This is a genomic window from Brevibacterium sp. HMSC063G07, assembly GCF_001810665.1.
Taxonomy (GTDB): domain Bacteria; phylum Actinomycetota; class Actinomycetes; order Actinomycetales; family Brevibacteriaceae; genus Brevibacterium.
The window spans coordinates 56,471-143,535 of record NZ_KV802366.1; the positions used below are offsets into that span (position 1 = coordinate 56,471).

An 87,065-nucleotide genomic window follows, 5' to 3' on the forward strand; every position below is an offset into this window, starting at 1 on the left:
GCCCAAACGTCCGCTGGGCTTCTTCGAGGTGCTCGATGGCGGCTTCCGCCTGATGCGCAGCCTCCCCGGACTGACCTACGGCAGCGCCGGCATTGCAGCCGGGCTGGCAGCGAGCGTGTTTGCACTCGCCGGGGCCATCACGTGGTACTTCGGGCACAGCTTCTTCACCAAGCTCCTCGACTCATCCGAGGAGGCTCTGAGCGGTCTGAGCTTTGTGGTGCAGATCGGCGCGGGAATCGTCGAATACCTCACCCTGGCTGCTCTCATCGTCTTCAGCGGACTGGCGAGCATCGGCGCCCGCGAAGCATTCTTCGGCCGCACAATGTCACTGCGCCAGGGGTGGCAGCACCTCCGGGGATCCCGCCGAACGCTGTTCGGCGCTGCACTGCTGATGGGCACGGCCCACCTGATTGTGCTCGCGGTGTTCCTTGCCGCAGCAGTTCTTGCCGGCGCTGTGGGCGGAACTGTCATCGGCCTGACCCTGGGAACGGCTCTCGTCCTTGTCTGGTGGGCGCTGACGGTGTTCTTCGGCATTCGCCTGAGTCTGACGGGATGCATCATCACCCAGGAGCGAGTGGGGATCTTCTCCGCAATCGCCCGGTCCTGGAAGATGACCGGCCGCGGCTTCCTGCAGGTGGCAGGCCAGACCGTGTTCGGCTTCTGGCTGGCCAATCAGGTCATCGGCATCATCGCCACACCGGCTTTCATCTACTTGGGAGGCGTCATCGGCGTGCTCTCGATTCTGATGCTCGGCGGCAGCGAGCTCGAGGGGCCGATTGTCGCCGCTGTTCTCGGCACCATCTTCACGGGGCTGTTTCTGGCAATCGGCGTTCTCCTCTACGCCTACCGGGCGGCACTTCTGTCAACCGTCTACTTCAACCTGAGGATGCGCACAGAGGGCTATGACCTCGTCCTCCTGGCAGAAGCGGAGGAAGTATGAGCGGACTGCAGCAGCCCACCCCGGAGCAGGGCCGGGAGTGGGCCGAACGCGAACTGTCTGATCCGCGCTACAGCGAGGTCGACATTTCTTTCTTCGGCAAGATCAAGCGCATGCTCGACCTGTTCTTCCAGAGGCTCGCGGACAGCGTTGAAAGTGCCCAGTCTCCGTGGTTCATCATCGGCGTCATTCTGTTCACAGCAGCCGTTGTGGGCTTCGTCATCTGGCGGATTCGCCGCGGCACCGACGACGACTTCTCGAAGCAGCTTTTCCAGATGGACGCCGAATTCAGCGGCGTCGAACCCTGCGTGTTCCGCAAACTCGCACACGAAGCGGCCGAGAACGGCGATTGGGCGGACGCCGCTGCCAACCAGATTCGCGCAGTCTTCGCAGAGCTGAACAAGAAGCGGATCATCGACGTCGAGGCCGCCTCGACCGCAGCGGAGCTTGCAGCAGCGGCTTCCGCGGCAGTGCCGGCTATGAGCGACAAGCTGAATCAGGCCGCCTCGCTGTTCGACCGGATCGTCTTCGGCAGCCACTCCGCAGACGAAGCCGACTACCGCTTTGCCGAGCAGATCGACTCCGCAGCTCAAGCGCTGCGCGCGCCCGCTCAGGAAACAGCTGACGCGGCTGAAACTGCCGACTCTCGCAATTCCCAGCAGGTGAGCGCATGAGCGCCGCACTCGACGTCGCGGTCCGCGGCACGCGTTCAGCCGGCCCCGGACGCAGCCTGAAGTCTCTCGGCCGATCAGCCGGCCTGTGGCTCGTGCTGGTGGCTGTTCTCCTCATGGCCAGTGCGGCCATCACACTGACCTCCGCGGAACGAGACGAAAGGCGTTCCGGGCACTACGACAGCTTCGCCGCAGACGGCACCCACGCCTACGCCAAACTCCTTGAGGACCACGGCGCCAAGCTTAAAAAGACCGAAAACTTCGACACGGCCGCAGAAGCCGCTGCCACGCCGGGCACGACGGTCGTCGTCATCAACCCGGACGACATATCCGTCGACAGCAGGCAGAAGATGACCGCGGCAGCTCAAAAAGGCGGCCATGTGATCCTTTCAGCCCCGTATGACATGGGCGGCTGGGGAAACACCATCCACCCGACAGAGGAATTCGCGGCCCCCGACGACGTTGCGGGTTCCCGCGAACCCGCCTGCGATTTCCCCACAGCCCAGAAGGCGGGCCCGGTCAGCGCACCCTTCAATCATTACTACTCGACCCACAAAGACTCGGTGAAGTGCTACTACCGCCCCGACATGGGCAAGCAGGCCTCCGGCTTCGTCCAGGCTCCGGTCGGCAAGGGCACTATGACGGTGCTGGGCAACAGCAGTTGGATCGGCAACGAGGAGATCGCCCTGCACGGCAACGCATCACTCGTCATGGGCCTTGTTGCGGATGCAGATTCCGTCGTCCTGTTCTGGCCGAATCCCGATGACTTCATCGACTCCGATATCCAGGAGACCCAGGATTTCGTTCCCCAGTGGGTGTACTTCGCAGTCCTGTGGATCGGCGTGCTCACACTGGTGGCTCTGCTGTGGCGCGGACGCCGCTTCGGCCCACTGGCCGCCGAGCACCTGCCGGTGACTGTGCCGGCCAAGGAAACCGTAACCGGACACGCGGGTCTTCTGCAGCGAGCCGGAGCCCGGCCAGAAGCCCTGCAGCCCATTCAGCAGGCCGCGATCATCGCACTGGCCCGCAAACTCAGCATGTCCGCTTCGGCTCCCGCGGATGACGTCTGCCGCGCGGTCGCGGCCAAACTGGGCGAAAGCCCACAGCGCATTGAACACCTTCTGCTGCACGCAGAACCGACATCAGACGCAGAACTTGTCAGCCTGGCTCAGGCCATCAGCGAACTCGAAAGGCGACTATGACAAACCAGCACGACCCCAGCGCTCCCATCCCGGACATGCCGGAAAACCAGCCCGGCACACAGCAGCCCGGCGCACAGCCGTCCGGTTCGGTACCTGCCCCCGCCGGCTCCGCCTCGGCAGCGACTGCCGCCCAGCAGAACCCCCAGGCGAGCGCTCAGCAGACCCGTGTCCAGCCCGCCTCGTCGCTTGTTGACCGCCTGGCCCAGGACCACCAGCTGACGGACGTCGACCACGAACTGCGTGCCCGCTTCGGCGCTGTCAGCAGCGCCACGGCCAACGCGGTCGTCGGTCAGGGCCACGCCACGCACGCTCTGCTCATTGCGCTGCTCACGGGCGGTCACGTGCTGCTGGAAGGTGTTCCCGGTGTTGCCAAAACGCTGCTGGTGCGCGCCCTGTCGCACGCTGTTGAGCTCGATCACGCGCGCATCCAGTTCACCCCGGACCTCATGCCCAGCGATGTGACAGGTTCGACCATCTACGACGCCAAGACCGGCGACTTCGAGTTCCGTCCCGGCCCGGTGTTCACCAACATCCTCATCGCCGACGAAATCAACCGCACCCCGCCGAAAACCCAGTCAGCGCTGCTTGAGGCAATGGAAGAGAAGCAGGTGTCGGTCGACGGCAACACGTACTCCCTGCCGAAGCCGTTCCTGGTTGCCGCAACTCAGAACCCCATTGAGTACGACGGCACGTATCCGCTGCCGGAAGCTCAGCTGGACCGCTTCCTGTTCAAGGTCCAGATGAACCTGCCGCAGCGCGATGCTGAGCTTGACATCCTGCAGCGTCACGCCGGCGGCTTTGCCGCAGACAAACTGGCCGATGCCGGTGTGACCCCGCAGATCGACGCCGAGGGCATCCTCGCCGCCCGTGAGCGCGTGGCAGATGTCTACTGCGCCCCGGAAGTGCTCGGCTACATCGTCGACCTGGTGCAGGCCACGCGCCAGGCCCCTTCGCTGGAACTGGGTGTGTCTCCCCGAGGTGCTACGCGTCTTCTGTCTGCCGCGCGGGCTCACGCGTGGCTGTACGGGCGAGCGTTCATCACCCCGGACGACGTCAAGTTCCTCGTGCCGATCTCCTTCCGCCACCGTGTGCGCCTCAACCCTGAAGCGCACATGGACGGTCTCGACGTCGACGATGTTCTCGAATCGATCGTGTCGACGGTTGCGGTTCCGCGCTGATGGTTCTCACGTGGCGCACCATGGTCTTCGCCGGGATCGTCGGCGTAGGCGTTGTTGCCCTGCAGACGACCACGGCCGCGCTCATCGGCATCACGGTGCTGCTGGTAGGCATTGTCGTCGACCTGATCATCACGCCGTCCCCGCGCAGGATTGAGGCGGCGCGCACTCCCGGCGGCAAGGTTCGTCTGGGTCAGGAAACGTGGGCGGATCTCACCCTGCACAATCCGACCAGGCGCACGTACAGGCTGCACCTGCGCGATGCGTGGTCGCCCAGTGCCGGTGCAGAGAACAACCGGGACCGCTGCCGTCTTGCCGCGGGGGAGTCGCACGTGCGCCGGCAGACGCTTAAGCCCACGCGCCGCGGCTGGCTGTCAGCTGACAAGGTCACACTGCGCAGCTTTTCGGTCTTGGGGATTGCCGGCCGTCAGGTGTCATTCGATGTTCCGGCCCAGGTTGCGATCACTCCCCCGTTCCTGTCGCGGCGCCACTTGCCGTCGCGACTGCACCGCCTGCGCGAAATGGAAGGCCGCACGGCACTCATGGTGCGCGGCATGGGAACCGAGTTCGATTCGCTGCGCGAATACGTGCCGGGTGATGACGTGCGCTCGATTGACTGGCGGGCCACGGCGCGCGCCCAAGAGGTCATGGTCAAAACGTGGCGGCCCGAACGCGACCGCCGCGTGGTGATCGTCATCGACTCCGGCCGCCTGGCGGCGAAGCGCTCGGCTGAGGGCACCCAGTTCGACACGTTCGTCGAAGCCGCCATGCTGCTGACGGCTTTGGCCGGATCAGCCGGCGACCGAGTTGACGTGATCGTCGCCGATGCGCGCATCCGCACCGCTTTCGGCCCCCTGGCCAGGGAAAAGGCCATTCCGCGCTTCGACGAAGAGATCGCGGACGTCTTCCCCAGCCTGTACGAGTCCGACTGGCAGGTCATGGCCTCGGAAGTCCTCAAGCGCTGTTCCACGCAGGCGCTCGTCGTGTTCCTCACGCCCCTGGATGCCATCACCATTCAGGAGGATGTTCTGCCCTCGCTGCCGCTGCTCAAGCGCGGCCATCAGATTGCCTTCGCCTCGGTTTCTGATCCGCAGCTGCAGGACATGGCCGACGAGGTCTATTCACCAGCTCAGGTGTACCGGGCCGGTGCGGCACAGCGGGAAATGCTCAATCAGCGTGCGCTCAGCCGCGCAATGTCAGCAAGCGGCGTGTACTCGCTGACGGAACCCGAAGAGAAGCTCCCGCCGGCGCTTGCGGACCTCTACATCCGGCTCAAGGCGCAGGGGAAGCTCTGATGAGCGGCACCTCGTGAATTGACGTACGAGGTGCCTGCCGCCGTGGTCAGCAGACCACGGCTTTGACTGTGGTCAGGCTTACTGGACGGTGACGGTGCGGTAGCCGGCGCGCTCCTCTTCGAGGTCCCCGTCGAGACCCGCGAGGTAGGCGGGACGGCCCAGCGCAATCGTGTAGGCGACGATGCCGATGGTGAGTACGGCTCCGAAGATCATCTTGATTCCGAAAGGCATGTAGGACGGGGTGATGAAGCCCTCGATGAGGCCGGACAGGAACAGGAAGATTACGAGCCCCATGGCAACTGTGATGAGCGAACGGCCCTCTTTGGCCACAGCCTGACGCCGCGTCATGTTCCGCGGAATGATCCAGGACGTGAAGATCTTCAGCCCTGCGGCAGCGGCAATGAGGATGCAGGTGATCTCCGGGACACCGTGGGGCAGGATGAACTTCCAAAAGTCCTCCGCATAGCCGGCGTCATACATGATGGCCGCCGTCACACCGGTGTTTGCGGCGTTGCTGATGATGCCGGCGATGACATAGAACCCCGTGATCCCGAGCACCACCCACTGCACGGCAATCCAGGCGTTGTTGACCCACACGCCCACGGCGAAGACCGAATTGGGGTTTTCACGGTAGTAGGCGACGAAGCCGCGTTCGGCAATCTCGCGCCGCGCTGCTGGCGGCAGCATGTAGTCAAGCAGACCGGGGGTCGTGGCCGCCCAAATGTGCGCGCCCACGGCAACACCGGTGAACAGCACGAAGACGCCCACAAAGTACCAGCGCAGCGAATACAGTGCCGCCGGCAGCGACTGCCCGAAGAAGCGCATGGCCGTCGACTTCGCAGAACCGGGAACAGAGCCGAAGTGAACCCTCGCCTGCAGAACAACCCTGCTCAGGTAGACCGCGACGTCTGATTCCGGAGCGACCGTCTGCAGGTGCGACAGGTCTTTGTTGGCCCTGCGGTACAGGCGGTTGAACTCTGCCACCTCGGGGCCGGACAGGCGAGACTTCTTCGAAAGGCGCTGCAGCTCTTTCCAGTCCGGCGAGTTCAGTGCGGCCAGCAGAATGGGATCCATGAAGACCAGATTAAGGCATCTTGACCCGGCGGCGAATATGCGAGGATATAAGGGTGAGCAGACTCGTCACCGGTGAGGCCATCAGCCTGAGCATCCGCCCCGCTTCCCTCATGGCGCGGGCTGGCTCGTGCGCCATCGATTTCCTGATCTACATGATCGTCAACATCGCCTATCTCATCGGGCTGGCCTACTTCCTCGGCAGAATCGGCACCTACCAAAGCGAAATGCTTGCCGGGACAATTGCGTTTCTTGCCACAATCTTCACGATCGTGGGCGTGCCCTGCATTGTCGAGTACCTGACACGAGGCCGTTCGGTCGGCAAGCTCGCCCTCGGCCTGCGGATTGTCCGCGACGACGGAGGCGCTCTGGCTTTTCGCCACAGCCTCATCCGCGCGCTCCTGTGGCCGTTTGAGATCCTGGGCTCCGGCGGCGGCGTTGCGGCTCTCGTGGGCCTGTTCTCTGCAGACACCAAGCGCCTGGGCGACCACCTGGCGGGCACCATCGCCATCAGCGAACGGGCGAAGCTGCCCGCGGCGCGCACCAATCACGTCAAACCCGAACTGGCGGCTTGGGCGCGCAGCGCCGATATTTCGCCCATCCCTGCACCCCTGCAGCACCGCGCCGCGCAGTTCCTCACCACGGCGCACATGCACACAGAAGAATCCAGGTGGGCCCGCTCGGTCGAAATCGCCGATGAGCTCAACAACTACGCTGCCCCGGCACCCCCGATGGGCACCCTGCCCGAAGAGTTCATTGCCACGATCGTGGAGTTCCAGCGCTGGGAGGGCTACCGGCGCGCACAGAAGGCGCAGAAAGCCAAAGAGGTCTTCGCCAGCCGCATGGACAGGCTGCCGCACGGCTTGCGTCTGCAGTAGGAACTGCTCCGCGCCGTCGCTGCGCGCCCCGGGTGCGGCTTAGCGGCGGATAATGGCCAGAGCGGCAGCGACGAGTTCGTCTGTGTGCTGCTGGCTTGAGGCTTCCACGTTCAGCCGCACCAGCGGCTCCGTGTTGGAGGTGCGCACGTTGATCCAGAAGTCCTCACCGTCGAGTGTGATCCCATCGAGCCGATCAATCGTCACCGGGCCGAACTCACCGCGTTGGCCGGCCTCGGCCACGGCGTCCAGCACGGCCTGCTGATCTTCCACCCGCGAATTGATTTCACCGCTCATGGGTCCCGGCGCATAATCGGCGGCGAGCTCGCTCAGCGGCTTCCCGGAATCGTGAACGGCTGCAAGAACGTGGCCTGCGGCGAGCAGACCGGAATCCGCCCCGAAGAAGTCGCGGAAGTAGTAATGGGCGGAGTGTTCGAAGGCGAAAACCGCGTTGTTGGCTCGCATGGCCTGTTTGATGCCCGAATGCCCCACGGGCGTGCGCACCGGTTTTCCGCCTGCTTGTTCAACCCATCGCACTGATGAACGCGAAGTGAGCAGATTGTGCAGCACAACCGGCTGCTCGTCAGACCGAACCCGGCGGATTTCATTGACCGCGGTCATCGCCCCTATCGCTGAGGCCGAAACCGTGTCGCCGTTTTCGTCTACGAAGAAGCAGCGGTCGGCGTCACCGTCAAAGGCCAGACCGATAACCGGCTGGTTCGATTCCCTGCTGGCTGCGACAACGGCTTTCTGCAGGTCGACCAGGTTGGCCGGGTCAAGCGGATTGGCGGGGTGGTGTGGGAATGTGCCATCGGGCTCCATGTACATGCCGCGCACGGTGATGTTCAGTGCATCGAGGCCTGCCGCACTGCCGAGCACCTGCGGAACAGTCAGCCCGGCCATACCGCTGCCGGCATCGACGACGACCGTGATGTCCCCCACCCGTCCCAGGCCCGTGAGGGTGCGGATGCGCTGGGCAAAGCCCTGTACAACCCGATGCGCAAGCTCTTCGTCGACACCGAACGCACTGTCGACAGCCGTCGTAGAGGCTGTGCTGTTCGGCCGCTGCGGTGCGGAGTCCAACAGCTCCAGCGCCGCGCCCAGGAGGTCGGCTCGCGACACTCCCGATGCGCCGGGGCCGCACACTTTGATGCCGTTGTATTCGGCCGGGTTGTGGCTGGCAGTCACCATGAATCCGGGAAGACCGAATTCGCCGGAGGCGAAGTAGAGCTGATCGGTCGATGCCATGCCGATGTTGCGCGGCTGTAGTCCTGCCTGCTGGCTGCCGGCTGCCAGCAGGTAAGCAAAGCGCGGTGAGGTTTCCCGCATGTCGTGGGCGATGAGGATCTGCGAGCTTCCCCATTCCTCCCCTGCGGCGCGGGCGACGGCCCAGCCGAACGCGAAGATGAAGTCGTCGGTGAGTTCTTCTCCGACAAGCCCGCGGACGTCGTAGGCGCCGACGGTGCGGCGTTCACGTGCAAATCGGTTCATGTGTCCTCGATGATCGTCAGGTGCCCGCGTTTGCGCCCGTCGGGCGCTTCGGGTTCGGCTTCGCGAACGGCGTCTGCGATTGCCAGGAGGTCATCGCGGGTCCGCTCAATGGGCGGTCCCTCGGTTTCCAGGCGAATGATCTGCCACTCACGTGGCGGGGTGATCCTGTCGGAGTGAACTTCGCACAGGTCGTGAGCTCCCGGTTCGGGCTGCTGGGAAAGAGGACCGATGACGATGCACGCCTCGGAATGAACATAGGTCAGCGTGCGGTTGGCGGGCAAGGGACAGCCGAGCTTGGAACAGGTGCGAAACACACAGGCAGTGTAGTACAGCCGCAGCTGCTCTTGATCGTCTACGCTGGGCCGGAAGGGAGGGCCCGTGTCCAGGCATCGTGATTTCCGCGGTTCGACTCTGCCGCCGCACGCTCCAGCGTCTGCACCCCGTTGGGAGCAGCTGGAGCGGGCTGGGGCGGAGCTCCTGGCTGAACTGCTTACTGCCCGAGGCGTCGGCGCCGCAGACTATGAGCTGCGGTTGCGCTGGGTTCCGCCAGCGGGCCAACAGGGGCTGACAACATCGATGGGGCTTGCCGCTCTTGCCTACGAGAGAACACAGGAAAGCCCCGGAATCATCGAGGTGAACTATCTTCCGCTGCGCGCACTGGCACCCACGGGTGAACAGCGGGGCCAGATTCTCGATGCGGAGCTGACCGAACTGGTAGAGCTCATGTTCGGCTGATGCCTGTTGTTGAGCACAGGCCGCGCCCGCCGGGGCTGGTCAGGTTTGACAAAAGGGGCGACGGCCTGCGCCTCGCCCCTTTTGCCAAATCCGTGGAGTTCACACGACCTGCTTCTTCACACGTCGCCGTTCCCGTTCTGACAGCCCGCCCCAGATTCCGAAGCGCTCGTCGTTCGACAGCGCGTATTCGAGACATTCTGCGCGGACCTCGCAGGAAGCACACACCCTTTTGGCTTCGCGGGTGGATCCGCCCTTTTCAGGGAAAAAAGCCTCTGGGTCCGTTTGGGCGCACAGGGCCTGGTCCTGCCAGTCAAGACCTCCGTCGCCTTCGCCCAGCAGAAGAGCCAGCGGACTGATGCTCGAAATGCCTGCATCGGGTCCACCGGAAATCGGCTTGAGCTCGGTAGGATCGACAGACAGCGGGTCCGGAACGAAGGACGGGGATGAGTGCGCGGGATCAACGAACCAGTCCTCAGCCGCGCGCTCGGTGACGCTGGGAGCCGGACGTTGCGGAGAACTCTTGTATTTGCGCGCTTCTGACACGTGCTTCCCCTTTCTACGACCGTCCTTGCGGGACGTGCCGTAGTTAAATTACACGTGTGTCATTCCGCTTTAGTCAAGCGCACTCGTGTTATTTCGCCCACTCGACCCCCAATAATAGAACGGATGTTCCCACCTGGCGAGCAGTTGAAACACAATATATGGACGCCCTTCCGTTCCCGTACCACAATCTGTAGGGTGGGTGAAGTTTTTTCATGAATTTTCATTTTTTCTTCGTCTCGAAGCCCGAAAAGACGCCAGATCGGCGGAAAACAGCGCCGCTGCGACACGCCCAAAAGAACATCCAGTGCCGATTCGGCGCGCGCTGACGCCGGATGACATGATGACCTCATGAAGATCACCGTCCTGCCCGTCACCGACGGACTCACCCATGTGATCGCCGATGTTCGCCAGGCGGGAATGCAGCACACCGCAGCTGAGCTCACGGTGGTTGCATCTACGCTCACCGATGTCACCGTCCACGGACTGCGATTCTGCCCCGACATCGACGCCTGCCTTATACCCCCGACCTCCCCCGTGCCCGGCGGGGCAGCCGCTGAACTGGCCGCATTCCGGGTAGATGCGGAGTGGTTCTCCATGAACGACCGTCAGCTGGCAGCAGCCGTTCTGCGCAGCCGACTCATGGGCTTAGGCTACGGGCTGAGCGCAGTCACGCAGGCTATGACCAAGCGCTACGCCCCGGACTTCACGGTCCTGCCCCTGACCGACACCGCGGTCGAAACCATGGCCGTCGTTTCCGGCCCGCAGTCTGACGAAGCCTGGCCGGCCCGCCGCTACATTGCACAGCGCCGCACCGACGCCAAGCGCATTGTCCGCTCCGGATTCGACGACGCCAAGGCGGCGCCGGGTGTTCTCAAGTCGATTCGCGAAGCCGATGTCGTCATCTTCGCCGTCGACGAACGGCCTGAATTCACGGCGGCACCGGCGCTCAGCCTGCCGGGGATGGTGGACGCGCTCTCAGGCACCCGCGCCCGGGTTCTGACAATCGGCGCTGATCGGCTGGACGAAGAAACACGCGCCCTGCTCGGCGGTGAAGAAGCCGATGCGAAACTTGAGGAGCTCCTTGCCGAGGCCGCATCAGCGCGCCCCGAGGACGGACTTTCCACGGTGTGGGGCTGATGGCACGCACATCGCTTGCCACGGCATTCGGAATCGCCGCGAGCTTTCCGCCCAACCCTTTGGACACGGACCGTGCTGCAGCCCTGATCGCTGCCGACATCGACAGGGCTCGCGTGGAGATCCGCGACGATGACATCATCGCCGTGCGCGCAGACTTCGTCTCGACATGCCAGGGCCGGGTGCTGCAGGCAGGCAGCCCGGAGGTCGAGGCGAGCACCGCGGCAAGCACGCGCACGCTCGTGGCATCGCGGTCGTTCAACGGCGCACCCGTGCGCCTGACGCTCACAGTCAACGGCACCGTGGAATTCAACGGCGGTCACCGCACATCGGGCGAGGCGGTGATCGCCCCGGTGCACAAGCCGCACCGGTGGGCCGCCGATGCCTGTGCCTGGCTGCGCTCCTATTTCTTGGCCGATATCGGGGTCGTCATCTTCCAGGACCTCCCCCACCCCTTCCGTCACGGACAGCGGGCGGCGAGCCTCGCCTCGTACGGGGTCGTCGGTCAAAGGATCGCCGACCACGCGGCCGGGACCGCAGCGCTGACAGCCGAGGATTCAACACTCGCGATCATTCGCGCACACAGCAGCCGCCCCGTCGTGTCGGACGCGGCCGCCGAACGTCCCGCTGAGAGCTTTGACGAAGTCGGCGGCCTGGCCCCGTGGTTCCGCCTGGGCTGGGTTGAGGCGTGCCAGAGTGCTCTGGGCGCCCACCCGGAGGGCCTGAGGCCGCTGTCCGGCACACACCACGAGGACATCCTCGCCCACGTCAGCCGCGCCATTGCGACCGTCCGGTCCGGACCGGCTCGCGTACCCGGGGAAGAATGTTGGCGCTTTCTGCCCATGGGCTCCGGCGCCCGCGTGCTTATCGAACCGGCCACCAGTGCCGCGGTGACAGACCCTCGCGCCGCATTGGGTCTTGGAGCCCTTGTCGAGCGCTTCAATTCAGCCCTATGGGTTGAGGGTCTGGGCGCCGACACCGAGGTGCGCACCGACGGCGGCGGTGCCGATGTGCGCATAGTCGTGCCCTGATCAACCTGTTTACCAAACACCCCAGGAGGACCGTGTTCGCTTCGTTCATCGCTCAGCTCGCCGCCCGCTCTGAACCGGCCGTCCGCTGGTCTGGACCGACAGGGCACCTGGAGCTGACCGGCGCCGTCTTCGCCAACTGGATCTATAAGTCCACCGCTCTGTGGGAGGACTTCGGCGTGGCCGGACTTGTGGTCGTCACAGACGGCCATCTGCACTGGAGGGCTGCGGCCGGCCTGCTCGCAGCATCAGGCTTGGGTCTGCCGGTGTCCGTACTCGACCCGGACACGCCGGGTCCCGATCACCCTCACGCCGCTCTTGTGCCCGCAGGTCTGGAGAATGCGGAGGCCGCTTTCGCCGCCGACGAGGTATTCGTCTACGCCACAGAACCCCTGGCACTGAGCACCGATGTGCCCGCAGACTTCCTCGACTTCATCACGGAGGTCCGCTCCAGGCCAGACGTGGTGCCGCTGGCTGAAACACGGCAGCTGCGTTTGGACTTTCCGGGTCGGCAGCTGCGTGTTCCGGTCCCGACCGAGCCGGGACCTGACGCTGTTCTTACGGCCGCGCCGACTGACGATGAGGAGCTCACGGCCGCGCTGCGAGCTCTGCTGGGCGCAGTCCTCACCCTGGGCTGAACGCTTTCGGAAGGCCTCGGCGGCACGTGGTAGGTTTTCAGCATGGACAAAGAAGTTTCATCACCCGCTGAGGCGGTTGCAGACATTTTTGACGGCGCCAGCATTGCCGTAGGCGGCTTCGGAGTCGTCGGAATTCCCGAATATCTCATTCGCGCACTGCGTGATCAGGGCGCAAAGAACCTCACGTGCGTATCCAATAACGCGGGCACCGACGGCCGGGGCCTTGGCATTCTGCTTGAGAGCAAGCAGATCAGCAGAATGATCTCCTCATACGTCGGCGAAAACAAGGAGTTCGCCCGCCAGTACCTGTCCGGAGAGCTCACCGTCGAACTCACCCCGCAGGGCACCCTGGCAGAGAAGCTGCGGGCCGCCGGTGCAGGAATTCCCGCTTTCTACACCATCACGGGCGCAGGAACCCAGGTGGCCGAAGGCGGAATGCCGTGGCGCTACGACTCTGACGGCAATGTCGTCGAATCCTCCCCCGCAAAAGAAGAGCGCACGTTTGAGACCTTCGGCGAAGAGCAGACCTATGTTCTCGAAGAATCTCTGCCGTGCGATTTTGCTCTGGTCCACGCGGCCAAGGGCGACCGTCACGGCAACCTCGTGTTCAACAAGTCTGCGCAGAACTTCAACCCGCCTGCCGCCCAGGCCGGGCGCATCACAATCGCCCAGGTCGAAGAACTCGTAGAGCCGGGCGAGATCGACCCCGCGGATGTTCACCTGCCGGGAGTCTACGTCCACCGGGTGGTCAAGCTCAGCCCGGAAGAAGCCGCTGACAAGCCCATCGAAAAGCTCACGGTGCAGGAGGACTGACATGGCACTGACACGCAACCAAATGGCTGCCCGCGCCGCTCAGGAACTCGAAGACGGCAGCTACGTCAACCTCGGCATCGGGATGCCCACCCTGGTCCCGAACTATGTTTCCGACGATGTCCAGCTGGTCCTCCAGTCCGAAAACGGCCTGCTGGGCGTGGGCCCCTACCCCACACGCGAAACCGTCGACCCGGACCTCATCAACGCCGGCAAGGAGACTGTCACCATGCGCCCGGGCGCGGCCTATTTCGATTCGGCGCAGAGCTTCGGGATGATCCGCGGCCGCAAAATCGATGCGGCGATTCTCGGAGCCATGCAGGTCGATGAGAAAGGCGACATCGCCAACTGGATGATCCCCGGCAAGATGGTCAAGGGCATGGGCGGGGCAATGGACCTGGTGCACGGCGCCAAATCCGTTTTCGTCATCATGGACCACGTGGCTCGCGACAGTTCGCCCAAGCTGCTGACCAAGTGCGAACTTCCGCTGACCGGCAAGGGAGTTGTTGAGCGCATCATCACGGACCTCGCCGTCATCGACGTCACGCCTGATGGCTTCAAGCTCGTTGAGCGCGCCCCCGGTGTCACGGTCGAGGAAATCACCGAAAAGACGCAGGCGAAGCTGATTGTCGAAGGTGACATTCCCGAAATGCAGGTTGCCGAGGTCTGAGCCTGAACAAAAGCTCCCAGCAGCAACAGAAACACCCGATAGCCGTCACTGCTATCGGGTGTTTCTGTTGCTGCTGGGTGTCGGGGTGTCTCCGAACGAGGTGAGGGGCGGTCATCACGACCGCCCCTCACCTGTGTTTATGCGCTGGGGTTCGTCAGCGGCCCAGACCGCCGACGAACAGGGCTCCCTGACCGGTGAACGCGGCGGGCGCTTCGTCAGCTCCGATGAAATAGGCGTCCCCTGGCTGCAGCTGCTGAGTGCCGTGGCCGGTGCTCACCTGGAACGAACCCGAGGTGCACAGGACGATTGTGGGGCCCTCTTCGCCGAGCTGCAGGTTGTCTGCGCAGCTGATGACCTGCAGTCCGAAGTCACGGCAGCCGGTGTCCAGCCTGCCGCTGTTGTCAGCGTGCTGAATGTGCGGTTTCTGGACTTCAAAGCGCACCAGGCGCTGCAGTTCCGGAATGTCGATGTGCTTGCTGGTGAGGCCACCGCGAACGACGTTGTCTGACGACGCCATGATCTCGACACCCAGACCGCGCAGATAGGCGTGCGGGATTCCGGCTGACATGGCCAGTGCCTGGCCGGGAAGCATGCGCACCATGTTGAGCATGAGCGCAACCAGCGCCCCGGCATCCGAAGGGAAGTCGCCGTTGGTCATCCGCAGGATCTCGACGGGGTCGATATCGCAGCCGATGCGCGAAGCGCACTCAGGTGAGGCCTCGGCAATGTCAGCGGCGGCCAGACGGTCAGCGACGGCGCCGAAACCGGGTGTGCCCAGCAGAAGGTTCATGGAGTCCCGCAGCGGGTTCTCACCGGCCAGGACTTCGCGCCACGTGAGCAGTGCCGCGTGGGTTCCCGGCACCTCGGCATCCAGCAGGCGATCAACAGTGGCGGCAATCGCGCGGGGTTCGCGGAAACCCGTGAGCGCATCAAACGGAGACAGCGCGTAGATGAGTTCGGGCTTGTGCCACGCGTCGCGATAGTTTCGGTGCGGCGAATCCAGCGGAATGCCGGCGGCGTTCTCACGCGCAAAGCCCTCCTGGGCCTGTTCGAGGTCAGGGTGCACCTGGATGGACAGGGCTTTGTCCGCTGCGAGCAGCTTCATCAGGAACGGAAGGCGGGGACCGAACGTCTTCACGGATTCTTCACCTAGAACAGCCGCGGGGCTTTCTGCGATGATGTCAGAGAGAGTGCGCGGAAGAACCGCGACCCCGTAGGCCTGTTCGGATGCTGGCGAGGACCACACGACCTGCGACGGACGGGCTTCGTGGGCACCGAACCACATTTCGGCGATGGGTTCGTCAGTGGGAGCCTGTTCGAGAAGGGCGGGAATGGCGGTGGTCGAACCCCAGGCGTAGTTGGCCAGTGAGCCTTGTAGCTTCAACATCTTCTCCTTGCAACCTTAGCGTCCGGCCACAGTAGAAGTCCACAGTGAACGCCGTGGCCGCGCAAAGCGACATCAGAGTGAAGCGAAGGTTACATTCGGATGATTCACTTGGGCACCGAGCAGATGGAGCTCGGCTTCGGCTTCTTTTCGGAAGCGTGCGCCGGTGCTGGTCCGAAAAGGCCGGGGGCAGCCTGTTCGTCCTCTTTCTTGGACTTCTCAATTCCGTCTTTGACCAGCTGTTTGGTCACCGTGAAGTCGGGGTGTGAGGGTGTGACATGAGGCGGTGTGAGCTCAACCGAGAGCATCTTCTGCGACTTCGCCTTCATGCCGAGGTTGATGAAGTCATCGGCCTGACGCTGCGGGACGTCAGTGGAAACGACATCCGGTGCTGCAGCGGCGAGTTTTGTAAAGCGCGTCATGAGGGTTGCCGGATCCATCTGCCGCAGCATGGCTTCCTGCACGCAGCGCTGGCGCACCATGCGCTCATAGTCAGTGGCGAACTCGCGCGAACGGCCATACCACAGGGCCGTGCGACCGTCCATCTTGATGTTCTTCCCCGGCTCAATCCACTCTTTGGGCGGGTAGTGCTTGCCCGTGGCCGGATTGATCGGCCTGGAGATCGGCACCCGCACTTCCGAATTCAGGCGGATTCCGCCCATGGCGTCGATGAGCTTCTGGAAGCCCTTGAGGTCGATCATCGCGTAGAACTGGATTTCCAGACCCGTCACGCCCTCGAGAGCTTCGACGGTTCCCTGCACACCTGCGGGAACATCGCCCTTGTATTCGTCAGCGTGCTTTTCGGCTTCCTGGTAGACCGCGTTGATGAGGCACGCGTCACCGCAGTTGTAGCCCTGTGGGAAGTGCTTCTTCAGCGGCGAAGAATTGGGAAACGGCACGTTCTGAGTATTGCGGGGAATGCCGACGACCACTGACTTGCCCGTCTTGGCGTCCATGGACACAACCGTGAGGCTGTCGGGGCGGATGCCTTCGCGGCCCTTGCCCGCGTCGGAGCCGAGCAGAGCCACGTTGTAGCGGCCGTCCACCGGCTTCTTCATCTTTCCGGAGGCAAACAGCTGAGACATCAGCGACCGCTGCGCGTTGACCGTCACACCGCCCCACGCGGTGCCCAGCCCCACGAGCAGAACTGCAGCCAGACCGACAGCCAAGAACTTCGGCCGGGTCTTCTTGCTCAAGCTGACAACCCGCACCCTCCGCATGGTGTCCAACAGGCACACAATCCAGTTGATGCCCGCCGCCAGCACCACCACAAGCGCCAGGACCAACAGGATGGGGTCGGTGCCGATCGTCAAGAAGAAGCTGCGCTTGAACAGCCCGACGATGATGGCCGCCAGCAGCAGAACCCACGTGCCGAGTGTGATGCAAAGCGCTGTTCGGGTGAACTTCCGCGAAGCGCCGAGCACACTCTGTACGGAACCCGGCATGAGCGCAGAGCACAGCAGCAGCCACCACCCGCGGCGGTCCCGGACATACTCCGGGCTTCGCTTGGGATTGCGGATGGGGTCTGCGTACTGAAGCTGTCTGCGCTGGCTCATGCGGGAATCGTCTCTCAGCCCAGGAGCTTGCGTCCCATGACAAGACGCTGAATCTGGTTGGTGCCTTCGTAGATCTGCGTGATCTTCGCATCCCGCATCATGCGCTCAACGGGGTGATCGACAACGTAGCCGGCGCCGCCGAGCAGCTGAACCGCGTCAGTGGTGATCTCCATGGCGACATCCGAGGCGAATGCTTTCGCCGCGGCGCCGAAGAAGCCCAGATCGTCATCATCGCGCTCTGACTTCGCAGCCGCGGCGTAGGTCAGCTGGCGGGCGGCTTCGAGCTTCATGCCCATGTCAGCGACCATGAACTGCACCGCCTGGAAGTCGGACACGGACTTGCCGAACTGCTTGCGGTCCTTGACGTAGGCGATCGCATAGTCGAGTGCGCCCTGGGCAACGCCGAGAGCCTGCGCGGCAATCGTCACGCGGGTGTGGTCGAGGGTGCGCAGGGCGATCTTGAGGCCTTCGCCTTCGGCACCGATGATGCGGTCGCCCGGGATGCGGCAGTCTTCGAAGAACAGTTCGCGCGTGGGGCTGCCCTTGATGCCGAGCTTGCGCTCCTTTTCGCCGAAGGTGAAGCCCTCATCGTCCTTCTCCACAACGAACGCGGAGATATTGCGGCCCCGCGGACCGTCAGGATCAGTGACGGCCATGACGGTGTAGAAGTCGGAAACGCCCGCGTTGGTGATCCACGTCTTGACGCCGTTGAGCACCCAGTCGTCGCCGTCGCGCTTAGCGCGGGTCTTCATGCTCGCGGTGTCCGAACCCGCTTCGCGTTCGGACAGACCGTAGGAGAAGCCGTGGCCCTGGGCCAGCTGCGACAAGTACTTCTTCTTGATCTCTTCACCGCCGCCGAGGATCACCGGCATGGAGCCGAGCTTGTTGACCGCCGGGATGAGAGACGACGACATGCAGCCGCGGGCCACTTCTTCGATCACGATGCAGGTTGCAAGGGCATCTGCGCCCACGCCGCCGTATTCTTCGGCCACGTGCGGGGCGAAGAAGTCGGTGGCCAGCAGGGCATCGTGTGCTTCCTGCGGGTAGCGTGCCTCAGCGTCGACTTCGGCTGCGGCGGGGGTGATTTTGTCTTCGACAATAGAGCGCACCGCGGCGCGGATCTCTTCGTGCTCGTCGGTGAGCCTGTAAACATCGAACATTGGATTCCCTTTCAGCTGTGCTCTTCGAGCCGGCGCTTGAGCGCGCGGCCCTTCTCTTCAGCGGCACGCCCCAGTTCGAGGCGATAGTCGTCAAGGCGTCGGCGCAGAGCCGCAGATTCATCGTCGCGCCCGGCGCTGATGATCCTAGCGGCAAGCAGACCTGCGTTCTTCGCCCCGCCGATCGACACGGTTGCCACCGGAACGCCGGCGGGCATCTGAACGATCGACAGAAGCGAGTCCATGCCGTCAAGGTGCTTCAGCGGCACCGGGACGCCGATCACCGGCAGGGACGTGACAGAGGCGAGCATGCCCGGAAGGTGGGCGGCGCCTCCGGCCCCGGCGATGATGACGGAATATCCCGCCTCGTCGGCCCGAGTGCCCCAGTCGATCATGTCGTGGGGCATACGGTGGGCGGAAACGACTTCCGCCGTGAACTCGATGCCGAGCTCTTCCAGGATGTCGGCGGCGGCACTCATGGTGGGCCAGTCAGAATCGGACCCCATGACAATGCCGACTTTCGGCGTGGTGCTCATGTCTGCTCCTCCGTCAGGGCAGGTCGGGATGAGGGTTGGTGTCAGTCCCGGCAATGAAGTGCGCCGCGTGGCGAGCGCGCGCCAGAACCGCTTCGACGTTCTCACCGCTGAGGTTGACGTGTCCGAGTTTACGGCCGGGACGCACGTCCTTGCCGTACATGTGGACCTTGATCTGAGGGTCGTGGGCCAGAACGTGCAGATAAGCCCGGTAGAGGTCTTCGCGGTCACCGCCGAGGACATTGGCCATAACTGTCACCGGCGCCTTCGGCGCCGGATCGCCCAGCGGAAGGTCGAGAACGGCCCGCAGGTGCTGTTCGAACTGGCTGGTGATCGAACCGTCCTGGGTCCAGTGGCCGGTGTTGTGCGGGCGCATGGCCAGTTCATTGACCATGTAGCCGTCAGCAGTTTCGAACATCTCCATGGCCATAACGCCCGTCACTTCGAGCGATTCGGCAACAGTGAGCACGTCAGCTGTGATCGCCGCTGCCTTGTCCGAGTCGAGCCCGGGTGCGGGTGCGACCGCTTCTGTGCAGATGCCGCCTTCCTGCAGGGTTGCCACAACCGGCCACACGGCAGTCTGGCCCATGGGCGAACGGCCGACCATAACGGACAGCTCGCGTGTGAAGTCAACGGCCTCTTCTGCCAGCAGCGGCCCAGTGCCGAACCAGTCGGCAGCCTCATCGGCACTGCTGATGAGCTTGACCCCGTGGCCGTCATAGCCGCCGCGGGGAGTTTTCACGATGATCGGCCAGCCGATGTCATCGCCGAAAGTCTGCAGGGACTCGGTGTCGGCGACTTCGCGCCACCTGGGGTTGGGCAGGCCCAGTTCGTCCATTTTGGCGCGCATCTTGAGTTTGTCCTGGGCGTAGACCAGTGCGTGGGGCCCGGGATGGACGCTGTGTCCGGCTGCCACAAGGGCTTCGAGGTGTTCTGTCGGCACGTGTTCGTGATCGAAGGTGATGACGTCGACCGTTTCGGCGAATGCGCGAAGCGTGTCGAGGTCCTTGTAGTCCCCGACGGTCACCCGGCTTGAAACCTGCGCGGCAGAAGACCCTTCGGCTTCTGACAGAACATGAAACGCAACGCCCAGAGCTTCGGCCGCGGGCGCCATCATGCGCGCCAGCTGACCGCCGCCGATTACACCAATACGTGGAAAAGACACGCTTTCACTCTAGCGGGCGCCACCTGGCGGAACTCTGAGTGACCCGCACCCAATGTCGCCCAATGCCATCGGGCTGGATGCCGGTTCTCGCGGCCTATAGTTGGCCCGTGGGCAAGAAAAGACGCGAACTGGTCAAAATCAGCCGCTTCACGGCTGTCGGGACCGTCGCCTTCCTCGTCGACGTCGGCATTTTCAATCTGCTCATGCTGACGGCCCTTCAGGGCCGCCCCGTGTTGGCGAAGACCCTCGCGGTGCTGTGCGCAACAGCGGTTTCCTGGATCGGTTCGCGACGATGGACCTTTGCCGACCAGCAGCCGCGCTACCGGCCCGCGTTCGAAGGCGTCCTGTTCTTTGCCGTCAATGCCGCCGGAATGGGCATTGCGCTGCTGACCCTGTGGATCTCCCACGATCTTCTGGGCTTCACATCGCTGCTTGCCGACAACATCGCCGGCAACGGCATCGGGCTGCTGCTGGGCAACATTATGCGCTATTTCGCCTACCGGTCCTGGCTGTTCCGCGGCAAGGCGAGCACGCGCGAGGTGCTGACAGACACCTCGTCAGTGCGGGAAGGCGCGAACTCAGCCTTCGAGCACAAGCAGCGGGATGGAAAGTTCGGCTGAGCTCACTCCCCCGTGGTGTCCCAGCAGGCTCAGAGCCGACGGCGAATCAGTGCGCGAATCAACGACGGCGGCTGTTTCGTCGCACACCACCACGAGGTCGCCGATGCGAGCGCGGAAGGCTTGTGCGACTTCCCCGAACCAGCCTTCGCGGATCGCTTCGTCACGAGTCATGACGCGGCCTCTGCCTGCCAGGTGGGCGCGGAATGCCTCCGCCGTGTCATCGCTGGCACCGGCCCGGGTGTACAGGTGTGCCGCGCGCGGCTCTCCCCCGACTGCAGCCAGCCCCGCGGTGAGGTCGGGGTGTTCGGCCAGGTCGATGCGGTTGCGGTGGGCGACGTCGACCATGCCGTGATCGGCGGTGATGATCATCGTCATGTCCGGTCCGAGTGCTGCGGCCAGGCTGCTGAGCATCTGGTCGACCTGTTCGAGCTGTTCGATCCACTGGTCGGAATTCCAGCCGGCCTGGTGTCCGGTTTTGTCGAGTTTGCCCCAGTAGAAGTAGACGAGCCGACGTCCAGGGGCGCGCATTTCTTCGTGTGCGTGGCGGACCCGCTGCTCCCAGGAGTCCGAACCGCGGAAGCGTCCCCCGCGCAGGGTTGCGGCGTTGAGTCCCCCGCGGGAGAATTTCGGCTCTCCCAGCTGCACAACGTCCAGCCCGGTCGCGGCAAGCCTTTCGAACAGTGTGGTGTCGGGGGTCCACCGGCTCGGGTCGACTTCGCTGGAGCCGGTCAGCTGATTGAACACCTCGCCGCTTTCGGGGTCGAGGAGCCTGTAGCCCATGATGCCGTGCCCGCCGGGCAGCATTCCCGTGCCGAGCGAAGACAGCGAGTTCGCGGTGGTCGACGGGAAACCAGCGCTGCCGGGCCGCAGGTGCTGTCCCACCGAACGCAGAAACGGCGTGTAGGCCCGGCGGGCGCGCAGCAGCTCCAAGCCCATTCCGTCGATGAGCACGACGATCACCACGCGCGCCTGGGCTGCACTGCCGCTGAGGATGGTCTCGGTGCGCAGGCGCTGATCGGCCGACAGCACGCTCTGGGCATCCAGTGCGGCTGCCGCGGCGGGAACGATGTCCGACAGCAGCGGGCTGTTCGCGTAATCCGGCGGGTGGAGCTGTTGTGTCACGCTGGGCTTTCTCAGTTGTGTGCGGCTGTGTTGTCTGACGAGGCGGAGCTTCGGTTCCGCACTGCCGTGCGGTTGGAGGAGTTCTTGCGCTTACTGCCGCTGGGTGCGGGCGGCGTGGATGACGCGGCGCAGCGTGTGGGCGAAGCTGACGGTCGCGTCGACGGCCTGCTGGCCTTCTGCCTGAGCGGATACGCGCAGCGCCACGTCTTCGCTGAAGCTGCCGCCGCTGAAGCCGTGGTCAACATCGCATTCGGGGTTGCCGCAGGTTTCGGGGAACACCTCCAGGCGACTGCGTGCGCCCCAGGACATGATGAGCTGCACTTCCACCGGGCTGTCGCCGGGACGGTAGTGGGCGGGATCGGCGTAGGTTGCGAAGATCGCCGGGGCGGCGAGCCGATCAAGTGCGACTTCTTCTGTGCTGCACAGGGCGCGCGGTTCGCTCCAGCCGGGCTCAGGGTGCGGTTCGTCGTCAACCCGGGCCAACACCAGCCGGGTGGGGGTGAGCACGAAAACGCTCACCAGCCGGTGGATGGTGTCGAGGTCCATGTGGGTGTCGGTGTAGACCAGGTGGTCGAGCACGGGTTCGTCCAGCAGGGCTTCTGCTATTGCAGTCGCTGCGATCTGCGGATAGTAGCCGGCGTCTTGGATGTCGGCGATGAGTCGCTGTGGAAGGTCCATCCGACCATTGTCTACTGCCACCCGCGCGTAGGGCTAGGCGGGAGCGTCTGCGGGGCCTAAGCTGGGTGTTATGAGCGCCTATCCACAGTCCTGGGAAGCCGACGTTGTCCTCCGCGATGGTGCGACGGCGCGTCTGCGCCCGATTCTGCAAAGCGATGCCGACGGTGTGCAGGCCATGCACTCCCGCCAGTCGGCCGAATCCATCTACATGCGGTTCTTCGCCCCGATCAAGCAGATCCCGGAGAAGGACCTCGAACGGTTTGTCACTGTCGACTACCGCGACCGCGTGGCCTTTGTCATGACGATCCGCGACGAGATCATCGGCATCGGCCGCTATGACCGCCTGGATGAGAATTCCGCCGAGGTCGCATTCAACATTGCGGATGCCCACCAGGGCCGCGGCATCGGCTCGATTCTGCTGGAGCACCTGGCCGCCGCGGCCCGCGAAATGGGCATTGACCGCTTTGTTGCCGAGGTTCTGCCGCAGAACCGGCCCATGCTGCAGGTGTTTGCCGCAGCCGGCTATGAAATCACCCGCGAATTCGATGATGGGGTTGTGGCTGTCGCCTTTGACATCGACCCCACTGAAAAGTCCCGGCAGGTGCTCGCTTCGCGTGAGCACCGCGCTGAGGCGCTGTCGGTGCGCGGCATTCTGCACCCGAAGTCGATTGTGGTCTTCGGCGCTTCTCGCAGCCGCGCCTCGATCGGCAATCTGCTCCTGCGCAATCTGACCGCCGGCGGTTTCCGCGGTCGGCTCAACATCGTCCATCCGAAGGCCTCCGAGGTTGCGGGGCTGCCCACCGTGTCGAGTCTCGATGACATTGAGGGCGACATCGACGTCGCCGTGATCGCGGTGCCGGCGGCAGCTGTCCCCCAGGTTGTCCGCGACTGCGCAGAACGGGGTGTGAAGGGCGTTGTTGTGATCTCCTCCGGTTTTGCCGAGACTTCCGAAGACGGCGCACGCCTGCAGGAGCAGGTGCTCACAACCGCGCGTACGTGGGGCATGCGCCTGATCGGTCCGAATTCTTTCGGCGTGCTCAACTCCGACCCGGATATCGAACTCAACGCCTCGCTGTCGCCGTTCCTGCCCGATCCGGGACACGTGGGCGTGTTCAGCCAATCGGGCGCTTTGGGCACCGCAATGCTCGCGGCAGCCCGCGAGCGCGGCATCGGCATTTCGACCTTCGTATCCGCCGGCAACCGCGCAGACCTGTCCGGCAACGACATGATGCAGTACTGGCAGGAAGATCCCGCCACGAACGTCGTGTGCCTGTACCTCGAATCGATCGGCAATCCGCGCAAGTTCTCGCGCATTGCCCGCCGGGTCACCCGCAATAAGCCCGTCATCGTCATCAAGTCCGATCTCACCGGCGGTGAGCTTCCGCCGGGGCACGCGGTGCGCGTATCGTCCCTGTCGGCCAGCGCCATGGATCAGGTTCTTGCGCAGGCCGGTGTTATTCGCGCCCGTTCGGTCAGCCAGATGTACGACATCGCACAGGTGTTCGACACGCAGCCGCTGCCGGCCGGCAAGCGCGTCGGCATTGTGGGCAATTCCGCGGCCCTGTCCACACTCGTTGAGCAGTGCGTCCGCGCGGAGGGGCTGAAGCTCGGCACCGCCCCTGTCTCCCTGCACCCGGAGGCCACGGTCGACGACTTCGAAGCTGAGCTGCGGCAGGTGTATGCCAACCCGCACGTGCACTCGGTCGTCGTCATCATCACCCCCTCTCCCAGTGTTTCGTCATCGCAGATGGCGCAGGCCATTGCCGATGCCGCCGCACAGTCGGGCAAGACGACCGTCGCCTGCTTCCTCGGCGTGCACGGCAAGGACGAAATGCTCACGTCCTACACCCGGTCCGAAACCGGCGAGCGCACGAAGCACGTCGTGCCTTCCTATGGCGGCCCCGAAGCAGCCGTGTGGGCGCTTGCCCGGGCCACCGAGTACGCGGTGTACAAGAAGTCCGATCACGGCCACTATCCGATCTTCACGGATCTGAAGAGCCGCAGGGCCCGGCAGATCATCGAAAGCAGCCTGGCGGAAGCCGATTCGCCGCGGGTGACCATGACTGATGAGGCCGCGCACGCTCTTCTGGACGCCTACGGCATCGAGGTGCTGCCGTATATCTCGACGGCTACGGTCGAAGAGGCCAAGGAAGCGGCGGCAAAGATCGGCTACCCGGTAGCGCTTAAGGCTGTGCACAAGAAGCTGCGCCACCGCTTTGAGTTCGGCGGAGTGCGCCTTGCCATTCAGTCCGAGGCGGAGCTCGTGGGCGACTGGAACGGCATCGCGGACGTCATTGCGCAGTCTCTTGATGACGATGATGACCGTCGGATCGACGTGCAGGCTATGGCTCCGGCGGGCGTGGGGTGTGTCATTCGGGCCGGTGAGGACCCGCTGCTGGGTCCCATGGTGTCGTTCTCAATCGCCGGTGACTCCACTGAGCTGCTGGACGACGTTGCCCACAGAGTCGCTCCCCTGACCGATCTCGACGCCCGCAACATGGTGCGCACTCCCGGAGCCTCCCCGCGCCTGTTCGGCTACAAGGGGCTGCCGGTGGCCAATGTCGAACCGGCCGAGGAGATCCTGCTGCGGCTGGCCGCGCTGGTTGATGACTTCCCCGTCATCCGCAGTGTCGAAGTCCGTCCCATCATGATCACCACCGACAAGAGCTACCTCTTGTCGGCCCGCATTCAGCTTGCGGCTGATGCCGACCGGATGGACACCCTGCGCCGTAGGATGTGAGCCGGCCAAGGCAGCCGGGAGCCGAAGCGTGAGCGCGCCAGACGGCGCGGCGACCGTGAAATAAGCGGCTTTCGCCCAGCTGAGCGCTACACTGACCTCCGGATGGCACAGCAGCTGCACAAGGAGGAAGCCGAGTGACCGACGGTCAGATCGTCGATATTGACGTCACCCAGGAAATGGAGACGTCGTTCCTCGAATACGCGTACTCGGTCATCTACTCTCGTGCTCTGCCGGATGCCCGCGACGGTCTCAAACCCGTTCAGCGCCGCATCCTCTATCAGATGTCGGAAATGGGGCTGCGCCCCGAGCGCCCGTACGTGAAGTCTTCGCGCATCGTCGGCGATGTCATGGGCAAGCTCCACCCCCACTCCGACACCGCGATCTATGACGCTCTTGTGCGCATGGCCCAGTCTTTCGTCATGCGCGTCCCACTGGTCGACGGCCACGGAAACTTCGGTTCGCTCGACGACGGCCCCGCGGCCCCCCGGTACACGGAGGCCCGGCTGGACCAGGCGGCCATGCACATGCTTCGCAACCTGGACGAAGACACCGTCAACACGGTTCCCAACTACGACGGTTCGCTCACCCAGCCCGAAGCCCTGCCCAGCGCACTGCCGAACCTGCTGGTCAACGGTGCGTCCGGCATCGCGGTCGGCATGGCCACCAACATGGCCCCGCACAACCCCGGCGAAGTCATAGCCGCCGCCCGGCACCTCATCTTCCACCCCGAAGCGACCCTTGATGAGCTCATGCGGTTCGTCCCGGGCCCGGACCTGCCGACCGGCGGTCGGATCATCGGCCTGTCCGGTGTGCGCGATGCCTATGAGACCGGCCGCGGCACCTTCCGCACCCGCGCGACCGTGAAGTTCGAGAACATCACCCCGCGCCGCCGCGGCATCACCGTCACCGAACTTCCCTACCTCGTCGGCCCCGAAAAGGTCATCGAGAAGATCAAAGACAACGTCCAGGCCAAAAAGCTGCAGGGCATCAGCTCGGTTGACGACTACTCTGACCGCAAGCACGGCCTGCGCTTGGTCATCGGCATCAAGTCCGGATTCAATCCCGAAGCCGTACTCGAAGAGCTCTACCGGCTGACCCCGATGGAAGACTCCTTCGGCATCAACAACGTCTGCCTGGTTGACGGCCGCCCGCGCACCCTGGGGCTGAAGGCCCTTCTGGAAGTCTTCATCGCCCACCGAATCGAGGTCATCCGCCGCCGCAGCGAATTCCGCCTGCAGAAGGCGCTCGACCGTCTGCACCTGGTTGAGGGCCTGCTCATTGCAATCCTCGACATCGACGAAGTCGTCCAGCTGATCCGCTCTTCCGATGACGCCGCACAGGCGCGCACACGACTCATGGAGGTCTTCGAGCTCTCGGAGATCCAGGCGACCTACATCCTCGACCTGCAGCTGCGCCGCCTGACGAAGTTCTCACGCATCGAACTCGAAGCTGAACGCGATGAGCTGCAGGCCACCATCGAAGACCTCCGCGACATCCTCGGTGATAAGAACCGGCTGAAGACGCTCGTGTCCGATGAGCTCGAAGAGACCGCGAACGCTTTGGACACCGGCCGTCGCACGGTGCTCGTCGAAGGCAGCCTCAAAGAGATCAAGGCCGCAGGGCGCAAAAAGGGCCAGAACCTGCAGGTGGCCGACGAACCCTGCTGGGTGCTCATGTCGACCACCGGCAAGATCGCCCGCACCGCAGCGGCAGGGGAACTGTCCGCCACCGGCCGCAGAGCCGCCAACGACGCTCTCATTGCGCAGATCCCCTCGAGCACCCGCGGGTCCCTGGGCGCTTTGACGAACAGGGGGCGGGTCCACAAGGTCGACATCATCAACCTGCCCGCTCTGCCGGACCAGGCCACCCGCCCCGTGCTGTCCGGCGGTGTGAAGATCACCGACTTCATCGAACTCGACAAGGGCGAGCACGTCATCGCGCTCATCGACCCCACTGCCGAGGTGGTGCTCGGCACCCGCTTGGGCGTGGTCAAACGCGTTGCCGCCGGTGAGATTCCGAACAACCGCGACGTGTGGGACATCATTGCCCTCAAGGGCAAGGACACGGTGGTCGGCGCAGGCCAGCTTCCCAACCTCGATGACGGTTCCGCCGTGTTCATCACCCAGGCGGGCAATCTGCTCAACTTCACTCTCGACGGTGTGCGCGCACAGGGGCCGGGTGCCGGCGGTGTTGCAGGCATCCGCCTGCCGAAGGACGTTGAGGTCATCAGCTTCAGCGTTGTCGACCCCGCCGAAGACAACCGGGTTGTCACAATTGCCAAGGGTGTGAACTTCAACGGCGAGGAAAGCGAGTCCGTCAAGGTTTCCCTGCTGGCTGACTTCCCCTCGCGGGGACGCGCCACAGCGGGAATGCGCAGCCACCGTTTCCTCAAGGATGAAACTGCGCTCGTCACCGCTTTTGTCGGTCCCCATCCGCAGGCGGCGGCCAAAACCGGCGGCGCACGGGCTCTGCCGGACGAGCTCTCGCGCCGCGACGGCTCAGGGGCTCCCCTAGAAGGCCGAATCGATGCGATCGGCTCTCTCCCGCGCACCGGAATTGCCGCAGATCCAGCCGCAGCCCAGGGCGCCTCGGCGGCGGATGCGACCGAATCTGAGGCCGCCGGTGACGCACCGGCGGTCAAGAGCACCCCGAAGAGCAGCGCCGGCGCACCTGATTTCAGTGACGACGACCGCTACAGCCAGATCGGCAGAGAAAAGGACGACGACAGCGGCGTCATCGTTTCCGACGACAAGGACCAGCTGTTCTGACTCTCCGGCCGCTGTGAAGCTCAGCGCCCGTCTACTGCGGCGGGAGCCTGCGTCAGGGTTCGACGTCGACGATCATGCACGGCGCTTGGCCGCGGTGCATGTCGACGACCGTGACATCGCCCAGCCCCTGCAGGCTGACGGTGCGGCGATTGGAGAAGTCATAGGCTTCCGTCTGCGAAATGACAGACGAGGTTTCCCAGTCGGTTGTGATGGTTCCGGGTTCGCCGATCGAGGTCAGGCGGGCGGCCAGGTTGACGGTCGAACCGAAGATATCGCCCAGACGAGACAGCACTTTGCCCCACGAAAAGCCCACTCGCGCTTTCGGAAGCTCGGGGTCCTCCGTGATGCGCTCCATGAGCCGCACCGAGATCTCCGCTCCCGAACGCGGGGTTTCGGCGGCAAAGAAGACTTCGTCGCCGACGGTTTTGATGACACGACCGCCACCTGCGGTCACGATGTTGTAGCACAGGGTTTGGAAGCGCTTGACGAGGCTGGCCAGCTGCCGTGGCTCCATCTGCTGGGACAGTCGGGTGAAGGACACGAGGTCGACAAAGCCGATGCCGCGGGCCAGCGGCATGGCTGAATCGTAGAATCCGGGCCGGCCTGCGTTCTTCCCGCCGGGACCTGCGTCATCACCGAGATTGACATTGAGACGGCCGAAGACATTCGCCATGTTGTGCTTCCACGCGTACAGCATGACTTTCTCCAAAGACGGCAGGATCTGCTCAAACAGGCTCAGCGCGACGGCGCGGGCCTGGCGCTCGTCCAACCTGCGCGATTCGGCGAGATATTCAACAACCGTCTCCATCTGCCACACCACCAGACGGTCAGTGGTCTGACCGATGGCGCGGGCAAGCGCGACCGCGGTTTCTTCGTCCACCATGTTGCGAGCCACGAGGTCGGCCATTTCCGCCAGCGCGTTGACGTCGCGAATGGTGAACGCGGGCGTGCCCTCTTCTGCGATCGGCAGGCCGAGTGCGCGCCAGAACTTCTTGGCGGACACGCTGGACACCCCCGCAAGCTGGGCAACTTCGCGCCGCGTCAGAACTCGCTTCCCGCCCAGCAGCTGCTCTTCGAGCAGCGATGCTGCCGTGCGCAGACGCTGCATTCGCTGCTCGATGAGCTCCGGATTGTTCAGCAGGTCTGGCAGCGGTTCTGTCTGCGGGGTGGGGTCATCCGCGAGTCCCTGCGAAAAGTCCAGCCGATCGCGCAGCTCGGAAACGGCGCTGTCATCAGAAGAGCGCGCATTTGCGCGCGCACGCTCTTCTTGGAAGCTGGAGCTGAACTCGTCGGATGATTCTGCTATTCGCTTGATTTCCTCTGCTGTCGTGGCGTCGCGATTCCAGGGTGCGTCAGGCGGAGAGAAAACAGTGTGCTCGCTGATCTGCGGCAGAGCTTGAGTGCGCGGATCAGGTTCGGTCATACCAGCCTCGCGTGGACGACGTCCCCGGCGGTGACCGTCTGCAGGCCCTCGGAGGTTTCAATCACAAGGCCGCCGTGCGCATCGAGCCCCACCGCCCGCGCTGTGAGGGGTTCCTGGCCGGGCAGTTCGACCCGAACGTCGCGCCCAATGGTTGCCATGGAATCGGACATGTCCGCGCAGAATTCTGCTGTGCCGACGGCCGGACGGCTGAACGCCGAGTCCAGGGCCTCGCGCAGGCGTCTGACAACAGCGGCCAGGAGCACTTCGCGGCTGAAGTCGAAGCCCTCAACGAGCAGCGACGTGGCGGTCTCAACCGGAAGGTCCTCCTGTGCGAGGTGCACATTGATGCCGGTGCCGATGACGACTGTCTTTGCACCGTCAGCTCCGATGACGATCCGAGTGAGGATGCCGACGAGCTTGCGGTCGCGGATGAGAACGTCGTTGGGCCATTTGAGTTCGGCCGGAACTCCCTCTGCGCGCAGAGCGTCGACAACAGCGCGGCCCGTGATGAGCGGAATCCATCCGAGGTCGTCCGCTGCGGCTGTCGGCGGCACTGGAACGGCAATGGAGAAGGTCAGACAAGTGCGCGGCGGCGTCGTCCAAGTCCGCGCCAAGCGGCCACGGCCGGCCTGCTGGTGGTCCGTGCCGAGAATGCTGAAGGGCGCTGCGCTTCCGCTTTCTGCCGCTGCGGCGAGATCGTCGTTGGTCGAGCCGGTGTTCTCCGTCCAGGTGATGTCCGGCTGCGGCAGCTGGCTTTCACGGGTCCAAGCGTCGCTGAAGAGGTTGAGGTCAAAGGGAGAAACGCTATCATGCACTACATCACTGTAGGCCGTTTTATCCACCGGATACAACACCGACCCACCGTGTGAGAATCCCCGATAGTCTAGTGCCATGAGTCCTTCTACCGCACCGCAGACGACAGCGCAACGGCTGGCCGCTTTCATTGAGCGCCGCCGCACTGCGCACACACCCAATCCCCAGGCCGCTGAGCGCCAGCACAATCGCGGCAAGCAGACGGCCCGCGAACGCATCGCCGAGCTGCTCGACCCCGGTTCTTTCCAGGAGATCGACGAATTCGTCCGTCACCACAGCCACCAGTTCGGCATGGAGAACAAGCGCCCCGACGGCGACGGCGTGGTCTGCGGTCTGGGCACAATCGACGGCCGCACCGTTGCGGTATTCGCTCACGACTTCACGGTGCTCGGCGGTTCGCTGGCCGAAGCCAACGGGCGCAAGATCGTCAAGGTGCAGAAACTCGCACTCAAGATCGGCTGCCCCATCATCGGCATCAACGACTCCGGCGGGGCCCGCATTCAGGAGGGCGTGGGATCGATTGCCCTGTTCGCCGAGATCTTCCACTGGAACGTCCAGTCCTCCGGTGTCATCCCCCAGATCAGCCTCATTATGGGCCCTTCGGCCGGCGGTGCCGTGTACTCCCCCGCCCTGACCGACTTCACGATCATGGTCGACGGCACCTCGCACATGTACATCACCGGTCCCGACGTCATCAAGACCGTGACCGGTGAGAACGTCGGCCACGAAGAACTCGGCGGAGGCTACACCCACAACTCGGTTTCGGGCAACGCGCAGTACCTGGCGCAGGATGAAGAGGACGCCCTGAACTATGTGCGCGACCTCCTGTCGTTCCTGCCGTCGAACAACATGGATCCCGTGCCGAACGTCCCGGCTCCGGCGAATCTCGAACTGACGGAAGCCGACAACGCACTCAACACGCTCGTGCCGGATTCCGCTTCGCAGCCCTATGACATCCTCGACGTCGTCACGACCGTCTTGGACGACGGCGAATTCCTGGAGACCAGCGAGCTTTTCGCCCCAAACGTCGTCACGGGCTTCGGCCGCGTAGAGGGCGAAACGGTCGGCATCATCGCCAATCAGCCCATGCAGATGGCCGGCACGCTCGACATTGACGCTTCGGAGAAAGCCGCCCGCTTTGTGCGCTTCCTCGACGCGTTCAACATCCCAATCCTCACCTTCGTCGACGTTCCCGGCTTCCTGCCCGGCACCGATCAGGAGTACAGCGGAATCATCCGGCGCGGCGCAAAGCTCATCTACGCCTACGGCGAAGCAACCGTGCCGTGTCTGACGCTCATCACCCGCAAGGCCTACGGCGGCGCGTACTGCGTGATGGGGTCCAAACAGCTCGGCGCTGACCTCAACTTGGCGTGGCCGTCGGCGCAGATCGCCGTCATGGGCGCACAGGGCGCGGCGAATATCGTCTACCGCCGCACTCTGAAAGAGGCCGAGGCTGCCGGAGAAGACGTCGAAGCCAAGCGGGCCGAGCTCGTCCAGGAATACGAAGACGCTCTGCTCAACCCCTATCTGGCGGCCGAAGAGGGCTACATCGACGCCGTCATTGCGCCGTCTGAAACCCGCGAACGGATTGTCCGAGGCCTGCGCGCTCTGCGCAACAAGCACGTGCAGGCACCCGCCCGCAAACACGGAAACATCCCGCTGTGAGAGAAAAGCCGAAGACCGGAACACCGAAAGAGCAGCGGTTGGCTCGCTCAGCCGCTTTCGCCGCCGTCATGGCGCTGCGCCATTCCGCAGGCTCCGGCGACAGCCTGCGTTTGCCGGACGCGGGCTACAGCAGTCCAGTGCGCCGCATTCGCGCATCCCGCACCGGGACCTGGGCACGGCGCCAGCGCTCCTGACCCTCTGGACGCGTGCTCTGACAGCACTTCTGAGAACACCCCCGATGAGACTCGCCTTCATAGACCCGAGCTCACCTGGGGGTGTTCTCAGCTTTTCCGGCCGCGCCTGCTGGCCCAGTAGACCACCAGCCCGGCCAACACGATGAACGCGGAAACTCCGAACATTCCCCGCTGGCCCAACACAGGCTCCAATGCGCCCAAAACCACTGACCCGAGTGCCGTTCCGGAATCCAGCATGATGAAGAACGTCGACATGACAACTCCGTAGCGGGCAGGCAGCGCATCAGCAGCACACGCTGCCTGCACTGCAGGAAGGAGCGACCCGAAGCCGGCTCCCACGAGCGCACCAGCAACGATGATCGCCGGTGCGCCGTGCGCAAACGTGAGCACAGCGAGCGATGCCGCATAGATGAGGATGGCAGGGTAGATCACCCAGCCGTGGCCGTACTTGTCCTGCAGACGCCCCACAAAGGAACGGCAGATGAGCATAGCGGCAGCGAGTGCAACAAAGAACCAGCCTGCCGCCTCGGGCGCCCCGACAGCTTCTGCATAGGATCCCAGGAAGGCCATGATGACCGAGTACACGAGACCGGCGGCGAACATCACGGAAGCGGTTTTCAGCGTGTTCAGCTCGAGGAGCGAACTGGGTGTCAGCCGCCACTTATCAGCCCTCTGTTCCCGGCTCGGCGGGCTCTCCGGCAGAGTCAGCAGCAGTGACAGCAGTGAGGCGACAACGGCGATTGCTGCGCAGATGTAGAACAGCGGCTGATACCCGTGCTTCGCCGAGATCGTCACTGCCAAGAACGGGCCGCTGGCCATCGCCAAGGACGTCGCCATACCGAAATAGCCCGTGCCCTCGGCCCTGCGGTGCGGCGGGATGACGGTCTGCACTGCCGCGGAGGTTGCCGTGTGGTTGAACCCGAACGCAAAGCCGTGCAGGAAGCGCACCACAATGAACAGGTCAAGCGAGGCGGTCGGAATGTACAGCAGAGACAGCGCTATTTGGGCAATCGAGGACAGCAGAATGGTTCGGCGCCTGCCCACGAAGTCCAGGTACTTGCCGGCGGGAACACGGGACACCACGGCACCCAGAACGAAGGAGCTCGAAGCGAAGCCGGCCGCCGCATGTCCTGCACCAAACGAAATCACCGCATATGCCGCCATGGAGGTCAGCAGCAGATAGAACACCAGTGATCCCATGAGACTGATGCTGAAAGCGAGGACGAAGTCTTTGTTCCACAGTCTGCTCGGGGTCACTGCCGCATGCGCCTCCTATACGCCATTGAGAAAGTCGGCGCACAATCACAGTCCGCCGACTGTGCAATGGTAGGCCACGGCATTTCCGCCGTTTACAGTGGGATTATGACTCATCACCCGCGAACCCCTTCGGCAGTCGACGCTGTCGCCGAAGAGCACGCCCGATCCCTTGTCGAACTGTGCCCCTCGCTGTCCGTCACCGCCGGCCTTGACGGAGACCGCACGCGCTTGGATCCCCAGAGCAAAGAGGCTGCTGACCAGCTCGATGCGCTCAACTCCCGCACGCTGCGCGAACTCGACAGAGCAGAACAGGAGTCGCAGAACCTCGATCGGGTGGACGTCGTCACACTCGATGCCATGCGAGAGCGCTTGGGCTGTGAGCGCGACCTGCACGCCGCCGGTCTGAGCTTCGGACAGCTCAACGTCATCGCATCGCCTCCGCAGAGCGTGCAGATGCTCTTCGACCTTGTGCCCACCAGCACTGAAGACGATTGGAAGGACAACGCCGTCCGGCTGTCGCAGGTGCCCAGAGCGCTGACCGAATACCGGCACGCGCTGAGCCAGGCCGCTCACGACGGTCGCCCACCGGCGCTGCGCCAGGTCAGGCGAGTCATCGACCAGTGCCGTGATCACGCAAAGCCCGGCGGCAGCTTTGACCGCTTTGCGAAGCAGGCGGCAAGCTCTGCCTCGAGAACACTGTCGGCAGAGGTCAGCACGGCCGCAGACGGTGCGCGGGAGGCATATGATTCCCTTGCCGATTTCCTCGGCGACATCATCGCTCCCCTGGCCTCAGAGACGGACGCCTGCGGACGCGAAGACTACGCTCTGTTCTCCCGGGAGTTCCTCGGCGCGGAAATCGATCTCGACGAAACCTACGCATGGGGTCTAGAACAGCTGGCGGCCATCGACGCGAAGCAGCGGCACGTGGCAGACGAGCTCTACCCCGGCTCCACGGTTGCGGAGTGCTTGAACAGACTCAACGCCGATCCGCAGCGCCAAGTGCACGGCCTGGATGCCCTGCGCACCTGGATGCAGGACAAGGCCGACCAGGCGATTGACGCACTTGCCGGGGTGCACTTCGACATTCCCGAACCCGTCAGGAAAATCGAATGCATGGTCTTGCCCGACGGTACGGGCGGCATCTACTACACCGGACCGACCGACGACTTTTCGCGTCCCGGACGCATGTGGTGGTCAGTCCCAGCCGGTGTCGAAACATTCAACACGTGGCAGGAGCTCACAACCGTCTATCACGAGGGAGTACCCGGTCACCACCTGCAGATCGGCGGAGCCGCGCACATGGCTGACAGCCTCAACACGTGGCGTCGCCACCTGTGCTGGGTTTCCGGCCACGGTGAGGGCTGGGCTCTGTACTCCGAAGCGCTCATGGCCGAACTGGGCTTCCTGGATGACCTGGGCGACTACATGGGCATGCTCGACTCACAGCGTCTGCGCGCAGCCCGCGTGTGCCTCGACATCGGCGTGCACTTGGGCCTGCCAGCGCCCGAATCGATTGGCGGCGGGACGTGGAATGCCGGTAAAGCGTGGACGTTCCTCACCGACAACGTGGCGATGGAGCGCAGCTTCCTCGCCTTTGAACTCGACCGCTACCTCGGCTGGCCGGGGCAGGCACCGTCCTACAAGGTAGGCCAGCGCCTCTGGGAGCAGACACGCGACGCCGCAAAGGACAGCGACCCGAACTTCACGCTCAAGGATTTCCACACCAAGGCCCTGGCAATCGGCTCAGTCGGGCTCGACACCCTCAAGCGCGCTCTCACCTGAACCGTAAAATCACCGGGACCGCACAGCTCACGTGCCGTTGCAACACGGCCGAGGTGCCGCTGAGGTGCAGTTCACAGACTGCGCCTGAGCTGTTCGGCAAGGGCCAGTGCTGCTGCCGTGTGGTCCTCGATCGCTCCCCTGCGCGGCTGTGCCGCTTCCAACAGAGCGAACAGGCGAAACGGAAGCTGCGCCTCGTCAGCCTCCCAGATTTCGGGGGCACCCGGAGGAGGGCCCGTCAGAGTGCACAGCTGACGCACAGCGGCTTGCACCAGCCGGCGACGATCCAGCTTTTCCCCATCGGGCACCTGAGACCATGCGTCGACCGTAAGCGATGCCAGCCGGACACGAAGACGGCGGACCTCGGTTTCGAGGTCCGCCGCTTTCTGTCGGTGCTGTTCGCTCACCGGGCAGGCTGCGAACACATCAGTCATGTCAGTCCTGACGGAAGTAGGACAGCAGACGCAGGATTTCGACGTACAGCCAGATGAGAGACACCATGAGCGAAAACGACATGGTCCACGAGTAGCGTTCGGGAATGCGGTTCTGCACACCGGCTTCAATTGCCTGGAAATCGGTGATGAGCGTCAGCGAAGCCAGCACTACGGCAACAACGCCGATGATGATGCCCAGCGGGAACGACATGCCGAACAGTTCGATCTGCACATTGCGCGCTCCACCGCTGCCGGTGAACAGAACGAAGAAGAAGTTCACCAGCGAGAACACCGCGTAGCCGCCGACAGCCAACATGAGGAACTTCATGCCCTTCGCACCGAAGCGGATGACCTTGAACTTGAACAGCGCAAACATCACGGCGAAGACACTGAGCGTTGCAAGCACCGCCTGGATGACAATGCCGTCGTAGGCGGTTTCGAAGATCTTCGAAATGCCGCCGAGGAAAACACCCTCAACAGCGGCGTAGGCCAGGATGAGGAACGGGACGGGCTCGCGCTTGAACGCATTGATCAGGCCCAGAACCAGGCCGATGAGCACGGCGGGCAGCGCCAGGGCGGGCACAACCCATCCGACGATCGCGCCTACCAGCAGAATGCCGAAGCAGGCCAGAGACTTCATGAAGACGTCGTTGTACTGCATGGGGCGTTCGGCTGCCGGGGCCTGTGGCTGAGCGGGCTGGCCGGGGCCGGCATTGCGGTTATCTGCCGACGGGGCCATGTACATGGAGTTGAGCTGGTCGGACGAAGGGGTCTGGCGGTCTTTAACACCCTCGTTGAGGGCCCTGTTCATCAGCGGGTTTGCCATGAGACTCTTTCTAATCGCTTCCGTTGCACGGGAGTTTACAGTCTGTGATGTTTCAACAGCAAAGTGCCGCCGCAGAATTCCCCTGTTCGAGGATTCTGCGGCGGCACTCAGAAAAGCATCACTTGAGGGTGCGCTTGACGATCTGTGCGATCTGCTCACCGGCACGCGGCCCGTGGGCAATTCCCCACATGCCGTGGCCTGCAGCGACGAAGCTGCGCGGCGACAGGGCCTCGATCTTGGGCGGACCGGTGGGGCTGACCGGGCGGGGACCAACCCAGTGGTCGGTGGTGTTCTCCAGGTCGATGCCCTTCATGTACTTGCTGGCCACGCGCTTCATCGATTCGATGCGCTCCGGGCGCAGCGGGGCATCCGGGTCGAGGAACTCCATGGTTCCGCCCACGCGCACACCGCCGCGGTAGGGGGTGAAGACCACGCGCGTGGTAGGCAGGTAGACCGGGGTGGTGGGAAGGTACTCGGGGTCGACCTGAGCGGTGAACGAATAGCCGCGGCCTGCGGCCATTCCGATAGTGGCCTGCTTGCCGTGCAGTTTGTGCAGCAGTTCATCCGACCACACGCCGGCAGCGATGACGACGCCGTCGAAGCTGTAGCTGCGTCCCTGAGCGTCGACCAGTCCGACACCGTCGGCACCGACGTGGCCGGTGACGATCTCCGCATCGGTCACGATCTTCACACCCAGCTTCTCAGCGGCATCGGCAATCGACTGCACAAAGGCCGGCGGATCAATGTACGCCTGGTCCTTGACGATTGCTCCGTGGGTGACGAGATCGGTGAAGTACGGCTTTTCACGCGGGTCGAAGGTCTCAACGACAGAGGGGACACCGGCGTCGCGGTTGATTCCGGTTTCTTCGATGAAGTGGTTCAGTTCAGCTTCCGAGCCCAAGCCGACGGTGAAGTCGGAGTGGTTGAACTTGCCTTCGACGCCGAAGTCCTTGAGACGTTCGAAAGATGCGATGGAGTCTTTGAGGTCCGGTGCGAGCTCGTCGACTGCGCGCTTGAACTTCGTTTCGGTCATCTGCAGCGCAAACGTCGTGAGGAACTTCCACAGCTTCGGGTTGAAGGGCTGCGGCAGGGCCAGCGGGGCATCTTTATTGGTGACGGCGTCAATGCCGTTCTTCCATTCGCCCGGTGCCGACAGCGGGAAGGTCATCGACGGGCAGATGAAGCCGGCGTTGCCCCAGCTGGCGCCGGCGGCAACACCCCTGCGGTCGAGTACGGTCACATCGTATCCGGCGTCAGCCAGGTTCAGTGCACTTGCCAGGCCGACCATTCCGGCTCCGACTACTGCAACATGCGTCATAGTCTCCTCCTTGACTATAGGAACGCGAGGGGACGCTCTCCCCTGAGAATTCTAGTGTGTCAGCGGCCCAGCCGGTCCGTGATGAGCTTGGCGATGATCTCACCAGCCCGCGGGCCGAGCGTGATCCCCCACATGCCGTGGCCGGACGCCACAAAGGTGCGCCGCGATACGGTTTCGACGCGTTCGCTGCCATCCGGGCTGACCGGGCGGGGACCCATCCAGTGGTCGGTGGTGTTCTCCAGGTCGATGCCGCGGACCAGCGGGCGCAGCGCCTTTTTGATGGAGTCGATGCGCGCAGGGTTCATCGGGGCGTCCGCCGGCAGGAACTCCATGGTTCCGCCCACGCGCACGCGGCCGCGATAGGGGGTGACGACAACGCTCACGGAAGGGAAGCGAACCGGTTCGGTCGGCAGGAACTCGGGGTCGACCGAGGCGGTGAACGAGTAGCCGCGGCCTGCAGCCATGCCGATCCGCGCCTTCTTGCCGTGGAGAGTTTCCAGCAGGTCATCCGACCACACGCCGGCGGCTACGACAACGGCATCGCCGCTATAGGAACGGCCCTTGCGATCAACGAGCCCAACGCCAGTGTCGCCTTCATATCCGGAGACGACGTCGGCGTCTTCGATGATGTTCACACCGGCCGTACGGCAGGCTTCAGCGAGCGCCTCCATATAGGCGGGCGGATCGATGTATGCCTGGTCGCGCACCTGGGCGGCATGGGAGATCTTGTCGGAGAAGAACGGCAGGACGTCCGGGGATACAACGTCGACTTCGCCTTCGAGGCCGACTGCGTTGCTTTCTGCCATGCCCGCTTTGAGCCCTTCGAGGCCGTCAGCAGATTCAAAGCCCATCGTGAACGTGGCACGCGTCAGCGAAGCCTTCACGCCGAGCTCTTCCATTCGGCCAAAGGCCGCGAAGGCGTCTTTGAGGGCGGGGGCTTCGGCGCGCACCGAAGCGGCGTAGCGCTTCTTCGTCATCTGGGATGCGAACTTCGCCAAGAACAGCGCCAGGCGCGGCGAGAACGGCTGAGGCATGGACAGCGGTGCGTCCTTGTTCAGCATCATGTCGAAGCCGTTGACCCACGCGCCGGGAGCCGCGAGCGGCTTCGTCATCGGCGGAACAACGAAGCCGGCGTTGCCCCAGCTGGATCCGGCGGCTACGCCGCTGCGCTCCAGAACGGTCACATCACAGCCCTGATCGGCCAGGTGAAGTGCGCTGGAGAGCCCGACGAATCCGGCTCCGACTACGATGACGTGCATTGACTACCTCTCCTCGGAGTGTTCTGTGTGTGCTTTGCTGATCAGCTGTCGGCTTCGCCGGCAATGAAGGCTTCAACGGCCGCGTGTGCGGCTTGGTCGTTCTGCTGGTGCGGCGGGGACTTCATGAAGTACGACGACGCCGAAATGAGCGCACCGCCGATCCCCCTGTCCAGACCGATCTTGGCAGCGCGCACGGCGTCGATGATGACGCCTGCGGAGTTCGGCGAGTCCCACACTTCTAGCTTGTATTCCAAAGACACCGGGGCGTCTCCGAAGTTCCGGCCCTCCAGGCGGACGAATGCCCATTTGCGGTCGTCCAGCCAGCCCACGTAGTCCGAAGGTCCGATGTGCACGTCGCGCTCAGCAAGTTCAGCCGAGGTGTTCGAGGTGACCGCCTGGGTCTTTGAGATCTTCTTGGACTCCAGGCGCTCGCGTTCGAGCATGTTCTTGAAGTCCATGTTGCCGCCGACGTTGAGCTGGTAGGTACGGTCGAGGATGACGCCGCGCTCTTCGAACAGGCGGGCCATGACGCGGTGGGTGATGGTCGCACCGATCTGGCTCTTGATGTCATCGCCGACGATCGGCACGCCCGCCTCTTTGAACTTGTCGTCCCATTCTTTGGTTCCGGCAATGAACACCGGCAGGGCGTTGACGAAGGCGACCTTCGCGTCGATTGCCGCCTGCGCGTAGTGTTCGACGGCCTTCTGCGAGCCGACGGGCAGATAGCACACGAGAACGTCGATCTTGGCATCACGCAGAGCCTGCGCAACGTCGACGGGTTCGGCGTCGGATTCGGTGATGGTTTCGCGGTAGTACTTGCCAAGCCCGTCGAGGGTCGGGCCGCGCTGCACTTCCACCCCGGTGTGAGGGATGTCGGTGATCTTGATGGTGTGGTTCTGGCTGGAGTAAGCAGCTTCGGAGATGTCCTTGCCGACCTTGTCAGCGTCGACGTCGAAAGCCGCGGCGAATTCGATATCGCTGATGTGGTAGTCGCCGAACTGCACGTGCATGAGGCCCGGAACCTTCGATTCGGGATCTGCGTCCTTGTAGTATTCAACGCCCTCAATGAGTGACGTTGCGCAGTTTCCCAGGCCCGCGACTGCTACGCGGATCGACGTGTTTCCCACTTGTGCTAGCTCCTTATTGCAGAAATGACTGCGGGCAGAGTCCTAAGCGCAGCCACGCGATCAGGACTTAACACTGCCCGACGACCTATTCTAAACCCCCGCCGCGATGCGCTCGCAGACGGTCAGGTGACAACGAGGGGCTCAAGGGTGATGCCGGGGTTTTCCCTTTCCACTCCGCCCAGGCGCCACCGGTCGGAGAACAGTGCCAGCAGCGTGCCGTCGGAGCGTTCGAGCACTTCGACGCTGCGCTCTTTGGCCAGTTTCGGGATGTCGTCTTTCACTGTGCGGCGGGCCAGCGTGTACGGCAGGGACTCCAGCCTGCACGGTGAATTGAATTCGCTGACCATGCGGTCTTCGACGACTTCGAACTGGATGGGGCCCACGGCTCCGAGCACCGGCGCTTGGTCTCCGCGCAGGTCGGAGCGCAGCACCTGGATGACGCCTTCGTGGTCGAGCTGATCGATGCCGCGGCGGAACTGCTTGTACTTCGAGGGGTCTTTCGCGCGGATGACCATGAAGTGCTCCGGACTGAAGGACGGGATCGGCGGGAACTGCACGGCTTCGTCGACATAGAGGCTGTCGCCGACGCGCAGGGCCGATGCGTTGACCAGGCCCACAACATCGCCGGGATAGGCGGTTTCCACGGAGTCGCGGTCGCGGCCGAATACGTGCTGGGCGTGTTTGGTTGCAAACGGCTTCTTGGTTTCAGCGTGGGTGACGACCATGCCGCGTTCGAAAACACCGGAGCAGACGCGAATATAGGCCAGCAGGTCGCGGTGGTTGCGGTCCATTCCAGCCTGCACTTTGAACACGAAGCCGGAGAACGGCGCTTCGACGGGGCGCGGTTGGCCGTTGCGGTCCAGGCGGGGCTCAGCCGAGGGTGCCCGGTCGATCAGCGTGTCGAGGATTTTGGCCACACCGAAGTTGAGAACGGCCGATGCAAACATCACCGGGGTGTGCTTGCCCGCCCGGAACTCGTCGTAGTCGAAGTTCTGCTCTTCCAGTTCCAGCAGCTCAGATTCTTCGACCGCTGTTGTCCACACATCGCCTTCAACTTCTTCGGCTCGCCCAGGGGCCATGGTTTCAGACCCCGCGATCGTCGCCCCGCCGTCGGTGCGAGTGAACTTGGTGTACTCCCCCGTTTCGCGGTCAAGCACGCCGCGGAAGTCCCCGGAATCGCCGACGGGCCACGTGAGCGGGGTGGGCAGCATACCGGTCTTCTGCTGGATCTCGTCCATGAGCTCCAGCGACTCCAAGCCGGGGCGATCCCACTTGTTGATGACCGTCATGATGGGGATGCTGCGGTGAGAGCAGACTTCGAAGAGCTTCATGGTCTGCTCTTCCATTCCCTTTGCGGCGTCTACCAGCATGATCGCGCAGTCGACGGATGACAGCACCCGGTAGGTGTCTTCTGAGAAGTCGGCGTGTCCGGGGGTGTCGATGAGGTTGACCACGCAGTCGCGGTATTCAAACTGCAGCGCGGCGGATGAAATCGAAATTCCGCGGTCCTGTTCCATCTGCATCCAGTCGGACACGGTGGCGCGGCGGCCGGCTTTGCCGTGGGTGGCGCCGGCCTGGCCGATGGCGCGGGCGTGCAGTGCGAGCGCTTCGGTCAGCGTTGATTTGCCGGCGTCCGGGTGGGCAATGACGGCGAATGTGCGCCGTCGGGCGGCTTCTTCGCGGATGGTCTGCGGGGTCGGAGTCACTCGGCCAGTCTAGGACAGCCCGCTGGGGGCTGCCGCGGAAGGTCGGCTGCGCCTCGTACCGTTTTCCGTAGGATGGTGCCGTGGCCAAGAGGAACAGAACCAGCAGACAGCGCACCGACAGTGCCGAGTATTCGGTGGCGGCACGTCCCGTCAAGCACGGTCGGCAGACGCTGTGGGTATTCATCGCCTCGGCGGTCGTATCTGCGGCACTGTGTGTGCTGAGCATCAGCATGTCGCTGATGGCCGCGCACTTCATGCAGCCGATGCAGCAGCTGGGCGTGCCCAACAGCCAGCTGCTGGGCATGTGGTTTTTGGCTTCCGCCGGTTGGCTGATGACGGCGGCCACGATCATCGTCTATTGGATAGCACTGACTCGCAAAGGCGACAAAAAGCGCATCCGCTGGGCGATTGCGGCGGTCTGCACCGCCGCGGTCTTCCCGGCTTCCTGGATCCTGTTCTACATCTGACTCACGAGGCGCAGCCGACCATCGGCCTCCCCTGCGGAGCCGCTGGGCTTGCCCGGGTCCGCCTACAGTTTTGCCAGCGCTTTGGCGATCCGCTGTTCGGATACTGTGTGCGCGGTTCCAATGTGGGGTGCCCACAGTGATACCCGCAGCTCTTCGACGTCCCACAGAATCTGCTGCCATTCGGCGGGCAGAACAGCGCTGAAGCGCGCAGCGTCTTCCCTTGCCGCGCTGCCGAGCGCGCGGTCGATTTTTTCATCAATCTGGGCGCACACCCGTTCGATTCGGTCCATGAACTGGCGGTCGCGGCTGGTCTGTGTTCCGAGTTTGTCCATGCGATTCTGGGCGGCTTCGAGGTAGGCGGGCATACGCATAACCCAGTCCGGTGCGACCGTAGTCAAAAAGCCCGGGCGCAGGAGTCTCGCCAGGTGGGTCTGTTCGTCTGCGACGGAGGCGAGCACGCTCAGCGAGCGGGTGTTTTTGATTGTCCGCTCAATATCGGCTGCGAGCGTGTAGGTTCGGGTCAGAGCCTGGTAGACCCTGTCAAGTTCGCCGGTGATTCGACCGGCCGTTTCGCGCTGAAGGGCTTTGTACTCTTCTTCTGTTCGGGGGTGGTCACCGCTGCCGGGTGAGGCCGGTGCGTCGGCGCGGTTCAGGCACTGCGCGGTGCGCACCACCCGGCCGACGGCGGTGAAAACCGCGTCTTCCAGCGGGTCGGAGTCCTTGGTGCGGCGGGCGCCCAGCACAAGCTTTGCGGTGTTGTCGAGGCCGTCTTGGCAGTATCGGGCGGCTTCTTTCTGGTTGAGGCTCAACAGCCGGGTGACTCCGAGAATCGTCGTCTGGTGCGCCCACGTCTGGTCTGCTGAATAGCGCAGCGTCACCGAGGTTCCCTCGTCGACCAGTGCGGGGAAGTATCGGCGGCCGTCAGCTTCGACCGGCTGCGGGAAGGCACCGAAGTCCCAACCTCGGATCCCCTGCCGAGGCGCCGGCACCGCGGTCTTCGTCTTCGCCTTGGTCGTGTGGGCGGGGGCGGCAGGGGCGGGGGTGGTCTGCCTGTCGGCTTCCGCATCTGCGTTTTTTGCCTGCTGCTGAAGTTCCGCGAGGCTTTCTCCGCTTGCGAGGGTTTTTCTGCCGCGGCGGATGACGAAGCTCATCCGCAGGTGGGACGGCAGCCGGGCAAGGTCGAAGTCATCCGGTGTGACGGTGATCGGCACGCGGTCCATGAGTCCGCCTCCGCCGGCGCGGGCAGTGAGTTCGGCGGCCAGCGCTTCGAGGGCGCGGCCTGCTGGGCGTGCCAGCAGGCGCGTGTCGTCTTCCGGCCCTTGAACGGCTGCGAGGATGTCAGCGGCAACATCGGGTGCCGGGACGAAGTAGGTTCTTTTGGCCTTCGGCAGGGAGCGGATGAGTGCCGTGATGTACTCCAGGCGCAGTCCCGGCACCTGCCATGAAAAATCGTCGGCATCGACGCTGCGCAGCTGTGCGGGGCTGAGGAACACGGTCACTCCGTCGCGGCGGGATCCGGGTTCGTAGGCGTAGCTGAGGCGCACGCTGCTGCCGTCGGCCAGGTGCACCTGCAGCGGGTAGTCGTCGGCAGCGCTTGCAAGGTCGGTCCCGTCAGCGGCCAGCAGCGAATTCGGGTCGATGTTGAGGAAGTCGGGCTCTTCGGCCCGTTTGTGCTTCCACCAGCTGTTGAAGTGCCCGGCGGACACAATATTGCCCGGCAGACGTTCGTCATAGAACTCAAACAGGACGTCGTCTTCAGCGAGCAGTCGGCGGTCGCGCAGGCGGCTGGCGAGCGCTTCGGCCTTTTCCAGGGCCTGGGCGTTGTGAGCGGCAAAGGCGTGTTTTTCGTTCCAGTCGCCTTCTATGAGCGCGTGGCGGATGAACAGATCGCGTGCGGCTTCCCTGTCGATTCTGCCGTAGTTGATGCGCGCGTCTGAGATCAGCGGCACCCCGTAGAGGCTCATCCTGTCGTACGCCAGGGCTGCTGCTGAGCGGGATGACCAGTGGGGCTCTGAGTAGCTGTGGGTGATGAGGTCACCGGCTGCGCGGACAATCCACTCGGGTTCTACTGCGGCGACGGTGCGGGCCCACAGTCTGGAGGTCTCAACGAGCTCAGCGGCCATGACGAAGTCCGGATTGGCGCCGAATACGCCGGATCCGGGAAAGATCCTGAACTTGGTGCCGCGGGTGCCGATGTAGTCCTTGCCCTCAACGGTACGCGCACCGATCGTGTCGAGCATGCCGGTGAGCAGGCTTTCGTGCACGGCCTGTTCCGTTGCCGTGTAGGGCCCGCGCCTGTTCGCCAAGCGCTTCTTGCGGCGGCCGCGGTGGGCATCTGGCTGCCCGGTCTCACTGGGCCTGGTGCCGAGTTCACTTCCGGGCTTGTCGATGTGTTTGCCGATGTTGCCCAGCATCTGGCGGATCTGGTGGACGAGGTCCTGCCATTCGCGCACCCGCACAAAGTGGATGAACTCGGACTTGCACAGCTTTTTGAACTTCGAGGTTGAAAGCTCATCAGATCTGCGCTGCACGTAGTTCCACAGGCGCAGCACTGACAGGAAATCGGAGGTCGGATGGTGGAAGCGCTTGTGCTTTTCGTCTGCTTCCTGCCGCTGTTCCGTGGGGCGTTCGCGCGGGTCCTGACTCGACAGGAAGGCCACGATGACTGCGGTTTCCGGGCCAACCCCCGCCTCGATCCCGGCGAGCACCATACGCGCCAGCCGGGGGTCCAGCGGCAGTGCGGCTAGTGTGCGGCCGAGTTTTGTCAGGGTGAGGGTGCCGCCGGCTTCGCGCAGCGCGCCGAGCTCGACGAGTGCGTTCTTGCCGTTTTTGACTGCCCGCGTTTCCGGTGGGGTGAGGAACGGAAAATCGAGGATGTCCTTTTCGGTGCGCACAAAACCCAGCTGCGTCATCATGAGCAGCACACTGGCGAGGTTGGTGCGCAGGATCTCCGGATCCGTGTATTCGGGCCGGGCGTCGAATTCGCCCTCCGAGTACAGCCGGATGGCAATGCCGCTGCTGGTGCGGCCGGAGCGGCCCGATCGCTGCCGGGCGGAGGCCTGCGAGATCGGTTCGATCGGCAGCCGCTGCACCTTGGTGCGAGTGGAGTAGCGGGAGATGCGCGCCGTACCGCCGTCGATGACGTATTTGATGCCGGGGACCGTCAACGATGTTTCGGCGACATTGGTTGCCAGAACAATCCGGGGTGTCGAGTGGGGTGCGAAGACTCTCTGCTGCTCCCCTGCTGACAGTCGGCCGTACAGCGGAACGATTTCCCAGCTGCGCCGCTTGGTGCGCATGTGGCCTTCGAGCTCTGCCTGCGCGTCGCGGATTTCTGCTTCCCCAGACAGGAATACGAGGATGTCGCCGGGTGCTTCCCCGGCAAGTTCGTCGACGGCTCGCAGCAGACCGCCCATGAGCGCATCAGCCTCTGGCACGTGCGGCACCGTGGCGCGCGGCTCCTGCTGTTCTTTGTCGAGCAGATCGCCGTCAGCTTCGCGGTCGTCTGCGAAGTCTTCGTCAACCGGCCGGTAGCGGATCTCCACCGGGTAGGTGCGGCCGGACACCGACACGATCGGCGCGTCTCCGAAGTGCTCGGCAAAGGACTCCGGGTCGATGGTCGCCGACGTGATGATCACCTTGAGGTCGGGCCGTTTCGGCAGGAGCCTGGCCAGGCAGCCCAGCAGGAAGTCGATGTTGAGGCTGCGTTCGTGGGCTTCGTCGATGATGATCGCGTCATAGGCCCCCAGACGCTTGTCGTGCTGGAGTTCGGCCAGGAGAATACCGTCGGTCATGACCTTCACGCGGGTGGCATCAACAACGTCCGAGGTGAAGCGCACCTGATAGCCGACTCCCTCACCGAGTTCGGTGAGGGTCTCTTCTGCCAGTCGAGCTGCAACGGAGCGGGCGGCAATGCGCCGCGGCTGCGTGTGTCCTATCAGCCCGTTGATGCCGTAGCCGAGCTCCAGCAGGATCTTCGGCAGCTGAGTGGTTTTCCCCGAACCGGTTTCACCGGCCACAACGACAACCTGGCTGTCTTTGATGGCCCGCGCGATGTCGTCGCGGCGGCTGCTGACGGGAAGTTCTTCCGGATACTCAATGTGCAGTTCGGTCCGCGAGCGCGCCTGGCGCAGCCGCGGTGTGCTTTCGGCACGTTCAGCAGCACTGCCGCGATCAGAGCGACGCTTCCCGCGGCGGCGCGAAGCGCGGCGGGAACCCGGGTGTGAAGACGAAGCGTCAGACATATCTCCACAACAGTAGCCGGATCTCACCTCGTGGTGAGCGTGCGGGCTGACCGGCACATGACGCGGCGGCCTCCCGGCACCTCGCAGGTCCGTCCGATGTTCGGGACATCTGCGCGCACAGGTTGAGACAGGCGTAGAGTGACGACTGATCGAAGAAAGGACATTCTGTGCTCGGCGCTCTCGAAGGCTTCGCCGTCATCGGCTTCATCATCTTCGTGGGCTTCCTCTTGGGTCGCAGCGGAGTTCTCGGCTCACAGGGGCAGAGGGTTCTGGCCTCCACCGTCTTCTACGTGTCCACTCCGGCGCTGCTGTACGACTTGATTGCCGAAGCTCCGCTTCAGCGGATCTTCTCCCCCGCCATCTTCGCCACGGCGGGTTCGGCAGCGCTCGTCGGCACGGCAATGTTCACATTCTCGTACTTCAAGAACCGGTCTCTGGGCCGGGCGGTGATGACCGGCTGGGCGGTGTCGTATGTCAACATCGGCAACCTGGGAATTCCGATCGCGATCTACGTTCTGAAGTCCAGTTCGTACGTTCCGCCGATTATGCTGTTCCAACTGGTGATCCTCGCACCGTTGGGCATGGTGATTCTCGACATTCACCAGGCAAAGCGCGCCGGGACTCTCACCCGCTGGTGGACTCCCCTTCTGCAGGTGATCCGCAACCCGATTCTCATCGGCGCGGCCGTCGGCCTGTTCTTCGCTCTCACCGGTCTGCGTCTGCCCCAGGTCATCCACGATCCCGTGTCGATGATCGGCGCGACCTCCGTTCCGCTGACCCTGCTGGCGTTCGGCATTTCCCTCAAGGACGGTTGGGCGCTGCCGGCCCGCGGAACACGTACGGATCTGACCCTCATCACGGTGGTCAAACTTGCCGTTCAGCCGCTCATCGCATGGCTGATCGGCGGCCCGCTGCTCGGCTTCACCGGCGTTGACCTCTTGGCCATCGTCGTCACATCCGCCCTGCCGACAGCTCAGAACGTCTATGTTTACTCCATGCGCTATCGCATGGCAGAAACGCTCGTGCGCGATGCCGTGTTCGTCACAACGATCCTCGCGTTTCCCACGATTGTGCTGTTGTCCGCAGTGCTGTCTTAAGCCCCCGCACGCCCGCTGTAGGTGCTGATTGCGCGTGTCATCCAAGCGCTGGCGGCCCACAGTTGGCACCATGGTTCTGTGGCTGAAAAATCGAACACTCCAGAAAGCTCCGACGACCTCGTGTCCAAGCGGATGAAGACCGCTGAGAACACGCAGGCCGACGCTGCCGAGCGCAGCGAAGATTCGCGCAGTGCCAAATCGGTCGACCGGCCCGAAGAACTCGGCGACACCGCGCAGTACGAGGCGTATCCGCCGGTGCGCCGACAGGAGCCGCGAGTCCGCAGGCCCACCGCGCTGTCGGAAGAAGAGTGGCGCTACCTTGGCGATCGGGGGGCCGGTCGCACAGCCAAAGCCGAACAGACGCCGGTCGAACTGCTCAGCCAAACGCGCCTGTACCGCAAGTTCACGTTCTTCGATGTTGTGGCAACCGCGTGGGTCATCCTCGCCGTTCCCTTCATCACGCTCGCGGTGGCAGTCCGCACGGTGGCCTCCGGACTGTTCCTGAAGTTCGAGTACTTCCACCGGCCCGGCTTCCCCGCTGACGAATTCGGCTTCAGCGACTCCGACCGCCTGCACTTCGGGTCCTACACCGTCGACTACCTGTACAACGCCGACTCCAAGCGGTATCTGGCCGATGTCGTCGCCGGCAACGGCGTGCCCGTGTTCAACGAGGCCGAAGTCGCACACATGGCGGATGTCAAGGGTCTTGTCCAGATCCTCACGCTGGTGGCGATCATCGGACTCATCGGCGCTGTGCTCGCCGGTCTGTATCTCAGCCGCCCCCACGGACCGGGCCTGCGCATCGGCGTCCGCTTCGGCGCTGTCCTCACCCTCGTGTCGATTCTGGTCCTGGGAGTCCTCGCCCTCGTCAGCTGGGACGGCTTCTTCCGCGGCTTCCACAGTCTGTTCTTCTCAGCGGGCACGTGGGAGTTCTACATCGACGACTCGCTCATCCGCCTGTTCCCGCAGACGTTCTGGATGGACGCCGGCATTGCCTCCGGTGCCATCATCCTGCTGGCATCGGGCCTGCTCATTGGTCTGTCGTTCATCGGCCACGGTCGCCGCAAGAAGGCTCGCGCAGCCGTGAAATCGCTGCGCGAGCGCCAGAACAACTACAACCGCCAAAGCGAAGCTAAGAACAAGAAGCAGCGCAAAGCGAAGAAGAAGACACAGGGCAAGGCACAGCCGGCGAAGAAGACGGAAACTGTCGCACCGGCCCCGAGCTCCGCGGCCACTGCACGTGATGACAAGCGTCAGAGTGAAGACCAGCCGACCGAGGAATACACTCCCGAAGACATCACCTCGACTGGAAAAGACGCCCACAGCGCACAGAAGAAGAAAGAGAAGAAAAGCGGCCTGCGCAAAAAGGACGCCGACTACTCCCTGAGCAAAAAGCCCGCCGAACCGTCTGAGGTACAGCAGAAGGACTGACCTTCGGGCAATCACACGCATGAGGCGGGGTTGGAGATTTCTCCGGCCCCGCCTCGTGCATCTGCGGCAGCTGCGTTCAGATCAGTCGCCGACAGCTTCGATGCCGCGCATGACGATGTTGGAGTCGGGCGCGTAGACGACGCTGGTGTCCTTGTCGTCGTAGTCGACGGTATTGAGGAAGTAGCGCATGGCGTTGAGACGGGCGCGCTTCTTGTCGTTGGATTTCACCGAAATCCACGGTGCGTGGTCCGTGTCGGTGCGCAGGAAGGTCTGCTCTTTGGCCACCGTGTAGTCATCCCAGCGGCCGAGTGATTCCAGGTCCATCGGCGAGAGCTTCCACTGGCGCACAGGGTCAATCTGTCGGATGGCAAAGCGGGTGCGCTGTTCAGCTTCCGTCACCGAGAACCAGAACTTGGTCAGGTGGATGCCCGATTCGACGAGCATGCGCTCAAATTCCGGCGCCTGGCGCATGAAGACTTCGTATTCGTCGTCGGTGCAGAAGCCCATAACGCGCTCGACATTGGCCCGGTTGTACCAGGAGCGGTCGAACATGACGATCTCCCCGCGCGTGGGCAGGTGTCGAATATAGCGCTGGAAATACCACTGACCCGCTTCTTCTTCTGTGGGTTTTGCCAGTGCCACCGTGCGGGCTGAGCGCGGATTGAGGTGCTCGGTGAAGCGCTTGATGGTTCCGCCCTTGCCGGCGGCGTCCCTGCCTTCGAACACGATGACATTGCGCAGACCGTTGTCTTCGGCAAAGTACTGGTACTTCAGCAGTTCGATCTGCAGCTTGTACTTTTCGATCTCGTAGGCTTCCCGGTCCATCAGGGTGTCGTACGGGTAGCCTTCGCGCCAGGTTTCGACGGCTTTGCCCTCGGGGCTGATCAGGTGGGGGTCAGGAGTGTGCCCATCCACTACCGTGTAGCCTTCCGTGCGCAGCTTGTCAATGTACTCGCGCAGGTTCTCTTTCGGATGGGGGTGCATTCTGGCTCCTTCGCTCGGTTCTCGTGTCCACTCTACGCACCCAGATTGACGACAGATGAACGGCCGGACCGGGCGGCGCTCGGAGCTGTCCTGCTAAGCTCGATGAAGCCGTGCGGGCCCGTACCCGGGCCACATTCGCACAACTCCCCCTATAGCCCAATCGGCAGAGGCAGTCGACTTAAAATCGATTCAGTGTGGGTTCGAGTCCCACTGGGGGGACTTTCTGTATCCGCACAGCGCATGCGATCCCACACCCGACAGCCGGATTCTGCGCCTTAGCAACAGCTTCTACGGCGACACTTTCCGGCTAAGGGGAGTTTTCCTGCGGCTAAGGGGTGGATTCCGGCTAAAGGGTGTTTTTGTTGCTAACCGGTGTGCCGCTGCCGAACCACACCAGCGCTGCCAAAGTTTGTGCAAAATGTGGGCACGAAGCACTCAGTTGCGGACATTGAGGCCAAGAAAGGGAGGTCAGCAATGAGCAGGTCAGACAGCAAGGCTCGACTGATTCAGGCGATCTCGGCGTCACTACACGATGACTTCTCTGATGCACTCAAGATTGCGGACGACATGTCGATTTCTCTGGTCATAGAAGTTCTGGAGGAGGAAATCGCTCCTGCCGATTCCACGCTCTGCCACCGCTTCATTGAGCAATGGCTTGAGTGCTTCGACCCTGTGCAGAGGCTTGCGGCCTCAATGGAGGTGTCTCACCTGTACGTCTTGGATCTGGTGGATATTCCGCACGCTGAAGACATCATTCTGTCGCGCACATTAAACAACGGCGCAGGCGCGATTGAGGCTTTGAGGTCGGAAGTTCTCTCTAACCGAGATTTGGGCCGAAATCCAGACTCGAGTTTTGGACTGAAGTTTGTGAAGGCTCTCGAGGCCGAGGTAAGTGCGCCCTTGGAGACAGCCATCGACAGATTGCACTCACATTCTGAGCAACTCGGTGTGCTGATGCAGCGCGCGGACGAAGAAACCGAAGACCAGGGTTGACGCATCTCCTTTCAGATGGCGAGTTGGCGTAGAAGGACACGGAAGCAAAGCGCCTCGTCCGAAGGTGTCAGACATGCGTCCTCCATTCATGCCGCACGAACGCGCGCAGTCTGTTCCCGCCATGTGCCCCTGACGGTTTAGGGGAAACTCAACTTTTGGGTATAAGAAAACCCACCCAGATAACTCGGGTGGGTTCACTATCTTTATCTGCTGTATGTGGTTAAGAGACAGGCTCTGAGGCAGTCGCGTTCTTCTTCGCTCGGATTTCGTCCTGCCACTTCATGAACTCATCAAACTCTCGCCCAAGATCAAACCGCTCCGGAAGTTCACGGAACTGCTTAACCAGGTGATCCGGCCAAATAATCCCTTCGTGGCAAGTCTCTGTCCGCAGCATTTCGAAGGCCGCATGCGTTTCGTTGTCTCGGATCAGAGAATCCGGGATCGACAAATCATCGTCGGTGAGCCCGAGTTCCTGCACGACAAGCGCCCGCACTTCGCTCGTAATCTCGTCCAAAGCATCCGGCCGGCGCATTATGTCTCACTCCCCTACCAGCTTGTAAATACTTGATACACGAACGCGCCCAGCTGTATATAAGCCAACGGCCACACACGCTGTAGCCATCGACAACACCAGACTAGCGTGTTGCCAAAAGACACAGATGTTGAGCTTCAAAGACGACCGCAGAACGGCCTCAGCAATTTCAACGTGTCTTGTTTCATCCAACCAGCAGGGACCGGTGCGTCGCCGCTCGGCCCACCGGCTCAGGTCCTGATGTCTCGGGGACGATGGGTTCAAGCAGGGTTTCTTCATCCTTAACGACCCAGCTTGCCGGGACCGCTTCTCCCGACCACGCGCTGAAATCAATAACCGCCACGTAGACTGTTTTGTTACCGGTGACTCCCCCCCAGCGCGGTACGAATTATGCGCGCCCTTCAGCTGTACGTGCTCGGCAGGTTTCCCATCCGTTAGTTGCCGCCAAACAGGCACACAAAACTCCAACACGTTGCCCTTCAATGTGGACACAACACCGCTTCCTCATGCTCCACCACATCACAAGGCAAATACTCACCAGCAAGCGGAACACCGTAATTACAATCATGGAATACGCGGAGAAGACGGTTAGGCTGTGTGTTGCGAATTCCCCCCCTAGACAGATGGACATTACAGACGTGAGCAACGACATTCCTAAGCCACTCCAGGCAGCCATGCGGCGGGCAGGTTTCCTCGACCCGAGGACAAACGAACCATCCATGCGCCAATGGAGCGTTGCGTCTGGCGTGCACACGACGACTATCAGTCGGACTGTCCGAGGCGCGGCTCCTCGGCCGAAGACAATGACCGCGCTGGCTGACAGTCTCGGCGTGTCCGTCGGTATGCTACAGGGAATGCTTGGGAATCCCGCGGAGGAGCCGTGGGTGCCGCCGTCGGGGACTGAGCGTCTGACCTTGCGTCAGCGTGACGCCTTGGACGCGCTGATCTTGTCGCTCGTGGAAGAACCGTCGACGACAGGAGACTGCAATGACACTTCATCATCTGATTCGCAAGCCGTAGGAACACCGAGCGAAGCCGACGAAGCCGAGAAGATCCCAGCCCCACCGCGTAACCGGCTGCACTCCTACCTAGCAACGCACAGGGGCGAACGGGCCCTCAACGCTGAGGGCGAAGCCGCCAGCAGGCGGGACGAAGAGCCCCACCAGTGATTGGGAAGCCCATGACAATGGCCGACAGCTTCTCTGCCTACAGCAGACGCCCCAACCCACCAGCACTAGCCTTAAAAACACCTGCAGGCCCACCAGACATGTGGGTATTCATCGACGATTCTGGTGACCCCGGGATGCAACTCAACAAGGGTTCGAGCCGCTATATCGTGATGTCCGCATGTATTTTCCGCGATCCCAAACAGATCGAGAACCTCAAGTCCATCTCAGAACAATGCGCAGCTAAACGCAGCCACCGAGTGGAGTTCAAATACAACAACACCAAGGACAAGACAAAACGTCTCTACTTCGACCTCATCAAATCACTCGACTTCGCTGTGCGTGCGATCTACGCGGACAAGGAACTCATACACAGCCCTAAACTTCGCAACAACGGCAACGCACTGAAGTCTTACCTGATCAAGATGCTACTCGAGCGCAACTGGGGACAGATCACGAATGCCAAGATCATCATCGACGGAAACGATCTAGCTGCTTTCGACATCCCAGATAATCAGTACCTGATGGGGTTAGTGAACCGCGACGTTCCGGGAACCGTGCACTCCGTCAAGTTTGACGACTCGAAAGTAAATCGCGGCATCCAACTAGCCGATATGACGGCGGGGGCAATTGGTAGGCATCTTATGAACGCGAAGGCGAACCCGTCCAGGGATTTCGATACCTTTAGGTCACGAACGTGGCGCCCGGAAGGGACCTACTGGAACTTCACTAGGAATGATAACGGCCCGGCGCCCTACTCTCAGTGATTACTGAGCTACGCCAACCATACGGTAACTATTCGGAACGCCGGACCTCGGTACTCCCAGTATGACCGCTCAGAACCACTAAGTCCATACGATCGCGCCACGTCCTGACAAAAATGACTTCCCAAGCTATCGCAAGGAAGAGCCCAGAGGCTCTTATCGCCGGGGCGAAACCTTTAACCCACTTATCCATCAAGCACTACAGGCAGTGCAATTTCCCTGGCTCTCATGACAGTGGGTGGGGTTAGCTTCCCAAGCATGCAACACCCTCGGCGGTTTCTTCGACAACGAGACGACATCACCTCCACTAGGCAGAAGTCCCGCGCCCTTTCACGCTGTCGCGAACGGAACAACACTGCGAATGCACAGCCGGCTACTACAAACAGAGCGGCGCTGAGCAATATCCCACGAACTCGCCCAGATTGAAAGAAGCATCCAATGTGTTGATGATCCAGAAGAACGACGCGTCCGCAGAATCACTGCCCGCAGATTGATCGACACGGCCGACCTCATTAAAGCTTGCAATTTGTCGGACAATGTCTCGAAGAAGCTGCCGACTAACTGTGGGTCCCACCCCACCAACAACATAAGGCGGGGCCACCGGATGTCGGTGGCCCCGCCTCGTGAGTGATCAGGCAGGCTGGCAATCAGCCTTTCAGATCAGCGCGTCACTTCTTGGGTGCGGGCTTTGAGTTAGCGGCTTCGACAAAGTTCTTCCGCGGCACGTCGAGGTCCTTGACCGGGGTGAGGTCGCGGCCGAGAATCAGGTTGAGTCCCCAGTTGACGAACACGCGAACCTTGCGGTCAAAGGATGGAATGGCGTAGCCGTGGTAGGCGCGGTGCATAGCCCAGGCAACGGGGCCGCGCAGTTCGGTCTTGCCCATCTGCGAAACACCCTTCCACAGACCCATGCCGGCGACAACGCCGAGTGACTTGTGGTAGTACTGCTTGAACTCGGTTTCGCCGCGCAGCGAAGCCAGCAGGTTTGCAGCCAGGACCGGGGCCTGCCGGACGGCGTGCTGAGCGTTCGGCACGCAGAAACCGCCGGGGCCGTCACCGGTGAGGTCTGGAACAGCAGCGTTGTCACCGGCAGCCCAAGCGCCTTCGACAACGCCGTTTTCATCTTCGACCCGCAGGTCTGCGCGCACCGTGACGCGACCGCGATCATCCAGCGGAAGGTCAGAGTCGACCAGCAGCGGATTGGCCTTGACACCGGCGTTCCACACAATGGTGTCGGCGGTGAACTGTTCGCCGTTGGAGAGCTTGCAGACCTTGTCGGTGCAGTCTTCCAGGAAGGTTTCGAGGTACACGTCGATGCCGCGAGAGCGCAGGTGCTCGACAACCCAGCGGGCCTGGGCTTCGCCGACTTCCGGCATAACGCGCGGCATGGCTTCGACCAGGACGAAGCGCACGTCGGCATCGGTGAGGGTTTCGCGTTCGCGAACACCGGCGCGGACCATGTCTTCGAGTTCTGCAAGGGCTTCGATGCCGGCGAATCCACCGCCGACGAACACGAACGTCAGAGCCTTGCGGCGCTCTTCGTCGTCTTCCATGAGGGCAGCTTCGTCAAGGCGGTTGAGCACGTGGTCGCGCAGGGCGACGGCTTCTTCGATCCGCTTGAGTCCGATGGCTTCGTCAGCCAGACCCGGAATTGGCAGTGCGCGTGCCACAGCACCGGCGGCCAGAACAATGTAGTCGTAGTCGAGTTCAAACGCTTCGTCGCCTTCGGGTTCGATGGTGACGAACTTTTCAGCGTGGTTGATGTTGCGGACGGAGCCGATGACGACCTCTGCGCCCTTGAGGTTGCGGCGCAGAGGGACGATGGCGTGGCGCGCTTCAATCGAACCGCCGGCAACTTCCGGCAGGAACGGCGCGTACGTCATGTACGGGTTCGGGTCGACAACGGTGACGGTTGCTTCTCCGCGACCGAGGTTCTTCAGGAGGTTCTGGGCTGTGACGAGACCCAGGTAACCGCCGCCGACGATGAGGACACGAGGACGTAGTTTGCTGTTGCGAATCAAAGCCATGCCCCCAGTCTAGACCCAAACGGCTCAGTGCTTGCGACCGCGGTTGCGAAGGCCCGCGGCCACGCCGATTCCGGCTGATGTCGCGCCTGCGGCAAGCAGGATAGCCAGCACCGCGGGACCGCTGCGGGCATCGCGGGGCTGCACTTCTGTCAGTGTTCCGCTGGCATGGGTTGCCGGGGCCGAGGTGGAGTCTGGTTCGTCTTTTTTCTTCGATTCTGCTTCTGCTCGCCTGTGCATGTGAATCCACTCACTGAGCGCTTTTTCTGCTGACGGCGCTTTGTCGATGTCCGCTTTGAGCGCTTCGACGGGGCGTATGCGCCCATAGCCGACCGTGGTGTCGAAGTCATCCCCGGATGTCACTCCGTCGTGGTCTTTTACGGCCGCGGCGGTTGAGCGCAGTGCTTCGGCGGTCTGATCAGCCGTGTACTCGGGGTGGGCGGATCGGATGAGGGCCGCTGTTGCGGCGACGATCGGCGCAGCGAAGGAGCACCCTTCGGCCGTTCCGTAGTTTCCTCCGGTCAGCGGGACGGGAATGCCCTGGGACGGGGCCATGAGGTCGACGTCGACGCCGGGGGCTGACGACTGTTTGTCGACCTTTCCATTGCGGCCGATGCCGCCGACCCCGATGACACCGGGCACGGTTGCAGGCGACCACACGCGTTTGGCCCCCTGCGAGGCGTTGCCGACACAGGCGATGACGAGCGCGTCCTTTTTGTAGGCGTGCATGAATGCCTTGTCCCACGATTCGGGCCAGGCCGGGTCGTCCCACCCCAGTGACATATTGATGACTTTGGCACCGTTGTCGGCAGCCCATTTGACCGCATCGGCGGCTTGGTCGCGGCTGTCGGATTCGTCGGGTGTGTCTGAGCCCAGCCAGATGGAGGCCGACATGATGCGAGCGTCCGGGGCGATGCCCACCGGCCCAACGCCCTTGCCTGTGCCTGCAATGACACCGGCGACTGCCGTGCCGTGGTGGATTGTCTCTTGGGGGCCGACCGGTGTTGTGCCGTCCTTCTTCGCCCCGGAGAAGTCTTTTGCAGCGACCACGCGGTCTTTGAGGTTTTCGTGGCCGTCATCGGTTCCCGAATCGATGACGGCAACTTTGACGCCTTTGCCGGTTGAGGTCTTCCATGCCTCTTCCAGGCCGAGGTCTTCGGCAAACCACTGACCGGCGCTGGGTTCGACAGCTGCGGCCGGCTGGACTGTTCCGGCGCTGAGGACCACAGCGGTGACGGCCGCCGTGGCCGCGGCTCGCTTGATAACCGACACTGCCAGCATGGTCAGGCCGACCGCCGGGCCAGGTCGATGGCGATGCCGTCGAGAATGTCTGCCTCCGATGTGATCAGCGGAATGCTGTGACCTGCAGCCTGTTCGATCCTGTGGACCAGGCGGCGGTACACAATCGCCCCGCCGACGATCACGTCGACGCGGCCGGGGTGCATGTACGGCAGCTGTGCACGGTCTGCCGAGGTGGCCGCAAGTAGGCCCTCGACTGCCCGGTCTGCTTGTTCGCGGCGCAGCTGCGCACCGTGGATGACGTCCGGCTGATAGGCGTCAAGGCCGAGTGCGGCGGCAGTGATCGTGGTGATGGTTCCTGCCACTCCCACGAGTGCTTCTGCGGATGCGATGTTGACGTGCTTGGCTGCTTCATCGAACGCGGCGTCGACATCAGCTTCAACAGCTGCGATGTCGTCTGCGCTCACGGGGTCGGACGTGATGTGGCGTTCGGTCATGCGCACGCAGCCGATGTTCATCGAATACCCCGCTTCTACGGCCCCCGTGCCGACGACGAGTTCGGTGGAGCCTCCGCCTAGGTCCATGACGAGAACCGGCTGGGGCAGTCCCGCGTCAATGCGCGAACCGACACCCGCGGTCGCACCGAGGAAGCTCAGCGCCGCCTCGTCATCTCCGCTGATGACCTCCGGGGTGATGCCCAGACGCTGCTGCACGCCGGCAAAGAACTCGTCGCGGTTGTCGACATCGCGGCTGGCCGAAGTGGCAGCGAATCGAACCGGCATGGGGCCGTGTTCGCGAATGAGCGCGGCAAATTCCTCGCAGGCGGCAAAAACCCTTTCGAGTGCCTCGTCAGCGAATCGGCCGGTGGCATCAACGCCCTGGCCCAGGCGAACAATCCGCATGCAGCGGACCACGTCGACAACGCTGTTGCCTTCGACATCGGCAATGAGCAGGCGAATGGAGTTGGTTCCGCAGTCAACGGCGGCCGCGCGGGTCATCGGGCGACCTCGGGAACGCCGTCCATGAGCGACAGTGCGCGGTCACCGATCGGATTGATGCCGGGCCCGGCGGCCAGCGAGTGGGCGACGAGTGCGTGCAGGCACTTGATGCGGGTGGGCATGCCCCCGGCGGAGAAGTCTTTGATCTCCTCGACTTCGGCAATTCCGGCTTCCAGACCGATCTGCCTGCGGTCTTCCAGGTAGAACCGGTGCGCGGCACGGTAAGCCTCAGCGAGTTCGGGCAGTTCTGACAGCTGCGCGGTCCATTCGGTCATGATGCCGCTGGATTCCAGTCGGGAACATTCCCGCACGTAGTCCGGGTGCGTCAGGTAGTACACCGTGGGAAACGGCGTGCCGTCTTCCAACCGCGGGGCGGTTGCCACAACCAGCGGCTCACCGGCCACTGAGCGGGCAGCCACGCCCAGCATGCCGCGGGGAAAGCGGCCCAGCTGCTCTTCTACGACAGCGCGGTCCTGCTCCGAGCTTGAAACCTTCACTGATCCTCCGTTGCCATTCCCACTGTCGACATGTACTCGGCAAGTTCTTGATACCAGGGCCGGTCAACCTGCCCCTTATTGGCCTGACCTGTCGCAGTGTCTTCGCGGTCTTCGCCGACAACGATATACAGCGTTTCGCCTTCTTCTGCGTACAGGTGCTTTTCACGCGCGAGCTTCTTGATGTGCTCGGGGTCGTCGAAGTCTTTGCGACGCTTTTCGAGCTGGTCGATTTCCGTTTGCGTCTGGCTGTTCTGCTTTTCCAGCGCTCGGATCTGCTGCGTCTGACGAACACCCGCGCTGACCGAGGGCAGGAAGCCGACGGCCAAAAGCACGAGGATGATCGAAAAGACGGCAATACGAGCCGCAGACCAACGAGAACCGCCGTTTCTGCGCCGTTTGTCTGCGCCGCTCATATGCACCTCATTCGTGCGTAGGGGAAGGGAAGAAGCACGAATATGACAAGTCTGCCGTGTCAGTGCCAGATGTTAGGAGAAGCGTTCCTGGCGTGTCGGCATGATTCGGTTCACAGTCAGTGCTATCACAGGCGGCACTCAGGAACGGAAGCAGAGACCTCACAGCCAAGCCGTCGTGGGCGGGTCAGCGCGGACGGGCCAGCACAGAAGAAGAGCGGGGTGTGTTTCCACACCCCGCTCACACAGCGGCAGGCTCAGCGCAGCCGAGCGGCAGAAGACAGCCGAAAGGTCATCCCTGGAAGCGCGGGAAAGCGCCGCGGCCCGCATAGCGAGCAGCGTCACCCAGGATCTCCTCGATGACCAGCAGACGGTTGTACTTGGCCACGCGTTCCGAGCGCGCGGGGGCACCCGTCTTGATCTGCCCGGCGTTGACGGCAACCGCGAGATCCGCGATCGTCGTGTCTTCGGTTTCACCGGAGCGGTGGGAGATCATCGTGGTGTAGTTGTTCGACTGCGCCATCTGCACGGCGTCGAACGTTTCGGTGAGCGTGCCGATCTGGTTGACCTTGACCAGCAGTGAGTTTCCAGCACCTTCGTCGATGCCGCGAGCCAGGCGCTCGGGGTTGGTCACGAAGAGGTCGTCGCCGACCAGCTGCACGCGGCCGCCGAGCTTTTCGGTGATGGCAATCCAGCCGTCCCAGTCGTTTTCATCCAGCGGGTCTTCAATCGACACCAGGGGGTACTTGTCGACGAGATCAGCATAGTAGTCGGCCATCTGCTCGGCGGTGCGCTTTTCGCCTTCGAAGCTGTACACGCCATCGGAGAAGAACTCCGAGGAGGCCACGTCGAGGGCGAGCGCAACGTCCGAGCCCGGCTGGTAGCCGGCGTTCTTAATCGCTTCGAGGATGAGGTCGAGCGCCTCTGCGTTCGAACCGAGGTTCGGTGCGAATCCGCCTTCGTCACCCAGGCCTGTGGACAGGCCGCGGTCCTTGAGCACGCTCTTGAGCGCGTGGTAGACCTCGGTGCCCCAGCGGAGTGCTTCGCGGAAGCTCGCCGCTCCGATGGGGGCGATCATGAACTCCTGGATGTCGACGTTGGAGTCCGCGTGGGATCCGCCGTTGAGGATGTTCATCAGCGGCACCGGCATGATGTGTGCGTTCGGTCCGCCCAGGTAGCGAAACAGCGGCAGGTCAGAAGAGTCTGCCTGTGCGCGGGCTACTGCCAGCGAGGTTCCGAGCATGGCGTTTGCGCCCAGACGCGATTTGTTGTCGGTGCCGTCAAGGTCGATGAGGATCTGGTCGACGATCCGCTGTTCGTCGGCTTCTTCGCCTTCGATGGCGTCGTTGATCTCGCCCAGCACCGCTTCGACCGCTGCGAGGACGCCTTTGCCGTCGTAGCGTTCGGGGTCGCCGTCGCGCAGTTCGACAGCTTCGAACTCGCCGGTCGAGGCTCCCGAGGGAACACCTGCTGTGCCGACGGAGTCGTCTTCCAGCAGAATCTCAACTTCGATCGTCGGGTTGCCCCGCGAGTCGAGGATCTCTCGGGCGTTCGCGGCATCAATTCTTGCCATCTGGGTACTCCTTGTTGTTGTCGTCCCGGCGCACTCCAAAGGTGCGCTTTAAGTCTATCCGCGCTCGTGGGCGCTGCGGCCCAGTGTGGCCTTTTCTGCGGCTTCCGTAGCAGCACGCAGGGCCTTTTCGGGGTCCACTCCCCTGCTGTGCGCCTCCTGCACCAGGGCCAGGAGTTCATGTCCGATCCGCTGTTCTTCTGCCGAGGCGCCGGGCGGGTTCTGCAGTTGCCTCCCCATTCGCTGGGCTCGGTCGATGACCGCGGCCGCGCGTGCCAGCGCGGGCATGGTCCGCGGCAGCGAATCGAAAGAGCTTTTCACCGCCTGGCGACCTTCGGCTTTGCGTTCGCGGGCTTTTGTCCGCTCGTACATGTCTTCGACTTCCTCCAGCGTCCACGGTGCGGTGGAGTCGAAGACGTGCCGGTGGCGGCGGACGATTTTGTCTTTCAGCAGCTGTTCGACTTCGGCGAAAGAAGTCGGCGGCGCAGCCTGCCCCGTCGGCTGAGTGTGCGGTTGGGGTGCATCGATGACGGCAGCGTGAAACAGCACCTGGTAGAGGACATCGCCGAGTTCTTTTTTCAGCTCTGCCAGGCTCTGCGCATCAGGTGCTTCGCTGTGCTGCTGGATGGCTTCGAGCAGTTCATAGGTCTCCTCCAGCAGGAAAGGTGCCAGGCTTTCGTGCGTGTGGGCAGCCGCCCAGGGACAGCGTGCTCGCAGCAGGCTGAGCACTTCGGCCAAGGTGAGTCCAGCGGGATCCACGGGATCCCAGGAAACCGGTTCCGGCGCCTCGTCAGTCATGCGGCCTCATCCAGCGGAAATACCTGATCCAGCAGCGTGCGGCACCACTCCAGCAGATCCGAACCGGTGAGTTCGCGCTTGTCGAAGCCTTTGCCGGGGCGGACCGGTTTGGGCACGAGGATCGAGCGCAGCGCCGGTTTGATGAGCGCTTTCGGATACAGGCGCTTAAGCCGCACCACCTGCCATTCGGCCAGTTCCGCCGGGCCGAAGCGGATCATATTGCCCTGCGTGACGATGTCGCTGATGCCGGATTGGCGAGCGCGAATCCGCAGGCGCGCCACGTCCGCGAGCACCGCAACTTCGTCCGGGTAGGGGCCGTAGCGGTCGGTGAGCTCTTCGAGGACTTCTTGCAGCGCCTCTTCTGTTTCGGCGGCAGCGAGTTTGCGGTAGGCCTCCAGGCGCAGTCGTTCGTGTTCGACGTAGTCGGTCGGCAGGTGGGCGTCGATGGGCAGTTCGACCTTCATGGGCGGCAGCTCTTCTTCGCCGTCGCCCTTGAAGTCGGCAACCGCCTCACCGACCATCCGAATGTAGAGGTCGAAGCCGACACCCTCAATGTGGCCGGACTGCTGACCGCCCAGCAGATTGCCGGCACCGCGGATTTCGAGGTCCTTCATGGCCACCTGCATGCCCGCGCCGAGTTCTGTGTGGGCGGCAACCGTCTGCAGGCGGTCGTGAGCGGTTTCGGTCAGCGTGATGTCACTGGGATACAGGAAGTAGGCGTATGCGCGCTCACGTCCACGGCCCACTCGGCCGCGCAGCTGGTGCAGCTGGGACAGGCCCATGCGCTCTGCGCGGTCGACGATGAGCGTGTTGGCGTTGGAAATGTCGATGCCGGTCTCCACGATCGTGGTGCACACCAGAACGTCGTAGCGCTTTTCCCAGAAGTCGACAATCACCTGTTCGAGCTGGGTTTCGTTCATTTTGCCGTGGGCTACGGCAATGCGGGCCTCGGGTACGAGCTCCGCCAGATGGCCGGCGATCTTCTCGATGTCCTGGACGCGATTGTGGATGTAGAAGACCTGACCTTCGCGCAGCAGTTCGCGGCGAATCGCGGCGGCAACCTGTCGGTCTTCGTACTTGCCGACGTAGGTGAGCACGGGATGGCGCTCTTCCGGAGGGGTTGCAAGAGTCGACATTTCACGGATTCCCGTGACCGCCATTTCCAGGGTGCGGGGAATCGGAGTTGCGGACATGGCCAGTACATCGACGTTTGTGCGCAGCGCTTTGAGGGTCTCCTTGTGTTCAACCCCGAAGCGCTGCTCTTCGTCGATGATGACAAGGCCCAGGTCTTTGAAGCGCACTTCGCCCGAGAGCAGCCGGTGGGTTCCGATGACCAAGTCGAGTTTGCCCTCTTTGAGGTCGTCTTTGATCTTCTGCACTTCCGCCGGGGTTTGGAAGCGCGACATGGCCCCAACTGTGACGGGGAAGCCGGAGTAGCGTTCGGAAAAGGTGTCGTAGTGCTGCTGGACCAACAGTGTTGTCGGCACGAGCACCGCAACCTGTTTGCCTTCCTGAATGGCTTTGAAGGCGGCGCGCACAGCGACTTCGGTTTTTCCGTAGCCCACATCACCGCAGATCAGCCGGTCCATGGGAATCTGCTTCTCCATGTCCTCTTTGACTTCGTCAATGGTGGTCAGCTGGTCCGGTGTTTCGTCGTAGGGGAAAGCGTCCTCCAGTTCCCGCTGCCACGGGGTGTCCGGGCCGAAAGCGTGGCCGACGGTCGCCCTGCGGGCCGCGTAGAGGCGGATGAGCTCACCGGCGATCTCCTTGACGGCTTTGCGGGCCTTCTTCTTGGTGTTCGACCAGTCCGAACCGCCCATCTTGTTGACCTTGGGGTCTTCTCCGCCGACATAGCGGGTCACCTGGTCCAGGGCGTCCGAGGGAACGAACAGACGGTCACCGGGCTGGCCGCGCTTCGAGGGCGCGTATTCGATGACGAGGTATTCGCGGGTGTGCTGGTCTTTGCCGCGCCCGGTGGTGCGCTGCATGAGTTCAACGAAGCGGCCCACGCCGTGCTGGTCGTGGACGACATAGTCACCCGGCTTGAGGTCGAGCGGGTCGACCTGGTTGCGTCGCCTGCGGCTGGGCAGGCGGCGCATGTCCCGGGTCGAAGTGGCTGCGGCACGACCGAGCACCTCGGCTTCTGTCAATACGGCGATGTGGTGCTGATCGAAGACGAAGCCGGCGTAGGCTGCCGCCGTTGTCACGAGAATTGCGCCTTCGGCCTTGTCGGCTAGGTCAGGTTCGAAGCGCGCCGGGAGGTCGGCTTCGCTGAAGACCTCCACCAGGCGCTCGCCCGGCCCCTTGCCCTCTGTGAGGACGTACACCTGCCAGCCGTCTTTGACGTGCTGCCCGACATCGGCCAGCACCGCCTGGACATCACCGGAATAGCCGCGCGGTTCACGCGCCCCGATTGTCAGCACCAGACGGTCGGACTCGAGTTCGTCGTCGATTGCGAAACCGCCCAGGTCCCACCACGAAAAGCCGCGATCCTGTGCTGCCTGCTGCACCTCGGCGTAGTCTGCGAAGCTGGCGGCAGACAGGTCGACGGGGCTTTCTGCACCTGCGGCAGCCGATGTCCAAGCTGCAGCCAAAAACTCTTCGGTTGTGGCAACGAGGTCGGCAGCACGCGCCTCGACCTTCTGCGGTGCTGTGACGAACACGGCGGTGTTCTCCGGCAGGATCGACATGAGCGGCTCCATGCCGTCGGCCAAAACCGGGGCGAGTGACTCCATGCCCTCGGCCGCAATGCCGTGGGAGATCTTCTGCAGCAGATCGGCTGCCGCGGGGACTTCGGGAATCAGATCGGCCGCGCGGCGGCGCACGTCTTCTGTCAGCAGCACTTCACGGCAGGGCGGGGCCCACAGCTCATACTGGGCGCCGTCGACGGTTTCGAGCGAACGCTGGTCGGCAACTGCGAAGGGACGGATCTCTTCAACTTCGTCCCCGAAGAACTCAATGCGCAGAGCGTGATCGTCAGTCGGCGGGAAGACGTCCAGAATTCCGCCCCGCACAGCGTATTCTCCGCGCCTGGACACCATGTCCACACGGCTGTAGGCCAGACCCGAAAGCCGTTCGGCCAGCTCTTCCAGATCGGCTTCGCTGCCCACTTTCAGGGCAACCGGCTCAAGGTCGCCCAGGCCCTTGACCAGCGGCTGCGTGACAGCGCGAATGGGTGCAACGACCACCGAAAGGGGGACATCGCCCGGGTGGGCCAAGCGGCGCAGCACCGACAGACGCTGGCCGACGGTGTCCGAACGCGGCGAAAGCCGTTCGTGCGGCAGGGTCTCCCACGACGGAAACATCGCAATGGAGCGCGGACTGAGGTGATCGGCCAGAGCATTGACGAGCTCGTCGGCCTCGCGGCCTGTCGCGGTGATGACAAGAACCGGGCGCTTCTGTGCGGCGGCCGCCGTGATGTGCGGCCACAGGCCCTTGACGGCTTGGATTGCACCGCTTCCGTGCTTTTCGCCGACCGCGTCGACGACGTCGGTGAATTCAGACAGGTCGGACAGGGCAGAGGAAATACCGCGAACAGACACCCCCACAGTCTAAACGCCGCGACTGCCCGGCTCGCCCCGTGTGCGGAGGCTCTTCCCGCAGGCGGTCAGTTCCTGTTCTCAGTCGATTCCCACCCCAGCGCGTTCTCATGCGTCTTTGACACCATGGAACTATGAGTTCACAGCAGACGCGCGGCGTCACCCTGACGGTCCCCGCGCACTACTTCGCCCCGGTTGTGATGCTTGCGCTCATGTGGATCATGCGCGTGATCAGCACGGTCATCCCCGGCAGCGTGCACGCCCTCGGCGTGCGCGCATGGAGTCCGTCGAGCCTGTGGGCGATCGCCACATCGCCGTTCGTGCACGTCAGCTGGTTCCATCTGCTGTCGAACACGATTCCGTTCCTCATTCTGGGGCTCATCGTCGCTTTTGACGGCGCCAAGCGCTTCGCCGCCGTCACCGTGGCCTCAGCCGTTGCCGGCGGGCTCGGGGTGTTCTTCCTCAACCGGCCCGGCACCGTGACGGTCGGGGCTTCCGGCCTCGTGTTCGGCTACTTCGGCTACCTCGTTCTGCGCGGGCTCTTTGCCCGCTGCGGGCTGCGCAAAGTCATCTACCTTGTCGTCGCCATCGTCGTAGCCGGACTGTACGGGGTCTCGATGGTCATCGGCTTGATCCCTCGTGGCACCTCGATGTCCTGGCAGGGTCACCTATTCGGCCTCATCGGCGGCTGCGCTGCTGCATGGGCGCTCGGCTCTGCGGCAAAGCCCAGGTCGGGACAGAACGCCCAGCACCTCACACAGGCCCAATCGCAGCAAACCAGAGACCCTGAGCTCGATCAGCTGCTGCGCGACCTCGATATTGAATAGCTCAGGCGCGTGACCGGCCGTGGTAGCGCTGCTGCGTGTCCGTCAGCCCCAGTCGCACGAGGTCTTCACAGGCATCCGCCAGATCGCTGATGAACAACGGCAGATCCGCGGCTTCAGAACGTGAGAAGGGGCGAAGGACGAAGTCTGCGGTGTCCATGCGCCCGGGTGGGCGGCCAACCCCTGCGCGCAGCCGCAGATAGTCGCGGGTCCCAATGTGCTGGGTGATGGAGCGCAGGCCATTGTGGCCGCCCTCTCCCCCGCCGATCTTGAGTTTGATGCTGTCGAAGGGAATGTCGACGTCGTCGTGGATGGCAATGATCCGCTCGGGATCGACACCGTAGAAATCGGCCAGTCCGCGCACCGCGATCCCGCTTTCGTTCATGTAGGTCATCGAGCGCATAAGCACAGCTTTGTCACTGCCGAGGCGGACGGTGTCGGCAAAAGCCCGGTGTTTGGTTTTGCCCAGCGCACCGCCGGTGCGGCGCAGCAGTTCGTCGACCACCATGTAGCCGATGTTGTGCCGAGTGCGCTCATAGCGCGAACCAGGATTGCCCAGGCCGACAATCAGCCAAGTTCCAGACATCACCGTTCTCCTCGAAAAAGTTCGCAGTGCTCAGGGTCGTGTATGTGCGAAAGGCCCCGCACAGCGGCGGGGCCTTCCACAGATATCAGCAGATCAGTCTTCGGACTCTTCTTCTGCTTCACCGCCGGCTTCTTCAGCGTCGTCGCCGGCTTCTTCGGGCTCGTCAGGCTGAGCGTCAGATTCGAGTTCGGCTTCGAGTTCCTCGGCAGACATCTCCTGCGAGACGTTGACAACCATGAGCTCTTCGTCGTCAACCAGTTCGATGCCGCCAGCGAGCTTGACGTCGCCCGCGTAGATGTGGTCGCCGGCTTCGCGGCCTTCGACCGAAACGACGAGCTCTTCCGGCAGGTCGGTGGCGTCTGCGAGAACGCGAATCGTGGTGGCTTCGAGCGCAACGATGGTTTCGGGAGCCGATTCGCCTTCGATCGTGATGGGGACGTCGACCTCGATCTTTTCGCCCTTCTTGACCTTGATGAGGTCAACGTGGACGATTTCTCGACGGACCGGGTGGCGCTGCACTTCACGTGCAACGGCAAGCGACTTGAAGCCGTCTTCGTCGTTCTTGATCTCCAGAAGTGCGTTCGGGACCTTCATCGCCATCATGATGTCGTGACCATCGACGGTCATGTGAACGGGGTCAATGCCGTGACCGTACATCACAGCGGGAACGCGACCGGCGCGGCGCGCGCGGCGGGATGCGCCCTTGCCGTGCTCTTCGCGCGGCTTGACGTTGAGAACAAAATCAGCTGCCATTGTGTCTCCTTCGTGGTGAATACAATCCCACGGCGGACGCAAGATAACCCGCGTCGATAACGGGAGTCTGAGCTCCCCTCGCCGAGGCAACCACACAAGGATACACGACGGTCTGCCGAAGGCTGAAATGCCGCAGACCGTACGCGGTGCCGAAACTCCGGCGGTCCGCGCTTTCGGGACTCAGCGCCGAAGCCTGCTCAGATGTGGAACAGGCTGGTGACGGATCCGTCTTCGAAGACTTCGTGCACTGCCCGCGCCAGGAGCGGGGCAATCGACAGTTCGGTGAGCTTGCCGAACTTCTTGTCATCATCAATCGGCAGGGTGTTGGTCACAATGACCTCTTCGGCGCAGGAGTTTTCCAAACGCTGCACTGCCGGACCGGAGAACACAGCGTGAGTGGCAACGATGATGACGCCCTTAGCTCCGGCGTTCATGCAGGCGTCAGCGGCCTGCACAATGGTGCCGCCGGTGTCGATCATGTCGTCGACGAGCACGCACATGCGGCCTTCGACGTCGCCGACGACGCGGTTGGCCTTGGATTCGTTCGGCCTATCGATGTCGCGTGTCTTGTGGATGAAGGCCAGCGGCACGCCGCCAAGCGCCTCTGACCAGTTTTCGGCCACCTTGATGCGGCCAGCGTCCGGCGAAACGACGGCCAGGCGACTGTCGTCATAGTTCTCCTTGACGTAGCCGGCCAGTGTCGGCAGGGCGACCAGGTGGTCTACGGGACCGTCGAAGAAGCCCTGGATCTGCGATGTGTGCAGATCGACCGTGATGATGCGGTCAGCGCCGGCGGCCCGGAAGAGGTCGGCCATGAGTCGAGCGGAGATCGGTTCGCGGCCGCGGTGCTTCTTGTCTTGGCGCGCATACGGGAAGAACGGGGCGATCACGGTGATGCGCTTGGCGGATGCGCGCTTGAGCGCATCGAGCATGATCAGCTGCTCCATAACCCATTCGTTGATGGGCGTGCAGTGCGACTGCAGGACGAAGACGTCGCTGCCGCGCACAGATTCTGAATAGCGGACGTAGATCTCACCGTTGGCAAACGGGCGGATTTCGGTTTCCAGCAGGTCCGTGCCGAGGTTCTCAGCAACATCGGCTGCCAGTTCCGGGTGTGAGCGCCCTGTGACCAGGACGAGTTTCTTTTCGCCGGTTGTTGTAATCTCGTTCACTTGCCCTCAGACTCCTTAGCGCGCTCTGCGGCCTCTGCAGCAGCTGTTCCGGGCCGGTTCTTCTGAACCCAACCTTCGATGTTTCTCTGTTCAGCGTATGTGATGGCCAGTGATCCCGCGGGCACGTCCTTGCGGATGACGGTGCCGGCTCCCGAATAGGCACCGTCGCCGACGGTCACAGGGGCAATGAACATCGTGTCCGAACCGGTGCGGCAGTGAGACCCCACAACGGTGCGGTGTTTGGTCTGTCCGTCGTAGTTGACGAACACAGAAGAAGCTCCGATGTTGGAGTGGTCGCCGATTTCGGCATCCCCAACGTAGGTCAGGTGGGGCACTTTGGTGCCGGTTCCGATCTGCGCGTTCTTGGTTTCGACGAAGGTTCCGATCTTACCGTTCGAGCCCAGTTCTGTGCCGGGCCGAAGGTAGGCGAACGGGCCGACCGAGGCGCCCTCGCCGATGACCGCGAGTTCCCCGTGGGTGCGGATGACGCGGGCTTCAGCCTTCACCTCTGTATCGGTGAGTGTGGTGTCCGGGCCGATCACGGCTCCGGTGCCGATGTCGGTTGCGCCGTGCAGCTGGACGTTCGGCAGGATCGTGACGTCGGGGCTGAGCGAGACATCGGAGTCGATCCACGTGGTTTCGGGGTCTATGACGGTCACACCTTCGCGCATCCAGCGCTCAACCGTGCGGCGATTGAGTTCACGTCCCAGCTGCGCCAGCTGCACGCGGTCATTGGCGCCTTCGACCTGCCACAGGTCGTCGGTGACCATCGCTGCGACTGACGAACCGGCATCGCGGGCCAGCCCGATGACGTCGGTGAGGTATTTTTCGCCCTGCGCGTTGTCGGTGCTGACCTGTTCGAGGGACGACCGCAGAACCGAGGCGTCAAAAGCGTAGATGCCGGAGTTGATTTCGGTGATCCTGCGCTGGGCTTCGTCAGCGTCTTTTTCTTCGACGATCCGCTCAAGCGCACCGGCGGAGTCGCGGATGATGCGACCGTAGCCGTGCGGGTTGTCCACGTGAGCGGACAGAACCGTGACCGCGTGGGAGCGCTCTTCGTGGAAGCGCACGAGGTCTGCGATGGTCTGCGAGGTCAGCAGCGGGACGTCGCCGTAGGTGACGACGACGGTGCCGCGCAGGTCCTGGGGCAGCTGGGTGAGCGCACATTCTGCTGCCCGGCCGGTGCCGGGCACGCTGTCCTGGTCGGCGACGATGATCGACTGCTCAACAGCCTCAGTCACCTGGTTCAGATGGTCTGCCACGAGGTCGCGCTCGTGTCGCAGCACGACCACGAGGTGTTCGGGGCCGACTCCGGCTGCCGCGCTGACCGCGTGGTGGAGGAGGGACCGCCCGCCGATCTGGTGCATCACCTTCGGTGTTGCGGACTTCATCCTGGTTCCGGCGCCTGCGGCCAGAACGATGACAGCTGCGGGATGGTCAGCCATGCTGCTCCTCGGTGTTGACTGCGCTGCGGTGTTTTCCGCATCAGCTCCGCCCTTAGGATTCGAACCTAAACTGCACGGCTCCAAAGGCCGGCGTGCTGCCGTTACACCAGGGCGGATTGTTCCCAGTGGGATACGGCCCCGAGCTGACCCGCTCAGGGCGCTCTCATATCTTGCCACTAGAATCAAGGCTATGGAAATCGTTCAGAATATCCTCGTCATTCTCCACCTTATCGGCATGGCGATGATCGTCGGCGGCTACCTCGTCACGGTCAAAGCTCCGCGCGTTCTGCCCGGTATGCTTCACGCCGCCGGTCTGCAGGTCGTAACCGGCGTCCTGCTGTTCGGAATGTTGGAGATGCAGGGCAGCCCGACCATGTCGTTGCGCGCCGGTGCCGGCATCAAGATTCTTTTGGGCCTTGTCGCTCTCATTGCGTTCATCATCGGCAACAAGCGCGAAAAGGCCGCCGCCTCCGCTGGCGCTGTCGCCGATGGCACTGTCAAGACCGCAGCTCCGTCCGCCGCTATGGCTCACACCGGGTTCATTGCCGCTGTGCTCGCCGTGATCGTCGCAGTCTTCACTCTCTGATACCACCGGCTTCGGGGCGCCGTGAGCACGGCGCCCCGTTTTCTTTCTGCACGCACTGCGCGCAGGTCTCGCGTCAGCCCCTCCTGCCATACTGGGAAGCACCATGAGCTCACCGTTCGATTTCCTCAATCCGCACGCTTCCGCAGACAACGGCGGCACAGCCGCGCCCGTCCCGGCGGAGGATCCCGCCCCGGCAGACACTCAGGCGGTCGGGTCCTCGAACCCGGAAGAACTCTTGGCAGGGCTCAACCCTCAGCAGCGCAAGGCAGCCGTTCACCAAGGCGGTCCCCTGCTGATCGTCGCCGGTGCCGGTTCGGGCAAAACGGCAGTCCTCACACGCAGAATCGCCTACGCCCTGCGCACCGGGAGGGCCCACCCGGGACAGATCCTCGCAATCACCTTCACCAATAAGGCCGCACGGGAAATGCAGGAGCGTGTGGAACAGCTCATCGGCACGCAGACCCGCGGCATGTGGATATCAACCTTCCACTCGGCGTGCGTGCGCATTCTGCGCCGCGAAGCCAAAGCACTGGGCCGCAGCCCCAACTTCACCATCTACGATTCCGCAGATTCTCTGCGCCTGATCACCCAGGTGGCCCGCGAACTCGCCCTCGACACCAAAAAGTTCTCACCGAAATCGCTGCAGCACCGCATTTCGAACGTCAAGAACGAACTCATCACAGCCGAGGACTTCGCCGCACAGTCGGCGAACAACCCCTATGATTCGACGATCGCGTCCGTGTACACCCGCTACCAGCAGCGGCTGGCCACCGCGAACGCCTTCGACTTCGACGACCTCATCATGGAAACCGTCCACATGCTCGGCGCGTTCCCCGACATCGCGGCCAGCTACCGGGCACGATTCCGCCACATCCTCGTCGACGAATACCAGGACACCAACCCCGCGCAGTACCAGCTGGTCCGTGCTCTTGCGGGCACTGATTCCGATGACAACCCGGCCGAACTCACCGTCGTCGGCGATGCCGACCAGTCGATCTACGCCTTCCGCGGCGCAACAGTGCGCAATATCGAAGAATTCGAAGAGGACTTCCCACAGGCGGCCACGGTTCTGCTCGAACAGAACTACCGATCCACGCAGAACATCCTTTCGGCGGCCAACGCCGTCATCTCCAACAACGACGACCGCCGGGTCAAGCGCCTGTGGACCGATTCCGGCAGCGGCGACGTCATCACCGGCTGGGTGGCAGAGAGCGAACAGTCAGAAGCCCAGTTCATCGTCGACCGCATTGACTCCGTCATGGACGACAAGGGCCTAAGCTACGGAGACTTCGCGGTGTTCTACAGAACGAACGCCCAGTCCCGGGCAATTGAAGACGCTTTTGTGCGCTCAGGAATCCCCTACCGGGTTGTCGGCGGGACCCGCTTCTACGAACGCCGGGAAATCAAAGACGCGCTCGCCTATGTCCGCGTCATCGACAATCCGGACGACGACGTCAACCTCAGCCGCATCATCAACGTTCCCAAGCGCTCCATCGGGGATCGTTCGCTGGCGCTTCTGCAGGCCTTTGCCTCGCGCGAACAGATTTCCCTGTGGGCGGCCCTGCAGCGGGTTGACGAAGCCCCCGGCATGACCACCCGAACACTCGGCCCGCTGCAGAAATTCGCGGCACTCATGAACGACCTCATGACCTCTGCCGACGGCGCGCCCGCCTCGCGCGTGATCGAATCTGTTCTGGAGCAGACCGGATACCTGGCACAGCTGAGCGCCAGCTCAGATCCACAGGATGAAGCTCGGGTCGACAACCTCGCCGAACTCGTCGCGGTGGCCGAAGACTTCCACACACAGCACCCCGAAAGCACACTCGGGGACTTCCTGGAGCGGGTGTCGCTGACAGCGGACGCCGATTCGATCCCAGATGCCGAACTTGGCGAAGTCACCCTCATGACCCTGCACACGGCCAAAGGGCTCGAGTTTCCCGTGGTCTTCCTCACCGGCTTAGAAGACGGCACGTTCCCCCACCAGCGTTCATTTTCGGATCCCACGGAACTGGCCGAAGAACGCCGCTTGGCCTATGTCGGTTTGACCAGGGCCGAACAGAAGCTGTTTGTGTCACGAGCAGAAACCCGCTCCATGTGGGGTCAGCCGCAGTACAATCCACCCAGCCGCTTCCTGGGCGAAATACCAGACGAGCTCATCGACTGGGAATCAACGGGCACCCTGAGCCCCACGGCTGCGGTCGACCGCCAAGAAGCCGGCTCCGCCGCTCACGGGTGGTCGGGAACCCTGGGCCGCAGCATGCGCACGGGACGGCCCAGCCAGTCCGCTGCGAGCGTGGGCCGCAGCTTCCCCAACCGCATTCGTCCCAATCGCGAAGCCGTTGTCGTCGAAGCCGGGGACAAGGTTTCCCACGACTCCTTCGGCATGGGCACTGTTCTTGAAGTCTCCGGAAGCGGCGACAAAGCCGTGGCGACGGTCGATTTCGGTTCGGAGGGCACCAAACGACTGCTGCTGCGCTACGCGCCAGTCGAAAAGCTGTAGGCTCTGCGGTCAGGCTGACGGCAGGGTCAGGGCCAGAAAAACCAAGAGGGCCGCGGCCAGCAGCGTTGTCGCAGCATCGGTGACTGCGCTTCGGTTGACCCAGGTTTTCTGCCATGAGCTCGGAATGATCCGCAGCAGCCCAACAGCGCCGATTGTCGCGGCGAGCATAATGCCGCCCACGCGAACGTTCACCAGCGCACCGGCGCAGGACAAGGCGATGCCGATCAGCGTGTACAGGAGAACCCAGTCGCGCCGCACCGGGTTGGAGTAGCGGCGCTTCCAGTAGATCCACCGTTTGGAAATGGGACCGCGGCCGCCCTTGCGAGCACGGCTCGCACGGCGGCTGCGGGTTTTTCCGGCTTGTGCCATATCGTGTGGGCGACGGTCGATCAGTGGAAGAAGTGGCGCGTGCCGGTGAAGTACATCGAAATGCCCGCGGCTTCGGCAGCGGCGATGACCTCTTCGTCACGGATCGAACCGCCGGGTTGAACGACGGCTTTCACACCGCCGTCGATGAGCACCTGGAGGCCATCGGCAAACGGGAAGAACGCGTCCGAGGCCGCAACCGATCCCTGAGCGCGTTCAGCGCCTGCTCGGTCAACGGCGAGCTTCGCAGAGTCCACGCGGTTGACCTGCCCCATGCCCACACCGACGGCTGCGCCACCGGATGCCAGCAGGATCGCGTTGGACTTCACTGCGCGGCAGGCCCGCCACGCGAATTCGAGGTCGGCCAGTGTCTCTTCGTCCACGGCTTGACCGGCTGCCAGTGTCCACTGATCTGCACGGTCGCCGGCAGCCTGCAGCGCGTCGCGGTCCTGCACGAGGAGTCCTCCGCTGACCTGACGGTATTCCATGGGTGGCACCGAGTAGCCGTCGATCTCAAGGATCCGCAGGTTCTTCTTGGTCTGCAGCAGCTCCAGCGCGTCGGCATCATAGCCGGGTGCGATGACCACTTCGGTGAAGATCGGCTTGATTGATTCAGCTGTGGCCAGGTCGACCGGACGGTTGCAGGCAATGACGCCGCCGTAGGCTGACAGCGAATCGGTGGCGTGGGCCAGCCGGTGCGCTTCGGCAATCGTATCCGCTGTTGCGATGCCGCACGGATTGGCGTGTTTGATGATCGCAACGGCTGGGCCTTCGTGGTCGTAGGCGGCGCGCAGAGCCGCGTCGGTGTCCACGTAGTTGTTGTAGGACATCTCCTTGCCGCCGTGCTGGACGGCGTTGGCTACGCCGCCGGTGCCGGGTGACGCGTAGACGGCTGCTTTCTGGTGCGGGTTTTCGCCGTAGCGCAGGTCGTTCTTCTTCTCTGCGGTCATCCCGAAGAAGTCCGGTTTGGCTTCTTCCCCGCCCAGCTGCTGGCCGAACCACGCCGCAACCGCGACATCGTATGCGGCGGTGTGTTCGAAAGCGGCCTTGGCAAGTTCGCGGCGGGCGGCAAGGTCGAACCCACCGGAACCGGCGGCCTCGATGACTTCTGCGTACCGTTCCGGGTCGGTCACAACGGCAACCGTGGGGTGGTTCTTTGCAGCTGCGCGCACCATGGATGGTCCGCCGATGTCGATCTGTTCGACGACGTCGTCATATCCGGCGCCAGAGGCGACTGTTTCAACAAACGGGTAGAGGTTGACCACAACGAGATCGAACTGTTCAACGCCCAGCTGCTCCAGCTGGTCCATGTGGTCGGCTTTGCGGGAATCTGCGAGGATCCCGGCGTGAACTTTCGGGTGCAGCGTCTTGACGCGCCCTTCGAGGCATTCGGGGAAACCGGTCAGCTGTTCGACTGGCGTCACGGGCACTCCGGCGGCTTCAATGCGCGCCGCGGTCGAACCGGTTGACACGATGTCGACGCCCTGGGCTGCCAGTCCGGCGGCCAGCTCTTCGAGTCCGGTCTTGTCATAGACGCTGATAAGTGCCCGTCGGATGGGACGCTGGTCGTTCACTCTGCTCCTCGGTCAGGTTGCTTCAGGAAGCTGACGGCGTGTACCCGGACACATGCCGTCCGCTCACCTCGATTGTGCCGTGCTCAAGAAAGCGCAGGAGGCGCACAAGCTCGCGGCGCTCGATTGCTTTGATTCTTTCATGCAGGACCGCTTCGGTTTCATTCGGTTCGATCACAACGGGAAACTGCGCGATGATCGGTCCGGTGTCCACGCCCTCATCAACCAGGTGAATGGTGGTCCCTGTGACCTTGGCGCCGTAGTCAAGCGCGTCGCGCACCCCGTGAGCACCGGGGAAAGCCGGCAGAAGAGCCGGGTGAGTGTTGATGATCCGTCCGCCGAAGCGCGAAACGAACGAGGCTCCCAGGATTCGCATGAAGCCTGCCGAGACGATCCAATCGGGGCTGTAGCCGGCAACAGTCTCAGTAAAAGCCTGGTCCCATGCCGCACGGTCGGCGTAGTCCCGCGGGTGCGCACTGAACACCTCGATGTCGGCCGCGCGAGCCCGGTCAAGGACCGGCGCGTCTGCCAGATCAGAGCCGACGGCGACGATCTCGACGCCCGTGTTTGCAAGCCCGTCGATGACGGCTTGGACGAGGGAACCGGTGCCGGAGGCCAGGAGCAGTAGACGCACATGCGGAATTGTATGCCAGCTTTTGCATCAACCCCTATACGCCTTGGTCAGCTCCGGCAGTCTATGTGGTGCATTTGGGCAGCAACAGAAGAGGTGAAAGCAGGCCGCCACATGAAGCTGCGAAAAACCGCTGAGCAAAGTCAACACCGCATAGACCTCTTGTCGCTCCCGTAAAATCTAGAAAATCTAGTCGCACTATTCAGTGTTTGCTGTATAGTTCACTACATGCTGACCAATTCTGCTCGTTTAGATGTCATGAACCGGTTGGGTCGAGCCATGGCCGATCCCACGCGATCCCGAATTTTATTAACGCTGTTGGAGGGGCCTGAATATCCGGCGGTCCTTGCCCACGCTCTGGACCTGACACGGTCTAATGTGTCCAACCACCTGGCCTGTCTGCGCGATTGTGGCATTGTGGTCGGCAAGCATCAGGGACGCCAAACCCGCTACGAGATCGCGGACCCACACTTGGCGCAGGCACTGACTGCCTTGGTGGACACGACCCTGGCCGTTGACGTAGCTGCCCCTTGCATTGATCCGGTCTGCACTGTTGCCGGTTGTGCTCATGATGAGGAGCTCAGCGCGTGATTTCTTCCCTCGTGCAGGCGATTGGCCTGTTTATCGCCACCAACATTGATGACGTCGTCATCCTGTCTCTGTTTTTTGCCCGAGGCCAGGGACAACCAGGAACCACCCGCCGCATCCTGGTGGGACAATATCTAGGATTCCTGGGTATTTTAGGCGCTGCGGCAGCAGCAGCCTTTGGCGCCCAAATACTGCTGCCGGAAGCCATCCTGCCGTACTTTGGCCTGATTCCCCTGGGGTTGGGTCTCTGGGCGGCATGGCAGGCCTGGCGAAATCGCGGCGAAGACGATGATGACGAAGCACAGCTGGAAGGCAAACGCGTCTCGATCTGGGCCGTGGCGGCCGTGACCTTCGCCAACGGCGGCGACAATCTCGGCGTCTATGTGCCAGTGTTCGTCAGCGTCAGCTGGGGTGCAGTGCTGGCCTGCTGCATCGTCTTCTTAGTACTGGTGGCCGTCCTGGTGTTCCTAGCCAAATGGATCAGCTCAAGAAAACCTATTGCCGAAGCCCTGGAACGGTGGGAAGACATTCTCTTCCCAGCAGTGCTCATCGGGCTGGGCATCGTCATCCTCGTCAGCGGTGGAGCCTTCGGACTATAAGCAACCCACACCACAGTTGAATCGCCCATGAGTGACAGACCCGCGCAAGACACTGTCCACCAGGTAGAGCAAATCTGAGCGGGGCGGACCGCCAAGCGGCCAGCAGCCACATCTGTCACGAGGTATGCCAAGATGGACAGCGTGACTCAACCCGAAGCAAATACCCAGAAGCCGAAGAAGGATTCCGAGCAGCCAAGCCGAGCCGCCCAGCTCGGAACGACACTGAGCATGCTCGTCATCGGCGGTCTCCTGGTGTCCATGCTCGGGGTCCCCATCAAGGTGGCGGCCGGCGTTCTCGCTGTTGCCGCCGTCGTTGTGGCCATTCGCTTCTTTGCTGCATCGAGCCGGGAGAACCGCCCAGCTTCGTGGTTCATCATGGGCGTCATCAGCATCATCGTGTCCGGCTACGTGGGGCTGGGCACAATCGGCACGATGCTCACCTACCAGGAGCAGGCGGACTACCAGGAGTGTGTCAGCTCAGCCCTGACCGAACAGGCTTCAGTGTCGTGCACTTCGGAATACAACACAGCCCTCAACAGCAAGTTCAAGAACCTCACGGGCATCGACATGCCCGGACTTGCCCCGGAAAGCTGATTTCCTCAGGCACGGTTCAATCTCGTGCGGCGAAGTGGTCGCGCAGCCGCACCATTCCAATGCCCGCGAAGACGACGGCACACGTGCCCAGACCCGCCAGGAGCATCGTGGGCACAACGTCCACGCCGATTTCGCTGAGGCCTCCCCCGCCGATGCCGCCGGAGAAGAACAGGCACAGCACGGAAAAGCCCAGGAGAATCTGAACCGAAGAGAACACCGCCGGCCACAGCTGGGCAGCCGACTGCCACTCGGCCCGCCCGGTCACCGCCGCAGCGACGGCGACAACCGGAATGAGCGCGAGCAGGCCGGCCCACGGACTGGGCTCGGGCGGGAAAGCGTAGGCGATGGGAAGCGGCGGAACGATGCCCTCGGCACCTCGGTAGGCTGACAGTTCGACACCTCTGGCGAGAGTGACTCCCGCACCGGAAACCCAGGCAATGCCCGCCGCCCACACGGTCGGCGCGTAGGCAAGCTGGATCACACCCAGTCCCACCGCTGCAGCACTCGGCGATGAGTACGCCTGCAGCACGGCTGTCACCTCACCGAAGCGCACGGCTATCAAAACGGCGAGAACGACGTTCGAGCTGATGATCAGCGCCGCGAAGACACGCAGGGTCTGGGCACGAGACATGCGCAGAGCTTCAAGCGCGGCTGAGCCCATGTAGTCGCGCACGGCCCGGTTGATGAGCTCACCGGCCGGCCGCAGGGACACGAGTACGGGACCGCTCAAAAGCACGCAGACACGGATGACACCGCGCAGGTCAAAGGCGGCTCCGCCGATGCTCGCGGCGATGAGCACCAACAGCGCAAAGATCCCGAAGAGCGAAGCGGCCCCGATGATCCGAGACACCAGGCGGTCCTCACCTTCTGGGTCACTGTCGTCGAGCATCCGGCGCAGCCGCACCCCACTCCAGTAGACGGCAAAGAACAGCGCGAGGTTGGCGAGGGTCGGCGGCAGAGACAGCACGGCTGATCCCAACGGCACGGCAAGACCAGCGGCGGCGGCGATTCCGCGCGTCGCCCACACGAGGATGACCGAGGTGGGCATGAGGTGTGCAGCGGCTATCGTCCACACCGCAGCACCTGAGAGGAACGCAACAGCACCCACCACGATGACAGCCGGAAACGCCGAGCGGACTGCGAAGAAGGGGATGCGAAGTCTTTGTGCCGAGGGGTCCATTGTCCCTATGGTGCACGAGCTTCGGCTCGGTTCCCAGCTTCCACGCGGAAAGAAGGTGCAGACTGGGCCCAACTGATAGATTGAGGCGCAGGTCTCAGACAATCAACGCGAAGAAGGAAGCAATGAGCAAGCCAACGCCCGAAGAAGGCAGCAACAGCTCGTCGTCTCCACAGCCGAACTACGGCACCGGACGTCCCCCTGAACAGCCGACTCCCCCGAGCAGCCCTGCAAACGGCTATGGACCGCAGGCGCCTCAACGAGCACCCCAAAGCGGCACGCCCGCGCCGAAGCCCGCAGCCGAACCTCCGCAGAAACCTCCGATGGGCAACCCGCCCGGAGGCGAGGACGCCAAAACCACGGTGCTTCCTCCCGCCGGTGCGCAGGACCCAGCACAGGCTCCCAGGCAGGAAAGCCCACAGCAGCCGCAGACTAGTCCGCAGGGCCCACCGCAGGCCGGGCAGCACAGTGCTCGCCCCGCCTCGGCACCTCGTGGCCCTGCAGACGGCAACACCGCGGTCATACCCCCTGTGAGCCCAAGCGCAGGCAGCGCCGGTGCTTTCGGCGCAGGCGCTGCGGCAGGGGCCGGTGCTGCGGGTGCAGGTCGGATGACACCTCCGCCGGGTCCCGGCATGGGCACCCCAGCAGGTGGCGGCGGCACTGCGATTGCCGCCGCCCCGGTCCGCGAACGCCCCAGAAAAAAGTCCAACACGGCGGCGTGGCTGATCCCTGTGATCGCCGCTTCCGTCGTGGTGATCCTGGTGATTGTCGGCGCTATTGCGCACTTCATCATCAACCGCACCGTGTATGGCCCAGACGCCACGGCTGAAAAATTCGTCGAGGCTCTCAACGAAGGGGACTTCGAAAAGGCGCGCTCATACGCATCGTTTGATACACCCGAAAACGCCTACACTGACCTCATCGACGACCCGAAGTATGCAAAGGCAGCTGCCGATACTCTGTCCAATGCCCAGGTGACCGCTTCGGAGCGCAATGGCGATGATGTCAAGATCACCGTCGGATACAAACAGGGCGAAGAAGACAAGAGCATCGATCTGACCGGCAGCAAGGACGGCAAGCAAGGACTCTTCTTCGACAAGTGGAAGCTCAATGCCCCTGACCTCGGCACCGTGAAGATCAACGCCCCGGCCGGCGCGAAGGTCAAGATCAACGGGGAGGACTTCACAACCTCCAACCCCGACACCGAGTACGCGGTCCTGCCCGGCACCTACGAAATCTCCACTGAGGGTTCGAAGTTCATTGAATCGGCTTCGGCAAAGACCACGGTCGGTTTCGGCGGCGACGACGGCGGCGCAGAGCTCAAGGTCGACCCGAAGCCCACAGGCGAACTGGGCAAGGAAGTGCAGAAGCAGGTCGACAAGCGCATCGACGACTGCAAGAAGGCCAAAGAGTTCGAAAAGAAGGGCTGCGGTCCCATCTCGCTGCCGAAGAAGGCACAGAACACCAGCATCAAGCCTGAAAAGGACGTCAAGCTCAACACTGTTTCGTGGAAGGTGACCAACCCGAAGGTGTCCGCGAAGCTTGACAGCGGAAGCGGCAAGGGCACGTTCCGCACCACCGACAACGGCAAGGCGCAGTTCTCGGCCGACTCGAAGAGCCGCGGCAAGAATGCGTGGAAGCTGGCGACCCCTGCACCCGTGATCGCCAGCGGCGAATTCGAAATCGACGGTGACTCCATCAAGATCACCGAGATCTACGGCTGGTAATACAGAACCTGCAGCTTCAGAATAAAAGGCGCGGCCGGTGAGTACACCGGCCGCGCCTTTTCTGCGCGCAGGGCTGAAGGTGCGAACGCGCAGAAACGTACGCCGCCGGTCCGCTGAGACGGCGCAGGTCAGCTCGCGAAGTGTGCTCGAACCTTCTCCACCAGCTCGCTGAAGGCCCTCCCCCGGTGGGAAACAGCGTTCTTCTCCTCCCGGCTGTACTCTGCCAGGCAGCGGTCTTGGCCTTCCGGAATGAAGATGGGGTCGTAGCCGAACCCGCCCGATCCGTGCGGTGCGCGGGCCAGCGCACCCGGCAGGGCACCTCGGCAGACGATCTCAGTGCCGTCGGTATCGACAAAGGCCGCGGCGCATACGAAAGCGGCAGCGCGGTCAGAGTCTTTGACATCTGCCAGCTGAGCCAGCAGCAGTCGGTTGTTGGCGAGGTCGTCCCCGTGGCTGCCGCTCCAGCGAGCGGAGAAGATGCCCGGCGCACCACCCAGAATGCCGACGGTCAGACCGGAGTCGTCAGCAAAAGCGGGTCGACCCGCTTCGGCAGCGGCGGAGCGGGCTTTGATCAGCGCGTTCTCTTCGAATGTCGTACCGTCTTCTACGGGACTGCTAAGACCCAAAGCCGAAGATGTCACGACTGTCGTACCCGGCAGGGCGCGCGCCAGGATGGTTTCGAGTTCGGCGCGTTTGCCTTCGTTTCCGGTGGCCAGGACGACTGGTTGACCCTCGTGGCCGGTCATGCTTCGAGCGCTTCTTTCTGCAGGCGAGTCAACTCGGCACAGCCAAGGGAAGCAAGGTCGAGCAGCGCTGCGAGTTCGCTCCTGTCGAAGGGTTCTCCTTCGGCAGTGCCCTGGATTTCAATGAATTTGCTGGAGCCGGTCATGACCACGTTCATGTCGGTTTCTGCCTGCGAGTCCTCTTCGTAGGGCAGGTCGAGAACGGGGGTGCCGTCGACAATGCCGACGGACACTGCCGCGAGTGAATCTGTGAGCACTTTGGCACTGCTGCGGATCCAGCCGAGTTCGCGCCCCTTTTCGATCGCGTCGTGCAGAGCGAGGTAGGCCCCTGTGATGGCTGCCGTGCGGGTTCCGCCGTCGGCTTGGAGGACGTCGCAGTCCAGTTGAATGGTGTTTTCGCCCAGCTGTGCGGTGTCGACGACTGCGCGCAGGCTGCGGCCGATCAGTCGTGAGATTTCGTGCGTGCGCCCGCCCACTTTGCCGCGAACGGATTCGCGGCTCGACCGGGTGTGGGTGGCACGCGGCAGCATGGCGTATTCGCCTGTGACCCACCCGGTGCCCTCACCCTTGAGCCAGCGGGGCACGCCTTCGGTCAGCGAGGCTGCGCACAGCACGCGCGTATTGCCGAACTCCACGAGCACGGAGCCTTCGGCGTGGTCGAGCCAGCCGCGCTGGAAGGAAACGGGTCGAAGCTGATCGGCCGTGCGGCCGTCAAAGCGGGTCATGACTGCTCCTCAGTGTTGTTGTTAGGCACCTGCGGCCACGGGTTCTGACGTCCGCTGTGCCCGGATCTCCCATGTGCGGTCAGGCACTGCAAGATCGATGGGGCCGGTGTAGTGGTGTGCTGCCGCGGCGGCGACGGTCTCGGCATTGGTCCAGGGTGCAATGTGCGTCAGAATCAGCCGTTGTGCCCCGGCTTCCTGCGCGGTGCATCCTGCGCGTTCGCCGTTGAGGTGGATGCCGCGCACTGTGTCGCGGCCGTCTTCGAACGCAGCTTCACATAGGAAGGCGTCAGCGCCGCGTGCCGCGGTGGTCAGGTTGTCGCAGGCGTCGGAGTCACCGGAGTAGGCCAACACCGCACCGGCGTATTCGACCCGCACGGCATAGGTTTCAACCGGGTGGTGCACGAGGTGCGGGGTGATGGTCACAGGACCGACCGTGAAGGATTCGCCATTGCGCATGTCGGTGAAGTCAAATGCCTGCTCGAGATCTCCCGAGGCGGAATCGGCTGGAATGGGGCTTGCTCCGGGTTCCGTATGGTGGGCGGCGGTGAGCCGTTCGCGGGTTCCCGCCGGCCCGTACACTGCCAACCGGTTCGGATGCCCGCCCGCTTCCAGGAATCGCGGGTCGTAGCGGTGCATGACGTACAGGCCGGTCACGTCGAGGCAGTGGTCGGGATGTAGGTGACTGAGCACGATCGCGTCGATGTCGGTGTGGGTGATCCAGCGCTGCAGCGGCCCCAGCGCGCCCGAACCCAGGTCGAGAACGATGTTCCACGTTCTGTCGGCTTCCACCTGCAGCAGATAGCAGCTTGCGGCGGAATGCGGACCGGGGTAGGAACCGGACGTGCCGATCGCAGTGAGCTTCATCATTCGCTGTCCCCGTCCAGCTGGTTCATGAACAGTTCGGTGAAGCGCTCCTGTACCCACGAAAGGAAGTCGTAGATGGACAGCAGGGCGGAATCGTTGCCGTCCAGGTGATCTTCACGGTCGTACAGCTGCTGCATATCGTCTTCGGTCACGATTCCCAGTCGACTGGATATGACCAGACGAACGTCGGTCAGGCCGATCATCCACGCGTGTGCTTCGTCCCGACCGATTTCGGCGGGACTGGTTTTGCTCAGTGTGAAGAGGATGGTCTGCAGGTTCGCGATTTTGCCTTCGCGGATGTCGTTTTCGGTGTAGCGGCGAAACTCAGCGGAGGCCTCTGGATTTTCCGGGTCGGCATCCGGCAGCAGCCGAAGGAGCGCCGGGTCGGTGGGCCGTTCGCGGTCTTCTATGCCCACGAGTTTCGCCAAGGGGTCGGTGCTTTCGCTGTCAGACCGACTGTCGAGCAGTGTGATGGTGTCGCTGACGACTCTGGCGACGATTGCCTTCTCCGTGCCGCCGAACTCCAGCTGCGCAAATGCCGAGCTGCTGGGATAGAGCTTCATGCCGCTCCCCCCGAATCCATTTGCCTGCACGAGGCCCACAGACCGAAGCCGTGCATGGCAGCGGTGTCTTTTTCCATTTCTTCGCGCGTTCCCTGGGACACAACGGCTTTGCCGTCATAGTGGACCTGTCGCATGAGCTGGGCGGCTTTTTCCGGGGAGTGGCCGAAGTAGGACCGGAACACGTATGTCACATAGGACATGAGGTTGACCGGGTCGTTGAACACGATCGTGACCCACGGCAGCGCAGGATCGGTCTGCGCGTCAGCGAGGACGTCGGATTCTGCAACGGGCAAGGCGGTGGTACTCACAGGAGTCAACTGTATTGCACTGACTCCCAAAAGACCCGCTGAGCGGTCCGATATGCTCGCGAGTATGCGTGAACTCACAACGTCAGACGGGCCGTCGACCGCTCTGCTGACCGATCATTACGAACTGACGATGCTGCAGGCAACTTTGGATGCCGGCACTGCGGATACTCCGTGTTTGTTTGAGATGTTCGGGCGCAGGCTCCCGCCTGGGCGCCGCTACGGTGTGGTTGCCGGCACCGGTCGGCTGCTGGAAGGACTGAGCCGCTTCCGGTTCGGCGATGACGAGCTGCGCTTTCTGCGCGAGACCGGTGTTGTCTCTGATGATGCTCTGGGCTGGCTGGCCGATTACCGCTTTTCCGGCACGATTCGCGGCTATCGGGAAGGCGATGTCTATTTTCCGGGCTCACCACTGCTCATTGTGGAGGCCCCGTTTGCCGAGGCGGTCATCCTGGAGACCCTCGCCCTGTCGGTCTACAACTACGACAGTGCGGTAGCGGCTGCGGCTTCGCGCATGAGCAGTGTGGCGGGGGGCCGGCCGCTGGCGGAAATGGGTTCGCGGCGCACCAATGAGAGCAGTGCTGTTGCCGCGGCCCGGGCCGCTGTTGTTGCCGGCTTCTCATCGACGTCGAATCTCGAGGCGGGGCGCCGGTTTGGTCTGCGCACCATCGGCACGTCGGCACATTCCTTCACCCTTCTGCACGCCGCGGAAGAAGACTCCTTTCGTGCGCAGATCAACTCACTCGGAACTGACACGACTGTTCTGCTGGACACCTATGACGTCGACGAAGCACTCGAAACAGCCATCCGCATAGCCGGTCCGAAACTCGGCGGTGTGCGCTTGGATTCGGGTGACCTCGGCATTCAGGCTGCCGAGGTGCGCGACAAGCTCGATGCCCTCGGGGCTCACAACACCACGATCACCGTCACGAGCGATCTCGATGAATACGCAATTGCCGCATTGGCGTCAGCTCCCGTGGATTCCTACGGTGTCGGCACTCGACTGGTGACCGGCTCCGGGGCACCCTCGGCCAACCTTGTGTACAAGCTCACGGCTAGGCAGGACGATTCCGGCAAGTGGCACTCGGTGGCCAAAAAGGCTGCGGGCAAGGGCTCACACGGCGGGCTCAAGACTGCGCGGCGGGTGCTGTCCGGCGGAACAGCCATACAGGAAGCCATTGGGGTTCCGCATCTTCCGGAGACTGTCGGCGGCGGTCGTGACCTGCAGGTTGACTTTGTTGTCGACGGGGAAATCGATGACAGCTTCACAGGCCCCGAGGCGGTTGTTCGAGCTCAGGAAATGCACCGGGCGGCCATGGCAGAACTGCCCCGTTCGGCACGGCGCCTGCAGGACGGCGACCCGACGATCCCGACGGTGTTCTACGACGCCTGAGCGGCAGCTATTTTCTGCCGACGAACCAGCGCTGCAGAGTGTTGATCCGGTCGAGGATCTGTTCGCGACTGGCTTGCGCTACAGCCGGTCCCCCGCAGGCTCTGCGCAGCTCCAGGTGAATTGAGCCGTGCGGTTTGCCTGTCCGGCGCGCCCACGCACCGACCATGGACTGCAGTTTGCTGCGGTCTTCTTTCAGCGCGCGGTGCTGAAGCTCCGCCGCATCGGCTTGCGGCTGTGGCTGTGCGGTCTGTCCGCCGCTGCCGCGTCGTTTGACCTGTTCGGCCTGCCTGGCCCGCAGGAGTTCGGCTACCTGGTCGGGTTCGAGCAGACCCGGAAGGCCGATGAAGTCGAGTTCGTCTTCCGAGCCAACGGCACCTCCGGCACCGAATTCGCCGCCGTCGAACAGCACTTTGTCAAAGGACGCCTGCGATTCCAGCGCCTCGTAGGCGCCCTCGTCTAGAGCCGACGACGCACTTTCGTTCCTGTTCGCCTGTTCGAGAGCATCATCATCGAGCAGATGCTCGTCTTCTTCACCGTCCTCGGTTCTGATGTCCAGCGCGTGATCGCGCTCAACTTCCAGCGAGTTGGCCAAGGCCAGGAGAATCGGCACGGATGGCAGGAAGATGGAGGCCGTTTCGCCGCGCTTGCGGGCACGCACGAAACGTCCAATGGCCTGCGCAAAGAACAGGGGTGTAGCCGATGATGTCGCATAGACCCCCACGGCCAGCCGCGGCACGTCGACGCCTTCGGACACCATGCGCACGGCGACCATCCACCGCCGGTCGGACTCTTGGAATTCGTCGATCCGATCGCTGGCGCCTGCTTCGTCTGAGAGCACGACGGTGACTTCTTCGCCTGTGATCTGCTTAAGCTGTTTTGCGTAGGCGCGTGCAGTGCTCTGGTCGGTCGCGATGACCAGACCGCCGGCGTCGGGGACGGAGCGCCGCACTTCGCTCAGCCTGATGTCAGCGGCTTTGAGAACCGCGGGGATCCATTCTCCGCGCGGGTCAAGTGCGGTCCGCCACGCTTGGGCGTGGATGTCTTTTGTCGCGTCAGCGCCCAGCAGGGTCTCCATGACGTCACCGGTTTTGGTCTTCCACCGCATATTGCCCGAGTAGGTCATGAAGATGACCGGGCGGACAACGCCGTCTTCGAGTGCGCGCGAATAGCCGTAGGAGTAGTCGGCCTGCGAAGTGCGAATGCCCTCGTCATCGGGTTCGTAGGTCACAAAGGGAATGGCTGCGGTGTCGGACCTGAAAGGGGTGCCTGTCAGCGACAGGCGGCGCCGGGCGGGGCTGAATGCTTCGCGGATCGCGTCTCCCCAGGAAAGTGCATCGCCGGCGTGGTGCACCTCGTCAAGTATGACGAGGGTGCGCGCACGGGCCGTCCTGTTGTGGTGCAGGACGGCTTTTGCTGCCACCTGCGCATAGGTCACTGCTACACCGTGGAAACCGGGAGCGGTCGAACCGTCGCTGTTCTTAAACCGCGGGTCGAGTTTGATGCCGACTCGGCCGGCAGCGTCTGCCCACTGCACTTTGAGGTGCTCGGTGGGTGCCACGACGGTCACGCGGTCGACTTTGCGCTGTGCCAGCAGCTCGGCTGCCAGTCGCAGAGCGAAAGTGGTTTTGCCCGCCCCGGGGGTAGCAACTGCGAGGAAATCTCGCGGTTCGGTGGTGAAGTACTGTTCGAGGGCTTCAGCCTGCCAGGCACGAAGCTTACCGGCTGTACCCCACGCTGCGCGTTCGGGATAAGCCGGGGGCAGCTGCTCTGCTGCTGATGTGCCCGGAACTCTTCCGGGAGCGTTCACTGGTCGTCGGGCTCCTGGGGGCCTTCTGGCATGGATTCGTAGATTTCTCGGCAGGCTGGGCAGACGGGGAATTTCTGTGGGTCGCGGGAGGGAACCCAGACTTTGCCGCACAGGGCGACGATGGGGGTTCCGTTGACCATCGCCTCCATGATCTTGGCTTTGGGGGCGTAGTGCGAAAAGCGTTCGTGGTCGCCGGGTTCGGTCAGCTGCTCCTGTTGCTGACGTTCAATGGTGGCGCTGCCACCGGGAGCCGAGAACGTTTCAGACATGCCAGCATTCTAGCCGCCTAAACTGAGCGGTATGGATAGACCCCAACGTGATTCCGTCGGCATTGACGAGTATCGACGCCTGACCGGCTATATGTCTGTCGGTCTTGCTGTTCTGACATGTGCGAAGGGTTCGCACACCGCGGCAATCACCGTTGATTCCTATATGAGTGTGTCTTGGGATCCTCCGACGATGGCGGCTTCTGTCTATTCCGGTTCGCGCATGATGGAGGCTCTGGGCACCGCGAGGCGGTACACGCTGAGTGTTCTGTCTGCAGACCAGCAGGACACTGCCGAATGGCTTGGAACGCCCGGACAGCCTATCTACGGGCTGCTGTCGCAGATCCCGACGGAGCAGACTGCTTTGGGCGAGGTGGCCATTGCCGGCTGTCTTGCCTATTTCACTGTCGTCATTGCGCAGCAAACGGAGATTGCGACGCACACTCTTGTTTCGGGGCCGGTTGTCGATCAAGGTGAGCGGAACGTTGAGGGGACTCCTCTACAGCGTTTTCATCGCTCATATGGGACATTCACCGATAGGCACTGAGCAAAGGCCTAAGCGCAGAAACGAAGATTCCCCGGGCGGCGTGAAGCTGCACGGGGAAACACAAAACAGGAAGCACATAGCAAAGCTGCCCAAGACGTTTATAGGCGACGGCCTATGGAATAAGCAGCGGGGTGGGATTTGAGGTGGTGAATGGGTGAAGGCCCTGGCAGGGGTTCTGGGA

79 protein-coding genes and 2 tRNA genes (1 of these 81 cut by a window edge) are annotated in these 87,065 nt (G+C 63.1%); 34 read left to right on the forward strand and 47 right to left on the reverse strand.

The window, feature by feature from the left end:
• The 5 genes in view from HMPREF2757_RS10855 to HMPREF2757_RS10875 are tightly spaced (each overlapping or abutting the next) and all read left to right on the forward strand, a layout consistent with a single transcriptional unit that may run on beyond the window.
• A protein-coding gene (locus HMPREF2757_RS10855; RefSeq protein WP_070576687.1) for a hypothetical protein crosses the window boundary here: on the forward strand, window positions 1-940 show its 3' portion. 119 nt of this gene lie to the left of the window's left edge; the window shows 940 of its 1,059 coding nt (coding positions 120-1,059); its start codon lies beyond the left edge, outside the window; it ends in the stop codon at window positions 938-940.
• Window positions 937-1,611: a DUF4129 domain-containing protein gene (locus HMPREF2757_RS10860; RefSeq protein ID WP_070576690.1), complete on the forward strand. Its 675-nt coding sequence runs from the start codon at window positions 937-939 to the stop codon at window positions 1,609-1,611. Before HMPREF2757_RS10855 ends, HMPREF2757_RS10860 begins: the two co-directional genes overlap by 4 nt.
• Window positions 1,608-2,810, forward strand: a complete 1,203-nt coding sequence (locus HMPREF2757_RS10865; RefSeq protein WP_070576693.1) for a DUF4350 domain-containing protein — start codon at window positions 1,608-1,610, stop codon at window positions 2,808-2,810. The genes HMPREF2757_RS10860 and HMPREF2757_RS10865 overlap by 4 nt, the downstream gene beginning before the upstream one ends.
• Entirely contained in the window at window positions 2,807-3,988 is a 1,182-nt protein-coding gene (locus HMPREF2757_RS10870) for an AAA family ATPase (protein WP_070576696.1), read from the forward strand. The genes HMPREF2757_RS10865 and HMPREF2757_RS10870 overlap by 4 nt, the downstream gene beginning before the upstream one ends.
• Window positions 3,988-5,280: a DUF58 domain-containing protein gene (locus tag HMPREF2757_RS10875; protein WP_070576698.1), complete on the forward strand. Its 1,293-nt coding sequence runs from the start codon at window positions 3,988-3,990 to the stop codon at window positions 5,278-5,280. The genes HMPREF2757_RS10870 and HMPREF2757_RS10875 overlap by 1 nt, the downstream gene beginning before the upstream one ends.
• Before the next feature lie 78 nt (window positions 5,281-5,358).
• Here HMPREF2757_RS10875 and HMPREF2757_RS10880 read toward each other — a convergent pair whose 3' ends face one another.
• Window positions 5,359-6,354 carry a stage II sporulation protein M gene (locus tag HMPREF2757_RS10880; RefSeq protein ID WP_070576701.1) on the reverse strand — a complete coding sequence of 332 codons (996 nt, stop codon included), beginning with the start codon at window positions 6,352-6,354 and terminating at the stop codon, window positions 5,359-5,361.
• 53 nt (window positions 6,355-6,407) lie between these two features.
• Here HMPREF2757_RS10880 and HMPREF2757_RS10885 point away from each other — a divergent pair, with 53 nt between their 5' ends.
• The gene (locus HMPREF2757_RS10885; RefSeq protein WP_070576704.1) at window positions 6,408-7,229 is read left to right on the forward strand and encodes an RDD family protein; all 822 of its coding nucleotides are present in this window, start codon (window positions 6,408-6,410) and stop codon (window positions 7,227-7,229) included.
• A 39-nt stretch (window positions 7,230-7,268) separates the two neighbouring features.
• Here the strand turns inward: HMPREF2757_RS10885 and manB are convergent, their stop codons facing one another.
• Together manB and HMPREF2757_RS10895 are read right to left on the reverse strand one after the other, a co-directional pair.
• Window positions 7,269-8,717, reverse strand: a complete 1,449-nt coding sequence (gene manB, locus HMPREF2757_RS10890; RefSeq protein ID WP_070576707.1) for a phosphohexomutase domain-containing protein — start codon at window positions 8,715-8,717, stop codon at window positions 7,269-7,271.
• Complete coding sequence (locus HMPREF2757_RS10895) at window positions 8,714-9,031, reverse strand: DUF3499 family protein (protein ID WP_070576711.1); 318 nt, start codon at window positions 9,029-9,031, stop codon at window positions 8,714-8,716. Before HMPREF2757_RS10895 ends, manB begins: the two co-directional genes overlap by 4 nt.
• 64 nt (window positions 9,032-9,095) lie before the next feature.
• Between HMPREF2757_RS10895 and HMPREF2757_RS11785 the strand changes: the two genes are divergently transcribed.
• Window positions 9,096-9,452, forward strand: coding sequence for a hypothetical protein (locus tag HMPREF2757_RS11785; RefSeq protein ID WP_141750265.1), 357 nt, complete (start codon window positions 9,096-9,098; stop codon window positions 9,450-9,452).
• Window positions 9,453-9,551: 99 nt separating this feature from the next.
• On the opposite strand, the gene HMPREF2757_RS12185 is transcribed toward HMPREF2757_RS11785, so the two are convergent.
• Window positions 9,552-9,995 carry a WhiB family transcriptional regulator gene (locus HMPREF2757_RS12185; protein WP_305366933.1) on the reverse strand — a complete coding sequence of 148 codons (444 nt, stop codon included), beginning with the start codon at window positions 9,993-9,995 and terminating at the stop codon, window positions 9,552-9,554.
• 348 nt (window positions 9,996-10,343) lie between these two features.
• Between HMPREF2757_RS12185 and HMPREF2757_RS10905 the strand changes: the two genes are divergently transcribed.
• The 5 genes from HMPREF2757_RS10905 to HMPREF2757_RS10925 are packed head-to-tail and all read left to right on the forward strand — an operon-like array spanning window position 10,344 to window position 14,275.
• Complete coding sequence (locus HMPREF2757_RS10905; protein ID WP_070576714.1) at window positions 10,344-11,132, forward strand: 2-phospho-L-lactate transferase CofD family protein; 789 nt, start codon at window positions 10,344-10,346, stop codon at window positions 11,130-11,132.
• Window positions 11,132-12,160 carry a coenzyme F420-0:L-glutamate ligase gene (locus HMPREF2757_RS10910; RefSeq protein ID WP_070576717.1) on the forward strand — a complete coding sequence of 343 codons (1,029 nt, stop codon included), beginning with the start codon at window positions 11,132-11,134 and terminating at the stop codon, window positions 12,158-12,160. The genes HMPREF2757_RS10905 and HMPREF2757_RS10910 overlap by 1 nt, the downstream gene beginning before the upstream one ends.
• 32 nt (window positions 12,161-12,192) lie before the next feature.
• Window positions 12,193-12,795 (forward strand): hypothetical protein, encoded by a 603-nt coding sequence (locus tag HMPREF2757_RS10915; protein ID WP_070576720.1) that lies wholly within the window; start codon window positions 12,193-12,195, stop codon window positions 12,793-12,795.
• Between the two features lie 42 nt (window positions 12,796-12,837).
• Window positions 12,838-13,608 carry a CoA transferase subunit A gene (locus HMPREF2757_RS10920; RefSeq protein ID WP_070576723.1) on the forward strand — a complete coding sequence of 257 codons (771 nt, stop codon included), beginning with the start codon at window positions 12,838-12,840 and terminating at the stop codon, window positions 13,606-13,608.
• 1 nt (window position 13,609) lies between these two features.
• Window positions 13,610-14,275: a CoA transferase subunit B gene (locus HMPREF2757_RS10925; protein WP_070576726.1), complete on the forward strand. Its 666-nt coding sequence runs from the start codon at window positions 13,610-13,612 to the stop codon at window positions 14,273-14,275.
• A 154-nt stretch (window positions 14,276-14,429) separates the two neighbouring features.
• On the opposite strand, the gene manA is transcribed toward HMPREF2757_RS10925, so the two are convergent.
• The 5 genes from manA to HMPREF2757_RS10950 form a co-directional block, all read right to left on the reverse strand.
• Window positions 14,430-15,662, reverse strand: coding sequence for a mannose-6-phosphate isomerase, class I (manA, locus tag HMPREF2757_RS10930; RefSeq protein ID WP_070576729.1), 1,233 nt, complete (start codon window positions 15,660-15,662; stop codon window positions 14,430-14,432).
• A gap of 104 nt (window positions 15,663-15,766) precedes the next feature.
• Window positions 15,767-17,215 carry an LCP family protein gene (locus HMPREF2757_RS10935; RefSeq protein ID WP_070576731.1) on the reverse strand — a complete coding sequence of 483 codons (1,449 nt, stop codon included), beginning with the start codon at window positions 17,213-17,215 and terminating at the stop codon, window positions 15,767-15,769.
• Between the two features lie 14 nt (window positions 17,216-17,229).
• Window positions 17,230-18,375 carry an acyl-CoA dehydrogenase family protein gene (locus HMPREF2757_RS10940; protein WP_070576734.1) on the reverse strand — a complete coding sequence of 382 codons (1,146 nt, stop codon included), beginning with the start codon at window positions 18,373-18,375 and terminating at the stop codon, window positions 17,230-17,232.
• An 11-nt stretch (window positions 18,376-18,386) separates the two neighbouring features.
• A complete protein-coding gene (purE, locus tag HMPREF2757_RS10945; RefSeq protein ID WP_070576736.1) occupies window positions 18,387-18,908 on the reverse strand; it encodes a 5-(carboxyamino)imidazole ribonucleotide mutase in 522 nt (173 codons plus the stop codon).
• A 13-nt stretch (window positions 18,909-18,921) separates the two neighbouring features.
• Complete coding sequence (locus tag HMPREF2757_RS10950; RefSeq protein ID WP_070576738.1) at window positions 18,922-20,070, reverse strand: 5-(carboxyamino)imidazole ribonucleotide synthase; 1,149 nt, start codon at window positions 20,068-20,070, stop codon at window positions 18,922-18,924.
• A gap of 107 nt (window positions 20,071-20,177) precedes the next feature.
• Between HMPREF2757_RS10950 and HMPREF2757_RS10955 the strand changes: the two genes are divergently transcribed.
• Window positions 20,178-20,690: a GtrA family protein gene (locus HMPREF2757_RS10955; protein WP_070576741.1), complete on the forward strand. Its 513-nt coding sequence runs from the start codon at window positions 20,178-20,180 to the stop codon at window positions 20,688-20,690.
• Here HMPREF2757_RS10955 and HMPREF2757_RS10960 read toward each other — a convergent pair.
• The gene (locus HMPREF2757_RS10960) at window positions 20,649-21,812 is read right to left on the reverse strand and encodes an alkaline phosphatase family protein (protein WP_070576744.1); all 1,164 of its coding nucleotides are present in this window, start codon (window positions 21,810-21,812) and stop codon (window positions 20,649-20,651) included. The genes HMPREF2757_RS10955 and HMPREF2757_RS10960 overlap by 42 nt on opposite strands.
• A 90-nt stretch (window positions 21,813-21,902) precedes the next feature.
• Entirely contained in the window at window positions 21,903-22,490 is a 588-nt protein-coding gene (locus HMPREF2757_RS10965; protein WP_070576748.1) for a DUF5998 family protein, read from the reverse strand.
• A gap of 70 nt (window positions 22,491-22,560) precedes the next feature.
• Between HMPREF2757_RS10965 and HMPREF2757_RS10970 the strand changes: the two genes are divergently transcribed.
• A complete protein-coding gene (locus tag HMPREF2757_RS10970; RefSeq protein WP_070576751.1) occupies window positions 22,561-25,230 on the forward strand; it encodes a bifunctional acetate--CoA ligase family protein/GNAT family N-acetyltransferase in 2,670 nt (889 codons plus the stop codon).
• Window positions 25,231-25,406: 176 nt separating this feature from the next.
• Window positions 25,407-27,998 (forward strand): DNA gyrase/topoisomerase IV subunit A, encoded by a 2,592-nt coding sequence (locus HMPREF2757_RS10975; protein ID WP_256278317.1) that lies wholly within the window; start codon window positions 25,407-25,409, stop codon window positions 27,996-27,998.
• A gap of 52 nt (window positions 27,999-28,050) precedes the next feature.
• Here the strand turns inward: HMPREF2757_RS10975 and HMPREF2757_RS10980 are convergent, their stop codons facing one another.
• Entirely contained in the window at window positions 28,051-29,421 is a 1,371-nt protein-coding gene (locus tag HMPREF2757_RS10980) for an adenylate/guanylate cyclase domain-containing protein (protein ID WP_070576757.1), read from the reverse strand.
• The gene (locus HMPREF2757_RS10985; protein ID WP_070576760.1) at window positions 29,418-30,236 is read right to left on the reverse strand and encodes a biotin--[acetyl-CoA-carboxylase] ligase; all 819 of its coding nucleotides are present in this window, start codon (window positions 30,234-30,236) and stop codon (window positions 29,418-29,420) included. Before HMPREF2757_RS10985 ends, HMPREF2757_RS10980 begins: the two co-directional genes overlap by 4 nt.
• Window positions 30,237-30,312: 76 nt before the next feature.
• Here HMPREF2757_RS10985 and HMPREF2757_RS10990 point away from each other — a divergent pair, with 76 nt between their 5' ends.
• Complete coding sequence (locus tag HMPREF2757_RS10990; RefSeq protein ID WP_070576764.1) at window positions 30,313-31,899, forward strand: acyl-CoA carboxylase subunit beta; 1,587 nt, start codon at window positions 30,313-30,315, stop codon at window positions 31,897-31,899.
• Window positions 31,896-32,093 carry a hypothetical protein gene (locus HMPREF2757_RS10995; protein WP_070576769.1) on the forward strand — a complete coding sequence of 66 codons (198 nt, stop codon included), beginning with the start codon at window positions 31,896-31,898 and terminating at the stop codon, window positions 32,091-32,093. The genes HMPREF2757_RS10990 and HMPREF2757_RS10995 overlap by 4 nt, the downstream gene beginning before the upstream one ends.
• Before the next feature lie 87 nt (window positions 32,094-32,180).
• Here the strand turns inward: HMPREF2757_RS10995 and HMPREF2757_RS11000 are convergent, their stop codons facing one another.
• Window positions 32,181-33,350, reverse strand: coding sequence for an MFS transporter (locus tag HMPREF2757_RS11000; RefSeq protein WP_083304263.1), 1,170 nt, complete (start codon window positions 33,348-33,350; stop codon window positions 32,181-32,183).
• 105 nt (window positions 33,351-33,455) lie between these two features.
• Between HMPREF2757_RS11000 and HMPREF2757_RS11005 the strand changes: the two genes are divergently transcribed.
• The gene (locus HMPREF2757_RS11005; RefSeq protein WP_070576772.1) at window positions 33,456-35,132 is read left to right on the forward strand and encodes a DUF885 domain-containing protein; all 1,677 of its coding nucleotides are present in this window, start codon (window positions 33,456-33,458) and stop codon (window positions 35,130-35,132) included.
• 71 nt (window positions 35,133-35,203) lie between these two features.
• On the opposite strand, the gene HMPREF2757_RS11010 is transcribed toward HMPREF2757_RS11005, so the two are convergent.
• The 6 genes from HMPREF2757_RS11010 to HMPREF2757_RS11035 form a co-directional block, all read right to left on the reverse strand.
• On the reverse strand, window positions 35,204-35,563 hold the full coding sequence (locus HMPREF2757_RS11010; RefSeq protein ID WP_070576775.1) for a hypothetical protein: 360 nt from the start codon (window positions 35,561-35,563) through the stop codon (window positions 35,204-35,206).
• A gap of 1 nt (window position 35,564) precedes the next feature.
• The gene (locus tag HMPREF2757_RS11015) at window positions 35,565-36,389 is read right to left on the reverse strand and encodes a Bax inhibitor-1/YccA family protein (protein ID WP_070576778.1); all 825 of its coding nucleotides are present in this window, start codon (window positions 36,387-36,389) and stop codon (window positions 35,565-35,567) included.
• A 118-nt stretch (window positions 36,390-36,507) separates the two neighbouring features.
• The gene (locus tag HMPREF2757_RS11020) at window positions 36,508-37,707 is read right to left on the reverse strand and encodes an NAD(P)/FAD-dependent oxidoreductase (protein WP_070576780.1); all 1,200 of its coding nucleotides are present in this window, start codon (window positions 37,705-37,707) and stop codon (window positions 36,508-36,510) included.
• A gap of 59 nt (window positions 37,708-37,766) precedes the next feature.
• Window positions 37,767-38,966, reverse strand: coding sequence for an NAD(P)/FAD-dependent oxidoreductase (locus tag HMPREF2757_RS11025; RefSeq protein WP_070576782.1), 1,200 nt, complete (start codon window positions 38,964-38,966; stop codon window positions 37,767-37,769).
• 41 nt (window positions 38,967-39,007) lie between these two features.
• The gene (locus HMPREF2757_RS11030; RefSeq protein WP_070576785.1) at window positions 39,008-40,093 is read right to left on the reverse strand and encodes an inositol-3-phosphate synthase; all 1,086 of its coding nucleotides are present in this window, start codon (window positions 40,091-40,093) and stop codon (window positions 39,008-39,010) included.
• A 122-nt stretch (window positions 40,094-40,215) separates the two neighbouring features.
• The gene (locus HMPREF2757_RS11035; protein ID WP_070576788.1) at window positions 40,216-41,799 is read right to left on the reverse strand and encodes a peptide chain release factor 3; all 1,584 of its coding nucleotides are present in this window, start codon (window positions 41,797-41,799) and stop codon (window positions 40,216-40,218) included.
• Window positions 41,800-41,879: 80 nt separating this feature from the next.
• Between HMPREF2757_RS11035 and HMPREF2757_RS11040 the strand changes: the two genes are divergently transcribed.
• Window positions 41,880-42,266: a hypothetical protein gene (locus HMPREF2757_RS11040; RefSeq protein WP_070576791.1), complete on the forward strand. Its 387-nt coding sequence runs from the start codon at window positions 41,880-41,882 to the stop codon at window positions 42,264-42,266.
• Between the two features lie 62 nt (window positions 42,267-42,328).
• Here HMPREF2757_RS11040 and hrpA read toward each other — a convergent pair whose 3' ends face one another.
• Window positions 42,329-46,510 carry an ATP-dependent RNA helicase HrpA gene (hrpA, locus tag HMPREF2757_RS11045; RefSeq protein ID WP_070576793.1) on the reverse strand — a complete coding sequence of 1,394 codons (4,182 nt, stop codon included), beginning with the start codon at window positions 46,508-46,510 and terminating at the stop codon, window positions 42,329-42,331.
• Window positions 46,511-46,677: 167 nt separating this feature from the next.
• Here hrpA and HMPREF2757_RS11050 point away from each other — a divergent pair, with 167 nt between their 5' ends.
• Together HMPREF2757_RS11050 and HMPREF2757_RS11055 are read left to right on the forward strand one after the other, a co-directional pair.
• Window positions 46,678-47,607, forward strand: a complete 930-nt coding sequence (locus HMPREF2757_RS11050; protein ID WP_070576796.1) for an AEC family transporter — start codon at window positions 46,678-46,680, stop codon at window positions 47,605-47,607.
• Between the two features lie 78 nt (window positions 47,608-47,685).
• Window positions 47,686-49,038 carry a TIGR01906 family membrane protein gene (locus HMPREF2757_RS11055; RefSeq protein WP_070576799.1) on the forward strand — a complete coding sequence of 451 codons (1,353 nt, stop codon included), beginning with the start codon at window positions 47,686-47,688 and terminating at the stop codon, window positions 49,036-49,038.
• An 81-nt stretch (window positions 49,039-49,119) separates the two neighbouring features.
• On the opposite strand, the gene ppk2 is transcribed toward HMPREF2757_RS11055, so the two are convergent.
• Window positions 49,120-50,022: a polyphosphate kinase 2 gene (ppk2, locus tag HMPREF2757_RS11060; RefSeq protein ID WP_070576801.1), complete on the reverse strand. Its 903-nt coding sequence runs from the start codon at window positions 50,020-50,022 to the stop codon at window positions 49,120-49,122.
• Window positions 50,023-50,167: 145 nt separating this feature from the next.
• Here ppk2 and HMPREF2757_RS11065 point away from each other — a divergent pair.
• Window positions 50,168-50,241, forward strand: a tRNA-Leu gene (locus HMPREF2757_RS11065).
• A gap of 255 nt (window positions 50,242-50,496) precedes the next feature.
• Window positions 50,497-51,015 (forward strand): hypothetical protein, encoded by a 519-nt coding sequence (locus tag HMPREF2757_RS11070; RefSeq protein ID WP_070576804.1) that lies wholly within the window; start codon window positions 50,497-50,499, stop codon window positions 51,013-51,015.
• Window positions 51,016-51,235: 220 nt separating this feature from the next.
• Here HMPREF2757_RS11070 and HMPREF2757_RS11075 read toward each other — a convergent pair whose 3' ends face one another.
• Complete coding sequence (locus HMPREF2757_RS11075) at window positions 51,236-51,547, reverse strand: hypothetical protein (protein ID WP_070576807.1); 312 nt, start codon at window positions 51,545-51,547, stop codon at window positions 51,236-51,238.
• An 854-nt stretch (window positions 51,548-52,401) separates the two neighbouring features.
• Between HMPREF2757_RS11075 and HMPREF2757_RS12050 the strand changes: the two genes are divergently transcribed.
• Window positions 52,402-52,716, forward strand: coding sequence for a hypothetical protein (locus HMPREF2757_RS12050; RefSeq protein WP_141750266.1), 315 nt, complete (start codon window positions 52,402-52,404; stop codon window positions 52,714-52,716).
• Window positions 52,717-52,727: 11 nt separating this feature from the next.
• Window positions 52,728-53,480 (forward strand): DUF3800 domain-containing protein, encoded by a 753-nt coding sequence (locus HMPREF2757_RS11085; RefSeq protein ID WP_141750267.1) that lies wholly within the window; start codon window positions 52,728-52,730, stop codon window positions 53,478-53,480.
• A 665-nt stretch (window positions 53,481-54,145) separates the two neighbouring features.
• Here the strand turns inward: HMPREF2757_RS11085 and HMPREF2757_RS11090 are convergent.
• The 8 genes from HMPREF2757_RS11090 to mfd form a co-directional block, all read right to left on the reverse strand.
• Window positions 54,146-55,504, reverse strand: coding sequence for an NAD(P)/FAD-dependent oxidoreductase (locus tag HMPREF2757_RS11090; RefSeq protein WP_070576813.1), 1,359 nt, complete (start codon window positions 55,502-55,504; stop codon window positions 54,146-54,148).
• A gap of 24 nt (window positions 55,505-55,528) precedes the next feature.
• Window positions 55,529-56,773: a S8 family serine peptidase gene (locus HMPREF2757_RS11095; RefSeq protein WP_070576896.1), complete on the reverse strand. Its 1,245-nt coding sequence runs from the start codon at window positions 56,771-56,773 to the stop codon at window positions 55,529-55,531.
• Window positions 56,774-56,784: 11 nt separating this feature from the next.
• Complete coding sequence (locus HMPREF2757_RS11100; protein ID WP_070576816.1) at window positions 56,785-57,738, reverse strand: Ppx/GppA phosphatase family protein; 954 nt, start codon at window positions 57,736-57,738, stop codon at window positions 56,785-56,787.
• A complete protein-coding gene (locus HMPREF2757_RS11105) occupies window positions 57,735-58,235 on the reverse strand; it encodes a DUF501 domain-containing protein (protein ID WP_070576818.1) in 501 nt (166 codons plus the stop codon). The genes HMPREF2757_RS11100 and HMPREF2757_RS11105 overlap by 4 nt, the downstream gene beginning before the upstream one ends.
• Window positions 58,232-58,648: an FtsB family cell division protein gene (locus HMPREF2757_RS11110; RefSeq protein WP_070576822.1), complete on the reverse strand. Its 417-nt coding sequence runs from the start codon at window positions 58,646-58,648 to the stop codon at window positions 58,232-58,234. Before HMPREF2757_RS11110 ends, HMPREF2757_RS11105 begins: the two co-directional genes overlap by 4 nt.
• Window positions 58,649-58,937: 289 nt before the next feature.
• The gene (gene eno, locus HMPREF2757_RS11115; RefSeq protein WP_070576826.1) at window positions 58,938-60,218 is read right to left on the reverse strand and encodes a phosphopyruvate hydratase; all 1,281 of its coding nucleotides are present in this window, start codon (window positions 60,216-60,218) and stop codon (window positions 58,938-58,940) included.
• Window positions 60,219-60,272: 54 nt separating this feature from the next.
• The gene (locus HMPREF2757_RS11120; RefSeq protein WP_070576829.1) at window positions 60,273-61,013 is read right to left on the reverse strand and encodes a MazG nucleotide pyrophosphohydrolase domain-containing protein; all 741 of its coding nucleotides are present in this window, start codon (window positions 61,011-61,013) and stop codon (window positions 60,273-60,275) included.
• Complete coding sequence (gene mfd / locus HMPREF2757_RS11125; protein WP_070576832.1) at window positions 61,010-64,555, reverse strand: transcription-repair coupling factor; 3,546 nt, start codon at window positions 64,553-64,555, stop codon at window positions 61,010-61,012. Before mfd ends, HMPREF2757_RS11120 begins: the two co-directional genes overlap by 4 nt.
• Window positions 64,556-64,686: 131 nt before the next feature.
• Here mfd and HMPREF2757_RS11130 point away from each other — a divergent pair, with 131 nt between their 5' ends.
• Window positions 64,687-65,379: a rhomboid family intramembrane serine protease gene (locus HMPREF2757_RS11130; protein ID WP_070576834.1), complete on the forward strand. Its 693-nt coding sequence runs from the start codon at window positions 64,687-64,689 to the stop codon at window positions 65,377-65,379.
• Between the two features lies 1 nt (window position 65,380).
• Here HMPREF2757_RS11130 and pth read toward each other — a convergent pair whose 3' ends face one another.
• The 5 genes from pth to HMPREF2757_RS11155 all read right to left on the reverse strand — a co-directional run bounded on the left by pth (window position 65,381) and on the right by HMPREF2757_RS11155 (window position 69,448).
• Window positions 65,381-65,962 (reverse strand): aminoacyl-tRNA hydrolase, encoded by a 582-nt coding sequence (pth, locus tag HMPREF2757_RS11135; RefSeq protein ID WP_070576837.1) that lies wholly within the window; start codon window positions 65,960-65,962, stop codon window positions 65,381-65,383.
• 93 nt (window positions 65,963-66,055) lie between these two features.
• Entirely contained in the window at window positions 66,056-66,715 is a 660-nt protein-coding gene (locus tag HMPREF2757_RS11140) for a 50S ribosomal protein L25/general stress protein Ctc (protein ID WP_070576839.1), read from the reverse strand.
• A gap of 197 nt (window positions 66,716-66,912) precedes the next feature.
• On the reverse strand, window positions 66,913-67,887 hold the full coding sequence (locus tag HMPREF2757_RS11145) for a ribose-phosphate diphosphokinase (protein ID WP_070576842.1): 975 nt from the start codon (window positions 67,885-67,887) through the stop codon (window positions 66,913-66,915).
• Window positions 67,884-69,332, reverse strand: a complete 1,449-nt coding sequence (gene glmU, locus HMPREF2757_RS11150; RefSeq protein ID WP_070576845.1) for a bifunctional UDP-N-acetylglucosamine diphosphorylase/glucosamine-1-phosphate N-acetyltransferase GlmU — start codon at window positions 69,330-69,332, stop codon at window positions 67,884-67,886. Before glmU ends, HMPREF2757_RS11145 begins: the two co-directional genes overlap by 4 nt.
• Before the next feature lie 44 nt (window positions 69,333-69,376).
• Window positions 69,377-69,448 (reverse strand) — tRNA-Gln (locus tag HMPREF2757_RS11155).
• Between the two features lie 74 nt (window positions 69,449-69,522).
• Between HMPREF2757_RS11155 and HMPREF2757_RS11160 the strand changes: the two genes are divergently transcribed.
• Both HMPREF2757_RS11160 and pcrA read left to right on the forward strand, forming a co-directional pair.
• The gene (locus HMPREF2757_RS11160) at window positions 69,523-69,918 is read left to right on the forward strand and encodes a hypothetical protein (RefSeq protein WP_070576848.1); all 396 of its coding nucleotides are present in this window, start codon (window positions 69,523-69,525) and stop codon (window positions 69,916-69,918) included.
• A gap of 103 nt (window positions 69,919-70,021) precedes the next feature.
• Window positions 70,022-72,418 carry a DNA helicase PcrA gene (gene pcrA / locus HMPREF2757_RS11165; protein ID WP_070576850.1) on the forward strand — a complete coding sequence of 799 codons (2,397 nt, stop codon included), beginning with the start codon at window positions 70,022-70,024 and terminating at the stop codon, window positions 72,416-72,418.
• 9 nt (window positions 72,419-72,427) lie between these two features.
• On the opposite strand, the gene HMPREF2757_RS11170 is transcribed toward pcrA, so the two are convergent.
• The 3 genes from HMPREF2757_RS11170 to purN are packed head-to-tail and all read right to left on the reverse strand — an operon-like array spanning window position 72,428 to window position 74,989.
• The gene (locus HMPREF2757_RS11170; RefSeq protein WP_070576851.1) at window positions 72,428-72,787 is read right to left on the reverse strand and encodes a hypothetical protein; all 360 of its coding nucleotides are present in this window, start codon (window positions 72,785-72,787) and stop codon (window positions 72,428-72,430) included.
• A gap of 20 nt (window positions 72,788-72,807) precedes the next feature.
• Window positions 72,808-74,358, reverse strand: coding sequence for a bifunctional phosphoribosylaminoimidazolecarboxamide formyltransferase/IMP cyclohydrolase (gene purH / locus HMPREF2757_RS11175; RefSeq protein ID WP_070576853.1), 1,551 nt, complete (start codon window positions 74,356-74,358; stop codon window positions 72,808-72,810).
• Between the two features lie 22 nt (window positions 74,359-74,380).
• On the reverse strand, window positions 74,381-74,989 hold the full coding sequence (purN, locus tag HMPREF2757_RS11180) for a phosphoribosylglycinamide formyltransferase (protein WP_070576855.1): 609 nt from the start codon (window positions 74,987-74,989) through the stop codon (window positions 74,381-74,383).
• Window positions 74,990-75,214: 225 nt separating this feature from the next.
• Here purN and HMPREF2757_RS11560 point away from each other — a divergent pair, with 225 nt between their 5' ends.
• The 3 genes from HMPREF2757_RS11560 to HMPREF2757_RS11195 all read left to right on the forward strand — a co-directional run bounded on the left by HMPREF2757_RS11560 (window position 75,215) and on the right by HMPREF2757_RS11195 (window position 76,767).
• Window positions 75,215-75,577: a Cd(II)/Pb(II)-sensing metalloregulatory transcriptional regulator CmtR gene (locus HMPREF2757_RS11560; RefSeq protein WP_081499761.1), complete on the forward strand. Its 363-nt coding sequence runs from the start codon at window positions 75,215-75,217 to the stop codon at window positions 75,575-75,577.
• Window positions 75,574-76,173, forward strand: a complete 600-nt coding sequence (locus HMPREF2757_RS11190; RefSeq protein WP_070576858.1) for a cadmium resistance transporter — start codon at window positions 75,574-75,576, stop codon at window positions 76,171-76,173. The genes HMPREF2757_RS11560 and HMPREF2757_RS11190 overlap by 4 nt, the downstream gene beginning before the upstream one ends.
• Window positions 76,174-76,314: 141 nt before the next feature.
• The gene (locus HMPREF2757_RS11195; protein WP_070777451.1) at window positions 76,315-76,767 is read left to right on the forward strand and encodes a hypothetical protein; all 453 of its coding nucleotides are present in this window, start codon (window positions 76,315-76,317) and stop codon (window positions 76,765-76,767) included.
• Window positions 76,768-76,783: 16 nt separating this feature from the next.
• Here HMPREF2757_RS11195 and HMPREF2757_RS11200 read toward each other — a convergent pair whose 3' ends face one another.
• A complete protein-coding gene (locus tag HMPREF2757_RS11200; RefSeq protein ID WP_070576865.1) occupies window positions 76,784-77,947 on the reverse strand; it encodes a cell division protein PerM in 1,164 nt (387 codons plus the stop codon).
• Window positions 77,948-78,069: 122 nt separating this feature from the next.
• Between HMPREF2757_RS11200 and HMPREF2757_RS11205 the strand changes: the two genes are divergently transcribed.
• A complete protein-coding gene (locus HMPREF2757_RS11205) occupies window positions 78,070-79,671 on the forward strand; it encodes a zinc ribbon domain-containing protein (RefSeq protein WP_141750268.1) in 1,602 nt (533 codons plus the stop codon).
• Between the two features lie 128 nt (window positions 79,672-79,799).
• On the opposite strand, the gene rdgB is transcribed toward HMPREF2757_RS11205, so the two are convergent.
• The 5 genes from rdgB to clpS are packed head-to-tail and all read right to left on the reverse strand — an operon-like array spanning window position 79,800 to window position 82,874.
• Window positions 79,800-80,417, reverse strand: a complete 618-nt coding sequence (gene rdgB, locus HMPREF2757_RS11210) for an RdgB/HAM1 family non-canonical purine NTP pyrophosphatase (protein WP_070576871.1) — start codon at window positions 80,415-80,417, stop codon at window positions 79,800-79,802.
• Window positions 80,414-81,139 carry a ribonuclease PH gene (gene rph, locus HMPREF2757_RS11215; protein WP_070576874.1) on the reverse strand — a complete coding sequence of 242 codons (726 nt, stop codon included), beginning with the start codon at window positions 81,137-81,139 and terminating at the stop codon, window positions 80,414-80,416. The genes rdgB and rph overlap by 4 nt, the downstream gene beginning before the upstream one ends.
• A 21-nt stretch (window positions 81,140-81,160) precedes the next feature.
• A complete protein-coding gene (locus HMPREF2757_RS11220) occupies window positions 81,161-82,006 on the reverse strand; it encodes an MBL fold metallo-hydrolase (RefSeq protein WP_083304267.1) in 846 nt (281 codons plus the stop codon).
• Window positions 82,003-82,566 (reverse strand): DUF2017 domain-containing protein, encoded by a 564-nt coding sequence (locus HMPREF2757_RS11225; protein ID WP_070576878.1) that lies wholly within the window; start codon window positions 82,564-82,566, stop codon window positions 82,003-82,005. The genes HMPREF2757_RS11220 and HMPREF2757_RS11225 overlap by 4 nt, the downstream gene beginning before the upstream one ends.
• A complete protein-coding gene (clpS, locus tag HMPREF2757_RS11230) occupies window positions 82,563-82,874 on the reverse strand; it encodes an ATP-dependent Clp protease adapter ClpS (protein ID WP_070576881.1) in 312 nt (103 codons plus the stop codon). Before clpS ends, HMPREF2757_RS11225 begins: the two co-directional genes overlap by 4 nt.
• Before the next feature lie 64 nt (window positions 82,875-82,938).
• On the opposite strand from clpS, the gene HMPREF2757_RS11235 reads away from it, so the two are divergent.
• A complete protein-coding gene (locus tag HMPREF2757_RS11235; RefSeq protein ID WP_070576884.1) occupies window positions 82,939-84,264 on the forward strand; it encodes a nicotinate phosphoribosyltransferase in 1,326 nt (441 codons plus the stop codon).
• A 7-nt stretch (window positions 84,265-84,271) separates the two neighbouring features.
• On the opposite strand, the gene HMPREF2757_RS11240 is transcribed toward HMPREF2757_RS11235, so the two are convergent.
• Window positions 84,272-86,071 carry a DEAD/DEAH box helicase gene (locus HMPREF2757_RS11240; protein ID WP_070576887.1) on the reverse strand — a complete coding sequence of 600 codons (1,800 nt, stop codon included), beginning with the start codon at window positions 86,069-86,071 and terminating at the stop codon, window positions 84,272-84,274.
• Complete coding sequence (locus tag HMPREF2757_RS11245; protein WP_019175702.1) at window positions 86,068-86,340, reverse strand: DUF3039 domain-containing protein; 273 nt, start codon at window positions 86,338-86,340, stop codon at window positions 86,068-86,070. The genes HMPREF2757_RS11240 and HMPREF2757_RS11245 overlap by 4 nt, the downstream gene beginning before the upstream one ends.
• A 31-nt stretch (window positions 86,341-86,371) precedes the next feature.
• On the opposite strand from HMPREF2757_RS11245, the gene HMPREF2757_RS11250 reads away from it, so the two are divergent.
• On the forward strand, window positions 86,372-86,884 hold the full coding sequence (locus HMPREF2757_RS11250) for a flavin reductase family protein (RefSeq protein WP_070576890.1): 513 nt from the start codon (window positions 86,372-86,374) through the stop codon (window positions 86,882-86,884).
• Window positions 86,885-87,065: the final 181 nt, after the last annotated feature.

What these genes read in the sequence shown, in the direction of transcription:
- HMPREF2757_RS10860 (WP_070576690.1), top strand. Translation starts at nt 937, where the DNA reads ATGAGCGGACTGCAGCAGCCCACCCCGGAGCAGGGCCGGGAGTGGGCC.
- HMPREF2757_RS10865 (WP_070576693.1), top strand. Translation starts at nt 1,608, where the DNA reads ATGAGCGCCGCACTCGACGTCGCGGTCCGCGGCACGCGTTCAGCCGGC.
- HMPREF2757_RS10870 (WP_070576696.1), top strand. Translation starts at nt 2,807, where the DNA reads ATGACAAACCAGCACGACCCCAGCGCTCCCATCCCGGACATGCCGGAA.
- HMPREF2757_RS10875 (WP_070576698.1), top strand. Translation starts at nt 3,988, where the DNA reads ATGGTTCTCACGTGGCGCACCATGGTCTTCGCCGGGATCGTCGGCGTA.
- HMPREF2757_RS10880 (WP_070576701.1), bottom strand. Translation starts at nt 6,354, where the DNA reads ATGGATCCCATTCTGCTGGCCGCACTGAACTCGCCGGACTGGAAAGAG.
- manB (WP_070576707.1), bottom strand. Translation starts at nt 8,717, where the DNA reads ATGAACCGATTTGCACGTGAACGCCGCACCGTCGGCGCCTACGACGTC.
- HMPREF2757_RS10905 (WP_070576714.1), top strand. Translation starts at nt 10,344, where the DNA reads ATGAAGATCACCGTCCTGCCCGTCACCGACGGACTCACCCATGTGATC.
- HMPREF2757_RS10910 (WP_070576717.1), top strand. Translation starts at nt 11,132, where the DNA reads ATGGCACGCACATCGCTTGCCACGGCATTCGGAATCGCCGCGAGCTTT.
- HMPREF2757_RS10920 (WP_070576723.1), top strand. Translation starts at nt 12,838, where the DNA reads ATGGACAAAGAAGTTTCATCACCCGCTGAGGCGGTTGCAGACATTTTT.
- HMPREF2757_RS10925 (WP_070576726.1), top strand. Translation starts at nt 13,610, where the DNA reads ATGGCACTGACACGCAACCAAATGGCTGCCCGCGCCGCTCAGGAACTC.
- manA (WP_070576729.1), bottom strand. Translation starts at nt 15,662, where the DNA reads ATGTTGAAGCTACAAGGCTCACTGGCCAACTACGCCTGGGGTTCGACC.
- HMPREF2757_RS10935 (WP_070576731.1), bottom strand. Translation starts at nt 17,215, where the DNA reads ATGAGCCAGCGCAGACAGCTTCAGTACGCAGACCCCATCCGCAATCCC.
- HMPREF2757_RS10940 (WP_070576734.1), bottom strand. Translation starts at nt 18,375, where the DNA reads ATGTTCGATGTTTACAGGCTCACCGACGAGCACGAAGAGATCCGCGCC.
- purE (WP_070576736.1), bottom strand. Translation starts at nt 18,908, where the DNA reads ATGAGCACCACGCCGAAAGTCGGCATTGTCATGGGGTCCGATTCTGAC.
- HMPREF2757_RS10965 (WP_070576748.1), bottom strand. Translation starts at nt 22,490, where the DNA reads ATGGACCTTCCACAGCGACTCATCGCCGACATCCAAGACGCCGGCTAC.
- HMPREF2757_RS10970 (WP_070576751.1), top strand. Translation starts at nt 22,561, where the DNA reads ATGAGCGCCTATCCACAGTCCTGGGAAGCCGACGTTGTCCTCCGCGAT.
- HMPREF2757_RS10975 (WP_256278317.1), top strand. Translation starts at nt 25,407, where the DNA reads ATGGAGACGTCGTTCCTCGAATACGCGTACTCGGTCATCTACTCTCGT.
- HMPREF2757_RS10980 (WP_070576757.1), bottom strand. Translation starts at nt 29,421, where the DNA reads ATGACCGAACCTGATCCGCGCACTCAAGCTCTGCCGCAGATCAGCGAG.
- HMPREF2757_RS10990 (WP_070576764.1), top strand. Translation starts at nt 30,313, where the DNA reads ATGAGTCCTTCTACCGCACCGCAGACGACAGCGCAACGGCTGGCCGCT.
- HMPREF2757_RS11005 (WP_070576772.1), top strand. Translation starts at nt 33,456, where the DNA reads ATGACTCATCACCCGCGAACCCCTTCGGCAGTCGACGCTGTCGCCGAA.
- HMPREF2757_RS11010 (WP_070576775.1), bottom strand. Translation starts at nt 35,563, where the DNA reads ATGACTGATGTGTTCGCAGCCTGCCCGGTGAGCGAACAGCACCGACAG.
- HMPREF2757_RS11015 (WP_070576778.1), bottom strand. Translation starts at nt 36,389, where the DNA reads ATGGCAAACCCGCTGATGAACAGGGCCCTCAACGAGGGTGTTAAAGAC.
- HMPREF2757_RS11020 (WP_070576780.1), bottom strand. Translation starts at nt 37,707, where the DNA reads ATGACGCATGTTGCAGTAGTCGGAGCCGGAATGGTCGGCCTGGCAAGT.
- HMPREF2757_RS11025 (WP_070576782.1), bottom strand. Translation starts at nt 38,966, where the DNA reads ATGCACGTCATCGTAGTCGGAGCCGGATTCGTCGGGCTCTCCAGCGCA.
- hrpA (WP_070576793.1), bottom strand. Translation starts at nt 46,510, where the DNA reads ATGTCTGACGCTTCGTCTTCACACCCGGGTTCCCGCCGCGCTTCGCGC.
- ppk2 (WP_070576801.1), bottom strand. Translation starts at nt 50,022, where the DNA reads ATGCACCCCCATCCGAAAGAGAACCTGCGCGAGTACATTGACAAGCTG.
- HMPREF2757_RS11070 (WP_070576804.1), top strand. Translation starts at nt 50,497, where the DNA reads ATGAGCAGGTCAGACAGCAAGGCTCGACTGATTCAGGCGATCTCGGCG.
- HMPREF2757_RS11075 (WP_070576807.1), bottom strand. Translation starts at nt 51,547, where the DNA reads ATGCGCCGGCCGGATGCTTTGGACGAGATTACGAGCGAAGTGCGGGCG.
- HMPREF2757_RS12050 (WP_141750266.1), top strand. Translation starts at nt 52,402, where the DNA reads ATGCTTGGGAATCCCGCGGAGGAGCCGTGGGTGCCGCCGTCGGGGACT.
- HMPREF2757_RS11085 (WP_141750267.1), top strand. Translation starts at nt 52,728, where the DNA reads ATGACAATGGCCGACAGCTTCTCTGCCTACAGCAGACGCCCCAACCCA.
- HMPREF2757_RS11090 (WP_070576813.1), bottom strand. Translation starts at nt 55,504, where the DNA reads ATGGCTTTGATTCGCAACAGCAAACTACGTCCTCGTGTCCTCATCGTC.
- HMPREF2757_RS11100 (WP_070576816.1), bottom strand. Translation starts at nt 57,738, where the DNA reads ATGACCCGCGCGGCCGCCGTTGACTGCGGAACCAACTCCATTCGCCTG.
- HMPREF2757_RS11110 (WP_070576822.1), bottom strand. Translation starts at nt 58,648, where the DNA reads ATGAGCGGCGCAGACAAACGGCGCAGAAACGGCGGTTCTCGTTGGTCT.
- eno (WP_070576826.1), bottom strand. Translation starts at nt 60,218, where the DNA reads ATGGCAAGAATTGATGCCGCGAACGCCCGAGAGATCCTCGACTCGCGG.
- HMPREF2757_RS11120 (WP_070576829.1), bottom strand. Translation starts at nt 61,013, where the DNA reads ATGACTGACGAGGCGCCGGAACCGGTTTCCTGGGATCCCGTGGATCCC.
- HMPREF2757_RS11130 (WP_070576834.1), top strand. Translation starts at nt 64,687, where the DNA reads ATGAGTTCACAGCAGACGCGCGGCGTCACCCTGACGGTCCCCGCGCAC.
- pth (WP_070576837.1), bottom strand. Translation starts at nt 65,962, where the DNA reads ATGTCTGGAACTTGGCTGATTGTCGGCCTGGGCAATCCTGGTTCGCGC.
- HMPREF2757_RS11140 (WP_070576839.1), bottom strand. Translation starts at nt 66,715, where the DNA reads ATGGCAGCTGATTTTGTTCTCAACGTCAAGCCGCGCGAAGAGCACGGC.
- glmU (WP_070576845.1), bottom strand. Translation starts at nt 69,332, where the DNA reads ATGGCTGACCATCCCGCAGCTGTCATCGTTCTGGCCGCAGGCGCCGGA.
- HMPREF2757_RS11160 (WP_070576848.1), top strand. Translation starts at nt 69,523, where the DNA reads ATGGAAATCGTTCAGAATATCCTCGTCATTCTCCACCTTATCGGCATG.
- pcrA (WP_070576850.1), top strand. Translation starts at nt 70,022, where the DNA reads ATGAGCTCACCGTTCGATTTCCTCAATCCGCACGCTTCCGCAGACAAC.
- HMPREF2757_RS11170 (WP_070576851.1), bottom strand. Translation starts at nt 72,787, where the DNA reads ATGGCACAAGCCGGAAAAACCCGCAGCCGCCGTGCGAGCCGTGCTCGC.
- HMPREF2757_RS11560 (WP_081499761.1), top strand. Translation starts at nt 75,215, where the DNA reads ATGCTGACCAATTCTGCTCGTTTAGATGTCATGAACCGGTTGGGTCGA.
- HMPREF2757_RS11200 (WP_070576865.1), bottom strand. Translation starts at nt 77,947, where the DNA reads ATGGACCCCTCGGCACAAAGACTTCGCATCCCCTTCTTCGCAGTCCGC.
- HMPREF2757_RS11205 (WP_141750268.1), top strand. Translation starts at nt 78,070, where the DNA reads ATGAGCAAGCCAACGCCCGAAGAAGGCAGCAACAGCTCGTCGTCTCCA.
- rdgB (WP_070576871.1), bottom strand. Translation starts at nt 80,417, where the DNA reads ATGACCGGCCACGAGGGTCAACCAGTCGTCCTGGCCACCGGAAACGAA.
- rph (WP_070576874.1), bottom strand. Translation starts at nt 81,139, where the DNA reads ATGACCCGCTTTGACGGCCGCACGGCCGATCAGCTTCGACCCGTTTCC.
- HMPREF2757_RS11220 (WP_083304267.1), bottom strand. Translation starts at nt 82,006, where the DNA reads ATGATGAAGCTCACTGCGATCGGCACGTCCGGTTCCTACCCCGGTCCG.
- HMPREF2757_RS11225 (WP_070576878.1), bottom strand. Translation starts at nt 82,566, where the DNA reads ATGAAGCTCTATCCCAGCAGCTCGGCATTTGCGCAGCTGGAGTTCGGC.
- HMPREF2757_RS11235 (WP_070576884.1), top strand. Translation starts at nt 82,939, where the DNA reads ATGCGTGAACTCACAACGTCAGACGGGCCGTCGACCGCTCTGCTGACC.
- HMPREF2757_RS11245 (WP_019175702.1), bottom strand. Translation starts at nt 86,340, where the DNA reads ATGTCTGAAACGTTCTCGGCTCCCGGTGGCAGCGCCACCATTGAACGT.
- HMPREF2757_RS11250 (WP_070576890.1), top strand. Translation starts at nt 86,372, where the DNA reads ATGGATAGACCCCAACGTGATTCCGTCGGCATTGACGAGTATCGACGC.